This window comes from Allorhodopirellula heiligendammensis, assembly GCF_007860105.1.
In the GTDB taxonomy this organism is placed as follows: domain Bacteria; phylum Planctomycetota; class Planctomycetia; order Pirellulales; family Pirellulaceae; genus Rhodopirellula; species Rhodopirellula heiligendammensis.
In genome coordinates this window covers 2,319,553-2,434,895 of sequence record NZ_SJPU01000002.1, presented here as the reverse complement: position 1 = coordinate 2,434,895, position 115,343 = coordinate 2,319,553, and the positions used below count along the sequence as shown (strand labels likewise).

99 protein-coding genes (2 of these 99 only partly in view) are annotated in these 115,343 nt (G+C 57.0%); 69 read left to right on the top strand and 30 right to left on the bottom strand.

Going from position 1 to position 115,343, the window contains the following annotated elements:
• The 8 genes from Poly21_RS19235 to Poly21_RS19200 form a co-directional block, all read left to right on the top strand.
• A protein-coding gene (locus tag Poly21_RS19235; protein ID WP_302119617.1) for a DUF4159 domain-containing protein crosses the window boundary here: on the top strand, positions 1-168 show its 3' end. Its footprint begins 2,235 nt before the window's first position; only the last 168 of its 2,403 coding nucleotides appear in the window; the start codon falls outside the window, past its left edge; its stop codon occupies positions 166-168.
• A gap of 2 nt (positions 169-170) precedes the next feature.
• The gene (locus tag Poly21_RS19230) at positions 171-677 is read left to right on the top strand and encodes a YraN family protein (protein ID WP_146408456.1); all 507 of its coding nucleotides are present in this window, start codon (positions 171-173) and stop codon (positions 675-677) included.
• Positions 678-1,241: 564 nt separating this feature from the next.
• Positions 1,242-2,726, top strand: a complete 1,485-nt coding sequence (locus tag Poly21_RS19225) for a sigma-54-dependent transcriptional regulator (RefSeq protein WP_146408455.1) — start codon at positions 1,242-1,244, stop codon at positions 2,724-2,726.
• A 173-nt stretch (positions 2,727-2,899) separates the two neighbouring features.
• Positions 2,900-3,715, top strand: coding sequence for an SDR family NAD(P)-dependent oxidoreductase (locus Poly21_RS19220; RefSeq protein ID WP_146408454.1), 816 nt, complete (start codon positions 2,900-2,902; stop codon positions 3,713-3,715).
• Positions 3,716-3,875: 160 nt separating this feature from the next.
• On the top strand, positions 3,876-5,003 hold the full coding sequence (gene serC, locus Poly21_RS19215) for a 3-phosphoserine/phosphohydroxythreonine transaminase (protein WP_146408453.1): 1,128 nt from the start codon (positions 3,876-3,878) through the stop codon (positions 5,001-5,003).
• A 151-nt stretch (positions 5,004-5,154) separates the two neighbouring features.
• Positions 5,155-6,777 (top strand): phosphoglycerate dehydrogenase, encoded by a 1,623-nt coding sequence (serA, locus tag Poly21_RS19210; RefSeq protein WP_146408452.1) that lies wholly within the window; start codon positions 5,155-5,157, stop codon positions 6,775-6,777.
• Between the two features lie 559 nt (positions 6,778-7,336).
• Positions 7,337-8,323: an acyl-CoA desaturase gene (locus tag Poly21_RS19205; protein WP_302119804.1), complete on the top strand. Its 987-nt coding sequence runs from the start codon at positions 7,337-7,339 to the stop codon at positions 8,321-8,323.
• Positions 8,324-8,411: 88 nt separating this feature from the next.
• Positions 8,412-9,527 carry a DinB family protein gene (locus Poly21_RS19200; RefSeq protein WP_146408450.1) on the top strand — a complete coding sequence of 372 codons (1,116 nt, stop codon included), beginning with the start codon at positions 8,412-8,414 and terminating at the stop codon, positions 9,525-9,527.
• Between the two features lie 158 nt (positions 9,528-9,685).
• Here the strand turns inward: Poly21_RS19200 and Poly21_RS19195 are convergent, their stop codons facing one another.
• From Poly21_RS19195 to Poly21_RS19185, 3 genes are all read right to left on the bottom strand, one after another.
• A complete protein-coding gene (locus Poly21_RS19195; protein WP_146408449.1) occupies positions 9,686-11,188 on the bottom strand; it encodes an NAD(P)/FAD-dependent oxidoreductase in 1,503 nt (500 codons plus the stop codon).
• Positions 11,189-11,272: 84 nt separating this feature from the next.
• Positions 11,273-12,022: an ABC transporter ATP-binding protein gene (locus tag Poly21_RS19190; protein WP_146408448.1), complete on the bottom strand. Its 750-nt coding sequence runs from the start codon at positions 12,020-12,022 to the stop codon at positions 11,273-11,275.
• Positions 12,023-12,029: 7 nt separating this feature from the next.
• Positions 12,030-13,721, bottom strand: coding sequence for an ABC transporter permease (locus tag Poly21_RS19185; protein WP_146408447.1), 1,692 nt, complete (start codon positions 13,719-13,721; stop codon positions 12,030-12,032).
• A gap of 360 nt (positions 13,722-14,081) precedes the next feature.
• On the opposite strand from Poly21_RS19185, the gene Poly21_RS19180 reads away from it, so the two are divergent.
• The 28 genes from Poly21_RS19180 to Poly21_RS19045 all read left to right on the top strand — a co-directional run bounded on the left by Poly21_RS19180 (position 14,082) and on the right by Poly21_RS19045 (position 32,486).
• Positions 14,082-14,624 (top strand): PH domain-containing protein, encoded by a 543-nt coding sequence (locus Poly21_RS19180; protein WP_146408446.1) that lies wholly within the window; start codon positions 14,082-14,084, stop codon positions 14,622-14,624.
• Positions 14,621-15,367: a PH domain-containing protein gene (locus tag Poly21_RS19175; RefSeq protein WP_146408445.1), complete on the top strand. Its 747-nt coding sequence runs from the start codon at positions 14,621-14,623 to the stop codon at positions 15,365-15,367. The genes Poly21_RS19180 and Poly21_RS19175 overlap by 4 nt, the downstream gene beginning before the upstream one ends.
• Positions 15,368-15,479: 112 nt before the next feature.
• Positions 15,480-16,373: a fructose bisphosphate aldolase gene (locus tag Poly21_RS19170; protein ID WP_146408444.1), complete on the top strand. Its 894-nt coding sequence runs from the start codon at positions 15,480-15,482 to the stop codon at positions 16,371-16,373.
• 332 nt (positions 16,374-16,705) lie between these two features.
• Positions 16,706-17,464: a (Fe-S)-binding protein gene (locus tag Poly21_RS19165; RefSeq protein ID WP_146408843.1), complete on the top strand. Its 759-nt coding sequence runs from the start codon at positions 16,706-16,708 to the stop codon at positions 17,462-17,464.
• A 52-nt stretch (positions 17,465-17,516) separates the two neighbouring features.
• Positions 17,517-18,926, top strand: coding sequence for a lactate utilization protein B (locus Poly21_RS19160; RefSeq protein ID WP_146408443.1), 1,410 nt, complete (start codon positions 17,517-17,519; stop codon positions 18,924-18,926).
• Positions 18,923-19,546 carry a LutC/YkgG family protein gene (locus Poly21_RS19155; RefSeq protein WP_302119614.1) on the top strand — a complete coding sequence of 208 codons (624 nt, stop codon included), beginning with the start codon at positions 18,923-18,925 and terminating at the stop codon, positions 19,544-19,546. The genes Poly21_RS19160 and Poly21_RS19155 overlap by 4 nt, the downstream gene beginning before the upstream one ends.
• A gap of 382 nt (positions 19,547-19,928) precedes the next feature.
• Positions 19,929-20,255 carry a 30S ribosomal protein S10 gene (gene rpsJ / locus Poly21_RS19150; protein WP_146389982.1) on the top strand — a complete coding sequence of 109 codons (327 nt, stop codon included), beginning with the start codon at positions 19,929-19,931 and terminating at the stop codon, positions 20,253-20,255.
• A 385-nt stretch (positions 20,256-20,640) separates the two neighbouring features.
• The gene (gene rplC / locus Poly21_RS19145) at positions 20,641-21,294 is read left to right on the top strand and encodes a 50S ribosomal protein L3 (RefSeq protein ID WP_302119803.1); all 654 of its coding nucleotides are present in this window, start codon (positions 20,641-20,643) and stop codon (positions 21,292-21,294) included.
• A gap of 11 nt (positions 21,295-21,305) precedes the next feature.
• Positions 21,306-21,977: a 50S ribosomal protein L4 gene (gene rplD, locus Poly21_RS19140; RefSeq protein ID WP_146408440.1), complete on the top strand. Its 672-nt coding sequence runs from the start codon at positions 21,306-21,308 to the stop codon at positions 21,975-21,977.
• A 54-nt stretch (positions 21,978-22,031) separates the two neighbouring features.
• Positions 22,032-22,355, top strand: a complete 324-nt coding sequence (rplW, locus tag Poly21_RS19135) for a 50S ribosomal protein L23 (protein ID WP_146408439.1) — start codon at positions 22,032-22,034, stop codon at positions 22,353-22,355.
• Between the two features lie 118 nt (positions 22,356-22,473).
• Entirely contained in the window at positions 22,474-23,334 is an 861-nt protein-coding gene (gene rplB / locus Poly21_RS19130) for a 50S ribosomal protein L2 (protein ID WP_146408438.1), read from the top strand.
• Between the two features lie 29 nt (positions 23,335-23,363).
• Positions 23,364-23,633, top strand: coding sequence for a 30S ribosomal protein S19 (gene rpsS / locus Poly21_RS19125; protein ID WP_146389987.1), 270 nt, complete (start codon positions 23,364-23,366; stop codon positions 23,631-23,633).
• An 18-nt stretch (positions 23,634-23,651) separates the two neighbouring features.
• Positions 23,652-24,011 carry a 50S ribosomal protein L22 gene (gene rplV / locus Poly21_RS19120; RefSeq protein ID WP_146408437.1) on the top strand — a complete coding sequence of 120 codons (360 nt, stop codon included), beginning with the start codon at positions 23,652-23,654 and terminating at the stop codon, positions 24,009-24,011.
• A gap of 10 nt (positions 24,012-24,021) precedes the next feature.
• Complete coding sequence (gene rpsC / locus Poly21_RS19115; protein ID WP_146408436.1) at positions 24,022-24,732, top strand: 30S ribosomal protein S3; 711 nt, start codon at positions 24,022-24,024, stop codon at positions 24,730-24,732.
• The gene (gene rplP, locus Poly21_RS19110; RefSeq protein WP_146408435.1) at positions 24,671-25,087 is read left to right on the top strand and encodes a 50S ribosomal protein L16; all 417 of its coding nucleotides are present in this window, start codon (positions 24,671-24,673) and stop codon (positions 25,085-25,087) included. Before rpsC ends, rplP begins: the two co-directional genes overlap by 62 nt.
• A 60-nt stretch (positions 25,088-25,147) precedes the next feature.
• Entirely contained in the window at positions 25,148-25,354 is a 207-nt protein-coding gene (gene rpmC, locus Poly21_RS19105; RefSeq protein WP_146408434.1) for a 50S ribosomal protein L29, read from the top strand.
• A gap of 88 nt (positions 25,355-25,442) precedes the next feature.
• A complete protein-coding gene (gene rpsQ / locus Poly21_RS19100; protein WP_146408433.1) occupies positions 25,443-25,799 on the top strand; it encodes a 30S ribosomal protein S17 in 357 nt (118 codons plus the stop codon).
• Positions 25,800-25,846: 47 nt separating this feature from the next.
• On the top strand, positions 25,847-26,215 hold the full coding sequence (gene rplN, locus Poly21_RS19095) for a 50S ribosomal protein L14 (protein WP_146408432.1): 369 nt from the start codon (positions 25,847-25,849) through the stop codon (positions 26,213-26,215).
• A gap of 58 nt (positions 26,216-26,273) precedes the next feature.
• Entirely contained in the window at positions 26,274-26,621 is a 348-nt protein-coding gene (gene rplX, locus Poly21_RS19090; RefSeq protein WP_146408431.1) for a 50S ribosomal protein L24, read from the top strand.
• 80 nt (positions 26,622-26,701) lie between these two features.
• Positions 26,702-27,277, top strand: a complete 576-nt coding sequence (rplE, locus tag Poly21_RS19085; RefSeq protein WP_146408430.1) for a 50S ribosomal protein L5 — start codon at positions 26,702-26,704, stop codon at positions 27,275-27,277.
• Positions 27,278-27,370: 93 nt separating this feature from the next.
• Entirely contained in the window at positions 27,371-27,556 is a 186-nt protein-coding gene (locus Poly21_RS19080) for a type Z 30S ribosomal protein S14 (RefSeq protein ID WP_146389996.1), read from the top strand.
• A 31-nt stretch (positions 27,557-27,587) separates the two neighbouring features.
• A complete protein-coding gene (gene rpsH, locus Poly21_RS19075) occupies positions 27,588-27,983 on the top strand; it encodes a 30S ribosomal protein S8 (RefSeq protein WP_146408429.1) in 396 nt (131 codons plus the stop codon).
• 82 nt (positions 27,984-28,065) lie between these two features.
• On the top strand, positions 28,066-28,611 hold the full coding sequence (gene rplF / locus Poly21_RS19070; RefSeq protein WP_146408428.1) for a 50S ribosomal protein L6: 546 nt from the start codon (positions 28,066-28,068) through the stop codon (positions 28,609-28,611).
• 22 nt (positions 28,612-28,633) lie between these two features.
• A complete protein-coding gene (gene rplR, locus Poly21_RS19065) occupies positions 28,634-29,002 on the top strand; it encodes a 50S ribosomal protein L18 (protein WP_146408427.1) in 369 nt (122 codons plus the stop codon).
• 84 nt (positions 29,003-29,086) lie between these two features.
• Entirely contained in the window at positions 29,087-29,623 is a 537-nt protein-coding gene (gene rpsE, locus Poly21_RS19060) for a 30S ribosomal protein S5 (protein ID WP_146408426.1), read from the top strand.
• 139 nt (positions 29,624-29,762) lie between these two features.
• A complete protein-coding gene (rplO, locus tag Poly21_RS19055) occupies positions 29,763-30,260 on the top strand; it encodes a 50S ribosomal protein L15 (RefSeq protein WP_146408425.1) in 498 nt (165 codons plus the stop codon).
• 245 nt (positions 30,261-30,505) lie between these two features.
• A complete protein-coding gene (secY, locus tag Poly21_RS19050) occupies positions 30,506-31,900 on the top strand; it encodes a preprotein translocase subunit SecY (RefSeq protein ID WP_146408842.1) in 1,395 nt (464 codons plus the stop codon).
• Between the two features lie 25 nt (positions 31,901-31,925).
• Positions 31,926-32,486 (top strand): adenylate kinase, encoded by a 561-nt coding sequence (locus Poly21_RS19045; RefSeq protein ID WP_146408424.1) that lies wholly within the window; start codon positions 31,926-31,928, stop codon positions 32,484-32,486.
• Positions 32,487-32,584: 98 nt separating this feature from the next.
• On the opposite strand, the gene Poly21_RS19040 is transcribed toward Poly21_RS19045, so the two are convergent.
• The 4 genes from Poly21_RS19040 to Poly21_RS19025 form a co-directional block, all read right to left on the bottom strand.
• Positions 32,585-36,580, bottom strand: coding sequence for a hydantoinase B/oxoprolinase family protein (locus tag Poly21_RS19040; protein ID WP_146408423.1), 3,996 nt, complete (start codon positions 36,578-36,580; stop codon positions 32,585-32,587).
• An 11-nt stretch (positions 36,581-36,591) separates the two neighbouring features.
• Positions 36,592-37,938, bottom strand: coding sequence for a Trk system potassium transporter TrkA (gene trkA, locus Poly21_RS19035; protein WP_146408422.1), 1,347 nt, complete (start codon positions 37,936-37,938; stop codon positions 36,592-36,594).
• 4 nt (positions 37,939-37,942) lie between these two features.
• A complete protein-coding gene (locus tag Poly21_RS19030; RefSeq protein WP_146408421.1) occupies positions 37,943-38,134 on the bottom strand; it encodes a hypothetical protein in 192 nt (63 codons plus the stop codon).
• Positions 38,135-38,217: 83 nt separating this feature from the next.
• A complete protein-coding gene (locus tag Poly21_RS19025) occupies positions 38,218-40,734 on the bottom strand; it encodes an ankyrin repeat domain-containing protein (protein ID WP_146408420.1) in 2,517 nt (838 codons plus the stop codon).
• 132 nt (positions 40,735-40,866) lie between these two features.
• On the opposite strand from Poly21_RS19025, the gene Poly21_RS19020 reads away from it, so the two are divergent.
• The 3 genes from Poly21_RS19020 to Poly21_RS19010 all read left to right on the top strand — a co-directional run bounded on the left by Poly21_RS19020 (position 40,867) and on the right by Poly21_RS19010 (position 43,519).
• Positions 40,867-41,514 carry a hypothetical protein gene (locus Poly21_RS19020; protein WP_146408419.1) on the top strand — a complete coding sequence of 216 codons (648 nt, stop codon included), beginning with the start codon at positions 40,867-40,869 and terminating at the stop codon, positions 41,512-41,514.
• Between the two features lie 169 nt (positions 41,515-41,683).
• Positions 41,684-42,439, top strand: coding sequence for an LssY C-terminal domain-containing protein (locus Poly21_RS19015; RefSeq protein WP_146408418.1), 756 nt, complete (start codon positions 41,684-41,686; stop codon positions 42,437-42,439).
• A gap of 3 nt (positions 42,440-42,442) precedes the next feature.
• Entirely contained in the window at positions 42,443-43,519 is a 1,077-nt protein-coding gene (locus tag Poly21_RS19010; protein ID WP_146408417.1) for a glycoside hydrolase family protein, read from the top strand.
• A gap of 61 nt (positions 43,520-43,580) precedes the next feature.
• Here Poly21_RS19010 and Poly21_RS19005 read toward each other — a convergent pair whose 3' ends face one another.
• The 4 genes from Poly21_RS19005 to Poly21_RS18990 form a co-directional block, all read right to left on the bottom strand.
• On the bottom strand, positions 43,581-44,138 hold the full coding sequence (locus Poly21_RS19005; protein ID WP_146408416.1) for a hypothetical protein: 558 nt from the start codon (positions 44,136-44,138) through the stop codon (positions 43,581-43,583).
• A gap of 6 nt (positions 44,139-44,144) precedes the next feature.
• On the bottom strand, positions 44,145-44,516 hold the full coding sequence (locus Poly21_RS19000) for a hypothetical protein (RefSeq protein ID WP_146408415.1): 372 nt from the start codon (positions 44,514-44,516) through the stop codon (positions 44,145-44,147).
• 486 nt (positions 44,517-45,002) lie between these two features.
• On the bottom strand, positions 45,003-47,630 hold the full coding sequence (gene mutS / locus Poly21_RS18995) for a DNA mismatch repair protein MutS (RefSeq protein ID WP_146408414.1): 2,628 nt from the start codon (positions 47,628-47,630) through the stop codon (positions 45,003-45,005).
• Positions 47,631-47,677: 47 nt separating this feature from the next.
• On the bottom strand, positions 47,678-48,475 hold the full coding sequence (locus Poly21_RS18990; RefSeq protein WP_146408413.1) for an NIPSNAP family protein: 798 nt from the start codon (positions 48,473-48,475) through the stop codon (positions 47,678-47,680).
• A gap of 959 nt (positions 48,476-49,434) precedes the next feature.
• Between Poly21_RS18990 and Poly21_RS18985 the strand changes: the two genes are divergently transcribed.
• From Poly21_RS18985 to Poly21_RS18965, 6 genes are all read left to right on the top strand, one after another.
• Positions 49,435-50,955, top strand: coding sequence for a rhamnulokinase (locus Poly21_RS18985; protein ID WP_436967504.1), 1,521 nt, complete (start codon positions 49,435-49,437; stop codon positions 50,953-50,955).
• Positions 50,956-51,055: 100 nt separating this feature from the next.
• Positions 51,056-51,667 (top strand): 5-formyltetrahydrofolate cyclo-ligase, encoded by a 612-nt coding sequence (locus Poly21_RS18980; protein ID WP_146408411.1) that lies wholly within the window; start codon positions 51,056-51,058, stop codon positions 51,665-51,667.
• Positions 51,664-52,605 carry a formylmethanofuran--tetrahydromethanopterin N-formyltransferase gene (gene fhcD, locus Poly21_RS18975; RefSeq protein WP_146408410.1) on the top strand — a complete coding sequence of 314 codons (942 nt, stop codon included), beginning with the start codon at positions 51,664-51,666 and terminating at the stop codon, positions 52,603-52,605. Before Poly21_RS18980 ends, fhcD begins: the two co-directional genes overlap by 4 nt.
• Positions 52,599-53,024 (top strand): Rrf2 family transcriptional regulator, encoded by a 426-nt coding sequence (locus Poly21_RS18970; protein ID WP_146408409.1) that lies wholly within the window; start codon positions 52,599-52,601, stop codon positions 53,022-53,024. The genes fhcD and Poly21_RS18970 overlap by 7 nt, the downstream gene beginning before the upstream one ends.
• A gap of 143 nt (positions 53,025-53,167) precedes the next feature.
• Positions 53,168-53,320, top strand: coding sequence for a hypothetical protein (locus Poly21_RS27715; RefSeq protein WP_302119599.1), 153 nt, complete (start codon positions 53,168-53,170; stop codon positions 53,318-53,320).
• A 106-nt stretch (positions 53,321-53,426) separates the two neighbouring features.
• Positions 53,427-54,638, top strand: coding sequence for an ISL3 family transposase (locus tag Poly21_RS18965; protein ID WP_146408841.1), 1,212 nt, complete (start codon positions 53,427-53,429; stop codon positions 54,636-54,638).
• A 16-nt stretch (positions 54,639-54,654) separates the two neighbouring features.
• On the opposite strand, the gene Poly21_RS18960 is transcribed toward Poly21_RS18965, so the two are convergent.
• From Poly21_RS18960 to Poly21_RS18950, 3 genes are all read right to left on the bottom strand, one after another.
• Positions 54,655-55,245, bottom strand: a complete 591-nt coding sequence (locus tag Poly21_RS18960) for a Uma2 family endonuclease (RefSeq protein WP_146408408.1) — start codon at positions 55,243-55,245, stop codon at positions 54,655-54,657.
• Between the two features lie 70 nt (positions 55,246-55,315).
• Positions 55,316-56,827 carry a hypothetical protein gene (locus Poly21_RS18955; RefSeq protein ID WP_146408407.1) on the bottom strand — a complete coding sequence of 504 codons (1,512 nt, stop codon included), beginning with the start codon at positions 56,825-56,827 and terminating at the stop codon, positions 55,316-55,318.
• A gap of 319 nt (positions 56,828-57,146) precedes the next feature.
• The gene (locus Poly21_RS18950; protein WP_146408406.1) at positions 57,147-57,611 is read right to left on the bottom strand and encodes an NUDIX hydrolase; all 465 of its coding nucleotides are present in this window, start codon (positions 57,609-57,611) and stop codon (positions 57,147-57,149) included.
• Positions 57,612-57,813: 202 nt separating this feature from the next.
• Between Poly21_RS18950 and Poly21_RS18945 the strand changes: the two genes are divergently transcribed.
• Positions 57,814-58,482 (top strand): hypothetical protein, encoded by a 669-nt coding sequence (locus Poly21_RS18945; RefSeq protein WP_302119595.1) that lies wholly within the window; start codon positions 57,814-57,816, stop codon positions 58,480-58,482.
• Between the two features lie 66 nt (positions 58,483-58,548).
• The gene (locus Poly21_RS27710) at positions 58,549-61,842 is read left to right on the top strand and encodes an FAD-binding and (Fe-S)-binding domain-containing protein (protein ID WP_302119801.1); all 3,294 of its coding nucleotides are present in this window, start codon (positions 58,549-58,551) and stop codon (positions 61,840-61,842) included.
• Positions 61,843-61,852: 10 nt separating this feature from the next.
• On the opposite strand, the gene csrA is transcribed toward Poly21_RS27710, so the two are convergent.
• Both csrA and fliW read right to left on the bottom strand, forming a co-directional pair.
• The gene (gene csrA / locus Poly21_RS18930) at positions 61,853-62,077 is read right to left on the bottom strand and encodes a carbon storage regulator CsrA (protein ID WP_146392584.1); all 225 of its coding nucleotides are present in this window, start codon (positions 62,075-62,077) and stop codon (positions 61,853-61,855) included.
• 404 nt (positions 62,078-62,481) lie between these two features.
• On the bottom strand, positions 62,482-62,946 hold the full coding sequence (fliW, locus tag Poly21_RS18925; RefSeq protein ID WP_146408405.1) for a flagellar assembly protein FliW: 465 nt from the start codon (positions 62,944-62,946) through the stop codon (positions 62,482-62,484).
• 342 nt (positions 62,947-63,288) lie between these two features.
• Here fliW and Poly21_RS18920 point away from each other — a divergent pair, with 342 nt between their 5' ends.
• Genes Poly21_RS18920 through Poly21_RS18905 form a run of 4 tightly spaced genes read left to right on the top strand, consistent with a single transcriptional unit; the run spans position 63,289 to position 65,862 of the window.
• Positions 63,289-64,344 (top strand): NAD-dependent epimerase/dehydratase family protein, encoded by a 1,056-nt coding sequence (locus tag Poly21_RS18920; protein WP_146408404.1) that lies wholly within the window; start codon positions 63,289-63,291, stop codon positions 64,342-64,344.
• A complete protein-coding gene (locus Poly21_RS18915; protein WP_146408403.1) occupies positions 64,345-64,977 on the top strand; it encodes a vitamin K epoxide reductase family protein in 633 nt (210 codons plus the stop codon).
• A complete protein-coding gene (locus tag Poly21_RS18910; RefSeq protein ID WP_146408402.1) occupies positions 64,977-65,327 on the top strand; it encodes a hypothetical protein in 351 nt (116 codons plus the stop codon). Before Poly21_RS18915 ends, Poly21_RS18910 begins: the two co-directional genes overlap by 1 nt.
• A gap of 55 nt (positions 65,328-65,382) precedes the next feature.
• Complete coding sequence (locus Poly21_RS18905; protein WP_146408401.1) at positions 65,383-65,862, top strand: MgtC/SapB family protein; 480 nt, start codon at positions 65,383-65,385, stop codon at positions 65,860-65,862.
• Positions 65,863-65,878: 16 nt separating this feature from the next.
• Here the strand turns inward: Poly21_RS18905 and Poly21_RS18900 are convergent, their stop codons facing one another.
• Complete coding sequence (locus tag Poly21_RS18900; protein ID WP_146408400.1) at positions 65,879-66,463, bottom strand: DUF421 domain-containing protein; 585 nt, start codon at positions 66,461-66,463, stop codon at positions 65,879-65,881.
• A gap of 162 nt (positions 66,464-66,625) precedes the next feature.
• A complete protein-coding gene (locus tag Poly21_RS18895) occupies positions 66,626-66,988 on the bottom strand; it encodes a hypothetical protein (RefSeq protein WP_146408399.1) in 363 nt (120 codons plus the stop codon).
• Positions 66,989-67,667: 679 nt separating this feature from the next.
• On the opposite strand from Poly21_RS18895, the gene Poly21_RS18890 reads away from it, so the two are divergent.
• The 9 genes from Poly21_RS18890 (at position 67,668) to Poly21_RS18850 (ending at position 76,233) form a co-directional block, all read left to right on the top strand.
• On the top strand, positions 67,668-68,177 hold the full coding sequence (locus Poly21_RS18890) for a YciE/YciF ferroxidase family protein (protein WP_146408398.1): 510 nt from the start codon (positions 67,668-67,670) through the stop codon (positions 68,175-68,177).
• A gap of 68 nt (positions 68,178-68,245) precedes the next feature.
• Positions 68,246-69,715, top strand: coding sequence for an FAD-dependent oxidoreductase (locus Poly21_RS18885; RefSeq protein ID WP_302119590.1), 1,470 nt, complete (start codon positions 68,246-68,248; stop codon positions 69,713-69,715).
• A gap of 92 nt (positions 69,716-69,807) precedes the next feature.
• Complete coding sequence (locus tag Poly21_RS18880) at positions 69,808-71,232, top strand: mechanosensitive ion channel domain-containing protein (RefSeq protein WP_146408396.1); 1,425 nt, start codon at positions 69,808-69,810, stop codon at positions 71,230-71,232.
• A gap of 199 nt (positions 71,233-71,431) precedes the next feature.
• Positions 71,432-72,415 carry a hypothetical protein gene (locus Poly21_RS18875; RefSeq protein WP_302119588.1) on the top strand — a complete coding sequence of 328 codons (984 nt, stop codon included), beginning with the start codon at positions 71,432-71,434 and terminating at the stop codon, positions 72,413-72,415.
• Positions 72,416-72,742: 327 nt separating this feature from the next.
• Positions 72,743-73,837 carry an AI-2E family transporter gene (locus tag Poly21_RS18870; RefSeq protein WP_302119586.1) on the top strand — a complete coding sequence of 365 codons (1,095 nt, stop codon included), beginning with the start codon at positions 72,743-72,745 and terminating at the stop codon, positions 73,835-73,837.
• Positions 73,838-73,972: 135 nt separating this feature from the next.
• A complete protein-coding gene (locus tag Poly21_RS18865; protein WP_146408393.1) occupies positions 73,973-74,536 on the top strand; it encodes a type 1 glutamine amidotransferase domain-containing protein in 564 nt (187 codons plus the stop codon).
• Positions 74,537-75,003: 467 nt separating this feature from the next.
• Positions 75,004-75,282, top strand: coding sequence for a 30S ribosomal protein S18 (gene rpsR / locus Poly21_RS18860; RefSeq protein WP_246113082.1), 279 nt, complete (start codon positions 75,004-75,006; stop codon positions 75,280-75,282).
• Positions 75,283-75,292: 10 nt separating this feature from the next.
• Complete coding sequence (locus tag Poly21_RS18855; protein ID WP_146408392.1) at positions 75,293-75,745, top strand: acyl-CoA thioesterase; 453 nt, start codon at positions 75,293-75,295, stop codon at positions 75,743-75,745.
• Positions 75,746-75,777: 32 nt separating this feature from the next.
• Positions 75,778-76,233 (top strand): hypothetical protein, encoded by a 456-nt coding sequence (locus tag Poly21_RS18850; protein ID WP_146408391.1) that lies wholly within the window; start codon positions 75,778-75,780, stop codon positions 76,231-76,233.
• Positions 76,234-76,342: 109 nt separating this feature from the next.
• On the opposite strand, the gene Poly21_RS18845 is transcribed toward Poly21_RS18850, so the two are convergent.
• The 3 genes from Poly21_RS18845 to Poly21_RS18835 all read right to left on the bottom strand — a co-directional run bounded on the left by Poly21_RS18845 (position 76,343) and on the right by Poly21_RS18835 (position 88,366).
• Positions 76,343-85,384, bottom strand: coding sequence for a choice-of-anchor Q domain-containing protein (locus Poly21_RS18845; RefSeq protein ID WP_302119584.1), 9,042 nt, complete (start codon positions 85,382-85,384; stop codon positions 76,343-76,345).
• A 614-nt stretch (positions 85,385-85,998) separates the two neighbouring features.
• The gene (locus Poly21_RS18840) at positions 85,999-86,643 is read right to left on the bottom strand and encodes a hypothetical protein (RefSeq protein ID WP_146408389.1); all 645 of its coding nucleotides are present in this window, start codon (positions 86,641-86,643) and stop codon (positions 85,999-86,001) included.
• Positions 86,644-86,803: 160 nt separating this feature from the next.
• Positions 86,804-88,366, bottom strand: coding sequence for a sulfatase (locus Poly21_RS18835; RefSeq protein WP_302119582.1), 1,563 nt, complete (start codon positions 88,364-88,366; stop codon positions 86,804-86,806).
• Between the two features lie 637 nt (positions 88,367-89,003).
• On the opposite strand from Poly21_RS18835, the gene Poly21_RS18830 reads away from it, so the two are divergent.
• Positions 89,004-90,212 carry an Lpg1974 family pore-forming outer membrane protein gene (locus tag Poly21_RS18830; protein ID WP_146408388.1) on the top strand — a complete coding sequence of 403 codons (1,209 nt, stop codon included), beginning with the start codon at positions 89,004-89,006 and terminating at the stop codon, positions 90,210-90,212.
• 32 nt (positions 90,213-90,244) lie between these two features.
• Here the strand turns inward: Poly21_RS18830 and Poly21_RS18825 are convergent, their stop codons facing one another.
• On the bottom strand, positions 90,245-98,107 hold the full coding sequence (locus tag Poly21_RS18825) for a dockerin type I domain-containing protein (protein WP_146408387.1): 7,863 nt from the start codon (positions 98,105-98,107) through the stop codon (positions 90,245-90,247).
• Positions 98,108-98,443: 336 nt separating this feature from the next.
• Positions 98,444-99,493 carry a sigma-54 interaction domain-containing protein gene (locus tag Poly21_RS18820; protein ID WP_146408386.1) on the bottom strand — a complete coding sequence of 350 codons (1,050 nt, stop codon included), beginning with the start codon at positions 99,491-99,493 and terminating at the stop codon, positions 98,444-98,446.
• Between the two features lie 271 nt (positions 99,494-99,764).
• Here Poly21_RS18820 and Poly21_RS18815 point away from each other — a divergent pair, with 271 nt between their 5' ends.
• The 6 genes from Poly21_RS18815 to Poly21_RS18790 all read left to right on the top strand — a co-directional run bounded on the left by Poly21_RS18815 (position 99,765) and on the right by Poly21_RS18790 (position 105,608).
• A complete protein-coding gene (locus tag Poly21_RS18815; RefSeq protein ID WP_146408385.1) occupies positions 99,765-100,175 on the top strand; it encodes a GntR family transcriptional regulator in 411 nt (136 codons plus the stop codon).
• Complete coding sequence (locus Poly21_RS18810) at positions 100,172-101,113, top strand: ABC transporter ATP-binding protein (protein ID WP_146408384.1); 942 nt, start codon at positions 100,172-100,174, stop codon at positions 101,111-101,113. Before Poly21_RS18815 ends, Poly21_RS18810 begins: the two co-directional genes overlap by 4 nt.
• Positions 101,110-102,765 (top strand): hypothetical protein, encoded by a 1,656-nt coding sequence (locus Poly21_RS18805; RefSeq protein WP_146408383.1) that lies wholly within the window; start codon positions 101,110-101,112, stop codon positions 102,763-102,765. Before Poly21_RS18810 ends, Poly21_RS18805 begins: the two co-directional genes overlap by 4 nt.
• A 40-nt stretch (positions 102,766-102,805) precedes the next feature.
• The gene (locus tag Poly21_RS18800) at positions 102,806-103,366 is read left to right on the top strand and encodes a DoxX family protein (protein WP_302119577.1); all 561 of its coding nucleotides are present in this window, start codon (positions 102,806-102,808) and stop codon (positions 103,364-103,366) included.
• 39 nt (positions 103,367-103,405) lie between these two features.
• A complete protein-coding gene (locus tag Poly21_RS18795) occupies positions 103,406-104,791 on the top strand; it encodes a phospholipase D-like domain-containing protein (protein WP_146408381.1) in 1,386 nt (461 codons plus the stop codon).
• A 196-nt stretch (positions 104,792-104,987) separates the two neighbouring features.
• Positions 104,988-105,608: a Uma2 family endonuclease gene (locus tag Poly21_RS18790; RefSeq protein ID WP_302119574.1), complete on the top strand. Its 621-nt coding sequence runs from the start codon at positions 104,988-104,990 to the stop codon at positions 105,606-105,608.
• Positions 105,609-105,666: 58 nt separating this feature from the next.
• Here the strand turns inward: Poly21_RS18790 and Poly21_RS18785 are convergent, their stop codons facing one another.
• The 3 genes from Poly21_RS18785 to Poly21_RS18775 form a co-directional block, all read right to left on the bottom strand.
• A complete protein-coding gene (locus tag Poly21_RS18785) occupies positions 105,667-106,947 on the bottom strand; it encodes a DUF11 domain-containing protein (RefSeq protein ID WP_146408379.1) in 1,281 nt (426 codons plus the stop codon).
• Entirely contained in the window at positions 106,944-107,651 is a 708-nt protein-coding gene (locus Poly21_RS18780; RefSeq protein ID WP_302119571.1) for a hypothetical protein, read from the bottom strand. The genes Poly21_RS18785 and Poly21_RS18780 overlap by 4 nt, the downstream gene beginning before the upstream one ends.
• Before the next feature lie 173 nt (positions 107,652-107,824).
• Positions 107,825-109,243: a hypothetical protein gene (locus Poly21_RS18775; protein WP_146408377.1), complete on the bottom strand. Its 1,419-nt coding sequence runs from the start codon at positions 109,241-109,243 to the stop codon at positions 107,825-107,827.
• A 246-nt stretch (positions 109,244-109,489) separates the two neighbouring features.
• Here Poly21_RS18775 and Poly21_RS18770 point away from each other — a divergent pair, with 246 nt between their 5' ends.
• A complete protein-coding gene (locus tag Poly21_RS18770) occupies positions 109,490-110,635 on the top strand; it encodes a hypothetical protein (protein WP_302119568.1) in 1,146 nt (381 codons plus the stop codon).
• 87 nt (positions 110,636-110,722) lie between these two features.
• Complete coding sequence (locus Poly21_RS18765) at positions 110,723-111,802, top strand: UbiA family prenyltransferase (RefSeq protein WP_146408376.1); 1,080 nt, start codon at positions 110,723-110,725, stop codon at positions 111,800-111,802.
• Between the two features lie 163 nt (positions 111,803-111,965).
• Here Poly21_RS18765 and Poly21_RS18760 read toward each other — a convergent pair whose 3' ends face one another.
• The 4 genes from Poly21_RS18760 to speA form a co-directional block, all read right to left on the bottom strand.
• Positions 111,966-112,508: a hypothetical protein gene (locus Poly21_RS18760; protein WP_146408375.1), complete on the bottom strand. Its 543-nt coding sequence runs from the start codon at positions 112,506-112,508 to the stop codon at positions 111,966-111,968.
• Positions 112,505-113,554, bottom strand: a complete 1,050-nt coding sequence (locus Poly21_RS18755; protein WP_146408374.1) for a methyltransferase — start codon at positions 113,552-113,554, stop codon at positions 112,505-112,507. Before Poly21_RS18755 ends, Poly21_RS18760 begins: the two co-directional genes overlap by 4 nt.
• A gap of 113 nt (positions 113,555-113,667) precedes the next feature.
• Positions 113,668-114,768 carry a GTP-binding protein gene (locus Poly21_RS18750; protein ID WP_302119564.1) on the bottom strand — a complete coding sequence of 367 codons (1,101 nt, stop codon included), beginning with the start codon at positions 114,766-114,768 and terminating at the stop codon, positions 113,668-113,670.
• 171 nt (positions 114,769-114,939) lie between these two features.
• A protein-coding gene (gene speA, locus Poly21_RS18745; RefSeq protein WP_146408373.1) for a biosynthetic arginine decarboxylase crosses the window boundary here: on the bottom strand, positions 114,940-115,343 show its final stretch. 1,666 nt of this gene lie beyond the right edge of the window; only the last 404 of its 2,070 coding nucleotides appear in the window; its start codon lies off the right edge, out of view — the gene reads right to left on this strand; the stop codon is at positions 114,940-114,942.

The following is a 115,343-nucleotide window of genomic DNA, read 5'->3' as shown; positions in this document are numbered from 1 at the left end:
CCGGTGATGGAAGCGATACAGGTCAACGGCGTCGACACGGTGTTCTTCTCACCGTTAGATCTCAGTTGCGCACTGGAGAGCCAGAATTCGATTCAGTGCCCGGGATATGCAACCGCCGATGCCGCCAAGATCATCGCGGGCGTGATTCTCTATGCCTTGCAGCAGTAACGATGTCATGGCCCCGAAGTTTATGGCCCCGAAGTTTCCAGCTCGGCGACCTGCGTTCGTTACTCTCGCCTGCATCGATTGCACAGCGATACCGGGACTGGCGTTACGGAACTTTTGATCCCCAGGCCCAACTCGGTAAACGAGGGGAACAGGTTGCCGCGATTGAGCTGCGCCGCAAAGGGTTGCGGGTGATCGCCGAGAGCGAATCGGACCGGGCGGGGGAGATTGACTTAATTGCCATGGACGTCCGCCGCCGGATCATGGTGTTCGTCGAAGTCAAAACACTGGCGACCCGCCGGCCTGGACACCCCGCCGATCGAGTCGATGAAAACAAACAAGCGCGAATCAGCCGGGCGGCACTGCGGTATCTCAAACGAAAAAAATTGGTCGGCACCGCCTGTCGATTCGATGTTGTGGCGGTGTGGTGGCCCACCGACGAGCCCTTGCCTATCCGCATCGAGCACTACGAAGCGGCGTTCGAGTCCACGATCGAGTACTCGTTCTACTGAGGACGTGGGATGGGACCATTGTCCCGTCCGAGCTCCTGTTTAGCTCATCGGATCAAAGCGTACTTTTTGCGAGCGGGGACACGTACGCATCCAAGGGGGGCTAACTTCGATTTAAAAAAACGGCTGGCAGGCGCGGCTTGCCGTCCGACGAGGAACACATTGGACGGACCCTCACCCGCGATTTCCCTCGGTAGGCTGCATCCCCTCAGAGCCCACTCCCGTCTCTCCCCTTGCGTTCAGGATTTCGGTTCACTCAGGACGAAGCAAACAAGTGGATGCCACCGCGTTGCTTCGATATCCACCAACCTGACTTTGCACTGAAAAACATCGCATGTCAACGCTGGTCGTAGATCGTGATATCAGAGTGCAGTTCGAATGGATGAGTCTTTGTTCAAGGTGCTTTTGTCTCGCTCGGGGCTGGTATTTTTGTCTCGCTTGGGGCGATGGTCCCAAGCTACGGCATGTTGCTTTTACGAAACACGCGGTGACTTTTTTGACAATGCCGGTTTTCCGACCTAAGTACATAGGTAGACCTACTTGCTCACCATGCTCTGGAAAACCCGCATGACCATCCGCACCCGCATTCTGCTTGTTGACGACGACATTCACCTGGTTCACTCGCTCGGCGATTGGTTGACCGACAGAGGGTACTGCGTAGAAGTGGCGACTGATCTCGGGGGGGCTCGGCAACAGTTGGCCGAGCAGGAGTTCGACGTGCTGATAACTGATTTGCGGATCGCTGACGAAGACGGTTTCGATCTGATTCGCAGCACGGCGAAACATCACCCCTCGGTGGCGGTGTTAGTGATGACCGGATACGCGGGCCCGCACACGGCTGTCGAGGCAGTGCGTGCCGGAGCATTTGACCTATTGACCAAACCGATCTCAGACGAGGAGTTGCTGTTAGCCATCGATCGGGCGATCAGCCATCAGCATGTGGAGCAAGCCAATGAGACGCTGCGCAAACAACTCGATCGTCGCCGGGGACTCGAGAGCATCCTCAGTCACGATTACCGGATGATGAAGGTGTTTGACGTGATCGACAGTGTCGCCGACACGCAGGCGTCGATCTTGATCACAGGCGAGAACGGCACGGGAAAAAGCATGATTGCGCGAGCGATTCACCATCGCAGTTCGCGTCGCGGTGGTCCCTTCGTCGAGGTGGCGTGCGGTGCGTTGCCAGACACACTGCTCGAAAGTGAATTGTTTGGTCACGTGGCAGGCGCCTACACCGGGGCCGCCACCGATCGGATGGGCAAGTTCGAGATGGCCGATCGAGGCACTCTGTTCTTGGACGAGATTGGGACGGCGACTCCTGCGATGCAGGTCAAACTACTCCGGGTGTTGCAAGAGTTTCAATTCGAACCACTCGGTGGAATGGAAACGCGTCAAAGCGACACGCGGGTGATTTTGGCAACCAATCAAGATCTGGAGAGCAGTGTCGCGAGTGGTTCGTTCCGCCAGGATTTGTATTACCGCATCAATGTCATCAACATCGCCTTGCCGCCACTGCGGGAGCGTCCTGGCGATATCCCGTTGCTGATTGAACACTTCATCCGCGAAGCTGGCCAGACGGCATCACGCGACGTCGAAGGCTTCGATCGCGAGGCCCTCGCGGTGTTACAGACGTATCGTTGGCCCGGCAATATTCGGCAACTCGAGAATGTTGTCGAGCGCGCCGTTCTACTGAGTAGCGATCGAGTATTGGGGGTCCACGATTTGCCGCCAGAGTTGCTGGGGGCGGACAATCGCCCAGGGCGTGAAATGGACGGACAGCGAACTGCGTCGGCAATCCAACCGCCGGCGTACAACTTGTCCGCCAACCATGCTGTCGCATCTCGCTGGAACAACGCATCTCTACCGACGAGTGGCAGAAGCCTGCGTGAGGCGTTGGAGTTTCCTGAGCGTGAAATCATATTGCAGTCGCTGCGACGCCATGCCTGGAATCGCGCCGCAACTGCCGACGAGCTGGAGATCAACCGCACGACACTTTACAAGAAAATGAAACGACTCGGCTTGGATGACCCTCGATTGCAATACGCGTTATGATGCGGTGACTTAGCGAAAGTCGTCAAGACATTCGATCATCAGCCGATACTCTTGACCGGCTGTCGATCTACTGGCCCGACTCGCCCGTGGGGAAACCGTTACCAATCCTCGCGAGTGCTTCGAGTTAGTGACTGTACATTTCATTGGGAGAATCAGCTTGGGAAAGCGATCTTATGACAGGCATTGTCGTCACCGGGGCTAGTAGTGGAATTGGTCGCCAGATCGCGATTCAATTGGCGCAGGATGCAGTCCGGCGTGAATCGCCGACGGCCCCGCGGATGCTTGTCCATTACCGTCGCAACCGAGCGGGTGCCGAGGCTACCGCGGAGTCTATTCAGCGTTTAGGTATCGAGTGCCAAATTGTCGCAGCCGACTTGAGCGAGATTAGCGCGGCCGAGCAGTTCGCGCGTGACGCGCTCGAGCGTGTCGGGCCAATAGATACGTGGGTCAACAATGCGGGCGCGGATGTTTTGACGGGTGAGCCCGCGTCCTGGTCGTTTGACCGAAAACTGCGTTGGCTGCTCGATGTCGATGTGTGTGGTACCGCAGCGATTTCGCGAATTGTAGGGCCGGCGATGGCGGAGCAGGAGGGGGACCCCCTCGACGACGCCGGTTCGGTGACGCCGTCGATGGTGTTCATCGGCTGGGACCAGGCCCCCGAGGGGATGGAAGGTGATGCGGGCATGATGTTCGGCCCCGTCAAAGCCGCCGTCATGGCATTTGCCAAGAGTCTCGCCCAGACGCTCGCCCCGCGAGTCCGCGTCAATTGTGTCGCCCCCGGCTGGATCCAGACCGCCTGGGGCGAGTCGACGAGCGAATACTGGAATGAGCGGGCGACCTCACAGTCGCTGATGAATCGATGGGGCAGTGCCAGCGACGTGGCCGCGGCGGTTGCGTACCTGACCAGTCCCGCCGCGGGATTCATCACCGGCCAGACGATCAACGTCAACGGTGGCTGGAATCGCCGATTTTTGGTTGCGGATGATTGAAGGAGGTTCCGACCGGAGCGTCGTCACAATCGGTTGGCTTTCACAGATTGGGTACGAAGCATAGAATCCAAGCCGACCGGACGCAGGGCCAGGTAATTCCCTGGTTTTGATGGCCGGCACCCTCCTTTCCCCATCACTCTTTCCAAAAAGAGTTTTTCGCATGACCGCTTCGGCTCCCTCCGCTGCCACCGCCACCGATCGCGTATTTAACTTCTCTGCCGGACCAGCTGCGTTGCCCGAATCGGTGCTGCGTGAGGTGCAGGACGAGATGCTGTGTTTGCCGGGTGCGGGTGCTTCGCTGTTGGAAATCAGCCACCGCGACAAGTTGTTTGTTGATATCCTGCATGATGCCCAGGATACTCTGCGGAGCCTATTGGGCATCGGTGACGACTACAGTGTGATGTTCATGCAGGGCGGAGCGACGCTGCAGTTCTCCGCGATCGCCGCCAATTTACTGCGGGGCAGCGGCAAACGGGCGGAATATCTGCTGACCGGCTCGTGGGGCAAAAAGGCCATCGCAGAGGCTAAGAAAGAAGGTGACGCGGTTGCCATCTATGACTCCAAGGCCACCAATTACGATCGCCTGCCCACCGCGGGCGACTACACCGTCAGCGACGATGCGGCTTATCTATATTATTGTAGCAATGAGACGATCCAAGGCGTTCAGTTCGCCGAGGAACCCGCCTGCCCGGCATCGGTCCCATTGGTCAGCGACGCGTCGAGCGATTTCCTGTGTCGGCCCCTGCCGGTAGACAAATACGGTCTGCTGTACGCTTGTGCCCAGAAGAACGCGGGCCCGGCCGGAGTGACCGTGGTTGTCATGCGAAAAGATCTGATCGAGCGAGCCGACCCCAATATTCCTGGCTATCTGCACTACAAGAACCATGACGAGAACGATTCGGAATGGAACACGCCACCGACATTCGCGATCTACGTGCTCGGCAAAGTCGCCCGGTGGTTACGCGACGACATCGGCGGTTTGGCAGCCATGGAAAAGATCAATCGCGAAAAGTCTGATTCGCTCTACAAGATCATTGATGACAGCAATGGATTTTACCGTGGTCACGCGCAGCCCCAGTGTCGCTCGTTGATGAACGTCACGTTCAATTTGCCTTCGGACGAATTGACCGCGAAATTCATTGCCGAGGCGTCCAAGCAACGCCTCGCTGCGCTCAAGGGCCACCGGAGCGTCGGCGGCATCCGAGCGAGCATCTACAACGCGATGCCACGCGCAGGCGTCGAAACGCTGGGCCAGTTCATGACGGACTTTGCCGCCGCCAACGGCTGAGAAAGTAATTCGGATCTCATGCGTTTCGTTGAATTAGCCGGTGGGCGCTAGCCCCGGTTTTCCGCGTAGAACGCAGAGCGTTCAAACAACCGGGGCGAGCGCCCACCGGTTGATCATCCAACCCACTCCCGACTCCCCACTTAGAAACCTCATGCACCGTATTCTAGTCCTCGACGATATCGCCCAAGAAGGAATTGACCTGCTCGAAGCCACACCGGGCATCGAGTACGAAATCCGCACCAAGCTCAAGGGTGAAGAGTTACGCACATCGCTAAACGAGTTTGATGGCGCGATCCTGCGCAGCGGTGTGAAAATCACACCTGAATCGCTCGAGGGCAACACGCGCTTGCGAGCTTTGGTGCGGGCCGGTGTGGGCACGGACAATATCGACAAAGCCGCGGCGACTCGTCGCGGTATCGTGGTCATGAACACGCCAGCGGGGAACACGGTTTCTACGGCCGAGCACACCTTCGCGATGATGCTCGCACTGAGCCGCAACATTGCTCCGGCGCACCAAAGTTTGGTCGAGGGTCGGTGGGACCGCAAAGCCTACATGGGCACGCAGCTCGCCGGCAAAACGCTGGGCGTCGTCGGGATGGGGCGAATTGGACGCGAAGTCGCTGCGCGTGCTCGCGCGTTTGATATGAACGTGATCGCCTTCGACCCGTTTTTGACTGCGGATCAAGCGGAAGCTCTCAAGGTCAAACGGGTGGAGACCGTGGACGAAATGCTATCGCAGATCGACTATTTGACCGTGCACACACCGCTGACCCCGGAGACCAAGGGTTTGATCGGGATGTCTCAACTCGACAAAATTAAGCCAGGTCTGCGGGTGGTCAACGTTGCTCGCGGCGGCATCTACGACGAAGCGGCACTTGTTGCGGGACTCGAGAGTGGCAAGATCGGTGGTGTGGCATTGGACGTCTACGAAAGTGAACCCTGCACGGACAGCCCGCTGTTCAAAATGCCCGGGACCTGCTGCACACCGCACCTGGGGGCCAGTACGGAGGAAGCCCAAACACAGGTTGCGGTTGAAGGTATTCATTTGCTGATCAACTATCTGCAAACCGGTGAAATTCGGCATAGTGTGAATGTCGCCTCGCTCGACCCCAAGACGCTCAGCGAGCTGCGCAGCTATCTCAACATCGCCCATCGCCTCGGTTTGCTCGTCCACCAGTGGCACGGCGGCGGCATCGACCAGATTCGGTTGACCTACCGCGGCGACGTGGCGGGCAAGGATACCCGCGTGCTCACCAATGCATTCTGCGCGGGAATGCTCGAACGGGTCGTCGAGGAGGTCAACGTGATCAACTCGGAGATGTTGCTCAAAGAACGCGGCATCGAACTCAGTATTGAACACAATGGCGATCAGAGTGCCTTCACCAGCAGCATTGTCGCCGAAGTGTCCGGGGGCGGAAAAACCGTCAGCGCTGGAGCTGCCGTACTCGGCCATGGCATGCCACGGCTGATCCTGCTCGATGGTTACCGGCTCGAATCGTTCCTGGACGGCCGGCTATTCGTCTTCGCACACAAAGACGTGCCCGGCATCATTGGTAACGTTGGCACGGTATTCGGAAAGAACGGCATCAATATCGCTCAGATGGCTGTGGGGCGTGAAGGCAACGCGCCCGGTGGGCAAGCCATCGGCGTACTGAGTGTCGACGGCGATATTCCCGAATCGGTGATGACTGAATTGATGTCCATTGATGCGATTGAGCAAGCCAAACTGATCGAACTGCCCGCTGCGGGCGAATTGCCGACCTGGTTGGGATAGGACTCGGTGGCGAGATTCTACGGGTTCCTAAATAGTTTCAGTTGACGCTCAACGACGTGTCGTTTGGTCGGGCGTCACCGTCCCGGCGAAGCGGGGAGGGTCGGAAAGCAAGCTTTTCGCGAGGTTTCTGGGGACGACAGACCGCGCAACTTGAAATTTCAATTTGGCGGGATCGCTCTCCCCTCACTTCGTTTGAAGCGGGAGAGGGTGAGATTGAAAACGCTCGCCACCTAGATTTTCGCTCAGAGTTGAACCGCCAAAGCCAAACCCTCATTTACCCCTCGGTTGGCTGTTGGGCGGATAATCCTCCCATTCGGAGTTTGAATTCGATTCGACGTCGTCGTTGCCGATGACTAGATTGGGATGGTAAGAAACGCGGAATTTCTCGTGTTTTGCTAGATCTGCCATTTTATCTCGTCTACCCGCGTTTGAGACGCCGCTGATGCCGACCTCTGAATTAACGCCAACTGAGTCCCGCCCGAGCGAGAAATCGCTGCCGCGTGGCCGTTCCGCTGGCGACCAGGCAGCTGGCGACCAGGCCGCTGCCCAGTACGATCCGATGGGCGATGAGTTGCTTTATAAGGAGGAAGATTCGCTCGCTGGCCACGATCCGCAGCGACTGCCTCGTCCCGAGGCCACCGAACCGCTGCAGATCATGTGGAAATACCTGATCGTGCTGACGATTGTGCATATTGTGGCTTTGCTCGCCTTTGTGCCTCCGTTTTTCAGCTATTTGTTTACGTGGTCAGGCTTGATCGCCGCCATCGCGGGCCATTTTCTGTTCGGGATGATGGGCATCACGATCGGCTACCATCGCTTGCTGACCCATCGCGGATTCACCTGTCCGCAGTGGCTCGAGCACACTCTCGCGGTGCTCGGCATGTGCAACATGCAGGACAGCCCCGCTCGCTGGGTGGCGATTCACCGCATGCACCACCAACACTCCGACCACCAACCCGATCCCCACTCGCCGCTGGCCAGTCTGTTGTGGGGGCACATGGGCTGGGTCGTCTGTCGCCACCGCGACCTCGATCGGACGAGCCATTACGAGCGTTATGTTCGCGATCTGCTGCGTGACCCGTTTTACTTGAAACTCGAACGCAAGGACGGCTGGTTCTTCGTATTCGTCGCCCACGCGATTGCCGTCTCATTGATTGGCGGTCTGTTCGGTTTGATCGTCAGCGGCGGAGATTGGTCCGAAGCCGGGCGGTATTACCTGAGCTGGGCCGTCTGGGCTGTGGCCGTTCGCACCGTCTTTGTGCTGCATGGCACCTGGTCGGTCAATTCGCTCGGACACGTCTTTGGGTATCGTAACTACGAAACCCGCGACCACAGTACGAACAATTGGCTGGTCGCCTTGATCAGCCATGGCGAAGGTTGGCACAACAACCACCATGCCGCCCCACGCGCCGCCCGTCACGGACACCGCTGGTACGAGTTCGACATGTCCTGGGGAGTCATCCGCTTATTCGAAATGTGCGGATTAGCGAAAAACGTCCAGCGTCCCAAAGCAGTCAGCGTGCCAGGCAAGTCGCTCACGCCGTAAGATTGTAGGATGGGACCCTTGTCCCGTCCCCGACCAATCATCACGCTCGGGACGGTGGTTCCCAACTACTCGCAACCAAGCATCTGCCATGAACCGACTGCTTCTCTGCCCGCTGATCATATTACTTTCGAGTTCGTTGTTGTCGGCTGCCGACGGTGACCCGGTCGCTGTCCGAGCCTGGGACGGGGGCGTCGCCTCGATTGAAACGCAGTGGGGATTTAACTTGGTTGTCAGTTCGGACGCGAACCCCAGCGCCGAGCTAGCAGCGAAAGCGGACCAAGTAGTGAGCCTCGTCGATACGGTCGATCATGTGCTCTCACGTCTTCCCAACGAGCCAAAACCGAAATGGCTAACGACGAGTGAGTTCCAGGGCAACGATCCCAATGCGTTGACAGTCAAATCGATCGCCGCCAACGCACTGCGAATCAAAGTCGACGGCGTGTGCGTGATTGTTGCGACCAGTCGTCTCGACGCGTCTGGATTGCCGGGAGACGAGGATGTCGATGTACTCGTGTTGACGGATGCGGGTGCCGAACAACTGACAGCCGAGCCGATTGTGTCGTTGCAGCAGTCGCTCCGCCCGCGTGTGGTCGTTCCCATGATGACTGCACAAACAGCAGCAGACGGCAGCAAAGTTCTCAACCACAACACGCTCGCGGTTTCGACCGCAGATCAGGATGCCGGCGAGACGGAAATTATCCTGCTCAGTCACACACCATGGAAAATGCCAGCCGAACTTGCCAGTCTCTTTGACAATATGGAACAAGCCTGCAGCGATTCGCAGGACGTATTCGCTCAACTCTCAGTGGCGCAGTTGAACTTCCAGCCAGCCAATGGCACTCATACTCCTCGTTGGAATGTGGAGCACATGATGGGGCGGCAGTTGCAGTTTTTCTCGCAGATCTACCACACCGTCGATCCAGAAGTTCCGGTGATGAATCTGAATCCGAAACAGATGCCTGCGGATTACAAGTTTGCCCACCCGGAGTGGGATGGAGCTGAGGAAGCCCGGCAGATGCAGCGGGTCAGCGAGTTCTGTCGCCGCTTCGCATACTTGCTCGATGGCGTGAAAGTGGACGAAAAAGCCCCCGGTAGCCGTTGGCCGTCACTACGGGCACTGCTGATCCAAATGGACAAGCACTACCAAGAACACACCGCCAATACGGTTAAGAAGTTCGAGCTACCGGGCTGGCCGGAGGCTTAACAGCCTGTCGTTTTATTGAGCTGAGACGCGTGCGCGGCCGGGGTAGCGACGCTGGTCGGTGCCTTACGGCACTCGGCTTTCCCTGCATTATCAAAGTCGATTAAACGATGAGTCGACGGTTCATCGGTGGTCTGAGTTTGTGGTCATGTGACGAAAAATCAGCCAAACGTGTATGCGTACAAGTTGTCATCTCGACACGCCAGCGGCACGCTGCAGATCTTTGCTAGCTCACGCCGGAATGCGGTCCGTTCGACGGGGCGATCGCTCCTCAGAGCGTCCATGAGAATGGCTTCGGCACCTGTGAGGGCACTCTGAACGTGTGGATCGGTGGCACGCCACGTGGACCGTGCGGGGTCGAAGCCTCCTGAAATGCGATCCTCCTCGTCGCCAATTGCCAGGGCGAAGTAGAGCATGCAGGCGTCGAAGAATAAGTCGCAGCGAGCCCACCCTCGGTAGGCTAGCGAGATCACGCGATCGAGCAATTCGATTTCGCTGTCGATTTGATGCCCATAGCGAGCGACATCGCTGACCGCCTCACGCACGATTAGATCACTGATTCGCTGGGCACCGGTGATTGCGTGTGCCAATCCCGTGCTGTGTAGCGGATCGATGGTGGCGAAGGTTGTCGGGAGTGCCAGAAAAGACAACGACATCTCGCGTCCACCACCCCATCGATGCTGGATCCGCGGTGCCTGCCGCCAATGACCCGGAGAATCGGCCAACCTCGCGGACCGCAGCCAGTCCCGAAGATGGGGATAGCTCATCACATCGAGGTTACCCGCCAAGTTGTCGGTCATCGTTGGAAGAGCGGCCACTGGATTGTCCGTCGTGCCGGGGCCCTGCCAGACACGTCCCACGCTCGAGCGACCGTCGCTCATCGGCAGTTCCCACACCCAACCATCGTGCAGCAGATGGTGTACGGCTGCATTGTTTGCTTGGTATGGCAATGTGCCTGGGTCTGAGTCGTCACATACAGTCGTGTTCATGATGTGGGTGAACCGCGCCGCAGTCTTCGTCAGCATGGAATCGGTCGTATCGTGATATCCCAGTCGGCGCAGGATAGCCCCGGCTCGTCCAGATGCATCGACGAGTGTGTCGCAGGTGAGCGTTTCGGTGACTCCGTCAACGCTATCCTGACGAACGCCGATGTGCCAGGGAGACTGCGGTGAGAGTTGTTCCAAGGTCACTCCCAGCCGCACGTCGACACCATGGCAGCGGCATATTTCAAGCAAGTATTGATCGACTTCGGCGCGAACCCAATGCGAGTCACCATCGGCATCGCTGGCGCTGGCGGCGACCAGTAAACGGGTTGCAGGCTCAGCGGGCCAGTTGCCGGGCGTGTCAGAGCCACTGCCCGGTCGATGGTCGTAGTAGGTGAATCCACGCTTGAGACCACCCGTCATCGGAGCGAGCGATTCACGCCATTTACCCCATCGCGTAAGTGGTGCGAGCTCATCGATACCGAAATCAATTGAAATCTGCTCGATCGTGCGGCTGGCGATCGGCGTGGAGGATTCACCGACAGCGAATCGTGGGAAATGCGTGCGATCGAGGATCGCGACCTTTCGTCCGCGGCGAGCCAACTGCATCGCGGTCAGGGAACCACCGGGACCGGCCCCCACCACAATCACATCAAAATGTCGACGACCGAGCTGGGGCATGACGTGTTGTTTGGTGTCCGTAGGATGGGACCAATGTCCCGTCCGTGCTGTGATTTGCCGCTCGGGACGATGGTCCCAAACTACCTATGCGACAATGCGTGCGCGAGGGGCGAATGTTTCCTTTGTCGCTTCGACCGAGAAGCGATCGACGAGCAGGCCGTCCTGCATACGGTAGCAACGATCGGCGCGTTCGGCGATCGATTCGTCGTGCGTGATCATAACGATCGTCAGCCCGTCTTCGCTGTTGAGTTGGCGGAGCAACTGCAGGATGGATTCACCGGTTTCGGTGTCGAGGTTTCCAGTCGGCTCATCGGCCAGCAGCAATTCAGGTTCGCTCATCAGCGAGCGAGCAATGGCCACCCGTTGCATTTCGCCGCCCGACATTTCCGAAGGTTTGTGGGATTTGCGGTCGAGCAGTCCGACTCGGTCGAGCATCGCTTCGGCCCGATGCGTGAGCGATTTACGGTCCCGGAAGTAACCCAGCACGCTCCGTGAAATCATTGCGGGCGTGAGCACGTTTTCCAGTGCCGATAATTCTGGCAGCAGGTGGTAGAACTGAAAGATGATGCCGATTTGACGATTGCGGTAGGAGTCGCGTTGCCGGCGTGAGAGGTTGTCGATGCGCTCGCCACCGAACCAGACTTCACCGGCATCGGGTTGGTCGAGGGTTGCCAGCAAGTGCATCAGTGTGCTTTTGCCGCTGCCGCTGCGACCCACCAGTGCGGATACTTCACCGTGCTGGAATGCCACATCGACGCCGCGCAGCACTGGCAACTCGATCTTATTCTTGTAGTAGCTCTTGAAGATACCACGGGCTTCGAGAATTGGATTCATGATGGGATTACTCAAAACGAAGGGCGGTAACGGGGTGCATGCGGGCGGCACGCATCGCTGGCAGCACGCTGGCGGTGGTCGCAATCGCCACTGCTCCGGCCATCACCCAAGCGAGTGTGAACGGGTTAAGAATGGTGGGAATTTCGGTGAAGTAATAAACCGTGGGGTCAAAGACTTCTTGGCCTGTGATTTTCTCGATCACACCCGCGATCTCGTTGATGTGTTCCACGAATAGAATGCCGCCGAGCAACCCCACGCCACTTCCGACGATGCCTAAGAGCAATCCATAGCTGAGGAAGATGCTCATCACACCACCACCGCTGGCACCGAGGGCCTTGAGGGTGCCGATGTCACGTGTCTTCTCGACAACAATCATGAAGAACGTGGCGAGAATGCCGAATCCGGCAACGGCAATGATCAGGAACAGCAAGATATTGAGAATGGTCGTTTCCAAACGCACCGCCGCCAACAACGGGCCTTGCATGTCACGCCAGGTTTGGATGCTGTAGGCGAATGTGTCCGGTGGAAAGCGATCTCGTAGGGCATCGCGGACGGCGTTGAGGTCAGCGCCCTCGACAAGTTTGAGCTGGATCGTCGTGACACTTTTCACGCCCGTGATCGGGTCGATCATGCCACGCATTTCTTGGAGTTCGTCCAATCGAACGAATGCGAACGTGCTGTCGTATTCGCTCATGCCCGATTCATACAAATCGACAACGGTGAATTTGTCGTTGAGCACTTTGGGATTTTCCGAGGCACTCGGAAACATCATCCGCACGTCGTCGCCAGGGCGGCAGTAGTAGTGGTCACGGACATTGCCCGCATCATCGCGAAGTTTGTTGCTGCACGTCGAAATACCCAAAATGATGCCAGGGTACTGCTCTTTAGCCGGGTCAAAAACAGCATGTTTGGCCGCACCCACGCCACCACCGAGTTCCGGAGGCAGCAGGCCGCCGAACAAAGGCCCAGCCGAGGCGAAGGTATTTGTATTTTCGCTGTTCTCATCGTCTTCAATTAGTCCGGCAACCGCTTCCTGACCCTGCGATTGTTCATGAACCCCTAGGCGAACCGTTCGATTTGAGTCACTAGCATGATCTTTCGATTGGTGACGGGCTGGCTTGCCACTACTGAGTTTTTCGGCTTCGCGATTGATCGCTTCGACCCGGGCGCGCTCTTCGGCCAAGGCACGTTCATAGGCGACCCGAGCGCGGCGATAGTGCCAGCCCGATGCAGGGAAGTTCTCGCGATTTTCGGCAAATCCCGTTTCCCGCAAATCAAAGTCGACTTGCTTTTGGTTTTCAGGGTGGATCAAGTAGCGGCCGAACTGGCTGACTTTGTCATAGGTGGCGGCATCGATGCCCACCAGGTTAACGTGCCGCGTGATCAGTTGGCCATTGAAATCGATCCCCAGCATGCTGGGGACATGCACGCTCACCGAGGCGCCTTCCAAGTCATCCCCGACGATGCGTTTGATCTCCGCGAGATGAGCGTCTGGATCAGGCATCCCGCCGCTGGCGTGGCACTCGACCAAGATATCCGAAGCGAGGCCGTGCAGTCGCTCGTGCATCTCCGCAGAGAATCCTGACATCACGCTGTTGACGACAATCAACGTCGCGACACCGAGCGTGACGCTGATGATGGAGGCAAGCGCTATGTAGCGGGTGCGAAGGTAGCGAAAACAGAGCAGCAGGCGGTACATCCGAGTCCCTGGGGTGGCCGGGCAGTGTCGATGGCAGCCGTCAAAAAGGGCTTTGTGACGACATCGCGAGAGTCTACGCACGTAGCCACGCCGGCAACAATGTCAATCTGAGAACGGGTTGTTGGGCGGAATGTCGACCGATGGCATCGCCCATCGCGAGCACGGAGCAATGATTCAGCCCCGCCGGTCGCGGGCGCGCAATGATGATTCAGCTCCGCCGGCCGCGAGCACGCAGCGGTGGCCTGGTCAAACGGCCGGCGGCGTCTGGGTACAATCGACGAAAAGTTCAATTGAGTTGCCAAGATTCAGCGGGGGTGATCGAATGACCTGGGCGACATCCCCCCGCTAGGAACACTCATCATGGTATCCGACCCCTTTGACATCACTCGTATCGAGCGGCCTGATCCGGCGCTGCTCCGCTACTACATCTTGTGTTCGCTCGCGTCGGGGCCGTTGTTCCCACTCGTGCTGATTCCGTTGTTGTGCCGCTACTACACGCTCAGGTACCGCTTTGACGATCGGGGCATCTCGCTGTCTTGGGGAGTTCTGTTTCGTTCAGAAACGTATCTTACTTATAAACGGATCCAGGATATTCACCTCAACCGCAACATCATTCAGCGGTGGCTGGGGTTGGCGACTTTGACAGTGCAAACCGCATCGGGAGCGGCTACGCCCGAAATGAAGATTGAAGGGGTCTTGGAGGCCGAGCCGCTGCGCGACTACCTGTATTCACAAATGCGGGGTACACGTCACGAAAACGATGTGAGCGAGTCAACCTTGCCGCCTGCATCGATCTCGAGCGTCCCAGCGGGTGAGGAGGATGTGCTGCAGTTGCTCATGGGCATCCGTGATAGCATTGATGTACTGACGCGTCGTATCGCGACGATGGAGGAGCGGCAATGAACGCTCTCAACATGTCCATGCCGGAGGAATATGGCGGACGCGTGTACGAAGGCATCTGGCGGATCCTGGCCAGTTGGTTTCGAGTGCCACGCCAGCCACCGGAATTGCCACAGCAGGCGAACGAGACGATCGCATCGCGGCGGCCTGCGCCTGGATTTTTGAGATACCTTCGCTTTGGATTTGCAATTCTGATGGCGATTTTATGCCTTGTCACAGCTGTGGGCTGGCTCGCAGTCACCATCGCGTCGCCCGCCCTAGGATTGGTTGTTCTGTTGCCGGTGGTCCTGTTGATGGCCGGATGGCTGGCAATTGGCTGGGTCGCGATCCGGCTACGCTATGATACGACGTGGTACGTGTTCAGTGACCGCAGCATGCGACTACGGCGTGGGATCTGGCTTATTCGCGAGATTACGATCACGTTTGAAAACATCCAGAACGTGCAAACTCGCCAGGGGCCCCTGCAGCGTTTCTTTGGAATTGCTGATGTGATCGTGGAAACGGCGGGAGGCGGAGCGTCACCGCAAGGAGGCCCGTCGACCGGTCATCAAGGTTTGATTGAAGGGATTTCCGATGCCGCTGAACTGCGAGACGCGATTCGCGAAAAAATCGCCGCCAGCCGCACGACAGGCCTCGGCGACGAGCATGAGCCGCGCGATCAACAGCGGGAGTGTCGTTGGAGTCCTCAACAGATTGCGGTTTTACGAGAAATTGATTTGCTGTTGCGCACTTCAAGCGACAGATAATTGAGATTCCTACAATGAGTAGCCGAGTCTAAGGCTTAGAGATTGTAAACTCAGGGCGCACGGCTCCTCGCTGCAATCCACCCGCTTCCGCTTTCTTAAAGTGAGATTATCAATGAGTGTTTACGACGAACAGTTTGAAGTCATTCGCAACCGGCCTGGATTCATCGCCGCCTTGGATCAAAGCGGTGGCAGCACGCCCAAGGCGTTGGCCGCGTATGGCGTCGACGAAAACGCATGGAGCAACGAGGACGAGATGTTCCAGGTGGTCCATGAGATGCGCACACGCATCATCACTGCTGACAGCTTCAATTCCACTCGGATCGTCGGCGCGATCCTATTCGAGGACACACTGAATCGTAAAATCGAGTCAAAACGCACCGGAGATTACCTCTGGAACGTCAAACGGATCGCGCCCTTCTTGAAAGTCGACCTGGGGCTAGCCGACGAAGCCGACGGAGTGCAGCTCATGAAGCCGATCCCGACCCTGGCCAACAGTCTCGCCAATGCGAAACTGCAGCCTGTCTTCGGAACGAAGATGCGATCAGTGATCCGACACGCCAGCCCGTCCGGAATCAAAGCGATCGTGGATCAGCAATTCGAAGTCGCTGCACAGATCATGGACGCCGCGCTGATGCCGATCATTGAGCCGGAGATCGACATTCATTGCCCCGAGAAACTTGAAGCGGAGCGTCTTTTGCGGCAGACGCTCGTTGAAAAACTCGATGGTTTACCTGCGGATCGAGTGGTGATGTTGAAGCTGACCCTGCCCGAGGTCGATAACCATTACGAATCGCTGGTGGCGCATCACAACGTGCTCAAGGTAGTCGCCTTGTCGGGCGGCTACAGTCGCGACGAGGCCAATCTTCGGCTTAGCCGCCAGCAAGGCGTCATTGCCAGCTTCTCGCGTGCGCTCGCCGACGGCCTCCACGCCGACCAATCCGATCAGCAGTTTGACAATATGCTCAACGAGTCGATCACTTCCATTTTCGAGGCCTCGATTGCGTGACTCCGAGGGCGTTCGAAAAGACCAATGTTTACAAGGATGCAGAACAGGCTCGAGGACGACGGGCGATTTTCACGAGTTGGGGATTTCCACTGGGCTGATTGCTCGGCGTCCGGCGAGGGACGGCAGGAGCGTATCTCGTGGGATCCCATCTTGTTGATAAGCCATCTGGGTTGGTGAGCAGAGTCTGCGCTGCAGGGGTGAGCTTGGCGAACCCTTCGGGATGGGGCCCCACGTTGCTTCTGGCGCCGCATGACTTGCGGCGCGGGGCGGATCCGTTCATGCTGCTTGGCAAGACAAATGCACCATTGGTCACCGAGATTCCGGCTCGCTACATGAACGTTGCTCTGTTCGTTCCCTGTTATATCGATCAGTTTTTTCCCGATGTCGCCATCGCGACGCTTGAACTGCTCGAGGCTCAGGGCGTCACCGTCCACTTTCCACCCTCACAAACCTGTTGCGGGCAGCCGATGGCCAATACGGGCTGTTCTGCGGAGGCCGCGCCCGTGGCCCGGCAATTCGTGGAAATGTTTGCGGGGTACGACGCGGTGGTATGTCCCTCAGGCAGCTGTGTTTCGATGGTTCGCAATCATTATGGGGACTATTTTGCTCCCGATGACGAGCAATTTACCCAGGTCCGCGACGCGACCTTCGAGCTATGCGAGTTCCTCGTCGATCGCTTGAACGTGCGCGAGATAGAGGGGCGATTCCCGCACAAGGTCAGCATTCACTCCAGCTGCCACGGGCTGCGGGAACTGCGTCTGGGGCCGTGCAGCGAGCAGCAAACACCTCGTGAGAATCGCCTACGGATCCTGCTCGAATCGCTCGCTGACGTGGAAATCATGCCGCTCACCAGAATCGACGAGTGCTGTGGTTTTGGCGGCACCTTCGCGGTCACTGAACGCGAGACCAGCGTGGCGATGGGAGTCGATCGGGTCCAAGACCACATCGCTGCCGGCAGTGAAGTTATGATTGCAGGAGACATGAGTTGCCTGATGCACATGCAGGGGCTCATCAGCCGCCGAAAAATGCCGCTGCGAGTCATGCACATCGCCCAAGCCCTCGCCGGCCGCGAGTTAGCCCCCAGCCCCTAGCTGCCGCCTCCTTGTCTCGCCTTCTTCCTGTTTCCTCCTTCTCCTTGTCTCCATGTCTCCCTCTCTTCCCATTATCGATCATCCTCGAGCCGCCAGGGACTTCGTTAATAACGTGCCCCGCTCGCATTGGCATGATGACGCCTTGTGGTTTGTTCGCGTTAAGCGAGACCGGCAGGCTCAATCGCTGCCTGAATGGGAGTATCTGCGTGAGCAAGCGTCTGCGATCAAACAGCATACAATCGCGAACTTAGGTACCTATTTGCAGGAATTTGAGGCCAATGCGAGCCGGATGGGTGCCGTCGTGCACTGGGCTGCCGACGCGGCCGAGCACAATCAGATCGTGCTTAAATTACTGCAGAAAAACAACGCTCAGCGGATCATTAAGAGCAAGTCAATGCTGACCGAGGAGTGCGGTCTCAACGAGTTCTTGATCGACAACGGAATTGATGTCGTTGACACGGATTTGGGAGAGCGGATCGTACAGTTGCGGGGCGAGCACCCCAGCCACATTGTGCTGCCGGCGATCCATATCAAAAAAGAGGAGGTCGGCGAGACCTTCCACCAGCATCTTGGCACCCGGCAAGGCGAGGCTGATCCGCAGGTGCTCACCGAAGCGGCGCGTGGTCACCTGCGGGGCAAATTCCTGGACGGAGAGGTGGGCATCACGGGTGTGAACTTTGCGATCGCCAACACCGGTGGGATTGTCGTCTGTACGAATGAGGGCAATGCCGACTTGGGAGTTTCGTTGCCGCGGGTGCACATCGCGTGCATGGGCATTGAGAAACTGTTGCCGCGATTCGCCGATCTCGGCGTCTTTACGCGCTTGTTGGCTCGCAGTGCCACTGGGCAACCGATCACCAGTTATACGTCGCATTTCCATGGGCCGCGCGACGCACAGAGCGAGCTGCACATCGTGTTGGTCGATAATGGGAGATCTCGAATTCGAGACAGCGATACGTTTCGCGATTCGCTCAACTGCATTCGCTGTGGCGCCTGCATGAACACCTGCCCGGTCTATCGCCGCAGTGGCGGTCACAGTTACAACGCGACCGTGCCCGGGCCAATTGGCAGTGTGCTAGGACCAGCTCGCGAGCCAAAGGTTCACAAAAGTCTGCCGTATGCGTGTAGCCTGTGTGGATCTTGCACCGACGTGTGTCCGGTCAAGATTCCGCTGCACCATCAACTGCTCGCTTGGCGGAAGGTGCTCGTGGGCAAACGCTTGCTAGCGTGGAACAAGCGAGTGGGGATGAAAGCTGCGTCGATTCTGTTTCGGCATCCCAGGCTATTTCGCTTTGCAGGATACACCGGACGTACTGCCCTGCGTGTGCTCCCTAAAGCGTTGACACACAATCGGCTGAACGAATGGGCGATCGACCGCGATTTGCCCACCCCGCCGCGGCAGAGTTTCCGGGCATGGTATGCGGAAAATCGCAAGCAAACAAAGCCGGAGGATGTGAAATGACCCACCCAGTCGCCACCGCTGAGCAATCGCACAGTCGTCAGGTCATCTTGGATCGATTGCGTGGCAGGATGGTGGATGCACCCGATTTACCCCAAATTGATCCTGGCCGCTTGATTCGATTTGATGATCCGGTTGCTCACTTTGAGCAGACCCTTGGGCTTGTCGGTGGGCAGTCGCACCGTGTGCAAACGCACGCGGAAATCAGACAAATTCTCAGTGATTTGGATGAATTCAAGTCGGCTCAACGAATCGCATCGACGGTCCCTGAAGCAGTTGCGCCGACGGTAGATTTATCGAGCACCGACGATCCGCACACTCTCGCTTCCTTGGACTGGACCATCGTACGAGGCGAGTTCGGTGTCGCTGAGAACGGATCGATTTGGATCGACGGGGCAACGCTCCCGCATCGAGTGATGATTTTTATCGCACAGTATCTTGCGATCGTCATCTCACGCGAGCAGCTGGTCGATCAGATGCACCAAGCGTATATGCGGATTGGAACGCCTGCGCCCGGTTTCGGAGTTTTCGTGTCTGGTCCCAGCAAAACCGCCGATATCGAACAATCCCTCGTGCTGGGTGCCCACGGATGCCGCAAACTGCAAGTCTTCTTGTTGCCCTAGCGGTCGTTAAGTGTGCCAACGCGACGGTCGCATCGTTTTCGGCGTTGCATTGTTTCACTCGAGAGGGTGCCCCACGCGTTCAGAGCGTCGTTGTTTGGCATTACCTTGCAAGATTGTTTCGATGTTCGTTCGTTGCGAGACGAGTTCGCGACGGCAGACAGTTTGTCGTTCACTTGGGTTTTTGGGTGGGGTTTCTTACTTTAGGTGAATGTGGATTTCATCGAGAGCAGCTCATGCCCTCCTCGGGCATATAAAATTTCGATCAATTTCCCAAAAGCCGTTGACGCTTCTCGCTCCCGCCCGTACATTCTCGCCTCCCCGCAGCAAATTGGTTTGCTGCAGTGGGTCCCATGTTCGCCGTCAAAGAAGATAGGTCACGATCGTGTCAGCTGGTGCCAGTGAAATTATCCGCATTCGTATGGAAGCATACGACCATGCAGTTCTGGATCAGAGCGCGCGTGATATTGTCGACACAGTCAAGGCGACTGCAAGTATTGTTCACGGTCCGATTCCATTGCCGACCCGGATTGAGCGCTATACAGTGCTCTCGAGTCCATTTGTGAATAAGAAGGCTCGTCAGCAGTTTGAGATCCGGACGCACAAGCGTTTGGTTGATATTGTCCAGGCTTCGGCCAAGACCATTGAGGCGTTGAATAAACTCAGTCTGCCGGCTGGGGTCGACATTAAGATTAAGGCGTCCGCCCGCTGATCTGGTTGGCCGCAAAGGTTGCGAGTCGCTTGAGCTGGATGAGCTTTGCTCTCCTATGCACGCCACTTTTGCTTCTTTTGCCTGCCCGTTGTTTTCGGGCGAGTGTTGAGTCGGTTCTCTCGCGGTGTGTTTTCCGCTGGAGCTTGTTTGAGTCAGGTCCCTTCGTCAGCCGTTGGCGTTGGGTTAGTTCATTACTTTTGTAGTCACGGTTTTCCGTATGGTCGGAAGCTGCGGCGATACCGTTTGAGGCTGCCCGTTTTTGCGGGTGTGCTCAGTCGAATCGCCGGGCGGTCCCGGAACTCCTAGCGAACTTTCAGGTAGCTCGTCGCTTAAACGGCGGGCAGGAATTGTTATGTTACCATCCATTTTAGGCCGCAAAGTGGGGATGACTCAGGTCTTCCTCGAGGACGGCACCGCTGTCCCGGTCACTGTTGTGCAGGCCGGGCCCTGCCATGTGTTGCAGGTCCGCAGTAAAGAGCGGGACGGCTATGAAGCGGTTCAGCTAGGGTTTGAGGACAAGCCGCGTCGCCTGGCTGCTCGTAGTGAGCGTGGTCAGGTCGCTTCGATCGAGAGCAAGCGGTCGAAGGCTCGTGTTGCAGCTGGCGTTGAAGTTTCCGCCAAGGCTGATTGTGAGCCGCAGCGTTTTGTTCGTGAGTTCCGTGGTCCTGTCGATTCCGCCACTGTTGGCGACGCGTTGACGGTTGAGCAGTTTGCGGACGTGAAGGCTGTTGATGTTACCGGCACCAGTAAGGGTCGCGGTTTCTCGGGCGTTATGAAGCGGCATAATTTCGCCGGTCAGCGAGCCACTCACGGTGTGAAGAAGTGTCACCGTCACGCTGGTGGTACGGGCATGAGTGCTTCGCCCAGTCGCGTCTTTAAGGGCAAGAAGATGCCTGGTCAGTACGGAAACGCACGGATCACCACTCGCAATCTTCAAGTGGTGAGTGTTGACGCAGAAAATAATTTGCTGCTCGTTCGCGGTGCGGTACCTGGCCCTAACGGCGGTTTCGTTTCGATCCGTCAAACCAATAAAGTCTGAGGGCGAAAATAATGGCAACCATTCCAGTTCTAGACGCGTCGGGCAAAGAAGTCGGCACGTACGAAATTGATACGACGCAGATCGCAGATCGCGTCAGCAAGCAGCTGCTGCATGATGTTGTGGTGATGTACCAGGCGAATAAGCGTCAGGGCTCGCACAACACTCGTACCCGTGGTCAGGTGAGCGGCACGAATAAAAAGATGTACCGTCAGAAAGGTACGGGTAACGCTCGGGCCGGTTCGAAGCGAACGAATGTTCGTCGTGGCGGTGGTGTGGCTCGCACGGTGAAGCCGCGTGATTACAGTTACCGGCATCCAAAGAAGGCCATCAAGTTGGCGACGCGGATGGCAATTCGCTCGCGTATCGACGACGGCGAAGTGGTGCTGATTGACGGCTTCGGTATTGATACGCCCAAGACCAGTCAGATGGCAGCAGTGCTGCGTAGTTTGGGTCTTGAGGGTGTGACTACGTTGATCGCAACCTCCGGAGATGACTCCGCTGTGTATAAGAGTGGTCGCAATATTGAGGGTGTCTGTGTTGAGCCAGTTCGTCAGTTGAATGCTCTTTCGCTGTTGACGCCAAAGAAGGTTTTGTTCACGACCGCGGCTCTCGATAAAGTCAAAGACGGCACGTTTGCCGGTTCTGGCTCGAGCGATAATCAAACCGAGGAGGCCGCCGGCTAGGTTGGTGCTCGTGAGCTTCGTCTCCGCGTATCAATCATTGTCGAAAGGAAAATCATGGCACATATTCAGCCCCCCAAGCCTGTTGAGCGTACTGTCAAGCTTGAGCCGCATCAGGTTCTGCTTCGTCCGCTCGTTACTGAAAAAGGCGTTCACCGCGCCTCACGAAACAACCAGTACGCGTTTCAGATTCACCGCGACGCAACCAAGATTGATGTTCGTGCAGCGGTTGAGTCGCTGTTCGATGTCAAGGTCACGGCAGTGCGGACCCAAACCCGGAAGGGCAAGTTTCGCCGGTTCCGCAATCGGATGGGTCGCACCAGCGATTGGAAGAAGGCGATCGTGCAGTTGCACGCCGACGACCGTATCGACTTCTTTTAGCGGATGACGGCACGTGGGCAGCTTTTGAGTTGCTCGCAGTGCCGCCCACGCTGACTAAATCATTTTACCGTACCCAACAAGCCAAACGCTAATCGCTAACTGCTAGAAGCTAAATTTCATGGGCATTCGAATCTACAAACCGACGAGCGCCGGTCGACGTAATGCGTCGGTCAGTGACTTCAAGGATTTGACCAAGGGCTACAAGCCCGAGCGATCGCTGCTGCGTCCCAAACGCAAGACGGGCGGTCGGAATAATCAGGGCAAGATCACGGCGCGTCACCGAGGTGGCGGGCACAAGCAAATGTATCGCGTGATCGACTTTCGCCGCGTCAAAGATGGCGTGGTCGGGATGGTCGAGTCGGTGCAGTACGACCCCAATCGCTCGGCACGCATCGCGCTGTTGAAGTATGCAGACGGTGAAAAGCTTTATGTGGTTTCCCCGCAGGGTATTAAGGCTGGCGATCGGCTTGAGAATGGCCCAGACGCTGCTCCCACGCTCGGTAACTGTTTGCCGCTGAAGAACATCCCATTGGGTACTTCGGTGTGCTGCATTGAAATGCGAGCAGGCCGTGGTGCGGTGATGTGTCGCTCGGCTGGTACTCAGGCAACTTTGCAGGCTCGTGAAGCTGATTGGGCGCAGTTGTTGTTGCCTAGTGGCGAAGTTCGTCGCGTGCCAAGTGTCTGTCGTGCCACGATTGGCCAGGTCGGTAACAACGACCATATGAAGGTTGTCATTGGTAAGGCTGGTCGTGCTCGTTGGATGGGGCGTCGTCCTCATGTTCGCGGGACAGCCATGAACCCGATCGATCACCCGCACGGTGGTGGTGAAGGTCGAACCAAGGGCGGTCGTCATCCGGTCAGCCCACAGGGCAAGAGTGCCAAGGGCGGAGCAACGCGTCAGAAGCGTAAGCCGAGCAACTCGTCGATCGTTCGTCGTCGCAAGAGTCGTCGATACGGTCAATTGAAACTTCACAAGTAGGCCGGCCAGCAAACGTCTGAGAATCAATCATGAGTCGAAGCAGTAAAAAGGGTCCGTTCGTTGACCCCAAGTTATTTTTCAAGGTCCAAAAGGCAGCTGAGACCGGTTCGAGTGAACCGATCAAGACGTGGTCACGTGCCTGTACCATTGTTCCCGAGTTTGTCAACGTGACATTCATGGTTCATAACGGTCGTCAGCACCTCAAGGTGTTGGTTACTGAGGACATGGTCGGTCACAAGCTCGGTGAGTTTTCACCGACCCGGACTTTCCGGGGCCACGGCGGTAAAGGCAAGCGATAAGCTTAGGAGTTCGTAAACATGTCTCAGTTCAACGCACATCACAAGAATGCCCACATCAGCGCACAGAAAGTGCGTCTGGTGGCCAACATGGTTCGGGGGATGTTCGCCGACGAAGCGCTTGATACTCTTAAGTATCAGCCGCAACGCGGTGCTCGCATGCTCGAAAAAGTGATCAAGAGTGCCGTCGGCAACGCTCAAGACCCTGACCAAAACAGTGGTCGGGGTTTCCGGATCGAGGAATTGGTGGTCACCGACGTGCGCGTCGATGGCGGGCCGATGTTCAAGCGAATCCGCCCGCGTGCTCGCGGGATGGCATTCATGATTAAGAAGCGTTCCAGTCACATTCATGTCGGTTTGACACACATCGACGAAATTTAGAGAGTTCACCATGGGTCAAAAAGTCAATCCGATCGCTTTTCGTCTCGGCGTCACTCGCGGCTGGGGTAGCCGTTGGTACGCTTCCAAACAGGACTACGCAGCCCTGTTGGTCGAAGACAAGAAGATTCGTGATTTCATCACGAAGCACCCCCAGAAAACACAGTACAAAGCGGCAGGCATCGACCGCATCGAGATCGAACGGACGCGTGATGAAGTTCGCGTGATGATGTTCGTTGCTCGGCCCGGTTTGATTATCGGCAAGAAGGGTCAGGAGATCGAGATTCTCCAGGCTGAATTGCAGAACCTGGTCGGACGCCGGATCAATTTGAAAGTCGAGGAAGTCGGTCGGCCAGAGCTGCAAGCTCAGTTGGTTGCCGAAGATATCGCTCAACAACTGGCGAAACGTTCCAGTTTCCGCCGGACGATGAAACGCTCTTTGGAGCAGACGATGGATGCGGGTGCGAAAGGCATCAAGATCCAGATGGCGGGCCGGCTCGGCGGAGCGGAAATGGCTCGACGTGAGAAACAAAGCGCCGGATCGATCCCGCTGAGCACACTGCAGGCGAAGATTGATTACGGAGTCACTGAAGCGATGACGCCACAGGGGCACATCGGGATTCAGGTGTGGATTAACCAAGGTACTTACGGAGACGACAACGATGGCGTTGATGCCCAAACGGGTCAAGCATCGAAAAAGCCAAAGAGGTCGTATAAAAGGTAACGCGACTCGCGGCAATACGGTCGTTTTTGGCGATTACGGAATTCAGTCACTGGATGCCGGATGGATCAAAGCAACGACGATCGAGGCCGGCCGGATCGCAGCCCAGCAATACGTTCGCGGCGAAGGCAAGCTCTACATTCGCATCTTCCCAGACAAGTCAGTTACCAGCACACCACTGGAAACTCGGATGGGTAAGGGCAAAGGGGAGCCAGACTTTTGGGCCGCCGTCGTGAAGCCGGGTACCATTTTATACGAACTCAGTGGTGTGACCGAGCAGCAAGCAAAAGTTTGCTTTGCACGGTTGGCCAGCAAGATGCCAGTGAAGGTTCGCTTTGTCGCTCGTCGTACTGCCTAGGCAGCGACGGCCGATCGGACCGATTTGACCAATACCATTTCCCTTTTCGTTTGTTGAACGATGACATCATTGACTGAACTTCACGAAATGAGCGATGAGCAGCTCGATGCGACTGTGAAAGAAGCGGCTGAGACGTTGTTTCGCCTGCGGTTTCAGTCGCAGTCCGAACGGCTCAACACGCCCAGTGAAATCCGCAAGAATCGTCGGCTGATCGCTCGGATCAAAACGATTCAAACCCAGCGAACGACAGCGTCGCAGTCCGCCTGAGTTGCGGGCGTGCGTCGCCACCGAATAACCACCGAGGCCCCCGCGGCCTCGCCAGTACACCCCTTCCAATTGAATTGTCCGAAACGTCATGCCTAAACGCGTGTTAGCCGGAATCGTCACCAGCGACAAGATGAATAAGACGCGCCGCGTCGAAATCAATCGTGTGGTCAAGCATCCGAAGTATAAGAAATACCTCCGCAGCCGAACTGTGTGTCACGTCCATGACGAAGACAATGAGTCGGGTGTGGGAGATCGCGTGGAGATCATCGAGTCCGAGCCGTTGAGCAAGCTGAAACGCTGGCGTCTCGTGCGAGTGCTCGAGAAGAGCACGGCTGTCGACGTTGTGGCGCTTCGTGCTGCTCGTAAGGAAGCGATCAATGCTGCAGAAAGTGAAACGATCGAAGCCGCTCATGCGGGCGAAGCTCCCTCAGGCGACGCTTCGTAATTTAGAGAAGCGTCGGAAACCATCTATTTGTCGTTGAAGTAAATTAAATGATCCAACAAGAAACTCGACTCGACGTCGCGGACAACACCGGTGCTCGTCAAGTGATGTGCATCAAGGTGCTCGGCGGAAGTCGTCGACGGTTCGCAACGGTCGGTGACGTGATCGTTTGCAGCGTCAAGAGCGTGATTCCCGGCAGTGAAGTGAAGAAGAAAGCGGTTGTCCGTGCGGTTATCGTGCGAACCAAGACGCCGACTCGCCGTGCCGACGGAAGCTACATCCGGTTCGATTCCAACGCGGTTGTGTTGGTCGATAAGGACCGCAATCCCCGTGGTACCCGAATCTTCGGTGCTGTCGCAAGGGAGCTTCGTGAGCACAAGTTCACCAAGATCGTCAGCTTGGCCAACGAAGTTGTCTAGGCGAAGTTTCCACCAAGACCAAAACACAGCTAGTCGCTAATTGCTAGAAGCAAACAAAATGAATTTCCGAATTGATGACGAAGTGATCGTGATTTCCGGTGCCAATAAAGGGCACAAGGGCAAAATCATCAAGATCGATCGTGACGCCAAGAAGGTGATCGTCGAAGGTGCCGCCAAGGTCTGGAAGCATGTTCGTCAGAGCCAAAAGAATCCGCAGGGTGGACGTCTCAGCAAAGAGATGCCGATCTGCGCCAGCAATGTGATGATTCTGGATCCCTCCTCCGGGAAGCCGAGTCGGATCGGACTGCGATATCTCGAGGATGGCAGTAAAGAACGTTTCGCCAAGAAGAGTGGAACGAGCTTGGGCCAGGTCTCACCGGCCAAAGCGAGCCGCGCAGCAAAGTAAAGTTTCAGGTTGCCGTATCTTCCGGCAGCGACATCCAATTTTAATTTCCAACGTTAATCACATCGGCGCGAACGCCTCCCATGTCCAGTACCAAACCACGCTTGCAAGCTCGTTATGAGGAATCCATTCGGGAAGCCTTGAAAGAGCAATTCAGTTTCGCCAATGTGCACCAGATCCCACGGCTTGAGAAAATCACGCTGAATATGGGTGTCGGTGCCGCCGTTGCTGACAAGAAAGTTCTCGATATGGCCTTTGAGTCGATGACTCAGATCGCCGGTCAAAAGCCAGTGTTGACGTTGGCTCGCAAGTCAATTGCGACGTTCCGACTTCGCGAAGGCATGCCGATTGGCTGCATGGTGACACTTCGTCGTCAACGCATGTATGAGTTCCTCGATCGTTTGATCTCGGTGGTGTTGCCACGGGTGCGTGACTTTCGCGGGATCAATCGCAATGCATTCGATGGACGTGGTAATTACACGCTGGGGTTGAACGAGCAGCTCGTTTTCCCCGAATTGAACCCAGACAAATTCGTGCGGCCTCAAGGAATGAACATCAGCATCATCACCTCGGCCCGTACAAACGACGAAGGTCGAGCGTTGCTCGAGCAGTTCGGCATGCCGTTCAAACAGCCCAAAGAAAAAGCCGGCGCTGCTTAACGCAGTGCCTGTGAATCGTTCACATTAACCAACATCACCGTTACGTTTCCCAAATGGGCTTTGCCGCCCGCTCCGTTCACCGCAGGTCCTTTCGTGGCAAGCAAATCCAAAATCGCCAAGGCGGCTCGCACGCCAAAGTTTTCCTCACGGAAAGAAAACCGCTGCAACTATTGTGGTCGTCCGCGGTCGGTCTATCGCAAATTCGGCTTGTGCCGGATCTGTTTTCGCCTGAATGCGAACATCGGGTTGATTCCCGGCGTGCGTAAGGCCAGTTGGTGAGTTTGGAAACAATACAAGGGAACCCACAGCTATGATGACCGACCCCATTGCCGATATGCTCACACGAATCCGTAACGCGGTGCGTGTAGAACGGCCTTATGTAGATATTCCTGCCAGCCGTGTCAAACGCGGATTGGCCGACGTCCTGAAGCGTGAAGGCTTCATCTGGGACTGGAAAGAGGAAGACACCGAACCCTGCAAGACATTGCGGTTGGAGCTGAAGTATGGCCCCAACGGCGAACGCGTGATCCAAACGATCAAGCGTCTGAGCAAGCCTGGACGTCGCATGTACTCCCGCAGCAAAGAGTTGCGACCGGTACTCGGCGGTCTTGGAATTCGCATTATCAGCACCAGCAAGGGTGTTGTCAGTGACCGGGAAGCTCGCCGTGAGAAAATCGGCGGCGAAGTCCTGTGTGAAGTCTCCTGAGCCTCTTGCGTTTTAGTTTTTTCCACCTCGTCTGATCGGGGTGATCCTCCCACATCCCCAGTTTTGTTCAAGCGAATCAGCCATGAGCCGCATTGGTAAAAAGCCCATCGCGATCCCCGCCGGCGTAACGGTTACGGTCGATGACCGCACGCTCAACGTCGAAGGCCCCAAAGGCAAGTTGACGTTCACGCATCGCCCTGAAGTGACGGTGACTGTTGATAGCGATGCCAATGAGGTGACCGTCACGCGTGGTGACGATACTCGTTCGTCCCGTGAGTTCCATGGATTGACCCGTGCCATTCTGGCGAACATGGTCGTCGGCGTGACCCAAGGATACGAGAAGAAGCTCGAGATTGTTGGCGTTGGCTACTTGGCCGCGATCAATGGTGACACCCTGCAACTTCGCGTCGGCTTCGCCAACGAGTTGCACCGCAAAATTCCGTCGGATTTGACGGTCACCTGCCCTGATCAGACACACGTGGTCGTGCAAGGCTGTGACAAGCAACGGGTGGGGCAGTTTGCTGCCGACATTCGCTCGCTGCGTAAACCTGAACCGTACAAGGGCAAGGGCGTTCGTTATCAAGGCGAATACGTCAAGATCAAGCCCGGCAAGTCCGCTACCAAATAATCATCATCATCGGTGCATCGTCATGGATAAAAATAAGAAAATTCAGTCGAAGCGACTTCGCCGTCGCCGTCATGTTCGTAACAAGTTGCGTGGTGACGCCAATCAACCCCGGCTGTGCATTCACCGTTCGCTCAAGCATTTCGCTTGCCAGGTCGTCGATGACGAGCAGGGCAAAACGATTGCCAGTGCCAGCACGCGTGACAAGAGCATTCGCGATCAAGTGAAAGCTGGTGGCAACTGTGACGCTGCGGCATTGGTTGGTAAACTCGTCGCTGAACGAGCCGCCGAAGCGGGGATCAAATCCGCTCAGCTCGATCGGGGCCACAACAAGTATCACGGCCGGGTGAAGGCATTTGCCGAAGCCGCCCGTGAAGCCGGTCTTCAGTTCTAAGTTCGCCAACACCATTCCCACTCAAAAACCGCAGCCGGCCGAACTTCCGTCGCCTGCAAACCTTTCAGCAGATTATTTGCCACAATGAGTAACTCACGCAGCAATAGCCGACGCAGCAAAAAAGAAGAACCAGCTTTGGAAAGCGGTCTGGTTGATCGGATCGTGAAGATCAAACGCTGTGCGGCTGTCGTCAAGGGCGGTCGTCGGTTTAGTTTTGCCGCCATGGTGGTCGTTGGCGATACCAACGGCAAAGTGGGTTGGGGTTATGGCAAAGCCAACGAAGTTCCACCCAGTGTGCAGAAGGCGACCAAGCAAGCCTCACGCAGCATGATCGAAGTGCCATTGGTTGACGGCAGCATCCCTCACCAAGTATGGGGCCACTTCGGCGCTGCGAAGGTCCTGTTGATTCCTGCTGGTGCTGGTACGGGTATCATCGCCGGTCAAGCCGTGCGGGCCGTTTGCGAAGCCTGTGGTATTCACGATATTCTCACCAAGTCCTACGGCACCAACAATCCGGTGACGTTGGTCAAGGCAACACTCGATGCGATGAGTAAATTGCGGACACGCGAACAAATCGCTGCTCTTCGTGGCATGGCCCCCGAAGATCTCATCGAGGTCTAGTTCGCTTCATGCCGTGAGCCGACGGCACCAGCGGCGGGTTTGCTCGCTGATTGGATCGGTTCGAAGCTCATTTTTATCAGAAGGATGTTGAGCGAGAGATTGTCTCAGCCCTCAGTCCTCCCAACTCAGTACCGTTACTATGCAACTCAACGACATCCATCGCGGAATCACGAAACACCGCAATCGAAAACGCATCGGCCGTGGTCCGGGCAGCGGCACCGGCAAGACATCCGGACGTGGGCATAAGGGACATAAGAGCCGCAGCGGTTACAGCCGCAAGCCTAACTTTCAGGGCGGTGCGATGCCGATGTTCCGCCGTATCCCCAAACGCGGTTTCAATAACAAATGGTCCGTTACCGTGTTCGCGGTGAACGTGGCTCGATTGAATGAAATTTTCAATGATGGTGACACGGTGACCTTGGAAGCCATGGCAGAAAAGAACGTTGCCAAGGGTACCTTTGACGAGGTAAAGATCCTCGGCGATGGTGAGATCACCAAGAAACTCACCGTGCGTGCGCATCGCTTCAGCAAGTCTGCTGAAGAGAAGATCACTGCTGCTGGCGGAACGATCGATAAGATCCCAGCTAAGCGTACTCCCGATGAACGTGTCGCCGATTTGAAGAAGGCCAAAGCCTAAGCGACCTCACTCGTTTTCAGTGGGTCGCGTCGCGACTCGCGGAACGCGATTAGCCATTCAGACCTAGCCTCGGTTGCTACTGAATTTTGGGTTGAGGATTTTTTCATAGATCCTGTTGCGTAGAGATCTTTGTGAAGATCCACCACGCCAACCCGAATCGCTCTCGTGTTGATCGCTGTCGATCGCTAAAATCCTCGGCGTATTACGCCTCTCTCACCCTCCAACGCTCGACGACGGACGGATCGATGTTCGAAAAGCTCCGAATCATTTTCTCGATTCCCGAACTGCGCAAGAAGATCTTGCTGACGATCGGGTTGCTCGCGGTTTACCGCATCGGGTTCCACATCCCGTTGCCGATGATCGCCACAGATCTCGAGGACGCCGCTGGCGGTGGTGCCGCCGACTTCCTGCAGAAGGTCAGTGTGTTCGCTGCCAGTGACCTTCGCCAGGCAACCATTTTCGGCCTGGGTATCATGCCCTACATCTCCGCGTCGATCATTTTTCAGTTACTCGGCAGTGTCTACAAGCCACTTGAAGAGCTCAAGAAGGAAGGCGAGGCGGGCCGCAAGAAGCTTAACGAGTACACTCGCTACCTGACAGTTTTGATCTGCGTGGTGCAGAGCTATATGTATCTGAAGTTCATGCTGATGGCGGGGGCCGACGGGACCAGCAACATCAACCCGAACTTCATGAATGCCGATCAGCAACTCTATTTTGGTTGGCAGGTCGTGGCGGTGCTTACCATGACAACGGGCACGGTGTTCTTGATGTGGCTGGGCGAGCAGATTGATGAGTACGGTATCGGTAACGGGATCAGTCTGCTGATCATGGCTGGTATTCTTGCTCAGATGCCGAAGGCTCTCTTCGAGTTGGTTTCGGGCATGAAGCCGCAGCTTACCGGTTTGTCCAAGGGCGACGTGGGGATTGAGACCCTGATCATCCTCGTTGTTTTGTTTGTCGTGGTGGTCTTTGGCGTTGTCTTCATCACACTGGGGCAGCGGAAGATTCCGACGCAATCGGCGAAGTTCACACGAGGCCGCCGCGTGTATGGCGGTACACGCCAGTTTCTGCCGCTGCGAATCAACCAAGCCGGTGTGATGCCGATTATCTTCGCGAGCAGTCTGTTAATGATCCCTGGCGTGTTCTTCAGCTTCCTGGCGGGACGGTTTGACTCGTCGGGAACCTTGTTCCGCGCACTCAATACGGTCAGCCTCACGTTGAGCGACCAGACCTCGTACTTCTTCAACCTGTTGTATGTGGCACTCATCTTCTTCTTCTGTTACTTCTGGACAGCGATCACGTTCAATCCGAAAGAGATGAGTGACAATCTGAAAGAGAGCGGCACGTTCATTCCTGGGTATCGCCCCGGTCGTCGAACGACGGATTATCTAGAGAAGGTCATGGTACGGATCACCTATGTCGGTGCTGCCTTCCTAGGCCTGATCGCGATCGTGCCTACAATCGTCTACGGTTCGCTCGGGGTGCCCTACTCTATCGCCGGTTTCTACGGTGGTACGGGGCTCCTGATTGCTGTGAGCGTGGCGTTTGACTTGGTGCAGAAAATCGACAGTCACTTGGTGATGCGTAACTATCGCGGTCTGCTCGAAGGAGCCGGTGGCGGTACATCCCCGGTTGTCTAGAGATCGCAACGGGGGTGATTCGATTGTGAAGATTGTCTTCATCGGCGCACCGGGATCCGGCAAGGGGACGCAGTGTGAGCGACTCAGTGCTCACTTGGGAATTCCGCATATCAGCACCGGTGAGATGCTCCGGTCGCTCGATAGTGAGGCCGGTCATGATATTCACCTACGCATCGACCGTGGGCACTTCGCTCCTGACGAGTTTATCATGAGGATGATGGCCGATCGTCTGGGCGAAGACGATTGTCGCAGCGGTTACCTGCTGGACGGTTTTCCGAGGACGCTCGTACAAGCCCAAGCTTTCGATGCTGTGCTGCGAGCTCGCTCGCAACAGCTCGATTACGTGATTCACTTGGTGGTAGACGCAGCGGAGTTGGTACAGAGGCTCATCAAGCGTTCTCAGGACGGGCAGCGTAGCGATGACTCACCCGAGTTTATCCACGAGCGATTTGAGCTTTACGAGCAACGCACGGCTCCCTTGCTCGCTCACTATGAAGACCAATCGCTCGTGAATGCTGTCGATGGGATGCAGTGCGAAGAGGCTGTTTTCCAGACTATTTGTCAGTTGTACCAGAGATGTTCCTGACGGCTGGGCGAGAACTTCTCCACCGCGAAGGCATTGTTGTCTGACGCCGGGACGTCGCCGTGACTGTCTTCGAGCAATCTGCTTCGACGGGACAGGGATCAACGGCTAACTCCAAAGCCGCCACCGCCGGGAGTTTCTATTCGCAGACGATCACCTGCATGAACGGGCATGGAGACGCAGCCCGCCAGTGAGGTTTCTTGCCCGCCGCGGAACAGTGATTGCATTCCCGGTTGCCCAGGCTCTCCGCCTTCCGCACCATACGGCTGGGTTGTCCGGCGAGACGTGATGAGTGAAAGCATCAGGGGACGCAGGAACTCCATTTCGCGAACGATCCCATCGCCGCCGCGATGATATCCTGTCCCGCCGCTGTGATGGCGAACGCCAAACTTCCACAATCGCACTGGCAGGCGTGACTCAAGTACTTCCGGATCGGTGATCCGTGTGTTGGTCATATGAGTGTGGACGGCGTCGGCTCCATTGGCGTTTCTGGTCGCCCCCGCCCCGCCACCGATTGTTTCGTAATAGCCAAAGGTGCTGTCACCGAGCAACAGATTGTTCATCGTCCCTTGCGACGCTGCCGCCACGCCGAGTGCGCCCAGCAAGACGTCGACGACCCGGTTCGACGTTTCCACGTTCCCTGCAACCACCGCTGGACAGAGATTCGGCTCCTGGTTGGCCGGCGGGTCAAGCAAGCCCGGGGGGATGATTAAGTCCATCCGATCGAGCACGCCATCACAGAGCGGCAGCTCGTTGGGCGTCACGCACCGTAGTACATAGAGCACCGCAGCGGTGACAATTGAACGCGTCGCATTGAAACCATGCGGATGGACATCGCCGGTCCCGGTGAAGTCAATCGTCAGACGAGGTGTGCCGTCCGCAGTGGCGCAACGCGTTGGTCGCAATGAAACCTTTATCGGTGTCCCATCGTCGAGTTGATCGGAGAACGAGCGCGTGGCGGTGCCGAGAGAGTCGATCCATTTTGCGGCTGCTTCGCCGGCCACGCTCAGCAAACGTGTGAGCAATTCAGACAATCGGCCAGGTGGCAAAGAGTCCGACAGCGTCGTCATCAACCGGGCACCCTCGCGGCCGGCCGCTTCGGCAGCTGCGATATCGGCCATGTTTTCATCAACGCTGCGTGATGGAAATGGTCCAGATTGCAGTAAATCACGCAGTCGCGCATGGTTTGAAACACCGCCGCGGGCCAACGCCATGTTACGGATCAAAACGCCTTCGTCGGCCAGACATGTCGCCTCAGGGGCCATTGAACCGGGCAGCATCCCACCAATCTCAGCGTGATGACACCGAGAGGCAACAAAGTAATCGCATGGCCAATTCGCAGGTCGTCGCTGGGACTCTGGAGAACAAAACACGGGCGTCACAACAGTCACATCGGGGAGGTGTGAGCCACCGGCAAACGGGTCATTGCTAATGAAGCAGTCCCCCCGTTCCATGTACGGGAACGAGGCGATCATGCTGCGGACGGTATGTCCCATCGCTCCTAAATGAACAGGCACGTGGGCGGCGTTCGCTGCGAGCGCACCGTCACCCAAGAAAACGGCGCAGCTATAGTCGCGTCGCTCCTTGACGTTCACGCTGACGCTGGTGCGACGGATCACTTCACCCATGGCTTCAGCGATTCCCTGGACACGGCGACTGACGATTTCCATCTCCACCGCATCATGATTCGTTTCAGCTTCGATGGCGGAGTCTATCGATGCGACGCGCGTCCTACGCAATTCGATAGCCCCTGCTAAATCCATGGTCGCGATCCAGCCGGCTTCAACGACCAAAATCGAGTGCGGCGATGCAACGATTGCCGGTCCCGCAATCGAGTCGCCTCCGGCGAGTTGTTCACGATCCAACACGGCCATTAGCCCGTTGCTGGAGAGCGGTGTCGCGAGCCGACGTTGGCCTTGCGGAGCTTGCTCTCGCTGCACACGTTGGGCTTGCTGCTGCGGCTTTTGGAGCGTGGTTTCGCAGCGTAGAGAGACGACTTCAACCGGCATCTGGATGCGGTCGTAGCCGAATGTTGCTGCATGCTTGGCATCCATACGAGCGGCGAGAGTTTCGGTCGGCTCGAGCGCCAGTTCGAGGGTCGATTGTGTGCCCCGGTATCGCAGGTCGGCCCAGAGTTTGACGCTGACTTGGTCATCATCAGTGTCGTGGATTGCGGCGAGATTCACGTTTTTCGGGTCACCCAGGGATTCTTCGTCGGACAACAGAGCTAGGCAATCGTGGCGCAAATTGTCGGCGGCTTGGCGCAGTTCAGCCTGGCACTCCACTGAGCTGACGCGGGTGAACTGTTCGGGTGCGGCGGGCTCATGTTCCGTTTTACCCAACGCAATCGTGCCCTGTTGGGCTGCGGTCAGGATGCGGCCGATCGCGGCTTGGCCAATCCCCACGGCTGATAAAATTCCGGCTTGAGGGTGATCGATGATGTGCGACATCCCTAACGATTCGGCGACGCGGCAGAGATGCCCGCCAGCGGCACCGCCGAATCCGACTAAGGCCATCTCACGAACGTCGTTGCCAGCTGCCATGGTGACGCTCCGCACCGCCTCGGCCATTTGCGTGACGGCGATTTGCAAAAAACCTTCTGCCAGTTCGGCTGGCGACGCGGCAATCGAATTGGGTAGCGATTGGTGTACGGCTGAGAGTGCTCGCTCCGCTGCACCGCGATCGAGCGGAAACGGAAAACGCTCTGCGGGTAATCGCCCCAGGACGACATTGACGTCGGTGATCGTCAGTGGCCCGCCTCGCCCATAGCAGGCGGGCCCCGGGTTGGCGCCCGCACTTTCAGGCCCGACGTACAAGCGACCGTCTTGGCAGCGGCAAATCGAACCACCTCCCGCCGCGACCGTGTGAATATCCATCATCGGGCTGAGGACGCGTATACCGCCGATCTGGCTCTCATGACGCCGACCAATCTCACCGTCGAAGCGACTGACGTCGGTGCTCGTGCCGCCCATATCCAACCCAACAGCGCCGTTTAGGTTTAACTTTCTCGCGATATTGGCCAGGGCGACGACGCCGCCGGCTGGTCCAGATAGGACGCTCTCGCGACCATGAAAGCCATCCGAGGCGACCAGGTTTCCGCTGCTGGTCATCCAGCGTAAATGACAACTCTCCGGTCCACCGAATTGCGTGGCGACGCGTTCCACGTAGTCTTCGAGGACCGGCTGTAGGTAGGCGTCAAGAGTCGTGGTTTCGGCGCGAGGCACGATTCTCGGGAGTGCCGCCACGCGGGTCGATCGCACCACACGGTCGAAACCGACCTCACGCGCGATTCGCTCGGCAATACGTTCATGGGCATCGCTCCGGTAGGAATGCAGCAAACAAATCGCGAGTACCTCGGGGCAGTCATTCGATTCTCGAAGCGCCGTCAAACGCTCGCGCAGCAGGTCTTCATCGATCGCAATCAGCTCGACACCATCGGCCGACATTCGCCCTGGCACTTCGATGACGCGGCGCGGCAATGGTTTGGGTTTGACAATGTCGAGATCGAATAACTGGGGGCGGTCCTGAGTGCCGATCGACAGCAAGTCACCAAAGCCATCGGTGATTAACAACGCGACGTCCGCGCCGCTACGGGTCAACAGGGCATTGGTACCTCGAGTCGTGCCGAGCCGTACCTGCAACTGCGGGAGTGGTGCGTCAAGCGAGACACGCAACAGTAACCGCGTTGCCAACACAGGTGCTTCGAGGCCAGCATCGAGCGTCAGAGTCAAACTGCTGTCATGATCGTTGGTCAGGCCATGAGGGCGATCCAGCTGCAGCAACACCTCAGTGCGTTCCTGCCCAACACGATGTTCACTGGAGACTTGGATCTGCGGGCGGAGTCTGCATGCCGTGATCCTACCGAGCCGCTGTCCGCCAAGATCGATCAGATCCGCACCGACCCAAAACCCATCATGCACCAGCCGACTCGGCATCCGCACGAGTATTTCCTGCTCACCCGCCGAGCTGACAACATCCGCGCTGACCAAGCCGCTGCTGAGGACCTTGAGCGAGACCTGATCACTCGTGGTGTCAGTCTTCCTGTTGACCAAGCAATCGGTAAACGTGCCGCCAATGTCGGCCCAGACTTCGATCATGCTCGAAACGCTTAACTTGGGTTGAATAGACTTAAGATCTCGGCTGTATCATCAAGATCGATCAATGCGACGATGATATCGCCCACCTTCAATACGTCTTTCGCTGTCGGCACGCGTACGAATCCATCTCGTTGGATTGCCGCGATCAGACAACGTCCCGCCAGCGGTAGGTTGGCGAGTGACGCCTGTGTGATCGGGCTCTCCGGCATCACTTCGAGCTCGTAGACGCCAATGGATCCATTAGGCAGTTTTGCCTGACTGATGACAGCGCCTTCGTTGAGGAATCCCAATACTTGGCGGGCCACGACGTCTCGTTCGCTGACAGCGAGATCGATTCCGAGTTTACCGACAACGTTGGCATAGTCAGGGCGACCGACGACGCACATCACACGCGAGGCTCCGAGTTCACGGGCCTCAACACCCGCCATGATGTTGTTCTCATCATTCCCCGTGCAGGCGACAAAATAATCCACCGTGCCGCCCCCTTCATCTTCGAGGACACTGCGGCGGTTAGCGTTCGCCAATACCACCGTGACGTGTGGCAGAAGTTTGGCTAACTGCTCGCAGCGGTGTGCGTCCGTCTCCAGTAGCACCACGCGAAAGTCCTCTTTGCCAAGTAGGTTGGTGAGGTGATATCCGGTTTCACCGCCGCCAGCGATCATGACCTTCGTTTTCTTGCGTGCGCGTTTTTCACCACCAATGATCTTTCTCGCTACACTGATCGCATCGGGCATTCCCACCAAGCTCACGCGGTCGCCTACATGAGTTTCGTCAGCACCACTCGCAATCCACATGCGGCCTTCGCGCGCCAAAGATCCAATTCGCACACCTGGGGGCAGATCGAGTTCAATCAGCTTCTTGCCTGCGGCGCTCGCTCCCGCCGCGACTTCCAGTTCGTAGACCTGTAGTTGTCCGCGGGCAAAGTGTTCGAGGGGGATGGCATCTGGATTGCGAATCGCACGAGCGAGTTCGGATGCTGATAACTGTTCGAGCGACAGCAAGCTATCGATGCCGAAATGTTGCTGATAGTCGAACGTCGCTAAATCTCGAAAAGCAGGGGCATACACGCGAGCGATTGCCCGGCGGGCGCCGAGCGCCTTGGCCATGCTGGCGGCAACGATATTCACCTCATCGTTGCCCGTCACCGCGAGGCAGAGGTCGGCGCTGAGCACGTCGGCTGAAAACAGCACCGTGCTCTGGGAAGCATTCCCCTCGATGGCACGCACGTCGAGCTCGCTGTTGATCTCGCGGACGATTTCCGGATCGCTATCGATCAGAGTCACGCTGTGCCGACGACGGCACAGCATGTCGGCGATCCACCTGCCCACCGTACCACCACCGAGCGTCAGAATTCGCATCGACCTATACCAACCAATCCATCACCAGCATGGCGACAAACACAATCCCCATGAATCCGGTGATCCAGCGTGCTGTGTGCAACGCGTGCTTGAAGATAAGATTCATGTCTTCGTGCCGCGTCGCACCAAAGACCAACGAAATCGCCACGATCAGCGGCAAATAGTACAGCAGGTAGGTCCAAGAGATCGTGAGCATGATTCAATTCGCCGGGGAAAACGTCGGCCACAGACCCGTCTGGCGACAGGTCCCGGTACCGCATCCTAATCCAACGCCCGCCGTCAGGGCAATGCACCCACGAAACTGATGAGTTGGTCTCTCAGTTTGCCAGGCAGCGTTGGCGGTTTCATACCTCGATGTTGGGCGACCTGTACCAAGATGGCATCGGCTAGTGGTAGTCGGTCCATCGGATGCGCATCGGTCGGAGGCTTGAAAGCCTTGAGTGACGTGGCGAGTTCTCGTTCAAACGCAGCCTGGTCTTTGCTGCGGATCGATTCGAGTACTCGCAGCAGTTGTTTGGGCCGTTTGCGACTGGATGATTCGATTTCGTCGCAAAGTTTTTGCGTATTGCGTATAGGCTTCTCTCTTAATTCGGAGATGATTAGGAATACAGCACTGGCGTACTCACGGCTGATGTCATCCGAAACGAACTGAGACAGCATGCTCATTTTGATCGACTCACTGAATTGAAGAGCATCATCCCATCGGTTCACTAACATTGCCGCCAGGATCGCACTCTCAATCGATTCGAACCAGAATGAACTGGATTTCAAATCACGTTGATTCTGTATCGAGTCAATGTACCGGTGTGCAATTTGAAGCCCGTGTTCGATGAACCGATTATCGTGTGGCGCACCGGCAAGTTGAAAATGCTTCATCGCGATGAGACGCATCATCGCGGTGATTGCTAGTTCCGAGGTAAACCCCGTGTCTTCGTCTTGAGCGGCATCGGTAATGTCCTGCATCAGCCGCGTCGCAAAAAGGTGCGATGAGTCTCGCGGGTCCTCTTCCGTTGAAATCGGCAATTGAACTGCTAGGCGTCGATAGCGGGGCAGGTTTGGGGCATCTTGGTACGAAGACAATCGTTTTACTTTGTCCTGTATCGCCGCGAGGACTCGACCGTATGCGTTTCGGTACCGCTCGGCAAACGAGTCCGCCTCGATCGGTTCGAGTGGCTCGCCTTGGGTGAGATCGGTGAGCTTGCGAATCAACTTGCCCGGTGTTGCCTTGTTGATGACGACCACTTTGACAAAATCAGGGTCCAGATCGGGATCGACTGGAGTGTCAAAATTATTGATCGTAAAAATGGATCCGTCACGCAGGTATGCCTGGCACTCGCACATCGGAGGTCCACCGGCGCCGCGATCGGCACTGAGGACCACATCAAAATGCGATGTTGGGTTGTTGAAAACGGCTAAGTCGCGTCGATCCAACAGCGTTCTCAGGTAGTTGCCGGCTGGCTCGAATCCCAGTTCGACAAGTTCATGTTGCCATTTGTCAAACGGCGTTCTTGAACCGAGCCGATCGATTTTGTACTGAGCAAGCTCAACTTGACGCGGTAGAATCCGCGAAACCATCTTGGCTTTTTGCAACAGAGCGAAGTAGTCATTTTCAGATTGGAGGTCTGGATCGAGGGGCTGGATTTCGTCTTGCTCAATGGCCTCACCACCGAGCAGGACGAGGATCTCGGACAGCAGCTTGAGCTTCGTTGGGTTGGTCGTCTTTTCAATACTTTGTTGAATCCGGCTGATACAGGTCTCGCCGTGACTGGGGATCGTGGGATCTGCTCCTGCCTCTATCAACAGCCTGACTGCCTCTTTTCTTTGGTAAACGGTCGCCTGAAACAATGGAGTGAAGCCACCCAGGCCGATCACATTTGGATTCGCACCATGGCTTAGCAACAGTTGCAACATTTTGTCTCCGAGCGATTCGGCGACCAGGGTGCCGACGCAGCTAAAGATAATGGGTTCGTGCGGATCTTTCGCATTGACATCACAGCCAAGTTCGATCAGCGCTTCGACACACTCCACTCCGCCAGGTCGGTCAATTTTGAACAACGCTGACTGAATCGCCGAGCATGAAGTTTCCACTAAACGGTTGAGTGCCGCACCGTCGTGAACCGCTTGACGAAGCTTGTTGACATCTCCGGCTTCGAGAGCCTTTTCCAAAACCTTGGTTGCAGACTTGTCGCCTTGGATTTCGGTTTCGGCATCAAAACGAATATAGGCATTCAGTCCGTTTTTTACTGGTCTGCCGCGCACGCCGAGCCATTGGAACTCGTTCTCATCGGCGACGAGCCGTGGAATTGGAAGACTGATTTCAAATTCACCACAAAGTTTCTCGAACGCTTCTTTGCCATCGCAGCTGCCTAGCTGCATGTCGCGAGCCATCGATGATTCGACGTGAATCATTTTTCCATCTGGAGAGGTGGAGAAATTAACGATAATTTTGCCAGCCCGCGATATCTGCACGAACCATCCGTCAGTTTCGGGGTCGAATCCGACTCTCGCGACTTCAAGCCGTTTGCTGGACTTGTTGGCAACGAACAACTCCTGAGCGGTTGCTGCGTTGCCGTAAACGGGACACCAAGCATGTCGTGCAATCCGTGCGACAATGATCCATTTGTCGCAGGGGAAGCCAAGCACCTTGATGTTGCTGCTGCCACCGTCGCAAGATGTTGAGCCAGTGGTCTCGAACGGCATCCGGATGGGAAGGGCCCCTGTCTCGGTGCGTTTGCGTTCTTGAACATGTCGTAGAAAGAGTTGGTCAAATGGCTTCGGACTGCTCGATCTCGACATCAAATCTGCCCTCGAAATGTGCGTACGGGTTCACCGAGTTTGCAGTATAGTGTCTCTGCAGTCACCCAGCGGCATTGCCTGTAAGGGTGGCCTCGCCACCGAATCCTACGACTACCCCATGCGATTTTTCAGATGGCAGGCTACTACCTCTATTCACTCGATCCACTGGACATGGCGTCTCTTGTTGAAGGCGAGCAAGATGACTTGATTCTTTCGCTGGCTGAAAACGTCACCGATCAACTTGATCTCCTTGATGGGCAATTCGAGGAATTGGACCCAGTTGCGGATTGGCCGAGCGATCCGCATGCCTTGCTGCCAATGCTGAAAGTACGACTGAATCAAGATGACTGGTATGGAGATCTCTCGGTCGATGGCAAGCAGCTTTGGTCCTCCGCTATTTCAGATTACTTCGCTGAAACGAAAGGCTTTGTCGCGGAGGGACAGTGCTACTGGGATGTGATTGAGTTCGCTTGGGAACTCCTTCAGGTTCCACGAAACACCGTAACCGAAGCCATCGCTCTCTCTGCGTTTGGTACCTGTCCTTACCGGTACACGCCGCAGAAAAATCAGAAGCGATCTTGGTCGGATTGGCAGCCCTACCATAGCATGCACTCTCCTGAGTCGACCGCACGAATGTTGGGTGAGCTTCAGTCGATTGAACAGCAACTGACGAAAACAGCAACTCCCGAGACTTGCCATGACTACGAAGATGAGCTTATGCCGGTGATGCACCGGATTGTCTATGAAAAGCGGATGCTGTTCGTTGGCATCGATACCTAGGTGGGTTACTATTCACGAGATGTGCCAAGCGTAGAACCTATCGGTAAACCTGTAGCTACGCTCGCCAGAGCGTGGATATTTCGCCGTCTGGTGACGGCAGCTACGATCGTTTCATAGTTATCGGATAGGCGGTTGGCGTGCTGACATCATTTGTAAAGAGCAATCGAACATGAACGAAGAATCCGAACCCGCCCAGTCGACACGGTTGAAGCGTAGTCGAGTTTTCAGGCTACTCGTGGGCATCGTATTGCTATGGGCCGTCTTAGCGTACTTTCTCCTCCCGTTGATCTGGGAAGGCTACGCCCGCATCGATCCAGCACTTGATGACGTCCCGCGGATCACGGAAACGGGCGATCATCATCCTGGCGACCCGTTGAACGTCGAACTGATCGGCACCGAGCTTGAATTGAAAGCAATCATGCAGGCGGCGGATTGGTACACCGCAGCGGCGCTGGGAATTAAGAGCGACGTCGACATCGCCGCCGATACTATCCTTTCACGGCCCGATGATTCCGCACCGGTCAGCAGCCTGTACCTGTTTGGGCGAAAAGAAGATTTGGCTTTCGAGCAACCCGTCGGCGACAATCCACGACATCGGCATCACGTGCGTTTATGGAAGATGGAACATTTGAGCGAGGACGGTCGCCCCAAATGGATCGGTTCGGCCGTCTATGACGAGCGGGTGGGCCTCAGCCGCACAACCGGGCAAATTACCCATGTCACCGCGCCGGATGTCGACGTCGAACGAGATTACCTATTTGAATGTCTCGAAAAGACTGGCGACCTCGAGTCGCAATCCATTGAACATGGATTCCATAAACAACTCTCTGGACGCAACGGGGGCGGTGATCCCTGGCGAACCGACGGCGATCTGTATCGCGGGGTGATCAAAGCGGCTGAACTTCATCCTGAAACAGGTTCGTAAGCGATGATTATCAAAAATGCAGCTCTCATCGTTTTCATGCTCGCGACAATCGGGTTTTTCCTGCCGCACGCAGGTGCTGAAGACCTGATCGCAGAAACGCCGTCCATGAATGCGATCATGGATCCTGACCAAATCCAATATTTGGGCGTTGCAGTCAATGATCCGCAAATGACCAGTTGGGGTGGCAGTCCCATTCGCGACGATGAAGGTTTCTATCACCTGTTCGTCGCCCGTTGGCCTAGTCGATTGGGGGTGAATCCTGGCTGGAGATCCCACTCAGAAATCGCTCACTTTCGCTCGCAGTATCCCGACAAGGGGTTTACGTATCAACAAACTTCGCTAGCTGGAACAGGACAAGAGACCTGGGACAAGTTCGCCCCCCACAACCCATTGATCCGCAAATACGGTGGGACGTATGCGTTGATCTACATCGCGAGAACAGATCCTAAAGTAAATTCATCGCAGCGGATTGGCTTGGCAACATCACCGTCGCTCAATGGTCCGTGGACGCGAAGCACCGAACCGCTATTGGCACCTTCTGCTGATCCTGAGAACTGGACGTACCATTCATCGTGTGGCGTTAATAATCCGGCGCTGTTGAAGATGCCTGACGGTCGTTTTTTCTTGTACTTCAAAGCGATGAAGAACGGCGTGCCTGGGACGCGAATGGGACTAGCGATCGCAGATAATCTTGCTGGCCCGTATGAGATTCAGTCGGCCCCGGTGACCGCCAACGAACAGTCGATCGAAGATGGCTACGCGTTTTTGGGACCGGACAAGGAGGTACACTTAGTGACAACCGACAATCATGGGATTCTTGAAAAAGGCGGTGGCCTCCATTGGACGTCGTCCGACGGAATTCAGTTTGGGAAGCCCGAGCTAGCCTATCATCGACTCGATGCCTACATCGACAAATCCGATTACCCCAGCGCCCAGACCATCTACGGATCAGGGATTTGGAAGATCGAACGCCCGCAGATTCTACTCGAAGATGGACTGCCTACGTATCTCTATGGTCCCTCAGGCATTTCGACTGATGGCGACCCCGCTACCGAATGTCATGTCTTGCGTCTGCATTGATCAGGGCAACTGGCAAGCCCCGAAAGCAACATCCCTTGCCACTCACGCAGTTGCCGATTCACTACTGCGTGATTCGTTCCCATAGGATGCCGAACTTGGCACTCGCCTGTTTCAAATATTTCGCGAGACGTGGGATGCTGTCAATTGAATTTACCGTGAAATCGAAATCCTTGCCATCTTTCCGGCGAATGATAAAACTCCGGTCAGTATTTTTGATAACAGCGCCCGGAACCTTGAGAACTTTCAATTGTTCCTCGGTTAAGACCTCGTTGATCTTTTCCAGATCCGTCCACAGACAGATGTCGGTCACACCTGCGTAGTAGTAAGAGAATCCGTTGTCATGGACATCGACTCGATGTGAGGCGAGCCGCTTCATGTACACAAGCAAGACGATGCCGCAAAGCGGAGCGATCACACCGCACAAAACGATAAGTACGTAATTGCCAATCGTGTCGCCAATGCCCTGGGGGACAGGATGATGGGCTCGTGCGAAGGAAATAGCAATTGCGAGGCCACCGAAGAGCAATAACAAGCCAATCACGGCACCCGCGCCGATGTTGGCCATTTTAGGACGGAATGTATGGCGGGTTTCGCCGAGACTATTTGTATTTTGATTCATAGGAAGCTAGTGGCTGAAATCGGAAGTGGCCAGTTCATGAAAAGCAAGAACGATCGTAACTAAGATTGCTAGAAATGGAGCTGCGGCACCAAGATAGAGCCACAAACGTGTTGTCGGGGAGGCACTTCTCCCCGTTTTTGATATTGCCGAGACAAGACATGCAATACCCGTTCCGATTGATACTTGCATCAGCAACGACATTAGAATGGATCCCAAAGGCTGAAGTCCACGTTGAACGTGATCGTTCAAAAAGTCGTTGGGTAATTGAATAGCCAACCACAAGCACAGGCCGAAGACGATGAGGCAGCCGATGGAAATGAGGGGCAGCAGGCTATGGGCGCGTGACCGTTGCGGGATCGAGGGATCTTTGCTCTGCATTGTTATTCCGTTTTCGTATCAATCGAATGAATTCCCGTTCTACTTCAATCAACGCGTGGCTTGATGTTATTTCCAGTCAATTGTTCTTAGTCCCGTAGGGACGGCAGCACTCTGCCGGGGACGTCAGTCCCCGGTCCAGCCTGCAATTTCCGACTCAGCCCCGGCAGGCAACGCTGTGAAGCATTTTAATGAGCCGTTTTGGCGATAGCCACGGTTCTCAGTTCTTTGTTGTCAAAACCGGGGCTATCGCCCAAACGGCTCATTTCTCGTAAATGCCAACAAAAAAATGCTTCACAACGTTGCCCGGCAGGGGCGGCAGCAGCGGCAAGATAACACGCCCATTTCAGTTTCGCTGCCGTCCCTTCGGGGCTTTGGCTCGTTGTTCTCACGTGCTGCCAGGGACTTGCCTCTCTGGCAGAGTGCCTCCGTCCCTCACGGGACTCAGGACACTTGGCTCGGGACAATGGTCCCAAGCGACGCAACCCCTTACTTCGCAATCTCTTGCTTGGCTTTTTGCAGGAACTGCAATGCATTCATGGGCGTCATGCTGTCCAGGTCGAGGTTGGAGAGTTGCTGGATCATCGGATGATCGGCATAGCCGAACAAGGTGAGCTGGAACGTGTCGCCGGACTTCTCGCTACTCGGTGGCGCGATCGCGGGTCGGTCGTGGCTATCACGGTGGTTGGTCTCGAGCTGGAACAGAATGTCTTTGGCGCGGCTGTTGACCTCCGGTGGGATACCCGCCAAACGTGCGACTTGGATCCCGTAACTCTTGTCAGCGCTGCCGCTGACGATCCGGTGCAGGAACACGACTTCGTCCTGCCACTCTTTGACGGCCACGTTGAGATTGCGAACGCGAGGTAGCGTTTCTTCGAGCGAGGCGAGTTCGTGATAGTGGGTCGCGAACAGTGTGCGGCAGCCGATCTGTTCGTGCAGATGCTCCGTGATCGCCCACGCCAGCGATAGGCCGTCGTAGGTGCTCGTGCCACGTCCGATCTCGTCGAGAATCACGAGGCTTTGGGAGGTGGCGGTATTCAGGATACGTGCGGTTTCGACCATCTCGACCATGAAGGTACTTTGACCACGACTGAGCTCGTCACTGGCACCGACACGAGCGAAGATGCGATCGGCGATGCCGATTTCCGCTGCGTCGGCAGGCACGAAGCTGCCGGTCTGGGCCAGCAAAGTAATGAGTGCTACCTGGCGAATGTAGGTGCTCTTGCCGGCCATGTTGGGACCGGTGATTAATAGGACCATGCCATCGGCGGGACTTTGGGCACAGTCGTTGGGGACGAATTCGCCGTGCTGCATCGAAACGTCGAGGACAGGATGCCGCCCGCCTTCAATCCGCAGCGTATTGTCGTCGGTGATTTTGGGGCGCGTCCAGTGTTGCACGGCGGCGACCTCGGCCATCGCAGCCAGCACGTCAACGCGCGCGATCGCATCAGCAACTTCCTGCAAAACAGCCAGATTCGCGTGAGCCATCTGGCGTAGATGCTGGAAAATTTCCTGTTCGCGTAGACTGGCTTTGTCGTCCGCGGCGAGCACCTTTTCTTCGTACTCTTTGAGTTCGGGGGTGATGTAACGCTCGCAGTTTTTCAGCGTTTGTTTCCGGATGAACTCGGTGGGGACCTTGCTCTTGTGGGCGTTGGAGACTTCGAGGAAGTAACCGAACACGCGGTTGTAGCCAACTTTGAGATTGGCGATGCCGGTCTCGTCCATCTGGCGCTGTTGATAGGAGGCGATCCACTGCTTACCTCCCTTGGCGAGTTCCCGCAGGGCATCGAGATCTTCGTCGTATCCGGCGCGTACAAAGTTACCATCAGCCGCAGAGAGCGGGCATTCGTCGGCGAGTGCGTTCTCGAGGTTCGTCCGCAGTTCCGGGCAGAGATGCAAGCGTGATTCAAGTTCGCTCAAGCAATGGCTGACCCGATCGGTGAGTTTCGCTTTGAGCGTGGGCAAACCCGCCAGCGTGGCGGCGACCTGTTGCAGATCACGTGGTCCGGTGCGACCGGTGGCGATTCGGGCCAGTAACCGTGTCAGGTCGTATGTCTCACGCAATATCTTTCGCACGTCACTGCGGAGCGAATGATTGGCAACGAGTTCCGAAACAGCATCAGCGCGGTAGGCGATCTCATCCGGTGAAACGAGTGGTGCGGCGAGGTAATCCGCAAGCAACCTCGATCCCATCGGGGTGACCGTGCGATCGATGACACCGAGCAATGCGCCGTCGCGGCCGCCGCTGCGCATCGTGCGGTTGATCTCAAGACTACGGCGCGTTGCCGCATCGATTTGCAGCACGGGACTGCGGTTGTGACAGGTCAACGTGCGAAAATGGTCGAGCGATCCTCGTTGCGTTTCTTGGAGGTACGACAGCACCGCACCGGCTGCCCGGATCGCGGGGCCGGAATCAGCCTCGAAACCAAGGCCTTCGAGGCTCGCAACGGAGAGTTGTTTTGTGAGTGCGGTTTCCGCAGCGTCTCGAGCAAAGCTCCAGCCTGGTCGCCGGGTCCACGCCCAGGGCATTGTCGTGTCCGGAGACACGTGCGGATCGTCTTCGCAGTAGATTACTTCGGCAGGCGAGATCCGCGCGAGCTCATCGTCAAGTCGATTGCGCGGGAAGACCCCCGTTTCGAATCGACCGCTCGAGAGTTCCGCCCACGCGATGCCAACGGTTTGGTCAGTGGGATTGATAGGGGCGCCTTTGGACTTGCCCGTGGGCTTGGCCACAATCACAGCAGCCAAATAGTTCGGCTCGCGAGGATCGAGCAGCCCATCGTCGGTGAGCGTGCCGGCGCTGACGACGCGCGTGACCTCGCGACGGACCAGGCCCTTGGCCTGTTTGGGATCCTCGACCTGTTCGCAGACCGCGGCTCGGTAGCCCGCCCGAATTAACTTTTGCAAGTACTGATCGAGCTGGTGGTGGGGGAACCCGGCCATCGCGGTCGGGTTCTCGCTGTCTTTGTCGCGGCTGGTCAGGGTCAAGCCGAGAATGCCGGCAGCGACTTTCGCATCCTCGAGAAAAAGCTCGTAGAAGTCGCCCATGCGAAAGAATAGCAGTGCGTCGCCGCACGCTTCTTTCGCGTCGTGATATTGTCTCATCATTGGTGTCATGATGAGAATCCTAGCGAGCTAGCCGACGGGCGGACAGAACCGGCAGCTCACATTTGCGAGTACGGCTTGGCCGATAACACGAATTTGTCGATATGGCTGACCGTACCGGCATATTTGGGGTTCTTGCTGAGCACCTTCCAATCGGGGTCGGCGAGGAAGTCGACCCAAGCCTTGCGGCGTGCTGCTTCGTTCTCATATACTGTCAGATAGGTCAGGCTGGGTGCCTGTGGGCCCAGCAGACATTGGCCAATGAAGACGGGTGTGATGTTCACATTCAGGAAAATCGGCACCTCGCCATTGTTGAACATCTCGACCTTGAGGTCACCGATCCGTTCGTTGGCGCTCTCGTAAAGGCGGAGTTCGTACACCCGCTCGTCGTTCTCCAAGCTGCCCTCGGCGACCTTCAGTTGCGGCCAGCAAGCCATCGACGACAGCAGTTCGCTGCGGATGCGGTCGTACGGAGGATTCGTATGGGCGCGTTGCAGATACGTTTTCGCTGCGGCTTGATACTCGTCGTCGGCGGCGAGCGCGTCACGAACCGTCGCGATTTGCTCGAGTCGTTCATAAGGAATTACGACATAGATCGCCTGTACATCTGACTGATCGTCGGGCGAGGGCGAAAACACACCAACCGGGCCGATGTCCTGGCGGTTAAGGGCGGGCACCAGTGCTGATTCGAGGTAGGCGTCGACCAGCTTTTCGTCGCCGTTTTCTCCTAAATCATAGGTGCGAATTTCATAGAACTGCGAGCCTGCCTGGGGATCGTCCCCATGTGCGGGGGGCGTCAAAATCGCGGGCAGGGCGAACAGTAGCAAACAGGCAATCGGAGCAAAGCGAAACGGCATGGTGGGTCACTGGGTAAGGGGGACGGCCGGACTTTCAATCAATCACGACAGGAAGGTTCCACCTAGCATAACCGACGAGCGATCCGCTGGGGAAAGGGGCGATCTGGGAGGCTTGTCGCCCTGAACCAGCGCCCGGAGAAACTAAGCGAGCGTCCGCAACCGGGCACATCCTGTGCCCGGCCCGTGGAGTCGTCGTGAAAAGAGGCCGAGACAACTCAAATCGCCTCAAAACATTGGTTTTAAGGGGTTTTTAAAGTTTTCCGGCCGATTCAACGAACGTCAGCCCATGGCCGCGAGCTGACCGCGTTCGGCTCCACGCGAAGGCGAACTCGCGGAGGTATGAACTAGCCTACGTACCTTCCGATCCGGGTCAACATCTGTTTTCACGAAATTCAAATTCGCCCGCATTTCGAGTCCGCTTTCGCCGATCGCGCAGGCGAGACAGTCGGTTCTGTAACGAGAGTCTACGCCGGGGCTTGCGGCACGTGTTCCTATTCACTTGGGCATTGATAGCAAATCCGAAAGAATTTACTCGAAATACCATGCGGGGGGTGTCTCCGGCGGGGGGATGGCGTTGGCGTCGTCCGCGCCCCCGAGGCCCATCTTGAGAGCCCTGAGCAAGTACGCTGGGAGAGTGGCATTCCTGCCGATTCACCGGCAATGTCGGGTGACCCACTGCCGCACGCAAGCCGTCCCAACACGGCACCGAGCTGCCCGCAAGCCTTTCCAGGTCCGGACGGGATGATTCGGACGAAAATTATCCTGGGTGATATCGGGCGGCCTCCCTGGGGCCCGGGTCGCGTTTCAGTTCCGCCTTCGGTAACCTTTACGTTCGCTGATGGGCGCACATCGAAACCGCTGCAGCCTACGCCCAGCGGGCGCAGACTCCAGAACCAGTGGACGCCGACATCAAAACCAGCGGGCGCAGAAATCTAGAATAGTGACAAAGGACAATGACCGTGAGTGATACCGTGGCCGCTGAACTCGACGGGCCGGTCCATCTGGCAGTTGACCTGGGTGCCTCGAGCGGGCGTGTGATCGCAGGCGGCCTCCGGGACGGAAAAATACACCTGACGGAGATTTGGCGATTCGAGAACCAGCCCGTTCGGATGCAGCAAGACTTGCTCTGGAATCACCTGGGGCTGTGGCAGAACATCACCCACGGTTTGCGACTAGCAGCGGATCGGATCGCTAACATTCCCGGAGCGAACATCGAGTCGGTCGGTGTGGATACCTGGGGCGTCGATTTTGGGCTACTCGACGATCGTAATCAACTCGTGGGGCCCGTCCGCTGCTACCGAGATCCACGGAACCAGGGCCAGTTGCAAGCCGCATTGAAGAAGGTTTCCCGCGAGGAGATTTTCGCCGAGACGGGCCTTCAATTCATGGAGATCAACACACTCTATCAATTGCTGGCTGCTGCGCAGGCAGGGGATGTGGGCTATCGAAACGCGACGTCGCTGGTGATGATGGCGGACCTATTTCACTGGATGCTCTCTGGCGAGCGCACGATCGAGGCCACCAATGCCTCGACGAGCCAATTGTTATCACCGGTCAATGGAACTTGGTCAACGAAACTGCTTGACGCGTTTAACCTGCCGGCCGCTTGGTTTCCCCCACCGACTCCGGCCGGCACGAAGATCGGCGTGGTGCAGAAGAGTGTGGCGGAGGTGACCGGACTGCATGACGTACCCGTGGTTGTGCCGGCCACCCACGACACCGCCTCGGCAGTCTTGTCGGTGCCGGCGTCCGAGTTTGCGCCCGCTCGCCCAGATTGGTGTTACATCAGTTCGGGCACTTGGTCGCTCATGGGCGTTGAATTACCTGAGCCGAAGATCACACCGCTGTGCGCGGAATTGAATTTCACCAATGAGGGTGGCGTTCACGGCAGTACTCGACTGCTAAAGAATATTGGCGGGCTATGGGTTTTCCAGCAGATCCGCGCCGCGTTGCAGCGTCGTGGCACCGCACCGTCCTGGGCTGAGATGGTCGAACAGGCCGCCCTCGCTCCCGCCTTTTCGCTGTTGGTCAATCCTGACGACGGCGCGTTGCTGGCCCCCACGGATATGATTGACGAGATCGGCGCGCTGGCCGAGCGGACGGGGCAGCCTGTCCCCACTGACAACGGCGTCCTGTTTCGTGCGGCACTGGAAGGATTGGCACTGCGGTACCGCCACACCCTCGGTTCGCTTGAGCGATTGACAGAGTCCTCCATTAGCACCATTCATATTGTCGGGGGTGGGTCACTCAACGAGCTGTTGTGCCAGATGACTGCCGATGCGTGTAATCGCACGGTTGTTGCTGGCCCGGTCGAAGCCACGGCGATCGGTAACGTCGTCATGCAAATGATTGGTACCGGGCACTTGCATTTGATTGAGGAGGCGCGTGAGCTGATTCGCAAGAGTTTCCCGACGAAAACATACACGCCACAAAACACGCATGTTTGGGACGAACCCGCCGCACGATTCGCTACGCTGTGAGTGACCGCCACGCTTCGGCGAATGAGCTAACTTCGTTGACTCAGTACCGTTCGCCACGCACTTCCTTCACCTTTTCCCGATCGCACAAAATTCCACGTTCATGACCACCATCGATCAAGACGAACTCGGACGCCGCAAGCAAGAAATTCGCACTGCCGCTCACGCAGCGCGGAAGGCCCAGCCCGATAAGGAGAGCGTCAGTCAACGCATCACCGATACCGTTATTGGGCTACCGGAATATCAGCAAGCGGATTGTGTGATGTGGTATGTCGATGTGCGGGCGGAGGCACGCACACGCCAGGCCTTGCCTGCGGCTGTTGCCAGCGACAAAAAAATTGTGATCCCGTTTTGTGTCGACGGTGAACTGGAACTGTTTCATCTCGAATCGATGGATGAGCTCGCCGAAGGGATGTATGGCATCCTCGAGCCACGCGAGGAACTGCGTGACGTTGCGGCGAAGCGGGTCCCCGTTGAGGGACTTGATCTGATTCTCGTGCCGGGGGTGGCCTTCGATAAACAGGGCGGTCGGACGGGACACGGGAAAGGTTACTACGATAAACTGCTCGAAAACGCGCGTCCCGATACCCCGCTCGTTTCGCTCGCCTTCGAGTGCCAGATTTTTGACGAGATCCCCATGCAATCACACGATATCTACATGGACAAAGTCGTCACGGAATCCAGTGTGTATACCGGCAAGGGACGGGCGTCATGACGAATTCGACGGCCGATCGCCTGCCGCTCAACAAACTCGTCGAAGACACCTACGCCGAGGGCTTCCGTAGTATCTATGGAGAAATCCTGATCACGGCGCGCGATCGTCGTTGGCTCGACCGGGCCACCGCCGCGGCGACGGGCCACGCCAGCAGCACGATTCTGTGTGATTGCGAAGCGGGAGTGGCGCAGATCATGGATCCCAGTCAAACGCCCGACGGTCGCATCGGTGCGGTTGTGCAATTTCATGTGCCGCGATTTCGCAAGGACCGCCGCGAGCATCTGGAACGCGTGATGCTGGCACGAATCAGTCAGAATGTGCTCACCTGCCCGACCGCTCGCTGTTTCAACCGCATCGATAGCGAGGACTATTTCAAGCTTGGTCGCAAGATCGCATTCTTCGGCGATCGGCATCAGTTTCGTGACGAGCGATATGGCGAGAAAGGATGGGTGATCCCGATCCTCGGTGGCGAGTTTTTTCTCTCGCGGCGGTTTGGATACGCCGATGGCGTGATGGGTGGAAACCTTTGGTTCTATGCGGGTGACGAAGATACTGCGATCGATGCCGCCGAGCGAGCAGCAGTCGCGAGCGAGTCAGTCCCAGGCTGCATCACCACCTTCCCAGGCGGCGTGGCCGCGAGTGGGTCCAAAGCAGGCAGCAGCTATGATTTCACGATCGCATCAACGTATGCGGAGTATTGCCCCACCCTCAAGGAAAAGCTCGGCGAGGATTCCAAAGTTCCCGACGGCGTCCGCTGCATCATGGAGATCATCCTTAACGGTGCCGATTTAGACTGCCTGAAAACGGCAATCCGCGAGGCAATTCTTGCGGCAGCAGAAGTCCCGGGATTGAAGCGTATTAGTGCGGGGAATTACGGTGGCCGGCTGGGCAAGTCGTTCATCCACCTGCACGAACTGATCGCTGATGGGTCATGGTAGTCAACGCCGCGGTGCATTACGCCTGTTTGGCAATGATGGATCTCGCGATCCACGGTGTCGATGGTGCGCCCGTGCGATCGGGGGAGATCATTCGTCGCAATGAGATTCCAGGCCCGTACCTTGCCCAGATTTTGCGAACGCTGAAATCAGCCGGGTGGGTCAAGGCAATCCGAGGCAGCCAGGGCGGGTATCAACTCATCGTCCAGCCAGATGCGATCACGCTGCTAGATATCGCCGAGACCATCGGCTGCCACGATTCCATCTCGCCCGCCCAAGACGACGAGCCGTCCGCCCAAGCGGCCCTAAAGAAACACTGGCGCGCCGCCGATGAACAATCCCGCATCCAGCTCAGTCGCGTCCGACTGGGCGACGTGATCCGTAGCGTCCAAGAGAGCGATCAGCCGATGTTTTATATTTGAGTGACAGCGTCACTTGGAATAGCCGTTTGTGCAATTCCCATCGGCGTTCCTCTGATTGTGAAGACCCCCAGGCGAGGGTAGTGTACGTGTACACTTACAATGTATGAATGCGGCAATTGAAACAGTGACAAATACTGCCAACAATGAGCGATGAGTCAGCCACTCGCAAAGAGATCATCGACAAACGGCTAGCAGAGGCCGGCTGGAACGTCTTTGATCCAACTCAAGTGGTGTTGGAGTTGAGCATAGCAATTTTGCCTGCGGAAAAAGTCGCTGAATCTGGCTCATCCGACTAAAGCGTGCGCCGGGTTTGAAGTCGCGGAAGTTACGACGGATGGATAAAAAAGTGTGGACATGCCATCCTTCAAAGAGAATTCTCACATCTTCTTTGCAGGAACGTACATGTCCACCTCCTTGTTGTATCACTCTTTCGGCATTCGTGGCTACCGGCAGACTCGAATCGAGCCCACCGGAGGCGTTACACGGTTCCATGTTCATCCAAATGAGAAGTCGATCTGCTGTTCCTCGTGCCAGAGCAGCAACGTGATCAAACGAGGCGTCACGCAACGCGAATTCAGGTGCTCGCCGATCGGATTGAAGCAGACCGTCATTGTCGCCACTTTGCCACGTCTGCAGTGCCGCGATTGCGGGGTCGTTCGTCAGATCAAGGTCGGCTTTGCCGATGCTCGTCGAAGCTACACCAAGGACTGGGCCAACTACGCATTGCAGCTCACTCGCAGCATGACAATCAAAGACGTTGCCGATCTTCTCGGTGTCACATGGAATGTGATCAAGGAAATCAAAAAAGACGATCTCAGGCGACGATTCGCCAATCCTTCCCTGAAAGATGTGCGCCGGATTGCGATCGACGAGATCTGCGTCGGCAAAGGGCATCGCTACGTGACACTGGTAATGAACTTGGATAATGGAGCGATTATCTTCGTGGGAGACGGGAAATCGGCTGAATCGCTGGTTCCCTTTTGGAAACGCTTGGGGCGTCGGCGGCATCGAATCGAAGCGGTGGCAATGGACATGTCCTCGGCCTACATCTCGGCGGTGCGAGGCAACCTCCCCAAGGCCGACATCGTCTTTGACCGCTTTAATGTGGTGAAGTTGATGAACGAGAAGCTGACCACGCTGCGTCGACAACTGTACCAAGAGGCGACGGCCGACGAGAAATCGGTGCTCAAGGGGAGCCGCTGGTTGCTGCTGAAGAACCCCGAGAATCTGAGCGAGGATCGGGACGAAGAGGCTCACTTGGCTGCGGCGCTGAAGCTCAATGAACCGCTGGCCACGGGATACTATCTCAAAGAGGAGTTGCGATTGTTTTGGGGGCACAACTTTCGATGGCCTGCGCAGTTGTTCTTGCGGTCATGGTGCAGGCGAGCGACCGCGACGGGACTCTCACCATTGAAGACGATGGCCAAAACCCTGACGCGGCTTGAGGAAGGGCTGTTGAGTTATTTCAAACACCGGATTTCTTCTGGACCGATGGAGGGCACCAATAACAAAATCAAGACGCTCCAACGACAATCCTACGGCATTCGTGATCGCGAATACTTCGAACTACTGCTTTATTCGCTCCATCAGAAAAAGTACGCTTTAGTCGGATGAGCCTGACTTCTCAATCCTAGGCTGATCCAGGCTCGGTTGCGAACGCGATGCCGGCATAGATTTCACGAAGTGGCAATTGCAAGTCCAAGGCATCAATGGTGATCACCGAATCGGGCTGGGTGAAGACGGATTCCTCAAACTGCCCGTTGTCGTTGCGCTGTAACACGCGAGCGGCTGCGACGGATTGCTCCAAAAGCACGTAGGCCTGGAGCGAGGGGATCGAAAGGTAGTGATCCGCCTTTTCACCTTCGTCGATTCGCCGTGTGCTTTCTGAAATGACTTCCACAATGACCACTGGACGATCTTGGTAGGTGTCATCGTCAGGATTCGACTCGCACACCACCATTGCGTCAGGGTAATAGAAGTAGGTCTTCGCCTGAATCTGCACTCGCACTTTCGCGTCGGAGTTGTAAGCTTCGCATTCCGAGTCACCCAGTTTCACCGCCAAAGCAACGAGCGCACGCGATGCAATACGATGATGAAGATTCTTGCCGCCCGCCATTGCGTAAACACGCCCGTTGACGTACTCGTACTTGATGTCGGACTCCAGCTCGCCTGCGAGATATTCCTCGACGGATAACGAATCAAAATTTCTTGCGGTGCTCATAGTGACGAATCGTAGCGGAAATCCGTGCAGCCTCCAATCAGAATCCCAGATTCGAAGTCCATCTCGCCGCTCACGGTGTCTCTAGCGAGGCGATGAAATCTGCGAGCTTTTGTGGGTCGGCGCCCGGCACGGCGGACAGGCCGCGTAGGATTTCAATGGATTGAGCGCGATGTCCGGGTGTCGTTTTGGGCGAGATCACTTGGTACACCGCTTGGGCAGCCTGGCCCTCGGGCGTGGAGACGTTCATTCCAAAGGGGGCCAGGGCATCGGCGACGCTCAAGGGCAGTTCGTCGAGCGTGTAGGAGTACTCTCGCTTGTTGCGGTAGAGGGTGATCTGCTGCGCACTGGATTTCTGGACCAGAAATGTCAGCGACTCGGTGAGGTTGAATTCATTGCCAGCAACGAGTTCTGACATCGCTTTTTGCACAGCGGAGCGATAGTGGGTCGCTAGATCAGCGAATTGGTAGAGGGTTTGTGCGGTCTGCTTCTGCTCCGCTGAAACCGCTTGTTTTTCAGCTGTTTCGGCGAGCGATTTCATCTGTGCCCAGTCGGGGGTGGTGATCGCGTCGCGTGCCGCTGCGATCGCAGCTTCTGCAGCGGCCATTTGCTCGGGGCCAGGTGGAGTCGATGTGGGTGGCGTGGGTGGCGCCGGCGTCTGCTCCGTGCTTGCCATTCCCGTAGTCGTAGTCGTTGTCGGCGCGTCCTGCATCGGCATGGCGGGGGGCATTGCGGGCGCATCGTCGTTGTCGGTTGACGGGGCGTTCTCAGGTGCCGCTGCCTGCTGCGGGGGGCGTTGCTGAGCAGGAGGTGGTGGATTCAAGATCCCGTCACCGCGCGGTTCCGCCGACGCTGGCTGGGGAGCCGCCACGCGGGAGCCATCGGGCTGAGCAGTTGCCGATCCCGTATTGACCTGGAATCCATTACTGTTTTTAACGACCTGGACGCTACCACCGTTGAAGTACATGTAGGCGAGTCCTGCCACGATGAGCCCCAAGCTCGTCAGCACCATCGAGCCGACAATTAGTCCGCCTGAACCACGTCGCCGGCGTGTGCGGCGCTGGTCGGTGACACGCAACGGTTGGGGCTGTGCAACCATCGGAGTGGCGGCGGGGTGCGGGGCGGACCCTGGCGGGGTGCCTGTTGCCTGGGAGGTGTCTTTCGTCTGCGGGTTGCCCGTTGACTGCGGAATTCCCATCGGCTGCGGCACCGGCGTGGTGTCTCCCCGAGTGCTGGCGGCGTGGGTGCCGGGGAGCAGCGCCGCCAGTGGATCGGTGGCCGCTACAGGCGCGGTGGGCGTAGGGGCGGGCTCGTTAAGAATGCCATATTTGGCATCGAGAGCGGCCTTTTGCTCTGGATCGACCAGTACTTTTTGGGCGGCCTGAACGGCCCGCACCGCTTGCATCCACGTATCGGGCTCGCTTGCCGATTTGGCTTGCTTGATGGTCTTGATTCGCCGCTCGATAGCCGTGCTGATGACGGCTTGATCCGATTCACCCAACGCCAACCCAAATACTTGGTACGCATTGGGCTGAGTGATGTCGGATGGTAATCCTAGCAGCTGTTGAATCGAAGGACCGGGCATCGCGTGGGCACTTGAAAACAATTATTCATGGATGATCAACAACCGATCCAAAGAATGGCCGTCGCGAATTTATTTCTTACGGTGACGAATCTTTGCTCGCATTCGTCGTTTTTTTCGTCCTACCTTGCGTCGGCCTTTGCCAGTTCTCTTAGTACCCACCTAGTTCATTCTCCTCATCGATTCTGCTGGAAATTTAAAAATCTGTTGTATTGAAATGGCGTGGAAATAACGGTTTCCACGTCATACAGGGCCCCTTAGCGTAGCAGACCAGGCTTCTGAGGCAAGGTGGAAAGCGGAGGCGATTTGCTCAGAACGCAGACTATTCGCTCGGCGCGTTCCACGGCAGGTCAATGTGGCCGGCCCGCCACTGGGCGATAAACTCCGGCAGACTCGGCAGAACATTTCTGGCTGTGGCGATGTCACGCGGAGTCATCCAGTGGATTTCGGCAACTTCATCGGGGTTGGCGACCGGTTCGACATCGCCCTGGATCTCGGAAATCCACCAAGCTAAGCGAGTGCCCCAGGGTGTGACGCTGCGATGACAGAGTCGGACCGGTTCAACATCGACCGCGATCTCTTCCTGCATTTCACGCACGAGGGCTTCTTCCTCGCTCTCGCCCGATTCAATACCGCCGCCGGGTAAACACAGTTTCCCGGGGGCATTGACCGTCAACGAGCGACGGATGATCAGCAACCGATCATCGCGAAAGATGACGCCAATGACACCGCGTTTGCGGTTCTGGCGGGGGGCAATCGGGGGACGAACACTATTTGAAATGGACATGCAGACGCTTCTACCAATTCGAACGAGGCGAGGCAACCCGAGCGGATGAGACGGTAGCAAGATGAGGAAAATCTAGAAATTTCGTCAAGAAAATGCCGGCACCGCGTCGATCCAACAGGTGATGGTAAAGTCTGCCTAATCCTCCTGGCCAGGGCAACCGGCATCTCCCCCCATTCCTCCCACGTTCGCAAAGTATAGATCCATGCAACCTGCCCATATCCCCGATGCATGTGGAACTCCGCCCCGCCAAAAAGTTGGGTCTGACTGGAAACTGCGAGTGCTCGGGATCGCAATGGGGCTGGTGCCGATCATGGCGACGGGATGTTCGGTGTTTTCGGGCTCGCCGATTCGATTTTCGAGTCTGCCGGGAATGATGCCCAGCATGCTGCCGAGCTCATCGCAGGAGCAGAAAAACTACGTACCCGTTGGCGCTGACACGACGCTGCCTTCGACCACGTTCACGCAGGAGGCCTACGAGAGCGTGCGGAATGCCAAAGCCAATAACTCCATCGTGCTGCAGATTCTCGATGATGACGTCCCCATTCGCGTGTTGCCCTTGCCGCCCGCAGGCGCCGCCGGGCCCGGCTGTGATGCCGGTACAGGTGGCTCAGCGCCGCCGAGCGTGTATGTCAGCACCTTGTTAAAGCAAACCGGCGTGCTGCGCAAGCTAGGAAAAGTCCAAGCGGCGTTGTATCGACCGTCGCCGAATAGTTTGGATGGCGTTCGCATGGATGTGCTGTTCTCGCCTCATGATGCCGAACAAGTGCGTCCCGAGTCGGACTACGCCTTGCGTCCTGGCGACCGATTGGTAATCGGAAAAGACAACAAGATGGGAATCGACAGTCTGCTTGATTTGGTATTGGACCGTTAGGAACGCCCCCAGGTCGATCACGCTGGGTCTTGACGAAACCTACCCGTCTGAGTCGTAATGGCGTTGATGCGCACTGATCTCGACCGCCAACGATTGCACGACGACCTCCGCGGCTTAGTCGATGGGGAGGTTTTGTGCGATGACGTTTCGCTGCAGCTCTACGCCTCCGACGCCAGCATCTATCAGATTCGGCCGATGGGAGTGGTCCGTCCACGATCGGCGGCAGATATCTCGGCCACGGTGATTTACGCCCGTGATCACGGTTTGACCATCCACCCCCGGGGCAGCGGCAGTGGTGTGGCGGGGGAATCCCTCGGTCCAGGAATCGTCCTGGATATGTCATGCCATTTGCGGCGGGTGGCGCTGCAAGAGGACGCTACCCGGATCACCGTTCAGAGTGGTGCGACGCTGGCGAGCGTCAATCGATTGCTCGCTCATGCGGGGCGGTGGTACGGACCCGACCCCGCAACCCGTGCGATCAATACGATGGGCGGCGTCATCGCGACCAACGCATCGGGCAGCCATTATCTACGCAGCGGCTCGGCACGGGACACGATCGAATCGGTACGTGTGATCAATGCCCAGGGCGAATTGGTGGAACTTTCCCAGCACGCCCCCGATGATTACTTGCCGCCATCGAGCGCCGCTGGCGATGAGGGTGGTGTGGGCTTTCGAAATCGGGTAGCCAGTGGCCTGAGTGAGATTCAAAACCAGTTCCGCACGCAGCTGCAAACCAGTCCGTTTCGCTCACCGGCGAGCAATGGCTATCGGATCGACGATGTTGTCGACGCTGCTGGGGTGGTCGATCTAGCAAAATTTTATGCGGGCACCCAAGGTACGCTGGCGGTGATGGTCGATGCCACGCTCCGTACCGAATTGATCCCGGCGCATCGCGGCGTGGTGCTGTTATTCTTCCGCCGCCTGGATTCAGCCATGCGGGCAGCCGTGATGGCCCTCGACCACGGACCGATCGCCTGTGACGTGATGGATCGCCGGTTGTTGCAGATTGCTCGAGAGGGAGAGAGACGTTTTGCGGATCTCGTTCCCCGCGAAGCTGAGGCAGGGATGTTGGTTGAAATCCAAGGCGAGTCGCTCGGGGATCTCTATCACCGCTTGGGCATCCTCCGAAAAACGCTCGCCAGCGGTCCCGATGCTGCGTTCACATCGCAGGATACCGTCCAAAATGAACAGCGAGACTTGTTCTGGATTCTATTTCGGCGGGTGATTCAGCGTCAGTATCGAGTGCGCGGCCAGGCCATGCCGCTGCCGTTTGTCGAAGATATCTACGCCCCTCCGGAGCGGCTTCCCGAAATGCTGTTTGCCGTCCAAGATGTGCTCAAGCGGCACCACGTGACGGCGACCGTATTTGCCCATGCAGGACACGGGCAATTGCACATTCGCCCCATGCTGGATCTGGCAAATTCAGAGGATCGAGATCGCGTTCACCCGCTCAGTGAAGCGATCGCCGAAGTGGTTTGGCGAATGGGTGGGCAAATTGGCGTGGAGCATGCGGCGGGACTCAGCCGGTCCTATCTGATGCCGACTCAGCTTGGTGACTTATGGCCGGCGATGGGCCAAGTGAAACGACTCTTTGACCCGCAACACCGGTTCAATGGCGGGAAGCTATTTGGGGCGGTTCTACAAAAACCCGACGATAACCTGCGGCCGTTCAATCATACGATCGAGATCGTGGAGTCGGGTCGGAGTGTCCTGCCGCGACGCCGGTCCGACGAAGGCGAGCCCCTGATCGCCCCTGACGAGAAGATCGCACTGGCGATACGTGAGCATTCCCGTGCGACGTCTGCCGATCCCGCCGGCGACACCCGTTCGGCCGCTGGTCAGGGCGCGGCCGCTGCTCACGCCAGGGCCGCTACTCAGGCCAGGGCCGCTGGTCAGGCCAGGGCCGCTGGTCAGGGCAGGGCCGCTGGTCAGGGCACGGGCGTTGACGACGGGGCATCGGCACCCGCGGCAATGGCTGAAACACGTTTGGTGGAGTCCGCGGCATCGAAGTTGGTGAACTCTTTGATGCCGCACGAACCGCCGCCGCAGCTCGAGGTGTTGCAGCAGTGGTCGGGTACCGCGCCGATCACGACGACGACCCGCGCCTGTAACGGTTGCGGGCGGTGCCGCTCGCACAGCGCTGACGAGCGGCAATGCCCGATGTTTCGCATCACGGCGACCGAAGAGGCATCGCCTCGCGCGAAAGCGAATTTGCTGCGGGGAGTCCTCAGTGGTGAGCTGGGGGTGAATGAGTTGACCGGCGAGCGTGCGAAGGCGGTCGCCGATCTGTGTTTCAATTGTCACTCCTGCCGCATCGATTGCCCCGCTTCGGTAAATATTCCCAAAATCGTCGGCGAAATCAAAGCGCAGTATGTTGCTACCAATGGATTGGCGTTATCCGATTGGCTGATCAGCCGCATCGATGTGGTTGCGTCTGTGGCGTCGCGGGTGGCCTGGTTGTCCAACTTTCTGCTGCGCCGGCGTTCGATGCGGTGGCTCGGCGAGAACCTGTTCGGTTTGTCAGCGGCCCGCGACATCCCGCCTTTGGTGAGTGAAACCTTCCTGCGGTACGCAATCCGTCGCCGCTGGCACAAGGCGTCACCGCACGGCGGTCTGAAAGTCGTGTATTTTGTCGACCACTACGCAAACTATCACGATCCTGAAATCGGACGCGCGTTGGCGGAAATATTGCAGCACAACCGCATTGGGTTCTACGTGCCCGTCGGTCAGGGCCTCAGTGGCATGGGACGGATCACGGCGGGAGACCTCAAAGGCGCACGCCGGGTAGCACGGCGGAACGTCCGCGTGCTCGCAGACGCCGTGCGGCAGGGTTACACGGTCTTGGCCAGCGAGCCGGCGGCGGCATTATGCCTCCAGCACGAATATCCCAATTTGCTCGATAGTGAAGACGCTCACCTGGTCGCCCGGCACTCTCATGAGGCCTGTCAGTACCTGTGGTCGTTGCATGAGGAAGATCGTCTCGAACTCGAATTTTCGCCGATAGATCATCGCATCGTCTATCACCAGCCCTGTCACAGCCGGGTGCTCGATCGCGAGCCGACGGCGGCGAGTCTGATGCGGCTGATCCCCGGGATCCAAGTTGATGTGGTCGGCAAGGGGTGCAGCGGGATGGCGGGCACCTGGGGGCTGCATCGAAAGAATTTTCGCAATAGTTTGCGAATCGGGTGGCCGATGATTTCTGCCGTTCGCAAGGTGGCTGATGCGGCGCCGTCAACTGAGTGCAGCGCATGCAAGCTGCAAATGGAGCACGGGGGCGATTATACCGCCGTGCATCCATTGAAACTGCTCGCCCATGCGTACGGGCGACTGCCTCGACCGGAGTTGCGAAACGACTCTTAGCAGCCGTAGCTCAAGACTTCGGCGGACGGACGTCCTTCGTCGCGCCGGCTCCGGTTTGCGAAGCTCGGCGGTTCTCACGCTGGATGGCGTCGTAGACCTCCTGACGGTGCACCGGGATCGCCTGAGGCGCCTCGATACCGAGGCGAACCTTGTCGCCACGAATGTCAACGATGGTCACAACCACGTCATCACCAATCATGATGCTTTCGTCGCGGTGTCTGGAAAGGACGAGCATGATGTCCTCGGTTTGCTATTTCTAGGGGGAGAATCTATGGGACCAAATTGGTTGGAATCTTGATGCGTTCGGTTCGGCAATCCTTGCCGTGATCTGCATTCCATCGCAACAATCCAACGAGGTCAAACTGGCGGCAAAACTGATTGCCACCGCCTCGTTACAAGATTGATCGTCTCCCCTGCTCCCTTTTGTCCATGTTCTGCCTGGAAGGTCCGCACTTACCGGTCGTGCCGGTACTAGGTGTTAGCTTTTTTAACTTCCAGCGATGCTGCGGAGATTCAACTGTCTGCATATTTACGTGAATTTGCTGATCCGCGCGTATGTAGCGACACGGAGCCTACCCGGAGAACCCCTTGCTCTCTCGTGGGGACAGATCGTGCGTCCGCGAGGAAGCTCGCAGCGTCTTAGGCGGCGCGGACCTGCGAAACCGGCAAAGGCGCACCACATGATTTGAGCAAGGTTGGTAGCGGTTGACGAAGAGGCCGGTCGTCGTTGGTGATGACTTGGCATCCCAGTCGGCGATCCAGATTAATTAATAGCGGAGCTCGCAGGTTCGTCGTCAGCTTCCCAACATGGCCGGCAACGGTCGTCATGATGTAGACTTCCGCGCCGCTGCCCATATGCAAACCTGCCAGATCGCGACGGCCCACGTGGACGCGGTAGTCGGGAAAGAAGGCTCGTGGGCTGACCACGGCCAACGCCCGATCTCCTTTCGCCGCAGACTGGAGCCAGGCCACCGATTCATTGTCGGGGTCGGGAATGAGCGCCCATTGGTGCAGCGACTCCATTCCGACGAGGCCCTGTGGGAAGACGAACAATTGATCGGCGTTCAGTTCGAGCGTGCCGAAGCGATGAGTGTCAATCCGCATGGCTGGGTTCCGAGTGTCAGGAGTCTTGCGCGTGTTGAAAGTAGCGTTACTGCATTCATCGGCGTGGCCGGGCAGGTGTGATAACCGATTCCCGCTAAGAAATCGAAAAAACCGGCATGGCCTGCAAAGGCGTCAAAGTCGCGCCAGGACAGTGCCAGTAGAGTGGGTGGTGGTGGACACGTACTTTCACCGGTTCGTGAGGCTGCCCTGCCCGGTTCTGGACGTGCACCTCCCGCGCCAGGCAGAGGCGATCGGCATGCCAATTGCATTGCTGATCACAACCCGATGAACCGACCCACCAGGGGACGGTCCTGCCCAAAAACTTTCATCAATGGGATCGCAATGAATAACGACCGACCCGCTGTCATCGTGACCGGCAGCTCCGGATTGCTCGGTAACGCCGTGAGCCAACAGCTCGCTGATGCGGGCTATCAAGTCTTCGGGTTTGATCGTGTGGGCATGCCTGAGCCGCCGAAACAGCATCGCTACGTGCGAGACATTGAGTGCGACATGACGGATTCAGTCTCGGTGCGAGCGGCAATGGAAAAGGTACGAGAGGTGGCCGGCAATCAACTCGCCAGCGTCGTTCATTTGGCGGCTTACTATGACTTTTCTGGAGAGGACAGTGACCTGTACGAAGCAGTCACCGTCAACGGAACAGATCGCTTGCTCAACGAGCTGGAAGACTTTGACTGTGAACAGTTTGTATTTACCAGCACCATGCTGGTTCACGCCCCCTGCGAGATTGGCGATCATATTGCCGAAGATGATCCGCAGGAAGCGAAGTGGCCATATCCCCGCAGCAAGATCGAGACCGAAAGACTGATTCGCGACGGCCATCCTGATGTGCGGAGCGTCTTCCTGCGTATTGCGGGGGTGTACACGGATTATGGTCGCCAACCGACCATCGTGCAGCAATTCAAACGCATTTATGAGAAAGACTTTCAGGGGCACTTTTTCCCTGGTGACACGGACGCGGGCCAATCCGCTGTGCATCTCGACGATGCCGTCGACGCCATCGTCCGGACGGTTGAGCGTCGGCATTCGATTGCGCCCAAGACGGCGATCCTGATCGGTGAGGAGGACCCGCTCTCTTACCGGTCCCTGCAGGACCTGATTGGCGAGCAACTGTGGGGTAAGGAGTGGACGACGCTGTATGTCCCGCCGTCGTTGGCAAAGATAGGTGCTGCCGTCACCGACCTAGTTCAAGGCGGCGACGCCTTTATTAAACCCTTCATGGTCAGCATGGCAGATGATCACTATGCGTTGGATATCTCGCGCGCCAAGCAGCTCCTGGGTTGGGAGCCGCGACACAGTCTCAGGTCGACGATCCCTAAGATGACGGACCTGCTCAAGTCGCAACCCGAGGTGTGGTACCGCAAAAACGGGCTGAAATAGATGTCAGATAACGTAACACTCGCACGCGAGTCCGATCCAGCGGTGCCTCCCTACGACTATAACCCGTCGGCGTGGAGTCAGCGAATTCCAATCTGCCTCGTGGCGTTTGTCGCCGCGGGAATTTCAGTGCATCTGTCACTCTATCAATGGGGGTTGATTGACAGTGTTTTCGACCCTGTATTTGGGGACGGAAGTGCGAAGGTGTTGAAATCAGATACCGCGAAAACCATGTACAGCATTCTCGGGATTCATGACGCGTCACTGGGGGTACTTGCGTACCTGGGCGACGCTATTCTTGGGTTCGCGGGATCGACACGGCGATGGCAATACCGCCCTTGGTTAGTCATTCTGTTCGGCATCGACGTGATCCCGCTGGGAATTGTTAGTGTCGTATTAGTGCTATGCCAAGCCTTTGTGGTCGGATCGTGGTGCTTCCTGTGCTTGGTCACCGCGTCGCTATCGCTGCTGCTGGTCTACTGGGCTTGGGACGAAGTTCGGGTGTCGCTGACTTACCTTAAAATCGTGTGGACTGAGCATCAAGACAAGGGTTTGCTTTGGCAGGCGTTTTGGGGACTTCAAAATGAGCAGCTCGACGCCGCTGCTGAAAAGCTCTTGTCGCGAGAGGTGAAGTAATGTGGGGAAGAATTGTCGAAATCATGACTGCGGTTTGGTTGGCCGTTAGTCCATTTGTGTTCGATGTGCAATCCAACTTAACACTCCTGTGGGCTGATCTCGGTATTGCCTTGGTGGTTTGGACACTGTCAGGGTTGTCGTATTGGCATCCCACTCGACACGCTCATTTATTAATCGTATTGGTGAGTATCGGCTTGATACTGTGGGGAAGGTTCGCAATCGCCCCTCCGCCGCCGATTCATCAAAACCACATCGTCGTGGGATTGTTCTTGCTGATGATCGCCATCATTCCCAATGACGCATCGCGGCCTCCGCGGTCGTGGCGTCAACAGGCTGGCGTTATTGATTAAACGAATTTGCGATAACCTCTATTCTTTCCTCTGAGTACAGCGTGGCTGCTTGAATATGTTTTCCCCTCACGACGTTTCTGATTTTATTACGATTGCTATCGCCGCAGTTTGTGGAGGCGTGTTGGGCCTCGAAAGAGAAGTCGCTGACAAGCCTGCGGGAGTTCGTACGCACATTTTTGTTTGCGCGGGCTCGGCCTTGTTGATGATTTTGAGCCAAGAGATTGTTGATCAGTTTCAAGAGGGATTTCCCGACGCCATGCTCAGTCCGGATCCCATTCGCACCCTGCAAGCGATTGTAGTCGGGATCAGCTTTCTCGGTGCGGGAACCATCGTGCGTCAAAAACATGAGGGCGTCGAAGGCCTAACGACTGCCGCAACAATTTATCTCACCGCTGGCATCGGTGTCGCGATCGCGGTCGATCGCGTCGGTTTGGGAGTGGCATTGACGCTGTTCGCCACCATCGTCTTGGTGCTGCTGAAGTGGCTCACCGACAGCATTGCCAAATTCAAAACGAGACGAGGTAAAGACGCCTGACGCAGGCGACTGCATCTTATGATTCTGGTCCAAGGTCCGTTGAAGCAGTCAACGGCCGCGTTTTGAGGTGTTCGAACCCGACGACATCCTGCATGAAATCTGGCTCCACCTGTGCATCGGTTTCGGTTGAATGCAAAACCGAAATGTCACCGGTTGTTTCAAAGATCACTGCGAGCACCTGGTCGTAATTGATAGCGTTCGCCTCCCGTAGTTTGGCGAATATATCGGAGCGAGTCACGTTTGCTTTTCGCAAGTTCTCTTCGATGAACCTCCCACCTGCCATCAGTAAAAGAGGTTCGTTATCCACCATTCGGCTGAACCAGCGGACTCGCCTGCGAAGAAACGCCAGCGACCATTGCCCGAGATAGAGACATGCCAGGGCGAACAATCCAAGCAGCAGCGTTGGATTTGCGGAGGACACTGTTGACGCGAAAAGCGACCCCACCGCGACCGTCATCGCAAAATCGGCGGCAGACATCTTCGAAAAGCTTCGCAGTCCCGCCAGCCGTGTGAAAACTAGGATTGCTACGTAAGTTACCACTGCTGATAGCAGCACCATGGCTAGGTCGCGTGTATCAGTGGTGATCCATTTATCTAGCATAAACCGTGGTCAGGTGAGCGGCGACGGACGCTGCGCGAGAGCAACGTGGACACTTCTGCATTGCAACAGGTCAGGCTGTTGTTCTCGCGACCGATGACATCTATTGGCTTTTCAACAATTCGGATGAGCGAACAAAAACTGTTCGCTCCCTCCCAACCTTTCTCAGTCCACATGCTGGTATTCGTACGCGTGCTGGATGTATCGACGATCGCGGGCGTAGTCGCCCCCGTAATCTGCTCTCAATCGTTCATCCAGGTCGTCATTCCAGGTGGGGTAATCTGAATGATACCGGCGCTGGGCGGCATATCCAAACCGGAACGCTTGTTCTCGATTCTCGAAGGCATCGTCGCTGCCAGCCATCTGTTTGATGGTGTCGTCAACGTCTTGATCCATGTCGCGGGCTTCGTCTGAACCAAAATCAGCCTTGGTCTGCTCCCAGTCATTGGCAAACGCTTTCTTGACACGTTCCCAGGTGCTCATCTCTTCATCGGTTTGCCATGCGGGTTTGTTGGTTGTATTGGCCATCTTCGTATCCTTGATCAAAAGTAGAGTGAATTCGTTCTGGAGATAGCCAAGTCTTCTTGGCCACGGTCCGAGTTGCCGTAATTTCTGAAGTCTTCAGGAACCATGGGCAGCCTGAATAAAACCAGATGCAATTCGTGGGCCAATCTGGTTAGTGTTCGAACTGTTTTAATGATCATTGGTCTCTCATCGTTGGTCCGTTCGGTGGAGCCGCATTTCCAGAGTCCGGAAGCACGGGCATCTGCAACGTACCTGTAGATCGATTGATTTTGAGTTGTCCAATGATGCGTGGCACCTCAGTTGTTGATCGTGAATCGATCATTTGCTGCGGGAGCCTTCTTGCGCAGGCGGTAAACTGACGCGGGTAATGGAAGCAGACTTAGCGTGGAGCGGCCAAGAAGAATTGTTGCATCCACCTATGAAGTCGTCCCGAGCAACGACTGCCTGTCTTGCAGGAGGCCATTTGTCGGTCGAAGTCTCCCGAAGATCGGGAACGCAGGATATGCGAATAGAACCAGTTTGCTGTGACAAGATGATGGCTGACCTTTTAGGTGTGCGTTTTGATGGTTTGGTACACGTCTTGCTTGGAGGTACATGTCGTGCTAGATGACCGTTGAGGATGAGACGGCGTCTTAGCCTGGATTCACTGAAACTGTTACTAAACTCAAACTGGACTCTCAACATGTCTCTCGATTCCCTTGCCGATGCGTTTTATGATGAGCTTCGCGATGTCTACAGTGCCGAAAAGCAATTAACCAAAGCACTGCCGAAAATGATTAAGCATGCCACCAATGCCGATTTGAAGAAGGCCTTGGAGGATCACTTGAAAGAGACCGAGAAACAGGTTGACCGCGTCGAGCAGGCGTTCGAGGACACTGGAAAGGCAGCCCGCGCCAAGTCATGTGAGGCGATGAAGGGGCTGATTGAGGAAGCGAGCGAGATGCTCAAAACGGACGCCGAGCCTGCCGTGAAGGATGCTGTTATCATCGCGTGCGGCCAGAAAGTGGAGCACTATGAAATCGCGACCTATGGAACCTTGTGCACGTGGGCGGAGATGCTCGGCTACAAGACTGCGACAGAACAACTCAAGCTGAACATGGGTGAGGAGGAGGCCGCCGATAAGAAGCTTTCCAAAGTAGCGGAAACGGTTAATCGCGAGGCGATGGACGCTGGTAGCGCCAAAAAAAAGTAGCGAAGCGGGATATCAGTGAAGTCACCTCACTGGCAATTCATGATTCGTACTGGCTGCGACGACGCGCTTTGCGCTCGTCGCGCCCAACGCTCCAAGGTGATCAGGTCACCGACGTGTTGGTTATGGGCGGCGGCATTACCGGGCTCAGTACAGCGTTAGAACTGCTGGAGCGTGGCAAACGTGTCATTGTCTGTGAGGCCATGACGATCGGGGCCGGTACGACAGGCGGTAGCAGCGCCCACCTGGACGCGCATCCCGAGATCGGGCCGGTTAAACTGATTTCAAGACTCGGCATCGAGGACGCCGCGAAATATACCAGCATGCGGTTGCGAGCAATCGATGTCATCGAACATCGCGCCACCGCGGGATGCGCATTCCAGCGTGTTCCCGCGTATTTCTACAGTGAAAATCCGGCACACGAGAAACGCTTGCGGGATGCGTCCCAGGCGGCTGGTCAGCTTGGGTTGGATGTTCAGTGGTGCGACTCGGTGCCAATCGCGTCAGCGGTTTGCGGGTACGCCATTGCGAACATGGCGCGGATCGACATCCAGCAGTATCTTCATGAACTGGCGGATGCGGTGGAGGCCGCGGGCGGCGTGATTTATGAGAACACCATGGTGAGTGGGCCGGTTGAGAAGCATCCAGCAGAGCTGGAGACGACCAGCACGTGTACGGTGGGAGCGGAGCGAGTGACCGGCAAAGTAACGTTTGGCGACGTCGTTTGCGCGGTGCATTGCAACGACACGAGTGCACAGCAGCTCTATCTACAAACTCCCGCCTACCAATCCTATGTGATCGCCGCACGGATCAAAGAGTCGTTGCCTGATGCGTTGTTTTGGGACGACAGTGAACCCTACTTTTATGTCCGACGGGCGACCAACGACGGCATGACGATTTTAGCCGGCGGTTGTGATCATCGGACGGGTGCGGGTGATGAATTGGCGGCAATGGCGGCACTGCGGAAGTGGCTGCAGGATCGTTTTGACGTTGAAGAGATCGTGTCCCAGTGGAGCGCCGAGTTGTTTGAACCGACCGATGGGCTGCCCTTCATTGGCCGCGCTCCGGGAATGGAGAACGTGTGGATCGCGACTGGCCTGAGTGGCGTCGGTCTTACCCTCGGCACAGCGGCAGGCTGGGTCATCGCAGATTTGATCAGCGGCAATGACGTTGAACTTGCTGACGTGCTCTGCCCGAGTCGCGTGAGCCTATCTTCGTTAGGGGATGTCGTCAGTGAAGGGGTGACTACCGCGGCCAACTATGCCGAGCGCGTATTGCCCAAGAACCAGGTCGATGCTGATTCATTGGCACCCGGCGAAGGGGCTGTCGGGACGTGCGATGGCGTCCAAATGGCAGTCTGCCGTGATCGCGAAGGCTGTCTTCATCGACTTGATCCCATTTGCACTCACATGGGCGGCGTCGTCCGCTGGAATCCGCTGGAGCAAACTTGGGACTGCCCTGTTCATGGCGGGCGGTTCGCTGCCGATGGAAGCCGCTTATATGGGCCTCCCGAATCGGGCTTGGACGATATCGGCTCATGATGGGCGTTCCCAGGTCAGAATTCATGGTCATGGATGCAGCGTCGCACAGCAGTCGCGGTTCGTGGCACAGCAGTTGCGGCAGAGACGGCTCCATGTATCCGATTCTTGCACTTCTGTGGTTGTTCATCACGCCGTCACTAATACTGGCCCAAGATCAGAGTCCGACGGCGGACGACGTCGCCGCTGCGGTGACCAGCGATGCTCAGGCCGACGGAAAGTCAGTGGTCGTTGCGGACGCGGTGCAAGTCGATCCCGTTAACAGCGACACGAAAATCGAGCATCGTCTCACCAATATCCTGCAAGCGACAGGGTGGTTCAAATCGCCTCAGGTGCGAGTCGATCGCGGTGTCGCGTTCCTCTCCGGCGAAGCTGACTCAATCAAGCATCAGCAGTGGGCGGAGGCGACGGCGATGCGCACCTCCGACGTGGTGGCGGTGGTTAATCGCATCCAAGTGGAGGAATTGCCGCTTTGGAATTTTGCCCCCGCGATCGTATCGCTTAAACAATTGGGGCGGGAATTCACCAGCATCCTGCCGTTGATCCTAATCGCGATCGTGGTCGTGGTGTTGTCGTATTACGTCGCCATCGCAAGTGCATGGTTCGTTCGCTGGTTCGCCCATCGCCGCATTGAGAGTGGTCTGCTCCGTCAGGTTGCTGGCAACGTTGTTGCTGTGCTGGTGTTCATTGTCGGGCTGTACATCGCATTGCGGGTATCGGGGCTGACGCGACTGGCGGTCACGTTGCTTGGTGGGACGGGTTTGATTGGGTTGGCTCTGGGATTCGCGTTTCGCGACATCGCGGAGAATTATTTAGCGAGCATCCTCATTTCGCTAAACCATCCTTTTCGCGTGGGAGATCTGATTGAAGTCGAAGGTGAGAAGGGATATGTCAGGAAAGTCACGACGCGAGGCACTGTGCTGAACACGCTCGAAGGCAATCAAATCCAAATGCCTAACAGCACTGTCTACAAAGGAAAAATTACCAACTACACGGCGACACCTCTCAGTCGACAGGATTTTGCGGTTGGTATTGGTTTCGATGATTCAGCGACGGAGGCTCAGGAGATCATCATGAGGGTGCTGTGTGAGCATGTAGCCATAGTGGAGGACCCCGCGCCGCTCGCGATTGTGCAGTCACTGGGCGCCGCTACCGTCAATATGCGAGTCTTCTATTGGTTTGATCAGACAAAGCACTCACCGTTGAAGGTCAGTAGTAGTGTGATTCGTCTCACCAAACAAGAGTTGACAAAGGCGAAGATCACCATGCCCGACGAAGCACGCGAATTAGTCTTTCCGCAGGGCGTGCCTGTGCGAATGGTCGAATCGGCCGACGAGCAGCACCACGATCGCTCTCTGGAAATTCAGCCTGAGCGGCCGCCGGCTCGTCAGCCCGCCGCGGTGATCGGGGAGTCAGATACCAGCGTCGGCGAGGGTGATCTCAGTTCGGAGCAAAGTGAGGTCATGCGGGCTACAGCCAACGATGCGACGGTAGATGGCGAAGCAAACTTGATCGCCTGAGGATATCTCCAGGACGCGGTGCCGGCGAGAAGTCACGGCAGTTTTGGAAGAAGGCAGTTTCTATCGGGCACGCCACTGCAACTTATGGAATGGCATTTGCGGCCCCCTACTCACGTAGACAGGCCCGCGAATAGTTTGGCCTACTAAGCGAATTTCTTTCACCCCACTGAGGAGATGAACCATGTATCGAAATGTAAAAATGGCTTTTGCCGTAGCACCTCTCTTTGCACTCTCATCGATAGCAACGCCCGTTCGTGCCGATGAACCTGCCGATGCCGGGCCACGTTATGAAGACGATGCTTGGTACGATGTCTCGGAATGGTTTGACGGAAACGACTACAATCCGACCGACGAGGCAATTGGTCGCTGGGATGACGAGAAATTTGATTTCTATGACAAACAAACAAGCTCGGACAGCGATAATGATGTCGAGGTTATGGAAGCAGGAGACTTCTATGGAGAGGATTGGGATGATGGATACGGGAGGTATGCTGACCAGGATGGGGATGGACGATATGAGTCATTTTCTCGCTATCACGATACCGACGGAGATGGGCTCAGCGATAGTCATGCGGCCTATAACGACAGTGACGGTGATGGGTTGTACGATGGGTATAAGTTCAGCGAACTCACGGGTAATTCGAAGCATGATCTTCCCAGCAGCAAGGTTGCTCAGACCACTGTAAATGGCCTCAGCGGAAAGCGAGTGCGACTCTCTGGCACGATTGCGGACATTAAGTTTGTTAGGCGCGTTGGTGGGCTGGTTCGATTGCTCCATGTCAAACCGGCAGAGGGTGACTCCATGTGGGTGGATTTGGGAGATGACCGGACTTACGGGCTTTTCAAGGACGACCCGATTACCGCATTGGGGCCGATTGTCAAAGCAGGGGACAAGCAGGTGTTGATGGCCACTTCGATCGAGACCCGTGGTAAGCAAGTGCCCGTTAAGCGTGAAGGTCGTCAGTACAGCGGGACAATCGAATCGACGAAGGTTGCCAATGTACGCGGCGAAGAACACACCGTTGCCAAACTCAAAACTGACGAGGGTAAACGCTTGACGGTGGATATGGGCACACTCATAGAGAAAGACAAGTATAAGGAAGGCGACCATGTGAGCGTTAAGGGAGTCCCTGTCAAGATCGGCGATCGTGTTATCTTGGTTGCTGATTTAGAATCACTGTAAAACTAATTTAATAATTGGCGGATATGTGATTTTCTCGCATGCACAGCGCAGAGAAATCTTCGTTGTGCTTGCGTCTTTGGGCTCTATCCAGGTTTCGGCTCGCCCAGCCTATGGGGGCGCAGTTTGATGGGCACGCGATCCATCCGAACTCAGTCAATCGCAACGTGAGGGAATTGGATGAGCGAGAACGAGCCACATCCCGCTGGGCCGCGGGCAATCATTTGTCCTCCTCCCCCGGGCGATTCGTACAGCACCGGTTCTGATCGTTATCCTCCCGGTTCTGCGGAACCTGTGTCACGCGGTGTCACTGATCGCTGGCTGAGGGCGATGGTAACCACCATTGCTGTGATTCTGTGCCTGGGCGTGATGTTCGTGGCTGCGGACCTGCTGGTTCCCATCGTCATCGCAGCAATTGCCTATTTGACTTTGCGGCCGACCGAAACGAGGCTCTGCCGATTCGGTATGCCTCGGGTCGTGGCCAGCGGCACGGTGATCTTCACGCTCTTCGCGACACTCGCGTTGATCATCAGTCTGCTCTATTCCCCAGCCCAGCGGTGGATAGATGCTGCGCCCCGCAGCCTCGCGAGGGTCCGTGAGAACATCCAATCGATCGCTAAGCCGCTGACGACAATCGATCGAGCTGATAGTACGATCGAGTCTGCCACCTCGGCGGTTGATAAATCTCCGCAGGAGGTGAAGGTATCTCTCGAGAAGCCTTCAATGGTCGACGAGTCGACGCTGATAAATCAAACGGGTCGATGGTTGGGATTCGTGGCTGCCATCGCGGTGTTGACGTTCTTCATGCTGTCGACGGGAGACGATCTGCTTAACCGCATTCTCACCTTATTGCCGAGCGGAGTGGACCGTGACGGTGTCCTGGAAAGGATTGGCGAGATCCAGCGAGGTGTTGGTACGTACTTAACGCAGATCACGTGTATCAACGTGGGTTTGGGAGTCGTCGTCACGTTGGTGATGTGGCTGATTGGCATGCCCACGCCGGTGTTGTGGGGAGTGATGGCGACTTTATTTAATTATGTTCCCTACGTTGGAGCATTGGCGGGCACTGCGATCGTCTTTCTTGCAGCAGCAAGTACCTTCGATACGACCTACCGTGCCGCCGCGACGGCATTCGCGTTTTGGTTGACAACTGCTGTCGAAGGGCAGTTTGTCACACCAGCGGTACTCGGAAAGACTTTGAAGGTTGGTCCTGTCGTGGTGTTGGTTGCGGTCGCCTTCTGGGGATTTCTTTGGGGACTTCCCGGCGTGTTTCTCGCGGTGCCCCTGTTGATTGTGCAGCGTAAAGTCTTCTCGAGTTTTGAAGCCACCTACGCGGTCGCGGTGGTTTTGGGAGAAGAACCGCGCGGCGTGCAAGAGGAGAGTGAGCCGGTACAAGAAGACCAGCCGATCGCCGAGACGGCTTAGGCTCCCAGAGCGCCTACCGTGACGATCGTTGAGGAATCTCAATTCGGCATGGTGCTTGCATCTGGTATCCGTTGTTAAGACGGCACCGTCCTACGGTTGTCGTCAGTGTCCGTATGAATCACAGGAGATTTCAAGATGAGTCACACACTCAATGGTAAACGTATCGCGTTCTTGGCGACTGACGGGTTTGAGCAGATCGAATTGACGCAACCGTGGAACGAGATCAAAGCTGCAGGAGCGGCAGTCGTGCTGGTGTCTCCGAAGTCCGGCCTGATCCAAGGCATGAATCACGACGAAAAGGCCGACCAGTTCAAGGTGGATGAACTGGTCGGCTCGGTATCGGCTGAGGATTTTGATGGGCTGGTTCTGCCGGGCGGTGTGGCCAATCCCGATTCTCTCCGGATGTGCGAGGATTCGGTGAGCTTCGTCCGTGACTTTTTTAAGCAGCACAAACCCGTGGCTGCGATCTGCCATGGGCCGTGGACGCTCATTGAAGCTGACGTCGTGCGAGGGCGGAAAGTTACATCCTGGCCCAGCCTGAAGACAGACCTCATCAATGCGGGTGCCGAGTGGGTTGATCAGGCATGCGTCGTCGATGAGGGGCTGGTGACCAGCCGCAAACCGGATGACCTGAAGGCATTCTGCGAAAAAGCCGTTGAGGAGTTCGCTGAAGGAAAGCACGCCCAGCAGACGGCATAGGCAGCGGGGGACGTCTCTCGGACGACGGGTCGCGTCCACGGCATCGTTGAGCACGTCGCGGTTTCCCTCAAATGATGTGGCTGCTAGGCAGACGCGGTGTCTTGTGGGATTCGTCGCGGCGTTCCGCCAGCGGCCGAGGGCGAGCCTTCCGACAGTAATCCCGTGGTGGGCAGAGCACGGCAAAATTGGGTCCGGTCGCACCGAGTCAGACGGCGTAAATCGACGCTCCGAGATCCGGGGGGCCTGCCGGCGAGTTCCCGCTGGTACGAGTGGGGTCTAGAATGCCGGCGTATCGACCTGCTGGCGAGGGCACTGCCTAGCACTTTCCCGCGAGATTGTGAGCAACACGCATTGCAAAACTGTGCTGAGATCGTCACACTGTGCGGCCCTTCGGCGAGTCGGCTGGAGATTTTCGTTCCCAATAGCCGACCGATATAGACCATTCGCCTTCCATTTACAGGAAAACCATGCCCCCACGTCCGATGAGCACGCGTAGCCGTGCCCGCAAACGCTCACGCGTCCGCAGCCGAACTCGCAAGAAAGACCCGATTTTCGTCGATGGTCATCGTCCTCGGCCGATGTACGTCGATTACAAAGACATTGATCTGCTGTCCAAAATGGTCAATCGTCAAGGTCGCATCATGGGTCGGCGGAAGAGCGGATGTACTGCCGTCAGCCAGCACGCTGTGACCGCTGCGGTTAAACGGGCTCGCTTCATGGCTCTACTGCCCTACGTGGGCGAGTAGACAGCCGCTTGTGAACGATTCTGAAGCTGCAGGCAATCCCGTAGCCCGTTTTCAGACGACACGCCGCGTCGAGTTTCGTGACACCGACGCGGCCGGAATCGTTCATTTTTCAGCGTTTTTTCCCATCATGGAATCCGTTGAGCATGAGTTTTTGCGGTCGATAGGGGTCTCGATCCTGCCGCCGCATGATACTCCGGATTCGCTGACTTGGCCCCGGGTTTCTGCGGCTTGCGATTATCTGGGGCCTGCTCGTTTCGAGGACATTCTCGATATTTCGTTGTTCGTCGAACGCGTGGGAACGAGTAGCATCCATTACCAGTACCGCATCGAGTGTGCCTCCAAGGCGGTGGCGATCGGGCGGATTTCAGTTGTTTGCTGTCGTTTGGCTCCCGGTGGCAAGCTCGTCAAAATGCCCGTGCCCGAAGCGATGCGTTACTCGCTGACCACGTTGAGCCCTTCCTGATTCCCCTGACTCGCTCTCGAACACTCTTACTCATGCCTGCCACCTTTGAGGGATTCGGTCTCAAGCTTCTCTATCCGGAAAACTGGACCCTGGTTCCCCGCGGTGACGACGAAGGCGACCAGGGCGCCACCTTTGATTTACCCAGCGGTGGTTTTGTTTCCATCGAAACGTTGCCGATCACACGTGGCGATGACGAACTGATCGATGAAATTGCCGACATGCTGCGTGTGCAGTACAACGATGTTGAGTTTGACGAGATTCAGCTTCCCGGCGCTGACGACAGCGAGCGTGCAGTCGATCTGAGTTTCTACCACCTCGATCTGGTGGTCTTTTCCCGAGTCGTTTTGCTCGACGCGCCCCCCTCGACCCGCGACCAGATGCCGATCGCCGGTCGGATTCTCGTGCAATTCCAAGCCGAGAGCCGAGATTTTGACGCCAATGAAATGGTCTTCATGGCGCTGCTAAAGCAGATCCGCGACTGCGAGTGAGAACCACCGGTTGAGCCCGTTGTCGACCGGTGGCTCCGCCGGTCGAAGGGCTCGTGAACGCACTGCATCGCAGCTCAGACAGACGGAGCCGCCGGGATATCCTGCCGCATCAGTTGATGCCTGCCAGCAGGCGTGAATCCGCGAATAGCTCAAGCTCGTCATCGTCAGAATCGGAATCCAGTGCCACGTCGACATTGGCGGCAGTCATCGTGGCGCCAGCGTCTGCAGCGAGATCCGCTGAAGGGTCGCTCGCTAGCCAATTTGGCTGCGCGGTGTCGGCCGCGAATACCTGATCGATAGCGGCATCGTCCGCATGACTGATGGGTGTTGCCGACGCGACCCGGCCAGCCTGCTGAGGAGCAGCCGCAAAACTTTCACCCGCCGGATTCCCCGCCAGGCTCGCGTCTTGGCGATTGAGAAAATTAATCACAATCAGTGCGTCCAGCGCCGTCACGGAATTGTCGCGATTGACGTCCAGAAACGCATTCGATGCCGCGGTGTCAGGCAATGGCTCGCCGCCTGCTGCGTCGCGTTGATTGAGCGCATTGACGATTCGCAATGCATCCAGAGCGGTCGTTTTTCCGTCGGCCGTGGTATCGGTTGGCTGTAGGATGTTAGTCGACGGTTCGTTGGATAACGAATCGGATCCGGCGGATGAGCGAATGGAGAAGATTCGATCTTCCGATTGCGGCTCAAAAATGACGGAGTACAGGTTGCCAGCGGTCACCTGGGCCGTGGTGACGCCGTTAACGTACTGGCTGATCTGCTGCGTGTTACCGTCGACGATGTAGACGTTTTCGGTAAACGACGCGACTCCGACGGGAAAGACAGTGACGGTAGCGTCAGTGACTGCTTGGAAGATGATGGCAGTGGGGATTCCGTCGCCTGGGATCACATGCGGCCGCACAACTTGGGGCGGTGTCAGAATGCGGGTGTCACCACCCAAGCGGTCATCATTTCGAATCACGCCTGAAGCCTCGTCACTCGTGATGGAAGCCCCACCTGTCGCGTTGCTTAACGTCACTGTGAATGTCTCGTCCTGTTCGGCAAACGTATCGCCCGACACACCAATCGTGAGTGTCTGAGTTGTCTCGCCCGCCGCGAAGCTGATCGTGCCCGAGGGGAAGCCGCTGGCAAAGTCGTTGGCATTGGTGGGATTCGCTCCCGATCCCGCAATGGTGTATTGGACCGTTGTCGCAGCGGATGTGTCACCGCCGCGTGTGACCGTAAAGGTAAACGGCGTTGCACCCGAGTTGCCTTCCAATCGATCGGCGTTGGCTGCGGCGATCGACAGCGTGGGGACAACGACGGCATCGTCATTGCGAATCGTCCCCGTTGCTTCGTCTGTCGTCACGGTGGCACCACCGGTGGCGTTGCCCAGCGTGACGGTAAACGTCTCATCGGATTCAAAGTCACCGTCGCCAGCTACGTTGACGGTAATGGTTTTCGCTGTTTCTCCGTCGGCAAAGTTGACCGTGCCGCTGGGGAAACCACCGTTTTGAAAATCATTGCCGTCGGCTACGTTGGTACCACTGCCGCTGACGGTATAGCTCACGCTGGTTGTTCCCGTGGTCGTGCCGCTGCGGGTAACAGTGAAGGTGAACGGGGTCAGTCCGGAGTTACCTTCATTTCGATCCGCGTTGGCGGCAGCAATCGCAAGTTCCGGTGTGGCTATCGGGTTTAAGTCGGATTCAAAGGCACCAATATCGATGCCAGCGCCCTGTGGGCGAGCTATGCCGCGCTGATCTACTGGCACTCCCGTTGCCACGCCTGCATTGAGTGCTGGACTGCTGGCCAACAAGGCGATCGTTTGCGTGGGGCCGCCGTTGTCGGCGAGCGCCGCCAGTCCAGCGTCAACGTCCAGAATATCCGACGCCGCGGCACCGACCAAATTTGTGTCGGTCGTGTCGCCGATCAGGTTGTTCCCGTTACTCATCAGTGTGCCAGCGACGTCCGGAGCCGAGGTCGCGGTATTGGACGCGATAATCGTGTTGATCGCCGAGACGGTGCCGGCATCGGATTGGACACCGCCGCCGTTGGCTGCAGAGTTCGTAGCGATCGTGACATTCAACAATGTCACGTTCGCACCCTCGCTGGCAATTCCACCGCCGTCGCCCGTCGCGGTGTTTCCTGAAATTGTCGAGTTGATCAGGGTGATGTCACCACTCGTTCCCGAGTTGTACACGCCACCCCCATCGTCTGACGTGTTTCCGGCAATGGTGGAGGCGTCGACGGTGAGTTCACTGGCGGGACCGTTCCATAATCCGCCGCCCTCTACGGCAGAGTTGCCAAGGATCGTGCTGCCGAAAATCGTGACTTCGGCGTCGCCGCCGATATGCAGCCCACCACCGTTGCCGGGGTTGGCGACCGCTCCGCCAGCGCTGACGGTGTTGTTGACGATGCGAAGGTTATTGAGCATCACGCTACCGCCGGCTGTCTCGATGCCGCCGCCGGCCCGATTCGCCCGGTTACCCGAGATGCTGGTGCCGTTGTCGATCGTCAGCGTGCCGCCGTTGTTCAGCACACCGCCCCCGCTACCGCTGGTGCCATCGGCCACATTGTCACTGATCACGCCGCCGAAGACTGAGGTTGTTCCCCCATCGTTGTAGATGCCGCCGCCACCGTTGTCAGCTGCGTCACCGCTGGCGGTGTTGCCCGAAATCGTCACGTCATTAACAGTCAGTGTGCCGGCCCCCGAGTTCCACAACCCACCGCCTTCGACGGCTGAGTTGCCGGTCACCTCGCCGCCGTTGATCACGACCACGCCGTCACCACCGATATGCAGCCCGCCGCCGTTACCGGGGTTGCCAGTGGCACCTTCGGTATTGACCGTGTTTCCGGTGAGGTTGGTGTTGTCGAGGGTGACGCTACCGCCAGCTGTCTCGATGCCGCCGCCGGCCCGATTCGCCCGGTTACCCGAGATGCTGGTGCCGTCGTCGATCGTCAGTGTGCCGCCGTTGTTCAGCACACCGCCCCCGCTACCGCTGGTGCCATCGGCCACATTGTCACTGATCACTCCACCGAAGGCTGTGATCAAACCACCGTCGTTATAGATCCCGCCGCCACCGTTGTCCGCTGCGTCGCCGCTGGCAGTGTTCCCGGAGATAATTCCACCATCGATATTGATGGTTCCCGTGGCGGAGTTCCAAAGCCCACCGCCCTCACTCGCCGCGGTGTTATTGGTATAGGTGGATTGAGCCGAATCCACCGTGGCTGCGCCGGTGATATGCACACCCCCACCGTTGATACCCGCGAAGTTGTTCGCAAGACTGCTGGCACCTTCGATCGATACATTTCCCTCGACGACTTCGATCCCGCCACCGGCGCGGTTAGCGGTGTTTCCCGATGCGGCGGTCGGGCCGCCGATGGCCGTTGAGCTGATCGTTGTCTGACCATCGGCGCTGAAGACCCCGCCTCCGCTACCGGCAGTGCCATTGGCAGCGTTGGCGGTGATCGTCGATCCGCTAATACCGAGCACTCCACCGGCGTTGTAAACTCCACCACCGCCATCGGTGGCCATGTCGCCCGTTGCCGTATTGCCGCTGATGGTGGCGTTGGCAATGGTTGTGATGCCTGAGACGCGTGCGATCGTGCCCGCGGCGATCGGTGCGGTGCGACGGAACGAAGTGCCGTCACCCTGGTCGACGCCGGCAGTGGGGGTACCGGGCGCCGCGCCGGTGGCTGCATCGATCGCGTCGGAAATATCCTTGGGAATGACCAAGCCGTGCAGCACAATTTCACGGGTTTCCAGCGGCGCGAGGTTGTTGTACTGGCGGCGTTGATCGGCATCACTGAGGTCAAAGGTGTAGGTCGTATCGCGATTGAATGTCGTGCCGACGGGGAATTCGTCAGCTGGGTTGATGTTGCCAGCGGCGAGTTGCTGAAAGAAGAAGGTCAGTGGCGGTGTGCCATCGGGGGCAGCTGCGAGTTGGTTGGCAGAGAGGTTTAGCACGACCGGACCGTAATCAGGCCGTCCCTCAAAGAAGTCTAAGAAGTCGGTGGGCTGGCCGAATTGAGCGGACTCGTCAATGTTCTTGGCCCCATCGTCCTCGGTCGTTGGGGTGATCGAGTCACTCGGCGCGAACCCATTCGCGGCTCCGCCTTCGCCATCAAAGAACGGACCGTCGCCCTGCTCAGCGGAGGGTCGCTGGGCGTTGCCCGCGAATTGGCCGTGGATGTGGGCGACATGGATACCACCACTGACCTCCGTTAGGTCGGGTAGACCGCTGGCATCGATCTGGACTCGGATGCTGGCAGTGCCGCTATTGGGTCCCGTCACGCCTGAGGTATCGAGCGTGATCGTGGCGGTTCCGGTTGCGGTGGAGCCGTAGGCAGAGTTGAGTGTTTGTAGATCGACCGTGAAGGTCTGCGTGGTTGATGCTTCGTCTTGATAAACACCACCTCCACGAACGGCGGTATTATCGGCGATCGTGGTGCCATCAATTGTCAGCGTGCCGGCCCCCGAGTTCCACAACCCACCGCCTTCGACGGCCGAGTTGCCGGTCACCTCGCCGCCGTTGATCACGACCATGCCGTTACCACCGATATGCAGCCCGCCACCGTTACCGGGGTTGCCAGTGGCACCTTCGGTATTGACCGTGTTACCGGTGAGGTTGGTGTTGTCGAGAGTGACGCTGCCGCCAGCGGTCTCGATGCCGCCCCCGGCCCGATTCGCTCGGTTACCTGAGATGATGGTGCCGTTGCCAATCGTCAGCGTGCCGCCGTTGTTCAGCACACCGCCTCCGCTGCCGCTAGTGCCATCGGCGACGTTGTTGCTAATGATACCACCGACGACAGAAGTCGTTCCGCCGTCGTTGTAGATGCCTCCGCCCCCGTTGTCAGCTGCGTCACCGCCGGCGGTGTTGCCCGAAATGGTTGCGTCAGTGACAGTGAGTGTGCCGGTACTGGAGTTCCATAGACCACCGCCCTCAACAGCTGAGTTGTTGAGAACACTGCCGCCCTGGATCGTCACCGTGGAATCGAACGTCACATGCAATCCGCCACCGTTTCCTGGATTCGCTCCCGTGCCACTTACCGAGTTCCCCTCTGTCGCCGACGCGCCGCCCAGTACAACCTCATTGAGCATCACCGTCGCGCGACCCACTTCGATTCCACCGCCCGCCCGGTTGGCGACGTTGCCGCTGATCGTTGTATCGGAGACCGTTAGGGTTCCCGCACGCGATAGGATGCCACCGCCACTGCCTGAGGTGCCCGTGGCGTCGTTATCACTGATCGTCGAACCGGTCACCGAGACTGTGCCGTCGATGTTCAGGATCCCGCCCCCGCCGTCGCCCATCATCGAGCCCAATGCCGCGTTGTCCGTGATCGCCGTTCCGCTGACGTCGAGCACGCCTTGATTGACGTTCAGAATTCCACCACCACTGCCACGTTCTCCCGTGGCCAGGTTGTTGAAGATGCTCGAATTGTCCACGGTCATGGAACCAGCATTAAAAGCCCCGCCGCCGCCTTCATCCGGATTGCCACCGGTGGCGATATTGCCAGTGATCGTAGCTCCCGTGATGGAAGTTGTGCCCGACGTGCGTACGATCTCTCCCGCTGCAACCGGCGCGGTGCGGCGGAATGACATGCCGTTATCCAACGGCACGCCCGCCGTGGGGCTGCCCGGAGTCGCTCCAGTTGCAGCATCAATTGCATCACTGATGTTCGTGGGCACTGTCAATCCGTGTAGTACGATCTCCCGTGATTCCAGCGGAGTCAAATTGTGGTACTGGCGCCGGGCATCGGGGTCACTTAAATCAAATGTGTACGTCGTGTCTCGATTGAAGGACGTACCGTTGGGGAACGCGTCCGAGGGAATATTCCCAGCAGCGAGTTGCTGGAAGAAAAACGTTAATGGCGGGGTGCCATCGGGAGCCGATGCGAGCTGCTCATTGGTCAGATTCAGGACGACTGGTCCGTAATCAGGGCGGCCCTCAAAAAAGTCGAGGAAGTCGGTCGCTTGCCCAAAGTCTGCTGATTCATCGATGTTCAACGCGCCATCGTCGTCGGTCGTGGGCAGTACCGAGTCCGCGGTTTGACCACCTTCACCATCGAAGAAGGGACCATCGCCTTGATCGGCCATCGGACGGGCTGCATTGCCCGTGAACTGGCCGTGGATATGAGCGACGTGGATCCCGCCCGTGGTCGTGGTTAAGTCTTGCAAACCGCTGGCATCGATCTGGACGCGGATACTGGCAGTGCCGCTATTGGGTCCTGTCACGCCTGAGGTATCGAGCGTGATCGTGGCGGTGCCGGTCGCCGTTGAGCCGTATGCCGAATTGAGCGTTTGTAGATCCACCGTGAAGGTCTGGGTCGTGGACGTTTCATCTTGATAAACACCACCGCCACGAACCGCAGTATTATCGGCGATCGTGGTGCCATCAATTGTCAGCGTGCCGGCCCCGGAGTTCCACAACCCACCGCCTTCGACGGCTGAGTTGCCGGTCACCTCGCCGCCGTTGATCACGACCACGCCGTCACCACCGATATGCAGCCCGCCACCGTTACCGGGGTTGCCAGTGGCACCTTCGGTATTGACCGTGTTTCCGGTGAGGTTGGTGTTGTCGAGGGTGACGCTACCGCCAGCTGTCTCGATGCCGCCGCCGGCCCGATTCGCCCGGTTACCCGAGATGCTGGTGCCGTCGTCGATCGTCAGTGTGCCGCCGTTGTTCAGCACACCGCCCCCGCTACCGCTGGTGCCATCGGCCACATTGTCACTGATCACTCCACCGAAGGCTGTGATCAAACCACCGTCGTTATAGATCCCGCCGCCACCGTTGTCCGCTGCGTCGCCGCTGGCAGTGTTCCCGGAGATAATTCCACCATCGATATTGATGGTTCCCGTGGCGGAGTTCCAAAGCCCACCGCCCTCACTCGCCGCGGTGTTATTGGTATAGGTGGATTGAGCCGAATCCACCGTGGCTGCGCCGGTGATATGCACACCCCCACCGTTGATACCCGCGAAGTTGTTCGCAAGACTGCTGGCACCTTCGATCGATACATTTCCCTCGACGACTTCGATCCCGCCACCGGCGCGGTTAGCGGTGTTTCCCGATGCGGCGGTCGGGCCGCCGATGGCCGTTGAGCTGATCGTTGTCTGACCATCGGCGCTGAAGACCCCGCCTCCGCTACCGGCAGTGCCATTGGCAGCGTTGGCGGTGATCGTCGATCCGCTAATACCGAGCACTCCACCGGCGTTGTAAACTCCACCACCGCCATCGGTGGCCATGTCGCCCGTTGCCGTATTGCCGCTGATGGTGGCGTTGGCAATGGTTGTGATGCCTGAGACGCGTGCGATCGTGCCCGCGGCGATCGGTGCGGTGCGACGGAACGAAGTGCCGTCACCCTGGTCGACGCCGGCAGTGGGGGTACCGGGCGCCGCGCCGGTGGCTGCATCGATCGCGTCGGAAATATCCTTGGGAATGACCAAGCCGTGCAGCACAATCTCACGGGTTTCTAACGGCGCGAGGTTGTTGTACTGGCGGCGTTGATCGGCATCACTGAGGTCAAAGGTGTAGGTCGTATCGCGATTGAATGTCGTGCCGACGGGGAATTCGTCAGCTGGGTTGATGTTGCCAGCGGCGAGTTGCTGAAAGAAGAAGGTCAGTGGCGGTGTGCCATCGGGGGCAGCTGCGAGTTGGTTGGCAGAGAGGTTTAGCACGACCGGACCGTAATCAGGCCGTCCCTCAAAGAAGTCTAAGAAGTCGGTGGGCTGGCCGAATTGAGCGGACTCGTCAATGTTCTTGGCCCCATCGTCCTCGGTCGTTGGGGTGATCGAGTCACTCGGCGCGAACCCATTCGCGGCTCCGCCTTCGCCATCAAAGAACGGACCGTCGCCCTGCTCAGCGGAGGGTCGCTGGGCGTTGCCCGCGAATTGGCCGTGGATGTGGGCGACATGGATACCACCACTGACCTCCGTTAAGTCGGGTAGACCGCTGGCATCGATCTGGACTCGGATGCTGGCGGTGCCGCTATTGGGTCCCGTCACGCCTGAGGTATCGAGCGTGATCGTGGCGGTTCCGGTTGCGGTGGAGCCGTAGGCAGAGTTGAGTGTTTGTAGATCGACCGTGAAGGTCTGCGTGGTTGATGCTTCGTCTTGATAAACACCACCTCCACGAACGGCGGTATTATCGGCGATGGTGGTGCCGTCAATGGTCAGTGTGCCGGCCCCGGAATTCCACAATCCACCGCCTTCGACGGCCGAGTTACCACGCACGCTACCGCCTGTTACGGCGACGGTCCCATCGCCGCCGATGTGCAAGCCCCCGCCATTACCTGGTGCAGCATTTTCAGCAACCGAGTTGCCTTCGGTCTCGTCATCCGTCCCATCGCCATCGCTGCCCAGGGTTACATTGGTCAGCGTGACGCTGCCACCTGCCGTTTCGATCCCACCGCCGGCCCGATTGGCCGTGTTGGCCGAGATTATCGTTCCACTGACATCAAGCGTCCCAGCCATATTAAGGATGCCGCCACCGCTACCGGACGTCCCATTGGCGTCGTTGTCGCTGATGATGCCCGCGGAGATGCTGAGTGAACCCGCATTGTAAATTGCTCCTCCACCCTGTCCCACATCGCTCCCTGTAGCCACATTGCCCGTCAATGTTACGCCGTCAAGCGTTAGTGACTGGCCCGCGGAAACGAAGATCGCGCCGCCCGATTCGGCAGTACCGCCGGTCAGAGTCAACCCGGAGATCGCGACGCCTGTCGGGACTCCCGGGTCTCCACCTGCATCGACGGAGAAAATTCGCGATGCGTTGCCGCCGCTCAGTGTCACGCCTGTAGCGGAACCGAGGGAGATCCCGAGAGATTCCGTTATCGACAATTGACTGTTGAGAGTGATCGTCGAAAGTCCGTCCGCAAATGTAATCGTATCGGTGACGCCTGCATCACCGGCGGCCGCGTCGCCGACGACGGTGTTGGTATTGGCGGCTTGTACCGCTTCACGCAGGCTAACAACGCCGTCAGTCGCATCGATCGCGTCGATAGCGGTGTCCACGACATAGGCAGCTAGTAGCCGGCGATCCTCCAGCGGCTCCCCGAGCAACCGGCGAATTGTGGAGCGTTTCTGCGACATTAATCTTGATTTTCGGGGGCTGGGGTGCCCTTGCTTTGGTCGGTTGGCGATCAGGGTGAGTCGTTTGAGACCAAGCATGTGGGGCTCCAGAGTGCAGATAAGTGAGAAAAAAAAGGATGCGTCGCCACGACAACGAGAGGGTTCTGAATTGCTGACGTGGACCAAACGGGCGGTGATTGCGGAAGTATTACTTAATCACCCCCCGATCCGCTGGTAATGTACCGACGCTAACGCATCTAGCGTGCCATCTCTAATCTTCCTATTTACCCGCAAACCGCCCTCGGCCCATCTTCGGGGCGGGAATGTCAACGGTACCGACATCAAGATCCCTGAAATTGGCCCATCCGACGGACGCGTACTTCGTGGTGACGGCAGCTTTTTTTCCGGCATAACACGAGCGGGCGACCTTGATATCCTATGTCAAGTTACACCTCTGCAGAGCTTGACGCGCATGTCGTGGGCTCACGCTGACAATGACGTGAGTCGAGTGCCGTCAGGCACCAGGCGACACGGCTAGCCCGTCCGCTTACAGGGCTCGGCTCACGAAGTACGAGCCATTCGAGCTTGACGCCGTTTCTCACGGCCCTGCCAGCCTTCTGTCAGTGCAACGCACACACAAAGCATCAATTGATACTTGAGTTATCCCCCGAAAACCTCCGGCGCACACTTCCTTCGAACGAGCCCGAAATTTTTCAGGGTCGCCGCGTATTGCGTTCGATATCCATGACCACACGAATCAACTCGATGATCGCCATGAAAGCAACATAGTAGAGGTAGATCAGCAGCAAGCCGAACGCGAGACCTAACAGCGTCACCGAAGTCCTCGCGACCTTGAAGAGTATCTCAGCGTCGCTGAAAAAGAGCGTCTGGGCACATGCCATGAGTCCGCTTAATACAAAAAAACCGGCAGCGATCACGGCAAGGATTCTGGTGACGGTCGCCGCAATCTTGAGATAGAGTGTTAGATTCGGGTATCGCTCGGTCGCAATCTCGCTACCGACGTTACTCGATGGTTCAAACGCATTGACTGGGGTGGCCGCCACGGTAGGGTTCTTAGATCGAGTTGTGTCAATCTCGATTGTGTCGTCTGGACGAGGTGCGTTCGCCTTGCCTCGCGCCTTGGGAGTTTCAGTTTCCGTAGGAGCGGGTGATGACTCGTTCGGGCTGATGTCGACATTCACCGGAACAGACGTTTGAGGCTTCTTCTGTGCTCTAGGCTCTCCGGCAATGATTTCGCCAGCCGCCTCGCATTTCGGGCAGCGGCTCTTGCGTCCAATAAACGCCTCCGGTGCAGTTTGAGTGTATCCACATTTTGGGCATAAAAAATAGGCGTTCATTTAAAAAGGACTCAAGTTCGCATTGTAAGAACGGAAACTACCGAGGATTTCGTCCCGGCACTCTGGGGGCGCTGTCGTGCAATTCACGACTCATTATAGTAGCAATGACTGTTCGACGATTGCTCCTCCGCTACAATCACAGGTTGATCCTGGGGTCCGGCTACTCGATTTTGGGGCGGAGCTTTTTAACAAAGCTAGGCCAAGTTTTTTGTTGGAAGCTCTCTAGTTTCTGCGGTCGGTCGGCGTCGATCACGTTCCATAGAGCGACGCCGTTGCGAACTAATGGCGCCTCGTTTTGTGGGAGTGCTTTCGCGAGTCGCTGCTTGATGATCTGGTGATCAGGGTTGTCAGCCAGATTCGTCCACTCCTGCGGATCGGTTTGATGGTCGTATAGTTCTTCGCCGCCATCAAAGTATCGCGTGTAGCGGTAGCGGCCATCACGCAGGCTATAGTTGCCACGTCCCCAGGTTGTGATTGCTGGTTCTGGGATTGCTTCGGAGGGGTTGTCCAGCTGCGGAACCAAGCTGTCACCATCAACGTATTGGGGCGCTTCGACGCCCGCCAGTTCGGTGATCGTTCGGTACAGGTCAATGAGCGAGACCGGCTCAACGCAGTTCTCCGGTTCACCGACATGTCGACGGGGGTCGTAGATGATAAGCGGTACGCGCGTCGCTTCCTCCCACAGTGAAAACTTGCGAAAGCTACGTTTTTCACCGAGATGATAGCCATGGTCAGACCACACCACGACGACGGTGTTTTTAGCGTGCGGGCTGGCAGCCAACGCATCGAGAACCCGACCGATGTTGAAGTCCGCCCAGGTGATGCAGGCCAAGTAAGCATGGCGAACTCGCTGCCACGCTTCATCGTTTCGGAATTTGAAATCGTCTCCTAAATTGGCCATCGAGCGGCCTGCCCAAGGCACGTCGGCCAGATCGCCGTTGTGAATCAGGGGGGCTTGGACCGGTTGCTCAATCATCTCAAAGAACTGCTCCGGGCATACGAACGCCAAGTGCGGCTTGACAATTCCCACCGCCAGAAAGAATGGTTGGTCGTGCTTGTCGCTGAGAACCTCAATACCATAGTCGGCAACTTGATAATCGGGATGCTCGGTGAGCGGGTTGGTAGTGGGACAGAAAGCCATTTTGTCGGACTTTCCGATCTGATATCCCTGTTCGGGTGCGTAAACGAGTTTCGTTTTCTGGACCTGGTGATAGTCCGACCAGTCGATGTCGTAGTGCGTGCTGGAGTGAAAGATCTTGCCGGCACCATATGTCTGGTAGCCTTGGTCACGCAGCGTTTTGGGTAAGCTCGTGTAGTGCTCAGTGATCCAGGGCTGGATCTTGTCGTGGTTATAAAACGGATATAGCCCCGAGTGAAATGGTTCAACACCATAGAGCAGTCCCAGGCGACAGGGTGAACATGCCGGGGCAACGCAGTGCGCGTTGGTGAAGTTCACGCCGCGACGGGCCAACGCGTCCATGTTGGGCGTGTGGGCTTGGGGGTGTCCACCCAGAAATCCCGTCCAATCGTTCATGTCATCAATGGCAATGAACAACACATTGGGGCGCTGGCCATCGGTCGCTACAGCAGCACCGCTCACCTCGCTGGCCGGGGTCGGGTGAGGTGGCGCAGCGCCGATATCGCTCCCCGCTGCCATGGCCAGGCCAATTGCGAGGAGAGCAGTGCCGCGATGAATGAGGGGAAAAAAAAGATGCTTGGTCATTTTGGAATTTGGTGAACGCGGTGTGGAATCGATTTCCGGCAATTTGCACGTCACTAGTGTAACGCTGGCACGAGGCGTTCGTCTGAAGTCATTGCGAGAAATACCTCGACCCTCACCTTCCTGACAAATCTCAGTGCCTGGATGAGTTCTTCGTATTACCGGCGTGATCGCGGTCGATTTCATGTTCCTAGTTAGTGATTGCTAGCTCCGATGCGGGTGCTTGTTGGCAGCGCTACGACAACATGCTCTCGTGGATGACGTTTGGTACGAGCGCCCCCGCTCCGAGTAGCAGCCTGGCGGGCGCGTCGCCAGCCGATTCACGAATAGAACTTTCGACGGGGCATTTTGATGTTTCGCTCGGAGTGAGCGGAAAAATTGACGCTTCCATTTTGGTCGACGGGACCGACAGGTGGATTGCGTGTGGTTGTGGGTGTGACCGATGCCGTGAATCCGACCGTGGTTCGTCGCACCCAGGGAGGTAAATGGGCATGGAGGCAAGAAAGGTGGAGTGTGCGGGTTGCGGTGATTGCTCCGACGGTTCCGCCTTTATTGCTGCGAACCCCCCGATGGTGCCGAAAACGAGATTGTGGGTCCGATCATGGATCGACTGCTCATACTTCATTTTCAGGATCGAACGATGCCCATTCGCCTACGTCGTTGGCTGGCCGCCGGCGCGCTCTTAACGTGCTGTGGTTCAGTCCTTGCTGAAAACGTGGCAGGCGCTTCGTATGGCAGCATTCGTTCAGATCAATCCGCTCCAGCGAATGGCTCGATTCCGAGATCGGAACTGACCGACGAGGGCGGTGCCAAAGCTGGTAGTGTCTCGTGCAGCGAGAGGCCTCCCCGATTTAGCTTTTTTCCAGATCAGGATTTGGATGTTCCTGCATCGCTGGTGGGCTACCAGTCCCAGTCTGGCGTCCGTATTGCCAGCGAGTCGGGAGTTGAGTATCGCACGTCAATCAACCGTTGCTGCGTTCCGCCCTGGGTGCATCAGTCTGTCGCGTTTGGCGAGGTTCTCGTGATGCGCGCTCGCAATGCCGACACCGCATACGCAGCGCCCGTTGATGGGACAGTTCCAGCGGGCAGCACCGGCGTCCTCAGTAGCGAGTTTGATTTTGGGTACCGTGTTGGACTGATCAAAGCGCTCGACCGCTGTCATAGTATTGTCGCGACTTACACGGGGTTCATCAGTGAGAATGATGACCAGATTGCCGGTGCAGCCCTGAGTAAGTTATTGATTCACCCCGACGCGATCAACGCTGCGTCGAACGCGCTGACGGCATCGGGTCGCACGGAGTTGGACTTCCATGTCTTTGATCTGGATTATCGCTTTTTGCTGCATGGCAGCGATAGCAGTGCCATCAACATGATTATCGGGGCACGCTACGCTCACATGGAACAAGAGATCGGCGCGATCTATCAACCGGTCGGTATCGTTGATGCTGTTTCTTCGGACGTTGATTTCGATGGAGCTGGCCTTCGTTTAGGCCTTGATGCCCAGCACTTTGTTGGGCACGGGCTGTACGGATATGGAAAGGCAAACGCCAGTTTCCTCGCCGGTGAGTTTGATGCCAGTTATCTCAATACTCGAGATGGTGCGTATGTATCATCGAGCAATTTCACCGCCGCACGCTTGGTAACGATCCTTGATTTGGAGGTCGGTGCGGGGTGGCAGGCGAGCGAGAATTTTCGCGTCTCGACAGGGTATTCGGTCAGTGGATGGTTCAACAGTATCACCACTGCTGACTGGATTGACGGTGTTCGTGACAACAACAATCACTTCGCGGACATGAGCCAGGCGATCACATTTGACGGTTTCAACGCCCGCGTGGAAATTCGGTTCTAAGCCAGGTAGAAGTTGTCTTGAACCTTGAGTGTTCAGGTTTCTTGGCCATCGATCATTGCTAGCAGTTCGATTTCCGATGTTCGGTCATACTCCTCGTCCACCGATCCGTACTCGTCGTTTTCGCGATTCCATTTTGAGAACACTCGATCCTGTGAATGGCTGCTTGCAGAAACCCCAGTGAATTTGACCCGTCCCTCGGCAACGTCACGAATGACATTCCCGAGCTCTGCTGCGTCTTCACGCTGCCAGTCTCGCCTTTCGGTCGTTGAGGCCAATGGCGCAATCACTGATGGGTCGGGCTCGGCACTGACACCAGTCGTGTTGAATTCGTTGAGATAGTTGATGACGTTGAGAGCATCTAAGGCTGTGATGAACTCATCTCCGTTGACGTCGAGCATCGGTCCCAGATCCAGCACCATGCTGCCCGGTTCGACCACGATCGCTTCTCCAGATGTTACCGGCTCGCGATTGAGGTGGTTGATGATCAGTAGTGCATCCAATGCGGAGACCAATCCGTCGCGGTTAGCATCATAGGGATTGCCGAGATTCGTCGTTTCAAGGGTTGTCAATGGAATGGAGTTTTCCGTTGAACCAGCCGCGGGCGGATCGAAGTTGCCGACGACGGGCAACGCAAACAAATCCGCAAAGGTTGCAAAGAGGTCAGGTCCAAAAGGGTCTGGCGTGAACGGAATTTCGTTGCCCCCGGAACCATCGATCGTTGGTACGATTCGATCGGTCACCGGAGTCACTGATGCGGCGGCATGAACCTGAATATTTCGCCATGCAATTTGATTGTTAGCATTTCCTTGATAGTTAGTCAGTACGACGGGTCTGATGAACGCTGTACCCGGGCGGAATTGAGTCGCGCCGACCCCAGTACCGTTCAGCGTCGCTTGGTACGAAGTCCAATTGTCTGGTACCGGCTGGTAGGACAACGCGGCGTATTGATAGGTGGAACCCGCGGTGGCATTGCGGACTGCGGTGCCTGCCGAGACGGCGGGCCCCGCCCAAGGCGCATTTAGTGTGATCACATTCCCAGTGATTCCACCCGCGCTCCAAATTCCACTGGCGGGATCGATTGCAACATTGCGGGTGTAGGTGTAGTCGTCGTAGGTACGCCCTTGGCTATCGGTGTATCCGTACCACGCCAGGCTGCGTTGGTAACCAAGTCCTGCATTCGCCCATCCGGCGGCATTCTGCACGAACACCTGGGTATCGCCTGGGTTCAAATCAGCGGTCAGGACGGTGTCGGTCGCACCGGCGTGCTTGAGTACGTGCCAGCTGTTGATGCTCAGTTGGTCGATGTCGTAGCTAGCGAAACCAAAGTACTGGCGATTGGTGGGGTCATACAAACCACCGGCTCCGTCTCCGGACTTCGCGTGCCCCGAGAGGACATAGTCTTTGCTGGGGTCAATCGGAACGATATCATCGGCTACTCTCACCTGGAACGGCAGTGTTGTTTGTACAAGGCTGTTTCCGGAAAAGACCGCTTTGCTGAGCAAGGCCTTGGGAATCAGTTCGCTCATCAACACATAGAACTCGGCCTGCTCCTCCGGCGACACGCCAGCTCCGTCGGGTTGCCACAATCCGATGTCATCCAAGCCGTCTCCGTTGAAATCCGCAGCAAAAGGAATTTCGCGGACACCAGGAAAGCCAAACTTGAAGGAGACATCGGTCAATCCATCAATGCCATCGCTGCCCAGATCGAGGACGAACAGGTCGTTGGACCACGCGCCCAGATCATCAACGCCATCGCCATCGAAGTCTCCAACGAAAGGCAATCCAACCATATTTCCGGCGAGCGTTGTGTCTACCTGAAAGTCATGGTTGGTATCGAGACGCCACGTCGTCCCGGATTTGAGCCCGACCTCGTCACCGTTGACCGGATTGCCATCAAAATTCCCCGCTAGGGGCACACCGCTCACTTGAGGCACGGTGGTCGTAACAATATCGGGCACGCCATTGTTATTCGTATCGATTAACCAGCGGAATGCACCGGCGAAGTATCCGTAAACGGCGAGTTTGTCGTAACCGTCAGCGATATCGGCAGCACCGGGAGCAAAGTTTCCGGCGATTGTCAGCGAGGTTTGATTGCCTAGTTTATAGACGATGTCCTCGTTGGTGTCGTCGCTGCCCGTCGCTTCGGGGTCAAGCAGGTTATTGCCATTGGTGTCGATGAACGCACTACCATTGGCATAGACACCGAGCTCGGCCCGCGAATCGACGGTGAATCGAGCGACAAAATCACCGCCGGGTTGTCCATCACCACTGGCAAAACTCGGTGCTTGATTAGGTTCATCCGCATTGGATTCTCCGTCAAGACGATTTCCAGCGGGATCGACAACGGTGTCAGAAATGGTCAACGTGAAGCGATCGTCGGGCAGCGGTTCGGCAAAAAACAATGTGACGCTGCCTGTGGCAGGGGCGCCAGGAGCGATGATGTCGGATGCGAAAACCACGGACGCGATCACGACACGCCCATTGTGATCCCCGATCACACTATAGTGCCCATCATTCTGCGCTGGGTTCGTGTCGGCACCTGATTGCAATGCCTCGTACAGAAAACCTATCTCGCGGGCAGTGAAATCCTGAATCGTTATTGTGATCGATTGAACCAGTGGAGTCGGGCCCTGACTCGGTTTGATATCAAATAAGTTAAACGCGGGATCGTCCGTAATCTGAACATCGGTAACCTGCGGTCCCTGGGTATCAATGAAAATATCCAGCGTGCTCAAGTCCGAACGATTACCCGCAAGATCCTCTGCGTCGACGGAGACCTGACGTAGACCATCGAGTGGGAATCCGACCACAGGGTCATTCAAGTCATGAGCTCCAGTGAGCGACCAGAAACCGGCGGGGAACGCCTCATCACCATCAAGCGGATTTGCGACCGTCAATCCTTGAGCAACATCCGATGCATTGACAACCGCGTTCGAAACGGTTGGTCCGTCGGCCCACATTCTCACGATGGAATCCGCTTCACTGTATCCCTTGAATCCAGGTGTTGTTTGGCTGGTGATGCGATCGACGGTGGTCAACGGTTGCGGGGTCACACCGGTATCGGTCGTGGAAGGGTCGATCCACAAGCTCGGTGGGTTTGGGGCCAATGTGTCCAGCGTCATCTGCAGCGTGCCCCCCAGATCACCACGGCCAATCTGGTCTGGAGTGGCGCGATCGCGGATCCAAACAGCGGCTTCGACAAAATTGTTGTGACCTTCCAATAGGTCACCCGCCGTTGCAGTGAACTGCCACGTGTTTCCTATCCCGGTATAATACGCAAAGCCGATGGAGACCTTGTTGTTAAAAACCTCAATCCCGTAGTCCGTACTGGCGGTTTGAATGTCATCGTTCGTGCTATCGGGGATGAGATCAATCAGTGCGAATTCATCCAATCGGTCATCGTCCAGGATGATGTCGAATGTGGAATTCGCAAGATTGGTGACGTCGTCGCTGTCGTGGCGACCGGAGTCCGACGTCGCGTGCAGGTCTACGATCGACGGCACTGGAGCGGGTACGTTGATGGCGGTGAAACTGTAGACATTGATCGAATCTCCGGTGAAGCCGCGGATGCCGAGGTAGTATGTCTCATTGCGAACGACAGGGATGACGATGCGATTGTCGCCGAGTCCGAGTGATTCGACGATCGAGACGCCACCGTTCTCGTCCATGACAATCATGTCGAGCAGTCCCTGGCCTGGCAATCCACTGCGACCGTTGGCCAATGTCGAGAGTTCATTCGCATAAGTTTGGATATCCAGCGTTCCGGTCTCGGCAGCGATGAATCGGTACCAATCCTCATCTGCTGGAAATCCCGATGCCTGCAATCCAGGATCAATCGTGGGATCCACATTGATCGTAGCCCCCGCGCCAAGAAAAGTTGCATTCCCGCGGTTGTCATTGGTTTCATAGGGATCCGGCTTGAACACAAAATACCGTCCCAGGCCGTCCCCGCCCGTGCCGTCGGTTGCCGAGTTCAGCGGCGTCACGATTGCTTTCTCAATTCCCTCGTACACGATGGGTGGTGCTGCACCGCCTGTGTGGTTGGGAGCGATGCTGAACGTGCCACTGCGACGATCCTGGTCGATCCGGTGAATGATCGTGTCGCCGAGGCCGTCGTCGACAATGTTCAACAGATCAGTCGCGTTGGGAGACCCGCCAATTATATGGAAACGAAGAACGTTCGCATCGGGGTTGCCAGCCAGAGTGAATAGCGAGTCGGAAATATTGATAGTGATGCTATCACCGCCTTCGCCGGGCTCCACTCGAACTTGCTCGATGCCGAAAAACGTCTCGGTCGAAGCGAACGCGTCGACGGATGAATTCAATCCGCCCACGCCGGTTTGGTTTACGGACATCTGATCGTCGCCGTGCGTGCCGAGGATGCCGATGGTGTCGTATCCTGCGCCACCCGAATATGAGTTGCTGCCTGGATTCGATACCGAGGGATCGCCGCCCATCATCAGGTCATCGCCCTGGCCGCCGTTAAGAGAGTCATCCCCGCTACCACCAATGAGAGTGTCGTTTCCATCGCCCCCTAACAAACTAACCGGTAGCGTTGCGGCACCACGGGCGTCGATGTAGTCGTTACCCACTCCCCCATCGAGCACGACGTTATTGTTCGAGCCCAGGAGCCCGCCCGTTGGATAAAACCGAATCTCGTCTTCCCCCGCCTCACCTTGAACAGTGAGATCTTGGTTATTGAGACGTAGCGAGATCAGATCGAATGTATCGTCGCCACTGCCGAGTTGGACGACCGTACTGATCTTATTGACGAACTCGATCGGTTCAAAGTTATCAATGGTGACTCGCGACGCCGCAGCAACCAGTTCGGCTTCGCCATAGGTGACGTGGTTGCTGTCCTGTAGCAAACTTGCCAGTCCCGGAATGCTGCCGATGGTGAACGAGGCGGCACCAACAATCGTGGTCACTGGTTCGAGTTCTTCAAACCATACCGTTTGTGTTCCTGAACCGTCAGTAATCGTATGCCGTCCCGAGCCGGGTAACTGCCCCACGGCAAGTTCTTCGTCGTCATAAACCGTGACGGTATCATCCGTCGTGATTGTCAGACGATCGAACCCGCGATCAACCCCGACATCGTCAGCGTGGCCAGCCCCCTCAACACTGCAGGTGCCGTCTCCATCAAAACGAATCGCATCAGCGATATCGATCAAGCCATTGGACGCGTCGATAATCAACTCGTCATTGCCGCCGACGCCGAAAACATTGATCTGCATCAGCGCCGCCAGCGGCACGGTCGCGACAGGGACGACCGAGTTCAAAAATACATCCAGCAACAATGAATTGCCTGCGTTGCGGACTAAACGAATTACATCGTCTTGATTGATGTGATCCTCATCACCGCAGATCGTGAGCACGGGGGCTTCGTCGAGCAGATCCGATGCGTTCTCCACTGTCCAAGCTCCGCGCCCTAGCGTGCCGACGACGAGCACATCATCGGCGGCATCGTAGTCCATGTCCCACACGGGCGCGTTGGGCAGGTTGGCCCCCAATTCGGTCCAGGTCCCCGACGAGGTACTCAGCATCCGGTGCACGCCATAGCGACCGCCAATCAAGATTGCGTTGTTTCCGCTCGGTAGTTCGACGAACTCGATGTTGCGTAGATCAGGATCCGACAGGTTCCCGGTAATCTCCGTCCAAGTCGCGCCCGCGTCGGGTGTTTCAAAGACCCGATTGGCATCGATCGCAAAGGCATGCATGAAATCGTTGGGATCCATTTCGACATCACGCACGGTCCCGATGCCGGCGGGCGAGGCGACCACCAGGGGCGCAGCCGCAGCGGTCCGCACACGTACGACACTTCCAGTGCCAACGTACAGGGCCTCCGGGTTGCCAACGGTTCCGTAGGCGATCGGATCGCCGTCATTCAGCGATCCTGGATTGGTTCCATTGATCACGCCGGAGTCGATCAACGAAATGTTGGCACCTCGATCGGTGGATTCGTAGATACCATTGAGGCCGCCCACGATCAGTCGATTTGGCGCGCCCTGGTTGACTGCGATCGGGGTGACGAACATCGGCACAAGTGCGGGATCCGCTCCCGAGGCCAACGCCAATGGTGTGTCCGATACCTGGCCATTGGCAGCGTCCATCACTCGGACCCTCGCGTTACCAAAATTTTGAGTGCTCGAGTAACGCAGCGAGTTTCCGCCGCCGATCAAGTTGTCGACGGCTACATCTCCGCCATCGGCCGTTGAAACGCTGCGGTAGACAAGGCCGCCCGTGACGATTTGTTCCGTCGTGCCCGTGTCTTGATTCCCGCTGATGATGATTTTGGCATTGTTGTCGTAGGCGACATCGTGCATCTCTGTGACTTGCAGTCCGCCAGCGGCATCACTCATTTTCGAAAACCACCCACCCGTGTTGTCGTCAGGGCTCGTACGCGCATAGATACCACCGTCATCACCCTCGATCAACACGCCATCGGCACGAAACCGGATCTCACGCGAATCCGCATGAGGAGCGCTCATATCCGAGGTCCCGCCACCGACAAAACCCATGTCTTGCGTGTGGGTGAGGTGTTCCCATTGAGGTGAGAATTCATTGTTCAGAGCACCTGGAGCGACGGCCGCGACGCCGGCATCACCACGAAATAGGTTCCCTGAAAAATCGGTGGCGCCGACCGGGTTGGGAAAGGGTGAGTCCTGCCGATCACCGCCCACATAGATCACATCATCATCGCTCGGATCGACCATGATCGAAAAGTGCGTGCCACCTTGAGTACCAGCTTTTTCGGATGGGTTCAGACGCGACAATTCGCGGGCGGTGTCACCAGCACTTGCAGAGTACGCTCCATTGCCTACGCTGCCGTTGAGCGAAAATGTGGTGGAGTTGATTTGCGTGACAGTGAATTCGCCATTGGCAGCTGTGTTGCCCTGTACGCCCGTGATGCGGACCAAGTCACCTGTTCGGAAGGCATTGCCGGTTGCCGTTGTTACCACAATCGGACTGGCATTGGTTGCATTGTCGATGTTTTCAGAGCCCAGCAAATAGACTGGTAAATCCATTTCGGTCCACGTTGCACCTTCGTCGTCACTGAAGCCGATGTAGTTGGAACGACCATTCTGAAGCACACCGACAAAGACGCGTCCTGTCGCCGCAACCGTCATCTCCGCATTATTATTGCCACCACCGGTGAAGGCGGATGATAGGGATGCGTCCGTGGAAACATCGATCCATGTGTCTCCAAGATCGGGCGTTCGGTACAGTCCAACTCCCGATACCGAGACATAGAATTGATTGGCGTCCGATGGATCGCCGACTAAATCAAAGGTCGAGCCAACAGGAAGTCCGTTTGTTCCAGAGAGCAGTTGAAACGAGACTCCGTCATCCTCACTGCGGTAGACACCGTTGTTGTTGGAACTCACCAAAATGGTGGAACCCCGTGGCCCAACTCCCGAGACGTTGGCACCTTGTAAACTTGCCGCGGCGGTGCCGCCGAGCGATTCCCAGGAATCCCCGCCATCGGTCGTGCGAATCAACCCCGTTCGATCACCGCCATTGCCCAAGAAGCTACTGTAGCGGCCCACGCCTACCACAATCGTATCGTTGGTCGGATCGGTCGGATCAAACTCGAGAGCACCGGTTGAAAGCGACCGAAACTGATCGATCATCGGTTCATAGGTTGGGTTTGCTGCCGTGAAGTTATTGGTGCGCCAGACTCCCCCATTCGTCCCGCCCAAGAAAGCGATGTCGGAATCGGTGGGGTGCAACGCGACCGTATGTATCGCTCCCACGACGGGATCATCTCCTGGACCGGTGCTCGCAATTTGCTCGACCTGACCATTGATACTTGGCGAGGGACCTTGAGGAGTCCAATCAACCAATCCCGCAAAATCGACAGCTAAGAGACGCCTTTCTTCTAGGGACTCCAACATGAGTTGGCGTCGCTGCATGCCTCGGTTCCGAATAAGCAAGGTCACCCTGCGATTTTGCCGTCTTGCTGCCATCATTGTGTCGCTCCAAGGTGAGTTGGCTCAGCGCAGCCGACTGGCTCCGTCATCGGATTGCCTCATTCAGTCATTGACGCTCTGAGTGAAACGGGACCTAGCAACCACTGGGCCGCCGAGGAGAGTGGGGCGCCCTGCAGGGCTAACCCGGGACGGCGCTTATACTTAGTAAGCAAGATCGATGTCGCAACGCGCATGACAACTGCTGTTGCAACGGCACAAAATGTCCCGAAACTGGTGCTTTAAGAGCCAATCGAGATAGGTCTAAAAAAGTCCATCTGGTTTGAGAAGTCCGTACTTCTTCATCTTTCTCGCCAGCAGGTGGCGATCAACGTTCAGTAATCTCGCGGCAGCACTTTGGTTGAAGCCAACCATTCTCAACGTCTTGACGATGTGCTCAGATTCCACCTCTGCCAAGGTTGACCATGACACGTCGTCGTCGGCATCGACCGGAGCGATCGGAGCGATCGGAGCGATCGGTTGCGGTACGCGGGGATGATCGACGCCGGACAGCATGGGATCGATGCGGAGTGACTCAGGTCGAATCAAGGTATCGCTCGAGAAAACGGTTGCTCTTTCCAAAACGTTCTGCAGTTCGCGCACGTTTCCAGGCCAGTCATGAGCGTGGAGTTTCGCGAGGCTCTCAGCGGTGAGTGGTTTGATGGAACAACCGCTGTCATCGGCCAGTTTGGCGAGTATGTGGGAGGAGAGAACCTCAATGTCTTCCTTGTGATCGCGGAGAGGTAACGCCTCCAGCGAAATCACTCGCAACCGGTATAGCAGATCAATCCGAAAACGTTGTCGTGCCGTTTCGCGGTCGAGATCTCGATTGGTTGCTGCGATCACTCGGACGTCGACGGGTATTTCACGGTGACTGCCGACCGGAACCACGCAGCGTTCCTGCAGGACGCGCAACAGCATCGCTTGGCAATGGGAATCAAGTTCGCCGATTTCATCCAGAAAAATCGTTCCGCCCTGGGCGGCGCGAAAGCAGCCTAGCGATTCGCGGTCGGCGCCCGTGAACGCGCCTCGAACGTGCCCAAACAGTTGGCTGGGACACAGCGGACCGGCGATCGATGCGCAGTCAATCGGGACAAACGGACGATCACCGCGTGAGCTCTCCTCATGTAACTGTCTCGCTATCAGTTCCTTGCCTGAACCGGTCGGCCCGGTGACGAGGACGGTGCTGCGCGACGGCGCGGCGACCCTGATTTGTGCCCGAGTACGAGTGGCCCAAGTCGACCGCCCCACGAGAGTCGCAGCCACATGTCGAGGTGGTTGTGCGAGAGTTTTCCGTGATTCTGAAATCATCATTTCGCCGCGTTGGAATGAAACTCAAGCTGGCGCGCAGCGACCCCCACTGCCGAGTGGCCTGTCAGACAGGCTACCGCAGATCAACCATGCAATCAAGAAGATTTCTCAACCGAGTGTTCAACGCTCAATTCTCTTGTGGTGACGCGTGGACGAGAGCCATATCGGTTCAGAATAGCAGGCTCGCGCAGAGCAAGCGGGCGATCACCTCTGAAAAAGATGCTTGACTCCGCTTTCGTCATCTTGTATCGTTGAGTTAACACAAGGGAACAAGATGCTGCTGCACATTACCACCGATGGCCCGCCAATCTATCAACAGATTGTTGAACAGATCCGGTTTCGAATCATTTCCGGTCAGCTCGCAGTTGGTGATGAATTGCCGACCATCCGCGGACTTGCCGAGAGCAGTCGCGTGAACCCGAATACCATCGCGCGTGCCTACCGGGAACTAGAGAACGAGGGGCTGGTCGAGAAACGCCGGACGGTCGGAACCTTTGTCGCTGCCCGCGAGGCAAAGGTGACAGCGGCGGAGCGGCGACGGTTGCTTGCTCCGCACATTGATCGTGTGCTGGTTCAAGCCAAACAGCTTGGGATGCCGCTCGATGACTTATTGAACCAGATGACGCAGCGTAATGCGAAGCTCCACGATGCCCCCGTTTCTACTCCTGCCAAGGAATCCAAATGAGTAATCTTCAGCCTGCGATCGAAATTGATCAGTTGAGTTGTGCATTCCGACGCAGTGAGGCTCTCCATGACATCACGCTCACGATTCCGACCGGATGTGTGTTCGGCATGGTCGGCCTCAATGGGGCCGGCAAAACGACCTTGATCCGCCATCTTATCGGCGGTTTGCGACCGCAGTCCGGGCGTGTTCGCGTGCTTGGCGAAGACCCAACGCGGACACCGGAAAGCGTGATGCAGCGTATCGGATACGTCGCCGAAGAGGATGTCTTGCCGCGTTGGATGCGGGTCGGCGAGCTAATTGAATTCATGCGTGCTTTGTATCGCAACTGGGACACGCACCTGTGCAACGAGCTGTTACAACAATTCTCGCTCGACCGATCGGCCAAGCTCGCAGATTTGTCCAAGGGTGGCCGCGCTAGGGCTGGGCTGTTAGTGGCCCTGGCTCATCACCCTGCCCTGCTGATTCTCGACGAGCCGAGTTATGGGCTGGATCCGATTGCCCGTCAGGACATTTTGGAGGCGGTCGTGCGGACGGCGTCGGACGAAGGTCGTACGGTGTTGTTTTCCAGTCACTTGCTCGACGAAGTTTCGCGGGTTTGCGACACGGTTGGTGTGATCGGCGGTGGGCGGCTACTCGAAGTGATCCCCACGGAGGATTTGTCGCACCGATACTCGGAAGTAGTTTGCGAACTGACTGTGGAGGAACGTTCCAAGGTTGAGCTGCCGGGATTCTTCGGCTGGCAGAACCGTGGTCGCGAATGGTCTGTGGCTGTTGATCGGTCGGTTTATCACGACGAGGACGCGGTGCGGACAGCCATCGGTGGACGAGCGATCTGTGAGATCCGCCCCCTCAGTCTCGAACGCTGGTTTGCTGCGCGGGTGATGAATCAAGAGTCGTCGCTACAATCACGGTTTGCTGCCGAAGAGGTGGTCGCATGAACGAAATCCATGCACTGACGATGTACGTTTGGACGCGGTATCGGATCTTTTTGCTGATCCTGGTTCCCGTGCTGGTCCTGTCCGCCATTGCCACGCCGCTGCTAATGGTGAGCGGTGCCCCCCAGTGGCTTTCCGGAACGGTCGTAGGTGGTGGCTACCTTGCGGTACTGATCGCACTGATAGGCTCGATCGTGCTATTCGGATTCTCTCGTCAGGCCAGCTTGCTCGATCCGCGGAGCAATTACGACGAGTGGTTGATGCGCCTGCCAATTTCCAATTGGAAACTCGCGATCATCCCGGCAGGATTGATGACATGTTGGATTATGACGATCTGGACATGCACGGTCATTGTCATTCGTTTACTCGGTGGCCTGCATATCCCAATTCTCACGCAGTCGCTTGGTATGTCTGCGTGTGCAATCTTCGGCTGTTCTCTGGTGTGGATGCCCTTTCACACCGGCTGGCTGCGAATTGCGCTGGTTATCGTCTGTCTGCCATTGTTATGCTTCGTCGGCCTGGGAGCGATCGTCGTATCTATTGAATCTCCGACATGGACGCCTTGGGCGGTCGCTGGCATCGTGAGCTGCTACATCGCCTCGCTCGCCTTTGCGTTCTACAGTGTGAAGTTCGCGCGGATGTCGAGATTTCAGCAAACCACGTTGGACCCGGCGGTCGCAGCGAGCCAACCCGCAGCGGCGTCGGTCGTGCGATCATTCGCAGGCTGGCCCGACGCACTGAAATGGTACGATGGCAGACGTTCACAGGTGAGCAAGCTGCGGCAATTTTTGGCGATTTCGCCCATCGTTGTTATTCTGATTTGGGTTGTTCCGCTCTCTGCGGCAAGTGCGATCATAACGCTGGTCTTTGTGGCTGCAATTCTCGGTGGCGTGGTGTTGGCGAGGATTGAGCCGACCGTGTGGGGAGCCCGCAGCTCGCTGCCGAGTTATCTGATTGTCAGCCCGCTTCCGTCGCGGACGATGGCCTTCGTCCGTCTCCGTGCGTATGCGACCGAATACATTGGCCTGATGTTCGTTATGACGCTTTTGTGCCTATCCTGCTTTGTCTGGCAGAGCAACCGAGAGACAGCGTCTCAGTGGTGGTCGAGTTTCGCTGCAGCAGACGCTGCACCACTAACGCCATTGCGAATTATCGCGGCGCTCTATCTTGCCATTTTAGTGACCATGCTGGGATCCTCTCTGCGCCATGTGTGCGTTCAACTGCGCGGACGACAAATGATCGTTGTGTTGCTGATGGTTGCGTGCTGCGTCGCCCTGATCAGTCCCCTGCTTGGTTTCTTGGGCTGGTTTCTGCAGCAAAGGGACTGGGCGTATGTCAGTAGCGTAGCGGAGGATTGGTTTCAGCGAACTTACCAACTTTTTTACGTCGCCATCGTCACTAAACTGATTTTTAACTCAGGCGTGGTCTGGGTGGCAAGCAAGTGCATGTTTTCTTGGCGTGAGATCTCAGCAGTGCTCGTGGGGTGGAGTTCCGTAGTCGTTGCTTGCTCGCTTATTTGGTATGCCCTCTGGCCACTTGGCGGTATACAGTTCGTGACGGTATTGATGGCGACGTTGCTCGCCATCCCGCTGTCGGTTTGGTTTGCCGGGCCGCTCGCCGTCCAAGCCAATCGCCACTTTCGAGTGGCGAGGTGATTGAACATGTAAGACAGGCTTCCTGCCTGCTTATACGACCATGACCGGCTGGAAGCCTGTCCTGCGTAAACGCCGAGCGACAATTTGCCGGGTTGGTGGGATTGCTAAAACGGCTATCATGGCGGATGTCGAAGTCGTCTCCCTCTTCCACATCACCCAGAACGCACTCATGCAAGGTATTGTCTCGGTTCTCGGTCGCATCCTGATCGCTGCAATTTTTTTGCTGAGTGCGGTGGGGAATAAAGTCCCTAATTTCAACAAGGTCGCTGAGCACATGGCGGCTGAAGGCGTCCCGAGTCCCAGAGTCCTGCTGGCGGGCGCGATCGTGTTTCTGATCGCCGGTTCTCTGTCGCTAATCGCTGGATACAAAGCCCGGTGGGGAGCGACGCTGTTGCTCGTCTTCCTGATTCTGGCCTCCTATTACTTTCACGATTTTTGGACCTTGGAAGGTGCGGAGCGACAGGCACAGACGATCCAGTTCATGAAAAACCTGGCGCTGATGGGCACGATGTTGTTCGTGATCGGCAACGGATCGGGAGCCTTCAGTCTCGACAATCGCGAGCGAGCTGAGGGAAAAAAACACCGCAAGGGCGATTTCTAGAATGCCGCTCATTCGAATGAGTTCAATGCGAAGCCCAGTATGATTTGGATCGTCGCTTACATCAGCTCGGTGGTTGGCGCGTTCTTGACAATCATCGCGATGACGATCATTCGCCACCGCGACCGGCATAGCGTCGGCAAAGTCGGCTGGATGGGTCTGGTTCTGCTGTCACCACCGGTCGGTCTGATTTTATTTTTGTGGCTCGGTGGTCGCAAAATTTCGGCTGAGCATGAGTCGCGAGATATCGTCGACATGCCGCGCCAGCCTGAATCGGACGACCAGCCGGACACACCGCTCGAGCGGATGCTGCTGTCGCGTCAACTCTGTCCTCCCACAGAGAAGAACCGTGTCCGCATATTGACTGACGTGCGAGATGTCCGTCAGGCGTTCCTGGACCTGATCGAGAGTGGCAAGGAGGCGATCTACATCACAACGTTCATACTCGATGACAAGCAAACCAGCGACCTGATCATTGATCGTCTGTGTGAAAAGGCTCGTTCGGGTGTGCAGGTGCGGTTGCTCGTCGACGGCTTTGGGTCGTTTATTCTGCCCGAAGAACTCTTACAAAAGTTGCGAGATGCCGGCGGACGAGCGGTCCGGTTCAAAGCCATGTCGCAGCTCTCGAGATTGGCCTATCTGAATTTTCGCAACCACCGCAAGCTCGCCGTTTGCGATGGCCAGCGAGCGATCCTCGGGGGTGCTAATATTGTCGAAGATGAAATGACTGATGGCGACGACGAGGGTACATGGATTGATCTGAGTTTGTGGATCGAAGGGCCAGCGGTGCCACAGTTGCAAGCCGTGTTCTGCAGCGATTGGAACTTTGAAACTGAGGAACAGCTACCGCCGGCGAAGTTGGAGGATGCCGAGGCAATCGAAGACGAGCAGACTTCGCGACTAACGGTGATGCCTATCGGTCCGGACGGCCCAGACGAAATCCTGGATGATTTCTGGCAGTTCGTGATTCACCATGCGGAACAACGGATTTGGATCTGCACGCCGTATTGTGTTCCACCGCCAGCCGCCATGCGAGCTCTCGAGCTCGCCTGCGGCCGCGGTGTTGATGTTCGCATTATGGTGCCCCAAGTCAGCGATTTGAGGCCCGTGGACTATGCCCGGTACGACTATTTCCGCGACTTGGTGGAGATGGGCGGCCGGGTTTTCCGCTATGGCGGAGGCATGGTGCATGCCAAGCTTGGTATCGTCGATGACATGACAGCGCTGGTCGGCTCAGCGAATTTCGACGTCCGCTCTTTCTTTCTCAATTATGAGCTTTCCGTCGTCGTCCACGACCAACCCACAATCGAGCGACTGAGCGACTGGTACGCGGACTTGATGGATAAGTGCGATGAAGGTGTCACGGATCAATCAACCTTCCGAGCCGCCATGGCTACCGCCGTGCGGTTGTTTGCGTCGGAATTGTAACCCAGCATGACTGCTATCTGAAAGAATAATATCGATCTTCCGATGCGAGGACATGGGATCACTTCACTCGAGGTTTCCGCGATTCATCTTGGCAAACTAGGTGTGAACTCGCCATGCCTCGCTGTACAATGAGTTGTTGATCGAAATCACGAGAACAGAAACAACTGAGACTCCAGTCAACGCAGGAGGACCAATGATGAGTACTGCTGAGCGCTCTGAATTCACCACCGTCGACGAGTATCTGGCAGCTGAGGAATTATCGGACACCAAGAGCGAGTACATTGACGGCTGGGTGCGCGCGATATCGGGAGCGACGGTGCGTCATAATGTAGTGAAGATGAATTGTGGGCTAACCATTGGCAGTTTACTCAAAGGCAAGCCTTGCCGACCCTTTGACTCCGACATGAAACTCCGCATCACGCATCGGAATTCGAAGCGGTTCTATTACCCTGATCTTCAGGTCATTTGTAAAAGCAACGCTCCTACCGATATATTCCAGGACGAACCCATTTTGATCATCGAAGTCTTGTCACCATCGACCCGTGCCTACGACTTGGATGAAAAACTCAATGCCTACCTGAGGATCTCGTCACTGGAATGCTACGTCATCCTGGAACAGCACATCCCGTTCGCCATCGTCATGCGGCGAACCAAAGACGGTTTCTTGCGAGAAACCTACGAGGGGATCGACACCAAGATTGACTTCCCGTTCATTAACTGCACCTTACCGATGAGTGACGCCTACGACGGTGTCGAATTCACCGCCAGCGGCGTACAAGAAACCGAAGAGGCCTACGACGCGGCGCGAAATGAGTGATGCAGAGAGAGGCAAGGGAGACACAGCAAGCGGGCGAGAGGGTGAAAGATGCGGTAGATCAAAGCACGCGGCATTGGAACTCGATCGTGACGCTGTCGCCGACGGCGAGCTCTTCCTGCAAACGCCAGATCAATTGCGATGACTCGGCTTGGTTGCGTTTGGTTTCGAACTCAGCATCGACGCTCGCCGATTGACTGTCGGCTACGTATTCGAGCCGTGTGACGAGATTGTCGGTCACGACGACACCCGAGACCGCCGAGTCGCCCACGTTCTGCAATCGCAACGTGAATGTCACAGTGTCTCCAATCGGAGCATCTTTCTTGTCGGCGAGTTTGATCAGGTTGAGCCGTCCAGGGCCTGGGAAGTCGTAGACGACCAAGGCATCGACCTTTTGATCGCGTGTCAGCACGGGTGGTGCGAGATCTTCAATCGCGACCTCGACACTTTCGTCCAACGTCCAGATCGTGGCGGCGACCGCGTACCGCTCCAGCAGAGCCAATAACGATTCGTCAAGTTCCGAGATGCCAACGTTCTGAATGCCCGCGAGCACCGTACGTACATCGATGGATTGAACCGGTTGTTGGATATTTTCGATCCGAATGCCGCGATTGCGATCGCGCATCGAGTCGATCCGGCGGGTGAATTCTTCCTGGCCGACCTCAATCGAATCGGTCATGACCAGACCGGGAAGATCGTAATTGACGTCTTGCGGTCCGACGGGACGCGTGGTGCCAGCGACAGCGATGGCGCCGTCGCCTTGGATCGCGCCAGTGATTCGCCGCACATTACCAAATCGAGGTGCGTACACACAAACTTGATTCGATGCTGTGAATTCAATGTCGCCAGCCTCAGTGGTGTAGTGCGTCACGGTATCTTGGGGCTGCAAGCCGCGGATTTGATCATCGCGAGTCAGCACGGCGTGGGGTGGTTGATCGCCGCCATCGCACAGGAACTCTTGCGGATCATACTGCCATGGTTGCGGGACAAGTGGCATCACATAGCCGTAGGGTGTCGCATTGCATCCTCCGGCGCAGGGACCATAGGTGCAGCCGCAATCATTGCTTGCGCAGACGTCGTCACCCACGTGGACGGATTTGCGAAAGCCTACCTGAGCGATTTCGCTGCTCGCCTGCGGGTGTGGTTGAACCGCTGTGACAGCTGGGCTGGCGACAGGAGTCCCCCTGGCGACCGGCGCCTTGCTACCGGGTGCAGACGCTAGGTTTCCCGTGGGCACTCCGGTGCAGCCGCTGGCAAGGCAGGCCAAACACAGCAGTGCGAGGAAGTGCGTGGATGAGTGAGTCGCTTGGGAGGACTTCAATGTTTCGGCGATGTCGATCATGGCTGTGGCTTGAAAATAGGTGCCCAGGAAGGGTGACCGAAGAAGAATTGAGCTTGCAGGATCTCGGCCCGTGGGGGCGCGAGGGAACCGATTCGCAGAATCGCGACCGTACGCCCACGCAAATCCGCGATTTCCAATGGATCTTGATATTCCGGCACATCCATTGCGGTCGGTCCGTTGGGACCTTGCGGAAGAGGAGTGGCGGTTTGAGGGTCTTCCAAGTAAATCACGCGGGTGACCAAGCGACCTTCGAGTGCCGCCAGGATGTCATCTTCGTCGAGGTTGATCGGAATCGGATAGGAGGTCGCTAATCCTGGCGGTGGATACGTCCGATCCACCATCTCGATCGTTGGATACAGTTCGGCGCCCGCTTGAAACGGGATGCCTGTGACTCGAAAACGATAGACTTGGCCAATCATCAGGCCGGCCATCAAGTTGGATTCGCCCTCGCCGAAAGATCCATACTGAGCTAGCGAAAAACGCACGCCCCGGGGGCCGTGGAATTCGACAGGTTGATAGTAGGTGGGAGGCGGTTGTTGACGACCCATGTGCTGGCGGGTCGATGCAATCACGCCGGCGGGCATGTCTCCGGTTAACAGCGGATGTCCGCCGGGAGGACCGAGGAAGTCCTGCGGATCAGCGGCCTGCAAGAGGGACGCGACCAAGGAGATGATCAACAACGGGAGGACGGATCGAATGGTCATTGCTAGATCGTTTCGTGTCGGGTACCGATTCAAATTCATCCGAAAGTCTGGCCGTAGGATGGGACCTTTGTCCCGTCGGAGACCCATTGGCTCGCTCGGGACTATTGTCCCCAGCTACACAAAAGCGAAGCGGACTGTAGGAGTCCGCTTCGCTCGGTTGTTAGTCACCGCGACTAGTAGACGCGTTGGCTTTTTTGGTCGTACAGCGGTCGAGCGTTGGGGACACCGGGATGGATGTTCTGCTCGGTGACCTTGATCCGACTGACCGGGTTGGGATAGCTCATACCAGGTTGCTGACGAACATCGATTTTCACGTTGCTGACAGGTTGAGGCATGTGCATCGCAGTGTGGTTGCGAATCGTGTGACTCTTCAGACCCGCGGGAGCACCCAATGGGATGTGGGGTGGTCCAGGCAATCCAATGGGCGTGCCGGTGTAGGGCATGCCGTATTGGGGTGCGTTGACGCCAGCGACCATGCCTGGCAGGCTCGGTGGGGCACCGACTTTGCCAGCACCCGGTCCGCCGCCACAACCATCGGTCATAGCCGGAGCGAATGGTGAGGGTAGTCCGGTGATCGGTGGTCCCATCATGCCGCTGTTTGCGACGCCGACCATGTTGCCGCCTGCCATCTCGATGTCTTTGTCGCCGAGGCGGATAATTGCCAGGATGCTACCACGACGATCGGCTTCCACGATCGGATCGATGCCTGGATCAAGCCGCGTGCTGACGAGCGTATCGATGCCTGCAATCGCCGGTCCTTGGAATTCGGGATCGGGAAGGTAGATGACTTTGGTGACGAAGTTGCCTGTGAGGACTTGGTCAAAATCCTCTTCACTGAACTGGAGTGGCACTGAGTTATGTGCCAGGTAGGCACCGGTGCGTGGATTGGCATAGGCCAATTCGACGGTTGGATACAGTTCCACGCCGGGGCGGCTGGGGATATTCGTCAATTTCAGACGGTACAAGCCACCTTGTGGGAAGTTTTGGCGGGCAGGCACGACGAGCGGCTCGCTGTCGAACAATCCCGATCCGCTCACGTCGTAGCGGACGTGCATCCCGTCTGGGCTGCCGAAGGTGACCTGGGCGGTGCTGATCATACCGGACATTCCGGAGGTCATCATCACGCCGCCACCCGGCGGAATGAATTGCCCGCTGCCGCCGCCAGTCAAGCAGTTCGAGCCGGCGGGACCACCCACTGCTCCGTGACCGCCACAAGCACAATCAGCTCCGCTGCCGGGCGAAGGCCCGTCCTGGAGCATTCTGCGGAATCCAGCGGTTTGGACGTCGACTTGATCGTAGCCAACCTGCGAGATTTCCGGATTCGTCTTTTCGGCGGATGTTTCCGCGATGAGCTTGCCGCTGGCCTTCTCACTGCTGGCGAGTGCCGCAGCAGCGGGGGCCGCTGTTTCTGCGGCTCCCATCATGGGATTGTAGGCTTGAGGCCCGAGTACGCCGGGTCCGGGGCCGCCCACGCCAGGTCCGGGCTGCATCATACGCTGCTCCGGTGGCATGTTGTGGCGAACCGGCACACACCCGGTGGCGATGAACGCCGTGGTCGCCGTGAGCGCCAAATGAGTGACGATTCGTTTCATGTTTTCCCCCGTCATGGGTCGCTGGGTTCGAGTTTCCGGCAATTCGATCGTGAATTGCTCTGCGGAAGTCGAACGGGTGGTGATTCGCCTGAAGACGAATCGGGATCGAATGGGATGGACTTGGACGACGGACGATCTTTACGATCACGTCGCCACTCGCTCTGAATCCGCTCTCGGACCCGTCGCTATGGGGTTGCATCGGCAATTCGAGCCCCGAATCTTTGCTAAAATCGTCACAACCTGCATATGAAGATTGATTCCTACCACCGCATCGCCTTTTTGCGGCGCTGTTTCGACGGTTTGTCGCTCACGTCAGGCATTCCTTGCACGACTTACCCAGCGGTGCTGCTGGCCTTGGTGTGGGCGAGCGTGTTGGTCGGCGGAGTGGCTCCCTCGGCAGTTGGCCAAACGCCGCCAACTCTTCAAAATCCATCGGCATCTCATCGCCCTGAGCCTCCGCAGGCGACCGAGCCCGCCCGCCGCCTGCTGGCGCGGGTGATCGAGCAAATTGCTCTCGGTCCCGCTTTTGACGCGAAAATTCGTCAACGAGTCCGCGTAGGTGATCGCGAAGTCATCGGCGTGGGGACCTATGAGCAGGCCGGCGACGGCAGCGGTTGGTTCAATCTCCAAGTCGCCATGCACGATGGAGACGGCAAACATACCTTGCAACAGATCAGCGACGGGCGGCTGGCGTGGACCCGCGAACAGATTGGCGAAGAAGTCACCCTGCAACGCGTCGACGTGGGGCGTTTGGATCAATGGGTCCAAGGCGCGGTGGCTCCCGTCTACCATCAAGACACTGCGGCAGACGAACCCATCGCGAATCATCTACCCCCCAGCGTACGAGTGGGTGCCTGGACGGAAATGCTCGAACGAATCGCAACCGACCATGATCTCACGCTGGCTTCGGGCAGACTCGAACAACGAGAGGTTTGGATTGTCCGTGGGAAATTACGAGCCGATATTCGGGAGCAGCGACTCACGGATTTTGGCACAGAGACCTGGCCCGAGCTATGTCCCACCGAAGTAGTTGTGGCGATCGCCAAGTCGGCCTCGGTCGAAAACGGCTTCGGTCGCGGACTGCCGCTCCGCATCGAATTCTGGAGCGATCCCGCCCATGCGACTACTACGCTCGCTGATTCGGATGACGATTTGGATGTCACCACTACAGCAGAAGCAGAAGATACTGCAGTTGCTGCTTCCACTGTTCCCGCTCATCTCATCAGTGTGATTGAGCTATATTCCATTCGTCCTATTTCGTCGCCACCGATCGGCCGGTTTCGATTCGAAAACCAAGACATGGAAGTGAATTTCACCAACGATACCAGTCGCTACTTATCGCGGTATGGAATTCATATCACCGAACGTCAAAGTCGCATGCTGCGGCGCTAAGTAGGCCTGACGAAGGATGTTCGTTGTCCACGCGATCCCATGCCTGATGCCGAAAGACTTTTCGACGTTCAAAAGAAGCGATCAAACATGAGCAAAGTGAATTGGATGTCGTGGGCTGAATTGGTGCGTCTGCCTAATACGTTCACGATCATCGCCGACATCTCAGCTGCTTTTCTACTCGTTCTCGGGGGCAGCGGTTGGTACACCGGTGCGCTGGGGCGTGTTGCAAGCGACAGTGATCAGCGAGATATTTGGATCGTGCTGGGACTGACCTTAGTATCGGCGGTTTCGCTGTACTGGGCAGGCATGATTCTCAACGACGTCTTCGATTTGCGGCGTGACGTGCGAGCCCGCCGTGGACGACCACTTGCCCGCCGCGCGATCTCGGTACGCAGCGCACAGTGTGCCGGATGGGGGCTGCTCGTCTGCGGGGTGATACCCCCAATTGCTGTGGGGATTTGCTGTGATAGCCGCATCGGCTGGGTGCCTGCGGTCGTTGCGGTGATCCTGAGCATCTGCATCGTTTTGTACGACGGGCCGTTGAAGCGAACGCCATTGGCACCGCTGTTAATGGGCGCCTGTCGGACGCTGAGTTTTTCACTTGGTGCGGCGTCAGCGAGCGCGGTGTTGTCGAAATTTGTCAGTGAAGAGACGTTGGCCTCACTCCAAAGCATAGCATTGGGGGATCCACTGGCCTGGGGATTCACGCCCGTGGTCTGTGCGTTCGCGATGGGGATGGGAATGTATATCGCTGGTCTGACTACATTCGGTCGCCGTGAGGCGGTGGGGGATCGCACGATCCATCTACCAGTCGGATTGGTGATGATGGCCGTCGGGGCGGTCATGCTCGCTTTCGCGCCACGGACGGCGGCCTGGTCGTCGATCGGAGAGGGCAATGCTTGGGAAGACGCGTGGCGCATCGACCCTGTCGTTATCTTTCCCGCGGCCATTCTATTGATGCTCGCAACGGCGCTGCTACGCGGATTCGCCGCCGCGAGAAATCCCTCGCCTCAGCGGATCGGTGCAACGATTGGTTCGGGATTAATGGCCATCATCCCACTGGCGGCGACGATCACGATGCTTGCGGTGGGAGCAAACATTGCTGTGCTGATCTTTGCCCTGCTCATCCCATCGCGTCTGCTGGCGTCCCGGTTTCGGATGACCTGAGCGAATTCAAATGGAGAGACGATGTTTGACGGGCTGTCGACTCACTCGTTCCAAGCGGTAAGTTGGAAGTTGCGTTTCTCTGAGTGTCATCAGCCCCAGGAATGTTCTCACCATCGCGAACTCGCCTGCTTGGCGGTGACAAAGCTCTCGAGCTGCCAAGTTTTTAACCGCGGTAAAAGTCGATCCAGTGCAGTGAGAGTTCTGGCGGATTGCCCTCAAATAGAGCTTTGGGAAGCCGGATTTCAAAGTATCCCTGCTTGTTGGGGATTTCTTTCGTCTGCTTCCCCTGGGAATCTCGTCGTTTAATGGGCATCCAGTATCGACTCTCTGTGTTGAGTTGGACGTCTTCCTGATCGTTCTTCCAACTCCGGATACGTGGTGTTGCGGGATGGCTGGAAACGGAGGCGTGGAGCGTGTCGGTGCCGTTGGAGACCCGCCAGCTCTCAAGGCCACTGACGTGCAACTGAATGACGATCTGGTCTGGCCATGACTCATCGCGCCGCTCAATCGTCGCTCGGCCGATGCCCCGTGTGCTGCGAATCGCGACAACCGCGCGTTTGCCGTTCGAGGTCACTTCGGCCGTGTCGCCGTCAACGGGCAACGTGATATCCCACTGGAGAGCATCGTCGTTGCCATTCGCCACGGTCCCGCATGCTGCGAGCATGGTGAGCGATGCGAAAACCATCGTGCGTGCAAACTGAATCATGATGGCTTCGTGGCTGCAAGGAAACCGCGGTCACCTACCGTGTCTTGGTAGGGATGCATCTCAAAGCCGTGAGGGCGTAGGAAATCGCGATATTCTGTCACGCTGTAGCATTTGCCCTGAGTAATATTCATCAACAGCGATGAATACTCTGCGACGGGGAGCGGACCAGTTTTTTCAGCGTTGATGATGGCCCCATGAATGATGATCAACCCGCCTGGTGGCAGCACCGCGACCGCTCGGTCGACAATCGACTGTGCTTCGGCGATATCCCAATCATGAAGCAGATTGGATAGCAGGATTACGTCGGCAATGTCTGGCCAGGGATCGCTGAACATGTCCGCCGACGCAACGCTGATTTTGTCACTCAAACCATTTCGCTCAATTTCGCGGCGTGCGATGGCGTCCACCGGCGCCTGTTCGAGCACAGTGGCGCGCAAATGGGGATGTCTCGCCACCATCGTCGAGCTGTAGATTCCCGATCCACCGCCCACGTCGAGCACATGCGTGCGATCTTTCACATAGGGCGTGACTGCTTCGGCGAGATGTTGACCAAACGCGATGCCACGACAGTTCATGAGATCGGTGAAACTGTTGGCGAACGTTTCGTCCTTCATCGATTCGTGCCAGTCAGCACCGTCCGATTTAGCCTGCCAATTTGCGGGTTTGCCTGTTCTCAAAACGGTAACAAAGTCTTTCAGTACCGCCGAGTCAGCAATGGGACGGTAGTACGGTCCGAGAAACCAAGGGCTGTCCTTGGTCAGGTATTCCCGACCAACGTCCGTCAGGTGGTTGCCACCATTGGGGGCGGTTGCAATCAAGCCGCTGGCTCTGCAGAGTGTCATCAGCACGTCGGCAGGACGTGGTTGCCAATCGAAATGCTGACAGAGCTCCGTGAAGGAAACCTCTGGATGCTGCTCGAGATAGCTAAAGAGATCAAACTCCAGGATTGCTGCGGCGATGAGGTCGGCCGCGTATTGTCGATCACGAAAACGCAGGATCGTGGCGGGCTCGGTGGTCGGACGCTGGGCCAGATGGGTGTTCGACAATCGTCATTCTCGCGATGGCGTGAGGCGGGGGAGTTGAGCTTAGAGAATAACCGTGGAGCGGTGGTTTTTTAAGTGCCCGCCTACCCTGGCAGGGTCGCCGCTAATACGTCCACCTAAACAGACGTAACTCGGTGGGTGGGTTCCGGGCGTCCAGGACGGAAAGCTTCGATCTGCTCGATTTTTATCCTCGCGTCAAGTTTCTCGGCGACCTTCGTGAGTACCGATTCAATGAGCGGACGGAGTGACTCGGGGGCCAAGCAAACGCGTGCATTGACGACCATTTTGACTTCGTCTGCCGAGCTCTCACTGGCCACTGACAACATCGGCTCAGTATCGCTGCTGACGAGGTTGACAACGCTCACACTGCTCGCTGATGAGCAGAGAATTTTCAGGTGGGCGGGCTCGGCACCGATCTCCGCTAGTTCGCTACGGATCGTTTGGAGTGCTAGCATCGCGAGGTCATCGATCACGATGTTTTCTTGGGCGTTAAAACTGGCCGTGGCGTTGAGCCAGCCCAGTTCCGCTTCGCCTTCGGCATACACGTCGTAGTCGACCTCCATCAGGTGGTTTCGAGGTGCTGCCGAAGCTCGCAGGGCTGCGTAGAGTCGATCGAGATTTTCTCCGGTGCGCGCGGAGATACAGATTACTGTCCGACCGGGGTATTGCTCGTCGATGTGGTTTCGGAGCAGCTGGACTTGTTCGTCGCTGAGCTCATCAATCCGATTGATCAACACAAGTTCAGATTCTTCGAGTTGTTTGCGAAAGATGTATTCAGCCTTCGGCGAAAATCCGGCCTGCCCGCCGGAGAGAATTCGCAATGCGTGGCTGGGTTTGAGCACCACTGCGTAGGGGCTGTGGTCGAATTGCTCACCGAGCCGCTGCATCATCGGCAGTGCGATCGTCGCGACCAGGTCGGTACAGCTTCCAACCGGTTCGGCCAGCACCACGTCTGGGCGTTGGCGAGTTTCAAATTCCGCCATCGCATCGGTCAGACCATTGAAGTTGCAGCAGAAGCAGGAGCCGGCGACCTCATTGACTTCCAACCCCTCACTGCGGAGTAACTCCGTATCGACCAATCCCGCAGCCTGGTCGTTGGTGACGATGCAGACATGCTTTCCTTCGGCTTGGAATTTCCTCGCCAGTTTCGAGATCAGGGTGGTCTTTCCCGCGCCGAGAAATCCACCGATCATGATAAATTTGATTGGGTTTGACATGCGGCGAGTTATGCTCAGCGAGTGTGGAGTGCAGGCGAATGGAGCCTGCAGTCTAGCAGGACATTCTAACGAACGCCAGAATGTCCGGAAGGGTCGGAGATACGTAGGATGGGACCATTGTCCCGTCCGTGACCGTCGCGTGTTCCCCGGGAAATGGTCCCTAGCTACGCCCTAGGAGCCACTGCCCCGCCGTGATGATGTCAGGTACGTGTATCCCGCCAAAGCCTGCTCGTACGCAGCGACGGTTTGTCCGGCTTGCTGGTGGTTGATTCGTCCACTGTCAATTGCGTTTTCGACCGCCTCCTGAATTGCTTCGACCAGTTCTCGTCCCTCGTACTGGACGTAGCTGAGGACTTCCGAGACGGTGTCACCTTTGACAATGGATCGAATCTTCGTCACGTCGCCATCGAGTTCGACATGGACGGCGTGAGTGTCTCCGAAGAGGTTATGCAGATCGCCCAGGATTTCTTGGTAGGCACCGACCATGAACACGGCGAGCTGGTACGGTTCGCCCACTCGCAGTGGGTGCAGCATCAGCGTTTGCGTGCGATGTCCATCACCGACGAACGAGTCAA

Coding starts and splice junctions, on each gene's coding strand:
- Poly21_RS19230 (WP_146408456.1), top strand. CDS start 171: ATGTCATGGCCCCGAAGTTTATGGCCCCGAAGTTTCCAGCTCGGCGAC.
- Poly21_RS19225 (WP_146408455.1), top strand. CDS start 1,242: ATGACCATCCGCACCCGCATTCTGCTTGTTGACGACGACATTCACCTG.
- Poly21_RS19220 (WP_146408454.1), top strand. CDS start 2,900: ATGACAGGCATTGTCGTCACCGGGGCTAGTAGTGGAATTGGTCGCCAG.
- serC (WP_146408453.1), top strand. CDS start 3,876: ATGACCGCTTCGGCTCCCTCCGCTGCCACCGCCACCGATCGCGTATTT.
- serA (WP_146408452.1), top strand. CDS start 5,155: ATGCACCGTATTCTAGTCCTCGACGATATCGCCCAAGAAGGAATTGAC.
- Poly21_RS19205 (WP_302119804.1), top strand. CDS start 7,337: ATGGGCGATGAGTTGCTTTATAAGGAGGAAGATTCGCTCGCTGGCCAC.
- Poly21_RS19200 (WP_146408450.1), top strand. CDS start 8,412: ATGAACCGACTGCTTCTCTGCCCGCTGATCATATTACTTTCGAGTTCG.
- Poly21_RS19195 (WP_146408449.1), bottom strand. CDS start 11,188: ATGCCCCAGCTCGGTCGTCGACATTTTGATGTGATTGTGGTGGGGGCC.
- Poly21_RS19190 (WP_146408448.1), bottom strand. CDS start 12,022: ATGAATCCAATTCTCGAAGCCCGTGGTATCTTCAAGAGCTACTACAAG.
- Poly21_RS19185 (WP_146408447.1), bottom strand. CDS start 13,721: ATGTACCGCCTGCTGCTCTGTTTTCGCTACCTTCGCACCCGCTACATA.
- Poly21_RS19180 (WP_146408446.1), top strand. CDS start 14,082: ATGGTATCCGACCCCTTTGACATCACTCGTATCGAGCGGCCTGATCCG.
- Poly21_RS19175 (WP_146408445.1), top strand. CDS start 14,621: ATGAACGCTCTCAACATGTCCATGCCGGAGGAATATGGCGGACGCGTG.
- Poly21_RS19170 (WP_146408444.1), top strand. CDS start 15,480: ATGAGTGTTTACGACGAACAGTTTGAAGTCATTCGCAACCGGCCTGGA.
- Poly21_RS19165 (WP_146408843.1), top strand. CDS start 16,706: ATGAACGTTGCTCTGTTCGTTCCCTGTTATATCGATCAGTTTTTTCCC.
- Poly21_RS19160 (WP_146408443.1), top strand. CDS start 17,517: ATGTCTCCCTCTCTTCCCATTATCGATCATCCTCGAGCCGCCAGGGAC.
- Poly21_RS19155 (WP_302119614.1), top strand. CDS start 18,923: ATGACCCACCCAGTCGCCACCGCTGAGCAATCGCACAGTCGTCAGGTC.
- rplC (WP_302119803.1), top strand. CDS start 20,641: ATGACTCAGGTCTTCCTCGAGGACGGCACCGCTGTCCCGGTCACTGTT.
- rplD (WP_146408440.1), top strand. CDS start 21,306: ATGGCAACCATTCCAGTTCTAGACGCGTCGGGCAAAGAAGTCGGCACG.
- rplW (WP_146408439.1), top strand. CDS start 22,032: ATGGCACATATTCAGCCCCCCAAGCCTGTTGAGCGTACTGTCAAGCTT.
- rplB (WP_146408438.1), top strand. CDS start 22,474: ATGGGCATTCGAATCTACAAACCGACGAGCGCCGGTCGACGTAATGCG.
- rpsS (WP_146389987.1), top strand. CDS start 23,364: ATGAGTCGAAGCAGTAAAAAGGGTCCGTTCGTTGACCCCAAGTTATTT.
- rplV (WP_146408437.1), top strand. CDS start 23,652: ATGTCTCAGTTCAACGCACATCACAAGAATGCCCACATCAGCGCACAG.
- rpsC (WP_146408436.1), top strand. CDS start 24,022: ATGGGTCAAAAAGTCAATCCGATCGCTTTTCGTCTCGGCGTCACTCGC.
- rplP (WP_146408435.1), top strand. CDS start 24,671: ATGGCGTTGATGCCCAAACGGGTCAAGCATCGAAAAAGCCAAAGAGGT.
- rpmC (WP_146408434.1), top strand. CDS start 25,148: ATGACATCATTGACTGAACTTCACGAAATGAGCGATGAGCAGCTCGAT.
- rpsQ (WP_146408433.1), top strand. CDS start 25,443: ATGCCTAAACGCGTGTTAGCCGGAATCGTCACCAGCGACAAGATGAAT.
- rplN (WP_146408432.1), top strand. CDS start 25,847: ATGATCCAACAAGAAACTCGACTCGACGTCGCGGACAACACCGGTGCT.
- rplX (WP_146408431.1), top strand. CDS start 26,274: ATGAATTTCCGAATTGATGACGAAGTGATCGTGATTTCCGGTGCCAAT.
- rplE (WP_146408430.1), top strand. CDS start 26,702: ATGTCCAGTACCAAACCACGCTTGCAAGCTCGTTATGAGGAATCCATT.
- rpsH (WP_146408429.1), top strand. CDS start 27,588: ATGATGACCGACCCCATTGCCGATATGCTCACACGAATCCGTAACGCG.
- rplF (WP_146408428.1), top strand. CDS start 28,066: ATGAGCCGCATTGGTAAAAAGCCCATCGCGATCCCCGCCGGCGTAACG.
- rplR (WP_146408427.1), top strand. CDS start 28,634: ATGGATAAAAATAAGAAAATTCAGTCGAAGCGACTTCGCCGTCGCCGT.
- rpsE (WP_146408426.1), top strand. CDS start 29,087: ATGAGTAACTCACGCAGCAATAGCCGACGCAGCAAAAAAGAAGAACCA.
- rplO (WP_146408425.1), top strand. CDS start 29,763: ATGCAACTCAACGACATCCATCGCGGAATCACGAAACACCGCAATCGA.
- secY (WP_146408842.1), top strand. CDS start 30,506: ATGTTCGAAAAGCTCCGAATCATTTTCTCGATTCCCGAACTGCGCAAG.
- Poly21_RS19040 (WP_146408423.1), bottom strand. CDS start 36,580: ATGATCGAAGTCTGGGCCGACATTGGCGGCACGTTTACCGATTGCTTG.
- trkA (WP_146408422.1), bottom strand. CDS start 37,938: ATGCGAATTCTGACGCTCGGTGGTGGTACGGTGGGCAGGTGGATCGCC.
- Poly21_RS19030 (WP_146408421.1), bottom strand. CDS start 38,134: ATGCTCACGATCTCTTGGACCTACCTGCTGTACTATTTGCCGCTGATC.
- Poly21_RS19025 (WP_146408420.1), bottom strand. CDS start 40,734: ATGTCGAGATCGAGCAGTCCGAAGCCATTTGACCAACTCTTTCTACGA.
- Poly21_RS19020 (WP_146408419.1), top strand. CDS start 40,867: ATGGCAGGCTACTACCTCTATTCACTCGATCCACTGGACATGGCGTCT.
- Poly21_RS19015 (WP_146408418.1), top strand. CDS start 41,684: ATGAACGAAGAATCCGAACCCGCCCAGTCGACACGGTTGAAGCGTAGT.
- Poly21_RS19010 (WP_146408417.1), top strand. CDS start 42,443: ATGATTATCAAAAATGCAGCTCTCATCGTTTTCATGCTCGCGACAATC.
- Poly21_RS19005 (WP_146408416.1), bottom strand. CDS start 44,138: ATGAATCAAAATACAAATAGTCTCGGCGAAACCCGCCATACATTCCGT.
- Poly21_RS19000 (WP_146408415.1), bottom strand. CDS start 44,516: ATGCAGAGCAAAGATCCCTCGATCCCGCAACGGTCACGCGCCCATAGC.
- mutS (WP_146408414.1), bottom strand. CDS start 47,630: ATGACACCAATGATGAGACAATATCACGACGCGAAAGAAGCGTGCGGC.
- Poly21_RS18990 (WP_146408413.1), bottom strand. CDS start 48,475: ATGCCGTTTCGCTTTGCTCCGATTGCCTGTTTGCTACTGTTCGCCCTG.
- Poly21_RS18980 (WP_146408411.1), top strand. CDS start 51,056: ATGACCACCATCGATCAAGACGAACTCGGACGCCGCAAGCAAGAAATT.
- fhcD (WP_146408410.1), top strand. CDS start 51,664: ATGACGAATTCGACGGCCGATCGCCTGCCGCTCAACAAACTCGTCGAA.
- Poly21_RS18970 (WP_146408409.1), top strand. CDS start 52,599: ATGGTAGTCAACGCCGCGGTGCATTACGCCTGTTTGGCAATGATGGAT.
- Poly21_RS27715 (WP_302119599.1), top strand. CDS start 53,168: ATGAGCGATGAGTCAGCCACTCGCAAAGAGATCATCGACAAACGGCTA.
- Poly21_RS18965 (WP_146408841.1), top strand. CDS start 53,427: ATGTCCACCTCCTTGTTGTATCACTCTTTCGGCATTCGTGGCTACCGG.
- Poly21_RS18960 (WP_146408408.1), bottom strand. CDS start 55,245: ATGAGCACCGCAAGAAATTTTGATTCGTTATCCGTCGAGGAATATCTC.
- Poly21_RS18955 (WP_146408407.1), bottom strand. CDS start 56,827: ATGCCCGGTCCTTCGATTCAACAGCTGCTAGGATTACCATCCGACATC.
- Poly21_RS18950 (WP_146408406.1), bottom strand. CDS start 57,611: ATGTCCATTTCAAATAGTGTTCGTCCCCCGATTGCCCCCCGCCAGAAC.
- Poly21_RS18945 (WP_302119595.1), top strand. CDS start 57,814: ATGCAACCTGCCCATATCCCCGATGCATGTGGAACTCCGCCCCGCCAA.
- Poly21_RS27710 (WP_302119801.1), top strand. CDS start 58,549: ATGCGCACTGATCTCGACCGCCAACGATTGCACGACGACCTCCGCGGC.
- csrA (WP_146392584.1), bottom strand. CDS start 62,077: ATGCTCGTCCTTTCCAGACACCGCGACGAAAGCATCATGATTGGTGAT.
- fliW (WP_146408405.1), bottom strand. CDS start 62,946: ATGCGGATTGACACTCATCGCTTCGGCACGCTCGAACTGAACGCCGAT.
- Poly21_RS18920 (WP_146408404.1), top strand. CDS start 63,289: ATGAATAACGACCGACCCGCTGTCATCGTGACCGGCAGCTCCGGATTG.
- Poly21_RS18915 (WP_146408403.1), top strand. CDS start 64,345: ATGTCAGATAACGTAACACTCGCACGCGAGTCCGATCCAGCGGTGCCT.
- Poly21_RS18910 (WP_146408402.1), top strand. CDS start 64,977: ATGTGGGGAAGAATTGTCGAAATCATGACTGCGGTTTGGTTGGCCGTT.
- Poly21_RS18905 (WP_146408401.1), top strand. CDS start 65,383: ATGTTTTCCCCTCACGACGTTTCTGATTTTATTACGATTGCTATCGCC.
- Poly21_RS18900 (WP_146408400.1), bottom strand. CDS start 66,463: ATGCTAGATAAATGGATCACCACTGATACACGCGACCTAGCCATGGTG.
- Poly21_RS18895 (WP_146408399.1), bottom strand. CDS start 66,988: ATGGCCAATACAACCAACAAACCCGCATGGCAAACCGATGAAGAGATG.
- Poly21_RS18890 (WP_146408398.1), top strand. CDS start 67,668: ATGTCTCTCGATTCCCTTGCCGATGCGTTTTATGATGAGCTTCGCGAT.
- Poly21_RS18880 (WP_146408396.1), top strand. CDS start 69,808: ATGTATCCGATTCTTGCACTTCTGTGGTTGTTCATCACGCCGTCACTA.
- Poly21_RS18875 (WP_302119588.1), top strand. CDS start 71,432: ATGGCTTTTGCCGTAGCACCTCTCTTTGCACTCTCATCGATAGCAACG.
- Poly21_RS18870 (WP_302119586.1), top strand. CDS start 72,743: ATGGTAACCACCATTGCTGTGATTCTGTGCCTGGGCGTGATGTTCGTG.
- Poly21_RS18865 (WP_146408393.1), top strand. CDS start 73,973: ATGAGTCACACACTCAATGGTAAACGTATCGCGTTCTTGGCGACTGAC.
- rpsR (WP_246113082.1), top strand. CDS start 75,004: ATGCCCCCACGTCCGATGAGCACGCGTAGCCGTGCCCGCAAACGCTCA.
- Poly21_RS18850 (WP_146408391.1), top strand. CDS start 75,778: ATGCCTGCCACCTTTGAGGGATTCGGTCTCAAGCTTCTCTATCCGGAA.
- Poly21_RS18845 (WP_302119584.1), bottom strand. CDS start 85,384: ATGCTTGGTCTCAAACGACTCACCCTGATCGCCAACCGACCAAAGCAA.
- Poly21_RS18840 (WP_146408389.1), bottom strand. CDS start 86,643: ATGAACGCCTATTTTTTATGCCCAAAATGTGGATACACTCAAACTGCA.
- Poly21_RS18835 (WP_302119582.1), bottom strand. CDS start 88,366: ATGACCAAGCATCTTTTTTTTCCCCTCATTCATCGCGGCACTGCTCTC.
- Poly21_RS18830 (WP_146408388.1), top strand. CDS start 89,004: ATGCCCATTCGCCTACGTCGTTGGCTGGCCGCCGGCGCGCTCTTAACG.
- Poly21_RS18825 (WP_146408387.1), bottom strand. CDS start 98,107: ATGTTGGAGTCCCTAGAAGAAAGGCGTCTCTTAGCTGTCGATTTTGCG.
- Poly21_RS18820 (WP_146408386.1), bottom strand. CDS start 99,493: ATGATGATTTCAGAATCACGGAAAACTCTCGCACAACCACCTCGACAT.
- Poly21_RS18815 (WP_146408385.1), top strand. CDS start 99,765: ATGCTGCTGCACATTACCACCGATGGCCCGCCAATCTATCAACAGATT.
- Poly21_RS18810 (WP_146408384.1), top strand. CDS start 100,172: ATGAGTAATCTTCAGCCTGCGATCGAAATTGATCAGTTGAGTTGTGCA.
- Poly21_RS18805 (WP_146408383.1), top strand. CDS start 101,110: ATGAACGAAATCCATGCACTGACGATGTACGTTTGGACGCGGTATCGG.
- Poly21_RS18800 (WP_302119577.1), top strand. CDS start 102,806: ATGACCGGCTGGAAGCCTGTCCTGCGTAAACGCCGAGCGACAATTTGC.
- Poly21_RS18795 (WP_146408381.1), top strand. CDS start 103,406: ATGATTTGGATCGTCGCTTACATCAGCTCGGTGGTTGGCGCGTTCTTG.
- Poly21_RS18790 (WP_302119574.1), top strand. CDS start 104,988: ATGAGTACTGCTGAGCGCTCTGAATTCACCACCGTCGACGAGTATCTG.
- Poly21_RS18785 (WP_146408379.1), bottom strand. CDS start 106,947: ATGATCGACATCGCCGAAACATTGAAGTCCTCCCAAGCGACTCACTCA.
- Poly21_RS18780 (WP_302119571.1), bottom strand. CDS start 107,651: ATGACCATTCGATCCGTCCTCCCGTTGTTGATCATCTCCTTGGTCGCG.
- Poly21_RS18775 (WP_146408377.1), bottom strand. CDS start 109,243: ATGAAACGAATCGTCACTCATTTGGCGCTCACGGCGACCACGGCGTTC.
- Poly21_RS18770 (WP_302119568.1), top strand. CDS start 109,490: ATGAAGATTGATTCCTACCACCGCATCGCCTTTTTGCGGCGCTGTTTC.
- Poly21_RS18765 (WP_146408376.1), top strand. CDS start 110,723: ATGAGCAAAGTGAATTGGATGTCGTGGGCTGAATTGGTGCGTCTGCCT.
- Poly21_RS18760 (WP_146408375.1), bottom strand. CDS start 112,508: ATGATTCAGTTTGCACGCACGATGGTTTTCGCATCGCTCACCATGCTC.
- Poly21_RS18750 (WP_302119564.1), bottom strand. CDS start 114,768: ATGTCAAACCCAATCAAATTTATCATGATCGGTGGATTTCTCGGCGCG.